Below are 115,343 nucleotides of genomic sequence, written 5' to 3' on the forward strand. Positions count from 1 at the left end.
GACGCCCGGCACCGCGACATCCTCCCCGACCGCATCTGGGGTGACGGCGACGCCGAGGGCGTCCGGCAGCGCGCCGCCGAGGAGATGAAGATGACCGCCCGCGCCGCCCGCAAGCTGGGCGTGGACGTCGTCGTGGGCTTCACCGGCTCGTCGATCTGGAAGTACGTGGCGATGTTCCCGCCGGCCTCGCAGTCGCTGGTCGACGCGGGCTACGAGGACTTCGCCAACCGCTGGAACCCGATCCTCGACGTCTTCGACGCCGAGGGCGTCAAGTTCGGCCACGAGGTGCACCCGAGCGAGATCGCGTACGACTACTGGACGACGACGCGCGCGCTCGAGGCCGTGGGCCACCGCGAGGCCTTCGGCCTGAACTGGGACCCGAGCCACTTCGTGTGGCAGGACCTCGACCCGGTCGGGTTCCTGTGGGACTTCAAGGACCGGATCGTCCACGTCGACTGCAAGGACGCCAAGCTCCAGGTCGGCAACGGCCGCAACGGCCGCATGGGCTCGCACCTGGCGTGGGCCGACCCGCGGCGCGGCTGGGACTTCGTCTCCACCGGCCACGGCGACGTGCCGTGGGAGCGCTGCTTCCGGATGCTCAACACGATCGGCTACGAGGGCCCGATCTCGGTGGAGTGGGAGGACGCGGGCATGGACCGCCTCGTCGGCGCGCCCGAGGCGCTCGAGTTCGTCCGCAAGCTCGCCTTCGACGCCCCCGAGGCCGCCTTCGACGCGGCCTTCAGCACCCAGGGCTGACCCGTCCCCGAGCCGACCACCTCCGCCGACGACCCGGTCCCCGCCCACGGGGACCGGGTCGTCGCCGTCCCGCCCGAGCGCCTGGCCGGGTGGTGGGAGCGGTTCGAGGCGCGCCACGGGCCGACCACGGCTACAGCGACGTCGACGGAGGTCACGTTGACCGCGCCGGACGGTGCCGTCGCCGTCCTCGAGGTCCCCTTTCCGCCGCTGCCGCCAGGCGCCGGACCCGGAGCCGTCGTCGACCACGCGCTGCGCGACCGGACGATCGGCGCGGTTCTCGTCCGGCGCGGCGGGTACGCGGTCGGCCGCTTCGACGGCCGGCGCCTGGTCGCCTCGAAGGTCGGCAGCGCCTACGTCCAGGGCCGCACCAAGGCGGGTGGCTGGTCGCAGCAGCGCTACGCGCGCCGACGCGCCAACCAGGCCACGCAGGCGTACGGCGAGGCCGCCGACGTGGTCGTCACCCTCCTGCTGCCGCACGTGCGCGACCTCGAGGCCGTGGTCGGGGGTGGCGACGACGCGGGCGTGCAGGCGGTCCTCGCCGACCAGCGGCTGGCTCCACTGCGTCCCCTCCTGGCGCCGCGGGTGCTGCCCACGGCCGACCCGCGGCTGCGCGTGCTCGAGGCCTTCGGCGACCAGCTGCGCGAGGTCCGCGTCAGGCTGAACGCCCTCGCCTGACCCGCCTCAGGCGCTGCCGCGCTGCCCCTGCGCTCCCCCTCCTCCACGGACGTCTGCAGTGGTGGCGCCGCGGCGCCCGAGCGCGTCGACGGCGCCGGAACCGCCGCGGCTCAGGGCGACGGGACCAGAAGGGATGCGACCGCCTCCCGGCTCGTGACGCCCGGGAGCTGGAGGGTGAACTCGGCGCCGCCCTCGGCCGAGCGGCCGGCGTGGACGCTGCCGCCGATCTCGTCCATCGTCTTGGCGACGATCGCCAGGCCGAGCCCGGTGCCCTTGGTCTTGCGACCCGACTCGCCGCGGAAGAAACGGTCGAACACGTAGGGCAGGTCGGCGTCGGGGATCCCGGGGCCGGCGTCGGACACCCGCAGCCGGTTGCCCTCGAGGCGCACCCGGACGGTCGACCCGGGCGGGCTCCACTTCACCGCGTTGTCGAGGAGGTTGGTCACCGCCCGGCGCAGCGAGTCGGCGTTGGCGACGACGAAGAACGGCTGGAGCTCGACGTCGAAACTGACCCCCTGGGCCCGTCGTTGGACCCGTTCCAGCGCGCTGGTCACCACGTCGCGGACGTCGAGCGGGGCGAGGGCCAGGGCCGAGTCGTCGCGGGCGACGTGCACGAGGTCGCTGATCATCTCGCTGAGCTCACCGAGCTGGCCCTGCACGTCGCCCAGCACCGCCTCCTTCTGCTCGACGCCGAGCCGGTCCCGCCGGAGGTCGGTGGCGAGCAGGTCGACGTTGGTCCGCAGGCTGGTGAGCGGGGTCCGCAGCTCGTGCCCGGCGTCGGCGACCAGCCGGGACTGCCGCTCGCGGGCCTTGGTCAGCGAGGCGAGCATCAGGTTGAACGACGCGGCCATCGTCACCAGGTCGCCCTTCGCGTAGCGGACCGAGACGGGCTGGAAGTCCTGCGTCGCCGTCACGTGCTGCATGGCCTCGGTGAGCTGCCGCATCGGGCGCAGGCCGGAGGCTCCGACGATCACGCCGGCGACCGCCGCGGCGAGGATGCCCGCCAGGCAGATCCCACCGAGGACGAGGCGTTGCACCTCGAGGACCTGGAGCACGGGTTCGAGGGAGCGCCCGACCAGCAGCGCGTACCCGGTGCCCGCGAGCGGGACGGCCACCACGACGTACCGGTGGCCGTCGGAGATCCGGCCCGACCGGCGGAGCGTCGAGGCGTCGGGATTCGTGGCCGCGAGGTCCCTCGTCTCGACGACGAGCTGACGCGCCTCGCCGGGGATGCCCAGCACCCGGCCCTGCCCGTCGACCGCCTCGACCACCACCATCCCGGCCTGGCGCAGGTCGGCGGACAGCGTGCCGGTGGTCGCGATGCTGCGGGCGGCCGGTCCGGAGAGGTCCTGCGCGATCGAGGCGGCCACCTCCTGCGAGGCGTTGACGAGCGAGGCCCGCAGGGCGAAGTACCCCACGCCGCTGCAGAGGACGACGGTCAGCGCCACGGCCACGGTGGTCAGCAGCGACACCCGCCGTTGCAGGGGGTGGTCCCACAAGAAGCGCAGCGTCTTCATCCGTCGACCTCCCGTAGGAACCCCGAGCGGGGCACCAGGGCGTCGCTCGAGCCAATAACTTCCGGCTCACCATAAGCGCCGGGGAAGCGCTCCGGTAGAGATCCTCAGGTTCCCACGCTCGACCGCGACAAGAGCGGCCGGGCTCCCCTCGCGGACCAGCGCCGCCGTCCTCGGGGGCCCACGCTCCTGGCCGAAGCCTTCCGGGCGGCGTTCGCCTGCAGAGGACGTCGGGAATGGATCGGGCCCGACCAACCTTGAGTCGATGTCGCTCAAGCAGACCGGGCGACCCGAACGGAGGCTTGACCCGATGACGACCACCGAACTCCCCATCCTGTTCCTGAACGACCTCGTCGTCCTCCCCGGCATGGTCGTGCCGGTCGAGCTCGACCACGCCGCGCGTGCCGCGATCGACGCCGCCCGCGCGCACAGCGACGACACCCTGCTCGTCGCCCCCCGCCTGAACGACCGCTACGCCTCGTACGGCGTGGTCGCCTCGATCGTCCAGCTCGGCCGCCTGCAGAACGGCGACCCGGCCGCGGTCCTCAAGGCCGACCGCCGCGTGCGCATCGGCTCCGGCGTGTCCGGGCCCGGCACCGCGCTGTGGATCGAGGCGGAGGAGCTCGACCCGACCTTCGAGACCGACGAGATCCGTGAGCTCGCCGAGGAGTACCGCCACCTGCTGGTGGCGACCCTGCAGCGCCGCGACGCCTGGCAGGTCATCGACACCGTCAACAAGGTGACCGACCCGAGCGGCCTCGCCGACCTCGCCGGCTACGCCTCGTGGCTGTCCGACGAGCAGAAGCGTGAGCTCCTCGAGACCCCGTACGTCGCCGACCGGCTCCGCGTCCTCGTCGAGTGGGTGAAGAACCACCTCGCCGAGACCGAGGTGAACGACAAGATCGCCGACGACGTCCGCGAGGGCATGGAGAAGAGCCAGCGCGAGTTCCTGCTGCGCCAGCAGCTCAACGCCATCCGCAAGGAGCTCGGCGAGGACGAGCCCGAGGGGGCCGAGGACTACCGCGGTCGCGTCGAGGCCGCCGACCTGCCCGACGAGGTCCGCAAGGCCGCGCTGCGCGAGGTGGGCAAGCTCGAGCGCGCCAGCGACCAGAGCCCCGAGTCCGGCTGGATCCGCACCTGGCTCGACACGGTGCTCGACCTGCCGTGGTCGACCAAGACCGACGACTCGACCGACATCGCCGGGGCCCGCGCGGTGCTGGACGCCGACCACCACGGCCTCGAGGACGTCAAGGACCGCATCGTCGAGTACCTCGCGGTGCGCGCCCGTCGCTCGCAGCGCGGGCTGGAGCTCGTGGGCGGACGCGGCTCGGGTGCCGTCATGGTGCTCGCCGGTCCTCCCGGGGTCGGCAAGACGTCCCTCGGCGAGTCCGTGGCGCGCGCGCTCGGACGCAAGTTCGTCCGCGTCGCCCTCGGCGGCGTGCGGGACGAGGCCGAGATCCGGGGCCACCGCCGCACGTACGTGGGCGCCCTGCCGGGCCGCATCGTCCGCGCGATCAGCGAGGCGGGCTCGATGAACCCTGTCGTGCTGCTCGACGAGATCGACAAGGTCGGCTCCGACTACCGGGGCGACCCCTCCTCGGCGCTGCTCGAGGTGCTCGACCCGGCGCAGAACCACACGTTCCGCGACCACTACCTCGAGGTCGACCTCGACCTGTCCGACGTGCTCTTCCTCGCGACGGCCAACGTCGTGGAGAACATCCCCCAGCCGCTGCTGGACCGGATGGAGCTCGTCACCCTCGACGGCTACACCGAGACCGACAAGGTCGCCATCGCCCGCGAGTACCTGCTGCCCCGGCAGCTCGAGCGGGCGGCGCTGACGGCCGACGAGGTCCAGGTCGACGACGAGGCCCTGCGCGAGATCGCGGCCGACTACACGCACGAGCCCGGCGTCCGCCAGCTCGAGCGGCTGCTGGCCAAGGCGCTGCGCAAGGCGACCACCCGGCTCGCCCAGCAGGGTGAGCAGGAGGGCGACCAGGAGGGCGACGGGGGCAGCGCCCGTACGCCGCTGGTGATCACCAAGGCCAACCTGCGCGAGTTCCTCGGACGGCCGCGGTTCACCCCGGAGGCGCACGAGCGGACCTCGGTGCCGGGCGTGGCCACCGGCCTCGCCGTCACCGGGATGGGCGGCGACACGCTGTTCATCGAGGCGAGCGTCCTGCCGGCGACCGAGGGGCACGGCGGCGGGCTGACCCTGACCGGTCAGCTGGGTGACGTGATGAAGGAGTCGGCGCACATCGCCCTCTCCTACGTCCGGGCCCACGCCGCGCAGCTCGGGATCACCGACCCGAGCGTGCTCGACCGGCCGATCCACGTGCACGTCCCGGCCGGCGCCGTCCCCAAAGACGGACCGTCGGCGGGCGTCACCATGGTGACCGCGCTGACCTCGATGGCCACCGGGCGACCGGTGCGCGGCGAGGTGGGCATGACCGGCGAGGTCACCCTCAACGGTCGGGTCCTGCCGATCGGCGGGCTCAAGCAGAAGCTGCTCGCCGCCCAGCGGGCCGGCCTCACGACCGTGTTCGTCCCGCAGCGCAACGCCCCGGACCTCGACGAGGTCCCGAGCGAGGTCACCGACGCCGTCGAGGTCGTCCTGACGACCGACGTGGCCACGCTGGTGACGGCGGCCCTCGAGCCGGTCGCCGCAGCCACGCAGGTCGCTGACGCGGCCTGAGCCAGAGCGTCACGGACCCGGTGCCCCTCCTCGGAGCACCGGGTCCGTGTGCTTGAGCACCGAACAGTTGATGATTTGTTTGTCGAGTGACTCGCCCGTTAAACGACCACGGTGCTAACGTCTTCCTCATCAGCAGGTAGTACGTCGGAGGAACTACCGCGCTTTCGATCGTGGACGAGGTCCTGCGAGCTCCCGTTGGGGGAGAGCTCCAGGGCCCGTTCAGGTCAAGGCCGTCGTCCGACGGACGCCCCCACCGCGTCCCTGCCCTCTCGAGGAGATCCCCATCGCCGACGACGTCGCCATGGACGTGGCCGTGCGCAACCTCCGGTCGCTGATCCTCGCCGGGGAGCACTACCGCCAGGCGGTGTCGGTCGCCATCGGGCTGGGCACGACCGAGAGCCAGGCGCTCTCCTACCTCGCGGTCCACGGCGAGAGCGGCCAGTCGGTCCTCGCCCGCGACCTCGGCCTCACGAGCAGCGCGTCCACCGCCCTGGTGGACCGGCTGGAGCGCCAGGGCGTGTGCGAGCGGGTGCGCCACCCGAGGGACCGCCGGCGGCTCATCGTCCGTCTGACCCCCCGGGGCCAGGCGGTCGTCGACGAGAGCCACCACTGGCTGGCGGCGACCCTGCAGCAGATCGACCCGAGCGAGCTCGAGCAGGTGTCGCACTGGATCGCGTTCCTGGCCGACGACCTGCGCACCCGGACCTCGGCCCGCGAGGCCGAGGGCTGGAGGGGCGCGACCCACGCGCTGCCCGCCTGAGCCTCCTGCGCGGCGCCCGTCGGACGCCGAGCCCCGAGAACGCTCGATCGGACGATGATTCGGTCGCCGGGACGTCTTCCGGTCGAGCGGCTTCGTGCTAGCGTCACTCGTGAAAGCAGGTAGTACGTCGGAGGAACTGCCGCGCTTCGACCGAGCACCGGTGGACCGGCTGCCCTCGCGGGGAGCAGGTGGGAGCCGTCTCGGCCGCCTCGCCCGACAGACGTCCCGACCCGACGTCCCTGCGTCCAGGAGCACGAGATCGATTCCACCCCTGTCATGACGGACGCGGTGCGCAACCTCCGTCAGATGATCCTCGCGGGCGAGCACTACCGGCAGGTGATGGCCAACGCCATCGGGCTCGGCACGACCGAGAGCCAGGCGCTGTCCTACCTCGCCGTCCACGGGGAGAGCGGGCAGACCACCCTGGCCCGCGACCTCGACCTGACCAGCAGCGCCTCGACCGCGTTGGTCGACCGCCTCGAGCGGCAAGGGGTGGCCGCGCGTGTCCGGCACCCCAAGGACCGCCGTCGCACGATCGTCCGCCTGACCGAGCGGGGCCTGGTCATGATCGGCGAAAGCCACCGGTGGCTGCAGGCGACCCTCGAGCAGCTCGACCCGGACACGCTCGAGGTGGTGTCGAGAGCCCTGGCCACCATCGCCGGCGACCTGCGCACGCGCACGTCCGCCGAGCACGCCGACGACTGGCACGACGTCACCCGCGCGCTACCGGCCTGAGCCCGCTGTCAGGAACCGGCCACGTCAGGATCAGGACACCGGATTCTGAGGATCACCCTCAGGACGTGCCGTAAAGTAATTCATGGCGGACGGGGGTGATGAACCCCCGAGCATCATCCTCGTCCGCCGCACCGAGAAGCCCGTCGCCACCTGAACCCCCGAGCAGGTGGGACGGGCTTCTTGTGCGTCCGGAGCCGGGTCGGCCCCGGACCGCGGATTCCGCGGCCGCGGGGTCCTCCCCCGGCGAGTCACGAACCCGGGCGGCCGCTCAGGCGGCCGAGCTCGTCCCGGTGGGTTCGGCGTGGTCCTCGTCCCACCGCGACTTCACCAGGCTCGCGACGGCCGTGACGGTGAGCGTCACGATGATGACGGCGAGCGACAGCCAGATCGGGATCTCGAGACTGAACGGGATGCCCAGACGCTCGTCGAGGTGGTACTCGTGCAGCGCGTGGAAGACCAGCTTGACGCCGATGAACGCGAGCACGACCGAGAGCCCCAGCGACAGGTACACCAGCTTGCGGAGCAGACCGCCGAGCAGGAAGTACAGCTGGCGCAGGCCCATCAGCGCGAAGACGTTGGCGGTGAAGACCAGGTACGGCTCCTGCGTGAGGCCGTAGATCGCCGGGATCGAGTCGAGCGCGAACAGCAGGTCCGTGCTGCCGAGGGCCACGATGACGATGAACATCGGCGTGATGAGCCGCTTGCCGTCCCGCCTGACCGTGAGGTGCGGGCCCTCGAAGTCGTCCGTCGAGGGCAGCCGACGCCGCACGAGGCGCAGCAGAGGGTTGTCCGGCGCGTCCTCCTCGTCGTCGTGCTTGCGGTACTCGACCACCAGGCGCACGGCGGTGTAGAGCAGGAACGCGCCGAAGATGAAGAAGACCCAGCTGAAGCGGTCGATGGCGGCGGCGCCGACCGCGATGAACACGCCGCGGAAGATCAGCGCCAGCACGATGCCGACGAGCAGCGCGAACTGCTGCAGCTCCCTCGGCACCTTCAGCTTGGCCATGATGATGAGGAAGATGAAGAGGTTGTCGATCGAGAGGCTGTACTCGGTCAGCCAGCCGGCGAAGAACTCGCCCGCGTAGCGGGGGCCGGCGACGCCCCAGACCCCCAGCCCGAAGACCACCGCGAGACCGACGAAGACGCCGATCGCGATGCCGGCCTCCTTCATCGACGGTTCGTGGGGCCGCCGTCCGATGACGAAGATGTCGAAGCCGAGGATCGCCACCATGATCGCGATGGTGGCGGCCCAGGCGTAGCCGTGGACGTCCAACTCAGGAGCCTCCGAGACGTGGGTGTGGGCATGCAGGACCGTCTCGGAGGTCTCTTCCGCCGGCTCTCGCCGACCGGGGGCGCCGGGCAGCAGGACCGTGGTCCTGCCCGCCGTGCTGACGACGCCGCTGCGGGGGAATACTCCCCTCCAACAGGGAAGTATGGCAGCCCGGACGCGTGCCGGACAAAACGTCGACGACCCTCGGAGGGCGAGCCCGCTCTGAGCCTGTCGAACGACCAGCACGGGTTGGCGTCCTGGGGCCCTCGAGGGGCGGAGCTCACCCTATGGACGCGGACGCTCCTTGAGCCTGCCGAAGGGCCCCGAAGGGGTTGGCGTCCTCAGGTCCGCGCCCGCGCGCACGCTCCCTGAGCCTGTCGAAGGGCCCCGAAGGGGTTGGCGTTCTCAGGTCCGCGCCCGGCCAGACGCTCCCTGAGCCTGTCGAAGGGCCCGAAGGGGTTGGCGTCCTCAACCCTCGCCCGGGCAGACGCTCCCTGAGCCTGCCGAAGGGCCCCGAAGGGATTGGCGTCCTCAGGTCCGCGCCCGGCCAGACGCTCCCTGAGCCTGTCGAAGGGCCCGAAGGGGTTGGCGTCCTCAACCCTCGCCCGGGCAGACGCTCCCTGAGCCTGCCGAAGGGCCCCGAAGGGATTGGCGTCCTCAGGTCCGCGCCCGGCCAGACGCTCCCTGAACCTGTCGAAGGGCCCCGAAGGGGCTGGCGTCCTCAGGTCCGCGCCCGGCCAGACGCTCCCTGAACCTGTCGAAGGGCCCTGAAGGGGTTGGTGTCTCAACCCTCGCCCGGGCAGACGCTCCTTGAGCCTGTCGAAGGGCCCCGCAGGGGTTGGCGTCCTCAACCCTCGCCCGGGCAGACGCTCCCTGAGCCTGTCGAAGGGCCCCGAAGGGGTTGGCGTCCTCAACCTCGCCCGGGCGCATGCTCCCTGAGCCTGTCGACGGGCCCGAAGGGGTTGGCGTCCTCAACCCTCGCCCGGGCAGACGCTCCCTGAGCCTGTCGAAGGGCCCCGAAGGGGTTGGCGTCCTCAACCTCGCCCGGGCGCATGCTCCCTGAGCCTGTCGACGGGCCCGAAGGGGTTGGCGTCCTCAACCCTCGCCCGGGCAGACGCTCCCTGAGCCTGTCGAAGGGCCCCGAAGGGGTTGGCGTCCTCGCCCGTCGATCACGAGCAGGTGGTGCGTCGCAGCACAGGCGCGTCAGGCAGCACGCGCCCGAGCCCGCCCACCCCTCCGTGCCCTTCGCCGACCTCAGGGAGTGTGGCCCTGCGCCCCGTCGTCGGACCCCGCACACCGAGCCGGCGGGGTCGGCGTCAGCGGTTGGCCTCGACCATCTGCCGCAGCTCCTTCTTGAGCTCCGACACCTCGTCGCGGATCCGGGCCGCGACCTCGAACTGCAGGTCGGCGGCCGCCGTGTGCATCTGCTCGGTGAGCTGCTGGACGAGGTCGGCGAGCTCGCCGGCCGGCATGCCGGCGGTCTTGCGGATCTGGTCGGCGTCGCGCCCCAGCGCCGGCACGGGCGACTTTCCCTTGCCGCGCTGACGGCCGGCACTGCCCGCCAGCAGCGAGTCGGTGTCGGCGTCCTCGCGCGCGAGCATCTCGGTGATGTCGGCGATCTTCTTCTGCAGCGGCTGGGGGTCGATCCCGTGCTCGAGGTTGTACGCGACCTGGACCTCACGACGCCGGTTGGTCTCGTCGATCGCCGCCGCCATCGAGTCGGTGATCGAGTCGGCGTACATGTGCACCTCGCCGGAGACGTTGCGCGCCGCGCGCCCGATCGTCTGGATCAGGCTCTTCGCGCTGCGGAGGAAGCCCTCCTTGTCGGCGTCGAGGATGGACACCAGCGACACCTCGGGCAGGTCGAGGCCCTCCCGGAGCAGGTTGATGCCGACGAGGACGTCGTACTCCCCCATCCGCAGCTCCCGCAGCAGGGCGATGCGCTGCAGCGTGTCGACCTCGGAGTGGAGGTAGCGCGTGCGCACCTTGTTCTCGAGGAGGTAGTCGGTGAGGTCCTCCGCCATCTTCTTGGTCAGCGTGGTGACCAGCACGCGCTCGCCCCGCTCGGCGCGCAGCCGGATCTCCCCGATCAGGTCGTCGATCTGGCCCGACGTCGGCTTGACGACCACCTGGGGGTCGACGAGGCCGGTCGGCCGGATCAGCTGCTCGACGTAGCCGTCGCCCTTGGCCAGCTCGTAGTCGCCGGGCGTCGCCGACAGGTAGACCGTCTGCCCGATGCGCTCGACGAACTCCTCGAAGCGCAGGGGCCGGTTGTCCATCGCGCTCGGCAGCCGGAAGCCGTGGTCGACCAGCGTCCGCTTGCGCGACATGTCGCCCTCGTACATGCCGCCGATCTGCGGGATCGTCACGTGCGACTCGTCGACGACGAGCAGGAAGTCCTCGGGGAAGTAGTCGAGCAGCGTGTTCGGCGGCGAGCCCGGCCCGCGGCCGTCCATGTGCCGCGAGTAGTTCTCGATGCCGGAGCAGGTGCCGATCTGGCGCATCATCTCGATGTCGTAGCTGGTGCGCATCCGCAGCCGCTGCGCCTCGAGCAGCTTGTGCTGCGACTCGAGCTGCTGCAGCCGCTCCCCCAGCTCGAGCTCGATGTCGTGGATGGCACGCTCCATGCGCTCCGGGCCCGCGATGTAGTGGCTGGCGGGGAAGACGTAGACCTCGGAGTCCTCGGTCACCACCTCCCCGGTCACGGGGTGGAGCGTCGACAGCTTCTCGATCTCGTCACCGAAGAACTCGACGCGGACGGCGAGCTCCTCGTACATGGGGAACACCTCGAGGGTGTCCCCGCGCACGCGGAACGTCCCACGGGTGCCGGCCAGGTCGTTGCGCGCGTACTGGATGCTGACCAGCCGGCGCAGCAGCGCGTCGCGGTCGACCTCCTCGCCGACCTTCAGGCGCACCATGCGGTCGACGTACTCCTGCGGCGTGCCCAGGCCGTAGATCGCCGACACCGTGGCCACGACGATGACGTCGCGCCGGGTCAGCAGGGAGTTGGTCGCGGAGTGCCGCAGGCGCTCGACCTCCTCGTTGAGCGAGGAGTCCTTCTCGATGTAGGTGTCCGTCTGCGGGACGTACGCCTCCGGCTGGTAGTAGTCGTAGTACGAGACGAAGTACTCGACGGCGTTGTGCGGGAAGAACTGCCTCAGCTCGTTCGCGAACTGCGCCGCCAGCGTCTTGTTGGGCTGCATGACGAGCACCGGTCGCTGGACCCGCTCGGTGAGCCAGCCGATGGTCGCGGTCTTGCCCGTGCCGGTCGCGCCGAGCAGCACGACGTCCTGCTCACCGGCCCGGACCCGTCGCTCCAGGTCGGCGATGGCCGTCGGCTGGTCGCCGGACGGCTGGAAGTCGGCCTCCATCGTGAAGGGCGCGACCGTGCGCTGCAGGTCGGTGATCGGACGCATGCGTCGAGCCTACTGACGGCCTCTGACAGTTCTTGTCCTCCTCGCGCCCCGGGCGAGCGCCTGCGCGAGCGAGCTCCCTCCGAGCGTCGGCCAGGGCGGAGCCGGCTCCGGCCTGGACGACCGAGCGAGCACGGCCCCTGCCCGCTGACGGGGCTCCCCGCACGGACCAGGGCCGTGCGAGAGAGGGAGGAAGGCCGGAGCTGGAGGCGGAGCCCGGGCGCGAGGAGGGCTACCCGGCCTGGGTCTGCAGCATGCTGCTGGTCATCGAGCCGAAGTCCTTCGTCAGCGCCTTCTGGTCCGACGACGAGGTGAACGCCACGGTGGCGACGACGGTCACGCCGTCGGACTCCCGCACCGACACGAGGGTCACGAGGAGCAGCTCGCTCGAGCCCTGGCCACCGCTGACGGTCACCTGCGCTGTGCAGCTCGCCGCCTTGAGCTTGTCGCTGCCGACGTCGGCGGCCTTCGGCGTCGAGAACTTGCCGCCGCCCTCGCCCTCGGCGAGCTGGCGGTGCCAGGCCGTGCAGACCTGGCCCGGGTTGCTCCCGGCGTCGAGCTCGGCGGTCTGGCCGATGTAGACGTTGCGGCCGTCGCTCAGCTGGGCGAGGTTCGTCGTCTGCTTCTTGACGTCCCACCCGTCGGCGGGCACGAGCGTGACGTCGTGCCCCAGGTCGAGGCCCGCACCGCTCTGGCCACCGCCGTTGCCCGGCGACGCGGAGCTGCTGGGCTCGCTCGAGGGCGACGAGCTCGGGTCGGAGGACGGCTCGTCGGGCGGCGGCGTCTGCGGGCCCGGCGTGATCGTCGTCTCCGGCACGTCCCTGTCGTCGCCGGACGTGAGGCCGATGAAGATCGCGCCGACGGCGACGAGCGCGACCACGGCGGCGACGACGATGCCGATGAGGACGAGCGGAGACTTCTTCTTCACCGCACCGCCGGTCGGGCCGTCCGGCCGGTAGCCCTGGGGCGGGTAACCCTGGCCCGGTCCCTGCTGGCCGTAGCCCTGCTGGGGGTAGCCGCCCTGCTGGGGGTAGCCGCCCTGCTGCGGGTAGCCGCCCTGCTGCGGGTAGCCACCCTGCTGCGGGTAGCCCTGTTGCGGGTAGCCCTGCTGCCCGGCGGGTCCGTACGACGGCTGGCCGTAGCCCGGCTGGCCCCCCTGCTGCGGGTAGCCGCCCTGCTGGCCGCCCTGCCCGTACGGTGTCTGGCCACCCTGCTGAGCGGGACCTGGTCCGCCGGGCTGCCGACCTTCCGAGGCGGGCGGCTGGCCCTGACCGGGTCGGCCCTGCGACTCGCTCATGCCTGCTCCTCCCCGTCGTGGCCGGTTCGCCCGGTCTCCCGGATCGTGGTGGTGTCGTCGGTGGCCGAGGTCGGACCGTTCTCGCCGGCGACGGACGACCCGCGCCGCACGGTCACGGTCTCCTCGGCGGGGGCGGAGGTGCCGCCGCCGACCTTCGCCGGCTGCTTGGGCCGCACCCGGACGCCGTTGGCCGTGGCGTTGACCGCCGTGCCGCAGGCGGCGCAGAACGCGGCACCCGGTTGCAGCGGCATCTCGCACTGGGAGCAGAACTCCAGCTCGCCGTCCGGACCGGCGCCGGCCGTGCGCGCGGCGTGCTCGAGCGCGGCCTCCATCAGGCCGGTGTGGAGCACCACGCGCAGCCGCAGGATGAGGATGGCGAGGATCAGCAGGCCCCACACGATGCTCAGCAGGACCCCGACCGTGGCGTTGCCGAGGAAGGAGAAGAGGTAGACGCCGGCGGAGTAGGCGACGTTCGCGACCACGGCCAGGATCACGGCGCGCAGGTAGCGCGGGGTGAAGCCGTCGAAGCCACGCCCCAGGCCGGAGAACTCCGCGCAGGCCAGCCCGGTGGCCGTGCCCATCAGCAGCGGCTTGACGAACCCCTCGAGGAAGACCAGCGACACCCACAGACCGGGGTCGGACTGCTGCACGCCGCCGGTGAGCAGCGCCCAGTGCCGCACGAGGGTGTCGAAGGTCGAGTAGGCGACGCCGCTGATGACGCCGAAGGTCAGCCCGTCCATCAGGTCGTCGAACTGCGGCCGGCTGGCCAGCAGGACCGGTCCGACCTGGCGGATGACCTCACCCACCACGGGGGCGAGCAGGGCCACGAGGAGGAACGTCCCCAGGGAGGGCGCACCGCTGCCGGACCCCTCGAAGCTCGGCGTCGCGAAGGAGACCGGACCGCGCAGCCACGTCCAGAGGACGGTCCACAGGATCGCGAGGACCCCCGTGAGGCCGAAGGCGAGGCCGGTCACGGGGAGCGGCTCGTCCTCCCAGAGGTTCACGTCGTACATGTAGACGACGTAGACGATCGGCACGGCGAAGGCCGCGACGAGGACGGCGATCGGCATCGCGCCGAAGATGGCCGCGACGAGGGCGACGACGAGGGCGATGGTCAGGGCCACGCGGTAGGTCTGGGGCCGCTGGCCCGACCCCCTCGGCATGATCGACGAGACCAGGGCGAACGAGGCGACCGGCTCGTCGGGGCGCGCGGCGAACGAGCGTCGTCGTCCGGCGTCGTGACCGCGGCGGTCGTCACCGCACACCGGGCAGAAGTGGGCGGTCTCGGGGATCTGCGCGTGGCAGCGCGGACACTCCATCGGTCCTCCTCGGCCTGGCCGGCCCGGGGTCGTCACGGTGGCACCGGCCACACCTGACCGGCTCGGCACGGAGTATGGCAGCCCGCGGGATCAGCGGGGGCGGATTCGCTCCCAGAGGTCGTCGACGTGTCGCGCGAGGTCGTCGGCGGTGCCGTTGTTGTCGACCACGACGTCGGCGACGGCCAGCCGGTCCGCGCGCGAGGCCTGGGCGGCGATCCGGGCGTCGGCCTGCTCGGGGTCGAGCCCGCCGCGGGCGAGCAGCCGGGTGCGCTGCACCGCCGGGTCCACGTCGACGACGACCACGAGGTCGAAGGACCCCGACCGGCCGGTCTCGACGAGCAGCGGGATGACGTGGACCACGACCTGGTCGAGCCCGGCCGAGGCCTCCAGCTCCGCCGCCCGCGCCCGTACGGCGGGGTGCACCACGGCTTCCAGGTCGCGTCGCGCGGACCGTGCCGCCTCGTCGGCCCCGAACACCAGCCGGCCGAGCGCGGGCCGGTCGAGGTGCCCGTCGGCGGTGAGGACGCCGGGGCCGAACCGCTCGACCAGGGCGGCGAGCCCCGGCGTGCCGGGCTCGACCACCTCGCGGGCCAGGACGTCGGAGTCGATCAGCAGCGCGCCGCGCTCGGCCAGGAGGTCGGCCACCGTGGTCTTGCCCGACGCGATGCCGCCGGTCAGGCCGACGCGTCGTACGCCCGGGGTCGCCACGGCCGGAGCCTAGCGCCGCCGGCTGCCGACACCCTCGGGCGCAGACGCGCACGGGCCCTCCCGCCAGGTCGGCGGGAGGGCCCGTGCACCCGGGGGGCGGGTGTCAGGCGGCGACGCGCGACTTGGCCGCGGCGACCTGGAGGACGGTCCCGGCCGCGAGGCCCGGCTGGTCGGAGCCGAGCCGGAGCTCCAGCCCGATCACGTCGAGTCCGGTGGCCTGCTTGACCGTCTTGCGCACGGTGAGCGTGCCCACGCCGGCGACGTCGACGGTCGCGTTGTCCTTCGTGGACAGGGTGACGCTCTTGCCCAGCACCTTGAGGCCGGTCACGACCGTGCCGTCGTCGGTGCTCGACAGGCCCGCCGCCGAGCGGGTGGTGGACGCCTTGACCGTGATCGCGTCAGCGGTGACCGCGCCGTTCAGGAGGTTCACTCCGGCGACGCTGCTGCTGAACGTCGCGGTCGTGCTCCCCGCGCCCTCGACGCTCTGGCCGGTGCTGGCGACGGTGCCGACCGTCGCGACGCCGGGCAGCGTGAGCCCGACGACCTTGTTCCTGCTCACGGCGCCGGCCGTGCCGCCGCACGGCATGCCCACGTACGCCGTCGGGCCGGAGGTGACCAGGCTGCCGACGTTCAGGGTGGTGCCGTACGCCTGCCCGCCCGCGGCGAAGGCCGTGGGCGCGGACGCCCCGGTCGTCGACGAGCCGAGGACGATGGAGCCGGTCGGGAGCCCCAGCTTGTTGTCCTTGAGCAGGTCGACCCGGAGGGCGTCGACGGTGAGCTGCTTCGAGGCGAAGGTCGTGCTCCGGGTCTGGGCGTTGAAGGTGAGCGTGGCGACGCCCGGGACGACGATCGTGCTGCCGCTGCCGGCGGGGACCGTCCGAGGCAGGCCGGCGATGGTCAGCCCGGTGATCACCGTCGAGCCGGACGAGCTGACCTGGGAACCGGCGAGGGACGACGTCGAGGTCGAGGCGATCGCCTTGGCCTTGACGAGGCCGCCGAGCAGGCTGGTCTCCCCCGTCGTGCTGGTGGCGACCACGGAGCTGCCGCTGCGGGTCCCCGTGGTGACGACGGCGCCGACCTTGCCGAGCAGGCCGCCGAGGTCGGTGGCCGCGACCTGGGTGCCGTACGGGGTGCCGGCACCGGTCGAGCACGCGGAGAAGTAGGCGGTCTTGCCCGAGGAGACGGCCCCGACCTTCGCGGTCGAGCCGTACGCCGAGGCGGCGAGGGACAGCGTCGACGGCGCGGTGGTGGCCGCGCCGGCGGGTGCGGCCGCGGCGAGCAGCAGTGCGGCGGCGCCGAGCGTGAGGCCGGTGCCGAGGGCGAGGGGACGGGTGGTGCGACGGTGCATCGAAGGTCCTCCGGAGGAGAGGCTGCAGGCAGCAGCCAGGGCTGATGAGACGCGATCTCCCCCGAGGTACGCCGTGCGGCGCCGCGATCAGCCGGTGTTCGACGTCCTCCGCCCACCGGATTGCTACCGGCTGCGCTGTTATCCAACCGTGATGCAGAGGGCCCGTTTACGGCCGAGCCGCGCGCGACCTCTGCGGCGGCCGGCATCCTGTGCCGCCCGGGCCCGGACGCGGGAAGGCCCCGCTCCGACGTACGGAGCGGGGCCTTCCTGTGCTGCGTGCGGACGAACCGCGGGGGGCTCAGGCGTTGCCGGTGAGCTTCTCCCGCAGGGCCTGCAGGGCCTCGTCCGAGGCCAGCGAACCCTCCGGCGCGGCCGGGGCCGCGCTGTCTCCACCGGTCGAGCTGGTGCTCGGCGCGGCGGACGAGGAGGAGTAGGTCGACGGAGCCGCGGCGGCGCTGGCGCCCTCCTCGGCCTCGAGGACCTGCTTCTTGTGGGCCTCGAACCGGGCCTGGGCCTCGGCGTACTGGGCCTCCCAGGCGGCGCGCTGCTCGTCGTAGCCCTCGAGCCACTCGCCCGTCTCGGAGTCGAAGCCCTCCGGGTACAGGTAGTTGCCCTGCTCGTCGTAGCTCGCCGTCATGCCGTAGAGCGTCGGGTCGAACTCCTCGGAGTTGACGTCGACACCCTCGTTGGCCTGCTTGAGCGACAGCGAGATGCGGCGACGCTCGAGGTCGATGTCGATGATCTTGACGAGCACCGAGTCGTTGACCTGCACGACCTGCTCGGGGATCTCGACGTGACGCTCGGCGAGCTCGGAGACGTGCACCAGACCCTCGATGCCCTCCTCCACGCGGACGAACGCACCGAACGGCACCAGCTTGGTGACCTTGCCGGGCACGATCTGCCCGATCTGGTGCGTGCGGGCGAAGGCCTGCCACGGGTCTTCCTTGGTCGCCTTGAGCGACAGGGAGACACGCTCGCGGTCCATGTCGACGTCGAGGACCTCGACGGTGACCTCCTGGCCGACCTCGACCACCTCGGACGGGTGGTCGATGTGCTTCCAGGACAGCTCCGACACGTGCACGAGGCCGTCCACGCCACCCAGGTCCACGAAGGCACCGAAGTTGACGATGGAGGACACGACACCCTTGCGGATCTGGCCCTTCTGCAGCTGCGTGAGGAAGTTCTGGCGAACCTCGGACTGCGTCTGCTCGAGCCACGCGCGGCGGGACAGGACCACGTTGTTGCGGTTCTTGTCCAGCTCGATGATCTTGGCCTCGAGCTCCATGCCGACGTACGGCTGGAGGTCGCGGACACGACGCATCTCGACCAGCGACGCGGGCAGGAAGCCGCGGAGGCCGATGTCGATGATCAGACCACCCTTGACGACCTCGATCACCGAACCGGTGACGACACCGTCCTCTTCCTTGATCTTCTCGATCGTGCCCCAGGCGCGCTCGTACTGAGCACGCTTCTTGGACAGGATCAGTCGACCCTCCTTGTCCTCCTTCTGCTGGACGAGGGCCTCGACCTCGTCGCCGACGGAGACCACGTCGAACGGGTCCACGTCGTGCTTGATGGAGAGCTCTTTGGAGGGGATGACCCCTTCGGTCTTGTAACCGATGTCGAGCAGGACCTCGTCCCGGTCGACCTTGACGACGGTGCCGCTGACGATGTCGCCGTCGTTGAAGTACTTGATGGTCGCGTCGATGGCGGCGAGGAAGGCCTCGTCCGACTCGAAGTCGTTGATCGCAACCTGGGGAGGAGCCTCGAGAGAGGACGTCATGTAGTAGGTGCTCCGGATGGTGGATGGTGGTGGAGTTGTCCGCTGCGACCCTGTCCGTACTGCACGACGAGGCTCAAGCGGCGCTTGGTGAGAACAACGCCGGACGACCACCATCTGATTCCGTACGAGCGCGACCTGCTCCCTTGGAGGTAACGCAGGCCACAGCGACCCCCGACACTACCCGCGCCCCGCGAAGAGGGTCAATTCGCTCAAGCGTGCGGGGCCATGACGGCGGCCCGGAGCTGTGACGGCGCGCGCCCGTGCCGACCTGAGCGCGCCGGCCGTGAAGCACGCAGGACCCGACCAGAGCGGCCGCCGCGCTTCACGGGTGGCGTGCTCAGGTCGGGACGGTGAGGCGTCCGCCGTCAGAGCGACCAGACCATTCAGTGCGCGGCGTCGTGCCAGCTGCGACCCACGCCGACGGAGACGTCCAGCGGGACGCTCATCTCCACCGCCTGGCCCATCTTGGTGCGGACCAGCTCCTCGAGGGCCTCGCGCTCCCCTGCGCCGACCTCGAACACGAGCTCGTCGTGCACCTGCAGCAGCATCCGGCTGCGCATCCCCGAGTCGTCGAGCGCCTGCTCGACGTCGAGCATCGCGACCTTGATGATGTCGGCCGCGGAACCCTGGATGGGCGCGTTCAGCGCCATCCGCTCGGCCATCTCGCGCCGCTGGCGGTTGTCGCTCATCAGGTCGGGCAGGTAGCGGCGCCGGCCGAGGATCGTCTCGGTGTACTCGGTGCGGCGGGCGTCCGCGACGAGGCCGTGCAGGTAGGTCCGCACGTCGCCGAACCGTTCGAAGTACTCGTCCATCAGCGCCTTGGCCTCGGACGTCTCGATGTGCAGCTGCTGGCTCAGCCCGAACGCGGACAGCCCGTAAGCGAGCCCGTAGTTCATCGCCTTGATCTTGGCCCGCTCGGCGCCGGTGACCGCGTCGGGATCGACGCCGAACACCCGCGAGGCGGTGACGGTGTGGAAGTCCATGCCGGACTTGAAGGCCTCGATCAGCGCCTCGTCGTCGCTGGCGTGGGCCATGATCCGCATCTCGATCTGGCTGTAGTCGGCCGACATCAGCGACGCGTAGCCCGGCCCCACCACGAAGGCCTGCCGGATCCGGCGTCCCTCCTCGGTGCGGATGGGGATGTTCTGCAGGTTGGGGTCGGTGCTCGAGAGCCGGCCGGTCGCCGCGATCGTCTGCACGTACGTCGTGTGGATCCGCCCGTCGTCGGCGACCGACTTGAGCAGGCCCTCGACGGTCTGCCGCAGCCGGATCGCGTCGCGGTGGGTGAGCAGGTGCTGCAGGAACGGGTGCTCGGTCTTGGCGTAGAGCGACTGCAGCGCCTCGGCGTCGGTGGTGTAGCCGGACTTGGTGCGCCGGGTCTTGGGCATGCCGAGCTCGTCGAACAGCACGACCTGCAGCTGCTTGGGCGAGCCGAGGTTGATCTGCTTGCCGAGGACCTCGTACGCCTCGGCCGCCGCCCGGCTGACCGTCGAGTCGAACTCCGCCTCGAGCGCGCGGAGGTGGTCGACGTCGACGGCTACGCCCGTGCGCTCCATCCGCGCCAGCGTGCGGAGCAGCGGGAGCTCGACGCCGTAGAGCAGGCTCGTGCCGCCGCGCTCCTCGATCTGGGTGTCGAGGGCGTCGGCCAGGTCGATCACGGCCCGGGCGCGCACCATCGACGCGTCGGCCGCGGTTTTCGCGCCGGAGTCGTCGTCGCCGAAGTCGAGGGCGTCCTGGTCGGGGTCGGTGACCTCCTCCTCGCCCTCGACCTTCAGCTCGCGCTTGAGGTAGCGCACCGTCAGGTCCGCGAGGTCGAAGGTGCGCTGGTCGGGCCGGACGAGGTAGGCCGCGAGCTGGGTGTCGGAGGTGAGGCCGGCGAGGTCCCACCCGCGCGCCCACGCGGCGAGCAGCGGGCCCTTGGCGTCGTGCATCGCCTTCGGCCGCGCCTCGTCGGCCAGCCACGCCGCCAGCACCTGCTCGTCGTCGGGCAGCAGCTCGGTGACGTCGACGTAGGCGGCCGCGCCGTCGGCCGCGGCGAGCGAGAGCGCCCGCACGTCGCCGGACCCCGACCCCCAGTGCCCGACCACGTCCAGGCCCGTGCGCCCGTCGCCGGTGTGCTCCGCGAGCCAGCCCGCGAGCTGCCCCGCGGCCAGCTGCTCGCCGACCATGTCGAAGCCGCCCTCGGCGACCATCTCGTCGGAGTTCGGCAGGGCCTCCAGCAGCCGGTCGCGCAGCACGCGGAACTCGAGCCCGTCGAAGAGCGTGTGGACGGCCTCGCGGTTCCACGGCTTGCGCTCGAGGTCGTCGATGCCGACGGACAGCTCGAGGTCGCGGACCAGCGCGTTGACCTGCCGGTTGCGCAGCACGGACTCGGTGCGCTCCTGGAACGCCTGCGCCGCCTTGCCCTTGAGCTCGCCGGCGTGGGCGACGAGCGTCTCGAGGTCGCCGTACTGGTCGAGCCACTTCGCCGCGGTCTTCGGCCCGACGCCGGGGATGCCGGGGAGGTTGTCGCTCGTCTCCCCCACCAGCGCCGCGAGGTCGGGGTAGCGCTCCGGTGCCATGAGGTAGCGCTCCTGCACCGCCTCCGGCGTCATCCGGGCCAGGTCGGAGACGCCCTTGCGCGGGTAGAGGACGGTCACCTCCTCGCTGACCAGCTGGAACGCGTCGCGGTCACCCGTGCAGATCAGCACGTCCCAGCCGGCGTCGCGCGCCCGGGTGGTCAGGGTGCCGATGACGTCGTCGGCCTCGAACCCCGGCTTCTCGACGAAGGGGATGTTGAGGGCGATCAGCACCTCCTTGACCAGGTCGACCTGGCCGCGGAACTCGCTCGGGCTCTCCGACCGCGTCGCCTTGTACTCGCTGTAGATCTCGTTGCGGAAGGTCTGGCGGCTGACGTCGAAGGCCACGCCGACGTGGGTCGGGGCCTCGTCGCGCAGGACGTTGATGAGCATCGACGTGAAGCCGAAGACGCCGTTGGTGTGCTGGCCGGTCTGGGTCGAGAAGTTCTCGACCGGCAGCGCGAAGAACGCCCGGTAGGCGAGCGAGTGCCCGTCCAGGAGCAGCAGCTTGGGACGGGTCGGCTGGGCGGCCGCGCCCCCCTTGGCTCCCGCAGCCCCCGGCTTCGTCTTGGTCGCTGTCGGCACCTGCCCGACTCTATCCGCGCCCACCGACAGGCCGGGCGCCACGAAGACCCCGTGCGTGGCAGGGTGCCCAGGTGAGCCAGACTCCCGCGCTGCCCGACTGGTGGGCCACGACCGCCAGCGCGCTCGACACGAAGATGGGCCTCGAGGTCACCGAGCTGACGCCCGACCGCGTCGCCGGCTCCATGCCCGTCGAGGGGAACACGCAGCCGTACGGCCTGTGGCACGGCGGCGCCTCGTGCGTGCTGGCCGAGACCCTCGCCTCGATCGGCTCCTTCGCCCATGCGCACGCCCTCGCCCCGGGTTCGGTGGCCGTGGGGGTCGACCTCAACGCCACCCACCACCGCTCGGTCCGCAGCGGCCGGGTCAGCGGCGTCGCGACCGCGCTGCGGCTGGGCCGGCGCGTCACGTCGTACGAGGTCGTCCTCAGCGACGACCAGGGCCGCCGGGTGTGCACGGCCCGCGTGACCTGCCAGGTGCTGCCGCCCGAGCCCGCGGCGGACGGTCCGGGCCCGGCACCCGGCCGGGACTGAGCGTGCCGCAGGTCGTGGCGGGGGCCTGGGTGCCGGCGCCTCCCGACGTCGCGTTCGCGGTCAGCCAGACGACCGGGGCCGTGCGGCTGCGCTGGGACCCCTTCATCCGCGAGCAGCACCTCCTCGACGCCGACGCCCCGGGCAAGGACGTGCGCACGCTGACCCGCTCGAGCGTCGGGCCCGGCCGCGGCCTGCGGATGGTCAGCCGCTACGTCTCCTACCGGCCCCCGACGTCGGTGGGGATGACGATGGAGGAAGGACCGTGGTTCTTCGCCTCGTTCGGGGGCGGGTGGCGCTTCGAGGCCCAGACCCGCGCCGGCGTCGCAGGGACGCTGGCGACCTGGAAGTACACCTACGCCGTCCGGCCGCGGCTGCTGCGCGGTGTCGCCGAGCCCCTGGGGCAGCGGCTGCTCGGCCGCGAGATCCGGGCCCGCATCGAGGCCTTCCGCACCGCGTGCGGCGACCCGGTCGTGCTCGCCGCCGCCACCTGAAGGCGTCCTCAGGAATCTGGCCGGACCCCTGGACAGACGAGCCCCGAGGCGCAAAGATGTTGCGCCGCTGAGGCGACCTCACGCAGGAACTATTGTCTGACAGCCGACAAATGCATCTTCACGCGTTCCAACGTCATAACAAACGGTAACAACGTGGTCATTTTCGGTAACAAGTCGGATATAACCCTCCGTAAGGCTGCGGCAGCGCACCATGTCCGTCGACCCCCGGGTCGGCGGGCCCGGTCACTGCCGGGACGCCGTCCGGAACCCCCTGGCCGGCTCCTCGGAAAGGAGCCGGCCGCACCGCCGGGCGGGTGGCCGTACGACAAGCAATGCCCCGGTCGGCGCACGGTGTGCCGGCCGAGATGCACGAGGAGGAAATCCCTTGCCAGCACGAACCCTGACGCGCGTCGCGGCGCTGGGCGCGATCGCCGCCCTGTCCCTGACGGCGTGCGCCAACGGCACGAACGGTGGCGGTGACACCGGCAGCGGCGGGGGCACCCCGACCGACCTGATCATCTCGACCGACCTTCCGCTCCAGGGCGCGAGCGCGTCCACCAGCGAGTCGACCAACAACCTGATCCAGCTCTACCTCGACCAGGTGGGCAACAAGGCCGGCAACTACAACATCAAGCTGCAGACCTACGACGACTCCACCGCCGCCAAGGGCGCGTGGGACGACGCGGCCTGCGCCAAGAACGCGACCGACCACGTGGCCAACACCAACGAGGTCGCGGTCATGGGCACGTACAACTCCGGCTGCGCCAAGATCGAGCTGCCGACCCTCAACCAGGACAACATGTTGATGGTCAGCCACGCCAACACCAACCCGGGCCTCACGAAGGCCTGGGACCCGGGCGAGCCCGACAAGTACTACCCGAGCGGCACGCGCAACTTCGCCCGCACGATCACCACCGACGACTACCAGGGTGTCGGCGCGGCGGCGTTCGCGGCCAACGACCTCAAGGTCAAGAAGGCCTTCGTCCTCAACGACAACCAGACCTACGGCCTGGGTGTCGCGCGCGCCTTCGAGGAGAACGCGCAGAAGAACGGCATCGAGATCGTCGGCAAGCAGAGCTGGGACGCGAAGCAGCCGAACTACACCGCGCTCTTCCAGGCGGTCAAGGCCTCCGGCGCCGACATCGTCTACCTCGGCGGCATCTACGACAACAACGGCGGCCAGCTCGTCAAGGACAAGGTCTCGGTCCTCGGCCCGAACGACGGCGCGGTCAAGCTCCTCGCGCCGGACGGCTTCACCGGCTACCCCGACCTGCTCAAGCTGGACCAGTCGAAGGGCATGTACCTCACCTTCGCCGGTCTGACACAGGACCAGCTGGCCAAGGCCGGCGGCGCGGGCGCCAAGCTCCTCGACGCCTACAAGGCGAAGTACAACAAGGCTCCGGACGGCTCGTACCCGCTGTACGGCGTCGCGGCGGTCCAGGTCATCCTCGACGCGATCGCCAAGTCCGACGGCACGCGCAAGAGCGTGACCGACCAGGTGCTGGGCGGCTCCGGGATCACCATCCCGGCCGACCAGTCGGTGCTCGGCAAGGAGATCAAGATCGACCCGACGACGGGTGACACGTCCGCGAAGGACCTCACCATCGAGGTCATCAAGGACAACGCGGAGACGTTCTTCAAGTCGCAGTCCATCTCCTGACGACGAACCCGCCGGGTCCGGCCTCGTGCCGGCCCGGCGGGTTTTCTCGTCCCTGCCGCGGACGCGCCCCGGGCGCGCCGCACCGCCTGCCGCACCACCGCCGGGTCGCCCGACCCGGCACAGCCTCGGCGTCACCGGCGCCGTCGAAGAAAGGTTGACCCGTGGCCACAGCGTCGCTCGTCGTCGGGGGTACCCAGAGGAAGGCCAAGGTCCGGCTCGGACCCGTGGTCGAACGCATCCTGGGCTACGCCGTCCTCGCCCTGGTCCTGGTCTGGCTCGTCGCGAACATCGTCGCCGACCCCGACCGCTTCCTCGGCTCCCTGCTCGTGGGCCTGCAGAACGGCCTGCTCTACGCCCTCGTCGCCCTTGGCTACACGATGGTCTACGGCATCGTCGAGCTCATCAACTTCGCCCACGGCGACCTGTTCATGCTCACCACGATCATCGCGGCGGGCCTCATGGTCACCCTGCTCGGCGTCACGCAGCTCACCGCGGTCAGCATCCTGGCGCTGCTGCTGGCCCTGGTGGTCTGCATGGCTGCGGGCGGCTTCATCAACATGTCGGCCGAGTTCCTCGCGTACCGCCGGCTGCGCTCGGCGCCCAAGCTGGCGCCGCTGATGACCGCGGTCGGGCTCTCCTTCATCTTCCGCGGCATCGCTCAGCAGGAGTACGTGAACGGCTCGGCGCAGAAGAACTGGCCGATCACCTGGGGCGGCCCGGTCATCGAGGGCGTCTACGTCTACAAGCTGGTCATGGTCCTCGCGGTCACCGTGCCGCTGCTGCTGCTCATGACCTGGATCGTGTCCCGCACCAAGATGGGCAAGGCCATGCGCGCGGTCGCGCAGGACCAGGACGGCGCCCGGCTCATGGGCATCAACGTCAACGGCACGATCTCGTTCGTGTTCGGCCTGGGCGGTGCCCTGGCCGGCGCGGCGGGCGTCCTCTACTTCCTCTGCCAGACGCAGACCTACTACGACACCGGCACCCAGCTCGGCCTGATCGCCTTCACCTCCGCGGTGCTGGGCGGCATCGGCAACCTGAGCGGCGCGGTCGTCGGCGGGCTGTCGATCGGCATCATCCAGGCCCTCAACGAGGGCGGTGCCTACGGCCTCGGCTCCACCTGGTCGCAGAGCGTCGTCTTCATCATCTTGATCATCCTGATGGTCTTCAAGCCCGAGGGCATCTTCGGGCGTCCGACGACGGAGAAGGTGTAGCGCCATGGCTGCTGCTTCGCACGCCGCGCCGAGCTCCTCGGGGGGCCAGCGCTCGCTGGGGAGGCTCGCGTGGCCGATCGGCTACGTCGTCGTCATCCTCTTCCTGTTCTTCCTCTACTTCTCGATCCTGCCGAGCCTGGTCAAGCCGGTCTCGGCGCCGGTCCTCGCCTGGCTCCCGGTCGCGACGATCAACGAGTGCCTGATGTGGGCGATCATGGCCCTGGGCCTGAACGTCGTCGTCGGCTACGCCGGTCTGCTCGACCTCGGCTACGTGGCCTTCTGGGCCCTCGGCGGCTACACCGCCGGCTGGCTGATGGCGTTCCCGTTCAACTGGACGTGGGACTTCCACCTGTTCTCCCCGGTCAAGTCGACGCTGCCCGGCACGCACATCAACTTCTGGCTGGTGTGCATCGTCGCCGGCATCCTGTGCGCGATCCTCGGCCTGATCATCGGCGCCCCGACGCTGCGTCTGCGCGGTGACTACCTGGCCCTGGTGACCCTGGGCTTCGGCGAGGTCATCACGCAGTTCTTCCGCAACTCCGGCGACATCGCGGGCTTCAACCTGGCCAACGGCGACCCGGGCATCTCCCCCATCGACCCGATCGGCACCGGTCCCCTGGGCGCTGCCGGCATCGCCCCGCCGCTGCTGACCAACTCGGCCGCCGGCAACGTGTGGAAGATCCTCGTGCTCGGCCTGCTGGTCGGCATCTGCATCTTCGTCTCGCTGCGCATCCGCGAGGGCCGGCTCGGCCGGGCCTGGCTCGCGCTGCGCGAGGACGAGCTGGCCGCCTCCATGATGGGCGTCCCGCTGGTCCGGGTGAAGCTGCTCGCGTACGCGGTCGGCGCCTTCTTCGGCGGCATCGGCGGCGTGGCGAACGCGTCCGCGATCACCACCGCGGTGTCCCCGTCCGGCTTCGACTTCGGCAAGTCGGTGCTGGTGCTGCTGATGGTCGTGCTCGGCGGCATGGGCAACGTCTGGGGCGTCACCATCGGTGCGTTCCTGCTGTCGTGGCTCAACAGCAACGGCCTCAAGCAGATCGGCGTGCAGATCGACGCGATCGCCGGCACCAACCTCGAGGCCAGCCTGCCCCGCTACAACTACGTCATCCTCGGCCTGCTGCTCGTGCTGATGATGCTGTTCCGCCGCGAGGGCCTGATCCCCGAGAGCCGCACCAAGGCCCTCATGCAGATGCCGTCGCGCACCGAGGCCGAGTCGCTCGGGGCCGACAGCCTCGAGGCCGAGGCCGAGACCGACGCGGTCGAGCACTCCGACGCCGGGGCCGACGCCAAGATCGCCGCGTCCGCGGCGGCCATGGCCGGTTCCGGGGCGGCGGCGGGAGCCGGCACCAGTAGCGGTGCCCGACGAGAGGACGAGTCGTGAGCGAGCCCAGCCACGGTGCCGGCGAGAAGGTCCGCGAGGGCCTGAAGGAGACGCTGGCCGACACCACCCAGCTCGGCGGCACGCCGAACACCCCCGGCGACCCCAGCGGTGCCGCGGGGTACGGCCGGCCCGACAGCACCGAGAGCGGCGTCGACGGTCCCGTCCGCCAGCCGGTCGTCCCGGGGACGCCGGCCGGGGTCGACCCCGTCGAGGCGAACGTCCTCTACGCCGACCGCATCACCATCCGCTTCGGCGGCCTGACCGCGGTCGACAACGTGTCGTTCGCGATCCCGCCGAAGTCGGTCGTCAGCCTGATCGGGCCCAACGGTGCGGGGAAGACGACGTTCTTCAACGTGCTCACCGGCCTGTACGAGGCGACCGAGGGCGCGGTGTACCTGAACGGGAAGGACATCACCCCGGTCAAGCCGCACAAGCGGGCGGCGATGGGCCTGGCCCGGACGTTCCAGAACATCCGCCTCTTCGGTCTCATGACCGCCGAGGAGAACGTCATGGTCGCCATGCACTCCCACCTCAAGGCGGGGGTCATGTCGACGATCATCCGGACGCCCGGCCAGCGGCGCGAGGAGCGCGAGGCGCGGGAGACCGCCCGCGAGCTCCTCGACTACGTCGGCATCGGCAAGACCGTCGGCGAGCTCGCCCGCAACCTCTCGTACGGCGACCAGCGCCGCCTGGAGATCGCCCGGGCCATGGCGCTCAAGCCCAAGGTGCTGCTGCTCGACGAGCCCACGGCCGGCATGAACCCGCAGGAGTCGGCGAACTTCAACGACTTCGTCTACCGGGTCCGGGACGAGAAGGACATCTCGGTGCTGCTGATCGAGCACGACATGAGCGTGATCATGAAGATCAGCGAGCGCATCACGGTGCTCGACCGCGGCGCGATGATCGCCGAGGGCACGCCGGACGACATCCGCAACAACCAGCAGGTGATCGAGGCCTACCTCGGCAAGACCGGGACCCGGGAGGGCAAGCGCCTCCCGAAGCCCGGGGACGCCCAGGCCGGCGGCGTGGCCGTCGCGGCACCGACCACCACCACGGACGGGGAGCAGGCATGAGCGCGCAGGCGCAGGACAGCGCGCAGGACTCCGTCGCGGCCCAGGGGGCCCGCTCGCGGGAGGCGGGCAAGGAGGTCATCCTCGAGCTCAAGGACCTCTCGGTCAGCTACGGCAACATCGCCGCGGTGCAGAACCTGTCGATGACCGTGCACCAGGGCGAGATCGTCACCCTGATCGGCTCCAACGGTGCCGGCAAGTCGACGACGCTGCGCACCATCTCGGGCCTGCTGCGGCCCAAGAGCGGGGACGTCGTCTTCGAGGGCAGCAAGATCAACGGCATCCCCGGCCACGAGGTGGTCAAGCTCGGGATCTGCCAGTCCCCCGAGGGCCGCAAGATCTTCCAGCGGATGACCGTGTCGGAGAACCTCGACCTCGGCGCCTTCACCCGCAAGGACACGGCGAAGATCGCGGAGGACCGCGAGAACGTCCTCGAGCTGTTCCCCCGGCTCCGCGAGCGGATCAACCAGAAGGCCGGGACCATGTCCGGCGGCGAGCAGCAGATGCTCGCCGTCGCCCGCGCCCTCCTGGGCAACCCGCGCCTGCTGCTCCTGGACGAGCCCTCCATGGGTCTCGCCCCGGTGCTGGTCGACGTGATCTTCGAGACCATCGAGAAGATCCGCACGCAGGGCGTCACCGTCCTGCTCGTCGAGCAGAACGCCCTCGCGGCGCTCGAGATCGCCGACTACGCGTACGTCCTCGAGTCGGGCCGCCTCAACACCCAGGGCGAGGCGAGCAAGCTCCTCGACGACCCCTCGGTCACCGCGGCGTACCTGGGCGGGCACTAGCCCGGGAGCGCTTCCTCCCCTCACGCACGGACGGCGCACGGACCGCAGAGCCTCACGGCTGGGCGGGACGTGCGCCGTTCGCGTTCCTGCGTCCACGCCCGTGGCCCGTGCCCCCGTGGCCCGTTCCCCAACACCCGCCGAGCGGTAGGTTGCCGCGTCTGAAACGCCCCGTGGAGCGCGGCAACCTACCCCTCGACGGGAACACGGCGTGCTCCCCCGGAGTCGGTGGAGCACGGCTCAGCCGGCGACGGCCTCGTCGTAGCGGCCCGCCTCCGGCACCGCTTCGTGCGGCGGGTGCGGCGGGGCCGGGTCGAGCCGGGCCTGCAGCCCAACTCCGAGCCGCTGCACGAGCGCGCGGGTCGCCTCCATCTGCGCCTCCCAGGCCGGACGCAGCATGTCGATGCGCCGCTCGAAGGGCTGCTCGGCCTCGAGCGCCCCGGCGAGCGAGGAGTCGAGGCCCTGCTCCCAGAGCTCGGCCATCGCCAGCGCGAGCTCCGACTGGACGGGGTAGAGCGCGATCTGCGGGCCACGGGGCGCCGCCATCCCGATCAGGTAGAGCCGGTCCAGCCCGGCGGGCACGACGCCGCCGCCGGTGCGCAGCGGCACGCCGTCGTCGGTCTGCACGAGGGCGTCGTACAGGAACGGCAGGGACGGGTGGAAGCCGGTGGCCCACAGGACCGTGTCGTACTCGCGGCTGGTGCCGTCGCTGAAGTGGACCGTACGGCCCTCGAACCGCTCGATGCCGGGCACCACGGTGATGCGTCCGTGCTGGATCCAGTAGAGGAGCAGGTCGTTGACGACGGGCGCGCCCTCGGCGAGCGTGCGGAAGGGCGGTTCCGGCAGGCCCGGGTAGTTCTCCCAGGTGCCCTTGCTGACCCGGATGAGCAGCCGGGTGAGCAGGTCCTGCTCCTCGAAGGTGAAGCCCTTGAGGAAGGACAGCTCCGAGCGCGGCACGCCGAAGAACGTCTTGGGCTGGAAGATGTGGCCCGAGCGGACGCAGATCGACACCTCGAGGCGGTGCTGCGCCGCGTCGGCGGCCAGGTCGCAGCCGGAGTTTCCGGAACCGACGACGAGGACGCGCGTGCCCTCGACGTCGGCGGTGCTGGTGTACGAGCCGGAGTGGACCTGGGTGCCGGTGAACTCACCGGGCACGGCGGGGACGCGCTGGTCGTGCAGGTGCCCGTTCGCGACGAACACCCCGTCGTACGTCCGCTCGCGCCCGTCGGACGTGGTCACCACCCAGCCCGCCGACCCCGTCGAGCCCGAGGTGGGCACCGGGACGACCGAGTCGACGCGCACGCCGAAGGTGATCCGGTCGCGCAGGCCGTGGGCGTCGGCGTACGCGCCGAGGTAGGCGTTCACCTGGTCGCGGGAGGGGAAGAGCGGGTAGTCCGCCGGCATCGGGAAGCCCGCGTAGCCGGTCACGTCGCGCGAGGTGATGAGGTGCAGGGCCTCGTAGTCGGTGTTCCAGTGCCCGCCGACGCGGTCGGTCGCCTCGAAGCAGTCGACCCGTCGACCGGCGGCGAGGAGCGTCTGCAGCGCGGCGAGGCCGGCGGCCCCGGCGCCGATGACGCAGTAGACGGGCGAGCCCTCGGGCATGGTGGGTGTTCCTTTCCGGTGCGGACGGGCCGACGGGCACAGCGGGGCCTCAGCGGATGAGGCTGCCGCCGCTGATCACGAGGGTCTCGCCGGTGACGTAGCTGCCGCCGCCGGCCAGCTGGACGACCCAGTGGGCGACCTCGGCGGGCTGCGCGACCCGGCGCAGCGGGATGGTCTGCGCCGCGCCCTCCATGCGGCCCGTCGCGGCGTTGCCGGGCGTGTCGACCCAGCCGGGCGCCACGGCGTTGACCGTGACGTCGTACGGCGCGAGCTCGACGGCGAGCGAGCGGGTCAGGGCGGAGACGGCGGCCTTGGACGCGCTGTAGACCAGCTGGCCCGGGGAGACGGCGAGCGCGTCGACGGAGGAGAAGTTGACGACGCCGCCCCCGCCGGCGGCCCGCAGCAGCGGGAGCGTCGCCCGGCAGACGTGGAGGATGCCGAGGACGTTGACGTCGAAGACCCGGCGGAACAGCGGGTCGGTGTAGTCGTCGAGCGTGCTGGGCGGGTAGATGCCGGCGGCGTTGACGACGACCCGGAGCGCGAGCCCGTCGGCGGCCGCGGTGACGGCGTCGGTCAGCGCCGCCTCGTCGGTGACGTCGGCGACGACCGGGACGAACCGCTCCCCCACCTCGGCCGCCGCCCGCTCCAGCGCGTCCGCGCTCGCGTCGAGGGCGAGGACCGTCCAGCCGTCCTCGGCGTAGCGGCGCGCGGTCGCCAGCCCCATGCCGCTGCCGGCGCCGGTCACCAGCGCCGCGTCCGTCGTCGACCCCTCGCTCACGGGTCCAGCCTGGTCGACGCCGCGCTGGAGGTGAAGGGGAATTCGGCGACCCCAGCCCAAGGACCGTCCTTGGGCGGCGTCAGCGCGTCCCGGCGAGCTCCGGCTCGCGGTGCTCCTCGAGCGTCGACGGCTCCTCCGGACGACGGCGGAACGGTGCGGCGAGCGCCGGCAGGACACCGCGGCGGTTGACGACGAGCGCCGCCGCCGCGAGCACGGCGTACACGGCGGTGAGGACCAGGCGCCCGTGGGTGCCGGGCACGACGAACTGCACCGCGAACAGCGCCAGCAGCGTCCAGGCCGTCCAGCGCGGGAAGCGCAGGGTCATCAGCACCGCGATCCCCATCAGCGTCTGGGCGATGGTCAGGCTGAACTCCTCGACCTGCCGCGCGTCGAGGTGCAGCGACGTCGAGCCGCCGCCGGCCAGGTACGCGACCGGCAGGCTGCCGACGAGCAGGGTCCACTGGTTGACCTTGGCCGAGATCAGCAGGCCCAGGGCCGCGCCGCCCTTGCCGCGCAGCGCGAAGATCACGGCCACGATCAGCTCCGGCGCCTCCGACGCCAGCGGCGCCAGCCACTGCACGAGCAGGAACTGGTCGATCCCGAGCGCCTGGCCGCTGGCGACGAGGGCCTCGGCGAAGGGTTCGGCGCTCAGGAGGATCACGCCGGCCGCCACGACGAACATCGAGATGACGACGACGCGACGGCTCCGGGTGGGCAGGACCCCGATGCGGGCGGCCGGCCCGACCAGATCGGGCTCCTCGTCGTCGCCGCCGGCGGCGACGCGGACGAGGTAGAAGACGAAGACGCCCAGCAGCACGAGCCCGAGCACCAGCGGGATCTGCCCGGAGGCGGGCACGACGAGGGCGAGCAGCGAGGCGAGCGCCAGGAAGCCGATCTCCACCCGGTACGCGGGGTCGAGCACGAGCGCGCGGACGCTGCGGCCCGTGCGCCGCCGGGCCACGGCGAGGGCGATGATCACCACGACCGACCACCCCACGCCGAGCAGCAGCCGGTTGGAGCCGGTCATGTTGGCCGCCGCGAACTGCACGTACTCGGGCCGCGAGCCCGCCGTGTAGGCGAAGTACAGGTCGACGGCGTACTCGGGCAGCACGGCGATGACCGCGAGCACGGCGATCGCGAGACCGCCGGAGATGTCGACCTCGGCCGCCTCGGCCGCCCAGGCGAGCACGAAGGAGGCCGCGACGACGCCGGCGCCGAAGAGCAGCAGCGCGAGCCCGGGGGCGAGCTCGACGTGCGTCAGCCGGACGACGACCGCCGGGGCGGCCACCGCCAGGCAGAGCAGGACGGGTCGGAGGGTGCGCAGCACGACGCCAGCCTGCCAACGTTTCGTCAGTCGCGCAAATGACGAAACGGAGGCTGGCCACCGACCTGCAGCGCCGTCGTGGCGCAGACGGGCCCGCGGACGGCGCAGGACGGGCAGAATGCTCGCGTGACCGCCGAGCCGACGGAGCAGCAGCTGGACGTCGCGGCCCGGACCTTCGCGCTGCTGGCCGCCCCCGTGCGCCTGCACCTGGTGACGCTGGCCGCCGCCGGCGAGCACGACGTGGGCACCCTGTCGGAGAAGGCCGGGGTGAGCATCGCGACCGCGAGCCAGCACCTGACCAAGCTCCGGCTGGCCGGCCTCGTCAGCGCTCGGCGCGACGGACGGCGGCAGATCTACACGGTCGACGACCCGCACGTGCTGACCCTGATCCACCAGATCTTCGACCACGTGGCGCCGGACGGCACTCTCGCGCCCGACCCGCCGTTCCCCCTGGGAGACCCCCGGGCGCGGGGCGACGCCTGACCTGCGCCCGGAGCTCCCGCCGCAAGCCCTGCCCGGAAGGGCTACGACCATCGTCCACTGCCGCGCCGAGCCCGCCGGGCTTAGCGTCGGCCCTGAGGAACGGCGTACGCCGAGGTGCGTCCTCCACGGCCGGCCGGCCGAACAGCATGAGGCGGGTCGCCTGCCGGCCTGCCGCCCCCGAAGAGAAGAGAGAGCCTGATGACCACCACCTCGCCCACCCCGACCCGCAGCGCCACCCGACCCGCGGGCGGGCTCGTCACGGCGCTCCGCGTCTTCGCCGCGCTGGCCGCGGTCGTCGTGCTCTGGCAGTTCGTGACGGCAGGGCAGCTCCTGCCCCGTGGCTCGGAGGGGGCGGAGACCGGCCACGCGGCCGGCGCCATCGTCCTGCACGTGGTCAGCGGGCTGGCCGCGATCGCCGCCGTCGTGCTGTGGCGCCAGGGCGTCGTGAGCCTCGGGCTGGCCGCGCTGGCTGCCGTCGTGTTCGCCTTCGGCTTCCTGCAGGCCGCGCTCGGCGGCTACGACTCGCTCTACGTCCACATCCCCGGCGCGATGCTGCTGACCACCGGCGTGGTCTGGCTGCTCGTCGCCGTGGTGCGCCTGCGGCGCGTCTGACGCGAACGGTCCGGGGCGCCCTCCACGGGCGCCCTGGACCGGGCTACTTCTTCTTCGCCCCGCCCGCGCCGTGCTCGATGACGCCCTCGGCCACCTCGCGCATCGACTTGCGCAGGTCCATCGCCGTCTTCTGGATCCAGCGGAACGCCTCGGGCTCGGTCAGCCCGAGGCCCGTCTGCAGCATCCCCTTGGCCCGGTCGACCGCCTTGCGCGACTCGAGCCGCTCGGTCAGGTCGCTGACCTCCGCCTCGACCGCGCTGATCTCCGCGAACCGCGCCTTGGCGATCTCGATCGCCGGGATCAGGTCGGCCTTGCCGAACGGCTTCACCACGTACGCCATCGCCCCGGCCGCCCGCGCGCGGTCGACCAGCTCGCGCTGGCTGAAGGCCGTGAGCATCACGACGGGCGCGATGCGGTCGGTCGCGATCTTCTCCGCCGCGCTGATGCCGTCGAGCTTGGGCATCTTGACGTCCATCACCACCAGGTCCGGCCGGAGCTCGGTGGTCAGCTCCACGGCGGCCTCGCCGTCGCCCGCCTGACCGACGACCTCGTAGCCCTCCTCCGTCAGCATCTCGACCAGGTCGAGGCGGATGAGCGCCTCGTCCTCGGCCACGACGACACGGGTGGGGGCGGTCTCCGACGCTGGAGTGTCTGCGCTTGTCACGGCGACACTCTAACGAGTCGTTTGTTACGGGCCCGAGGCTCGACCACCGCAGCCCTCCCGCGAGCAGGGCCCGCGCGGCCGGCCGTGTGGGACACTGGCCGACGCTCCCGCCCGTACGTGGTGGGTGGGGGCCGGGGTGGCGGAAAGGCATACGCGGACGGCTCAAACCCGTCTGTCCGAAAGGACTTGGGGGTTCGAATCCCCTCCCCGGCACCCGGTTCGTGCGTGGGTCGCCCTGCGTGCCGGGCTCGTACGGTCGCTCCCGCCCCCGCCCTCGCGATTCCCTGGCGCTGACGCACCTCCGCGGCGAGGCTCCGGCCTCAGGTGGACCGCGCCCCGTCCCGCCCTCGCCGCTGTGCTCCGCACGCTCCGCACGGCGGCAAACGCCCGACCCACCCGGACGGGGCGCCGTCCACCTGAGACCGGCACTTCGCTGCTCCCTCACCGGCACGCGGCACCGGCTTGTCCGGTCGCCCACCTTGGGTCCCTTCAGCCCCGCGCCGCACGGCCCGTCGGCCGCTTGCGTCGGCGCGTCGCACCCCTCGTCCCCCAGACTCCGATCGGGTTCGCGCTCGGTCTCGCGCAGAGCACCGGTGCGCCCGGGCCCCGCTCTCGGACCCCGCTCGCGTTCAGGCGGGGACGCGCAGGGAGGGGCGGGTCGGGTCGAAGAGGGTGATGTCGTGGGGCGTGCGGCCGTCGATCGTGAGGTCGGCGAGGATCTCGCCCATCACCGGCACGAACTTGAAGCCGTGGCCGGAGCAGACCGACGCCACGACGACCTGCGGGTGCTCGGGGAGCGGGCCGACGACGAAGTCGCGGTCGGGCGAGGTGGTGTAGAGGCAGGTCATCGCCTTGACCAGCGGGCCGGTGAGGTGCGGGAACAGCTGCCGCGCCCGTGCGCGGGTGGCTTCGGTCTCGACCTCGGTCGTGGTGCGGTCGACGGCGTCCGGGTCGGCCTGGGCGAAGGTGTTGAAGAAGGCGAGCTTGAGCCCGCCGGCGGGCCCGTCGACCATCGGGAAGCCGTAGATGTCGCGGTTGTGGTCGGTCTCCTCGATGTAGACCGGCAGGTCGCGCCAGTGCTCGTACGAAACCGTCGAGAAGTCCGGCGTGAACCAGCAGACGACCTGCCGCTCGACGCGCAGGGCCAGGCCGAGGTCGGTGAGCAGCCGCGGGGCCCAGGCGCCCGCGGCGACGACGAGCCGGTCGGCGCCGTACGTGCCCTGGTCGGTGGTGACCTCCACGCCGCCGCCGGGCGTCGCGCGCCAGGAACGGACGGGCTCGTCGTAGCGCAGCTCGGCGCCGTGCCGCGCGGCCAGGTCGAGGTTCGCGAGGATCGTCTCCTCCGGCCGGACGAAGCCGGCGTTCTCCTCGAACAGCCCGAGCGCGTGCTCGGCCGGGTCCATCGCCGGGAACCGTGCCCGAATCGCGTCGGCGTCGAGCACCTCGTGGGCCAGCCCGTACGCCTCGGCGGACCGCTTCGCCCCCGCGAAGATCTTCGAGTCCGGGTCGCCGACGTAGAGGCCGCCGCAGAGCGTGAGCAGGTCGCGCCCGCTGTCCTCCTGCAGCTGGTGCCAGCCCTCGTACGCGCGCCGCAGCAGCGGCACGTAGGCGGGCCCCTCGAAGTAGGACTGCCGCACGATCCGGGTCTCACCGTGCCCGGACCCCTGGTCGTGCGCGGGCCAGAAGCGCTCGAGGCCGAGGACGGAGAGGCCACGGGCGGCGAGCTGGTGGGCCGCGGCCGAGCCCATCGAGCCCAGCCCGGCGACGATGACGTCGGCGTGCCGGTCGGTCGTGGTCACGAGCGGCCTCCCTGCGCGGCCGCGACCAGCCGGGCCGCGAGCGGCGACGGCGGGGCCGCGCCCCAGGTGTCGGCGAGGGCGTAGCCCTGCGGGAACGGGTCGGTCGGGTCGACCCCGACCTGGCAGAGCTGGGTGATCCACGCCTGCCCGGCGACGCTGGGGACGACCGCGGGGACGCCGCCGACGGTGGTGAGCGACTCGATCCGGCTGTCGAACCGCGAGCCGATGATCGAGGTGTGGACGAAGTCCTCGCCGACCTCGACGAGGCCGCGGGCGTGCATGACGGCGAGCCGCGCGGAGGTGCCGGTGCCGCAGGGCGAGCGGTCGAGGCGCCCGGGGCTGACGACGACGGCGTTCGCGGCCGTCAGCACGCCGTCCGGCGTCCGCGAGAGCGGGCCGGTCCACTCGAAGTTCGTGATGCCCGGGAACTCGGGATGCTCGGGGTGCACGGCGCTCAGCTGCTCGGCCGCGGCGAGCTTGATCACCTCACCGACCACGCAGAGGTCGCGCCCCTCGTCCGGCGTGATGCCGAAGCCGAGCGTCGCCGCGTCGACGAGCACGTACGCCATCCCGCCCCAGGCCACGTCGACGGCGACGGTGCCGAGCCCGGCGACCTCGACGGGCGCGTCGAGGTGGTAGGTCAGCGCCGGCTGGTTGGTGAACCGGACGGAGGTGACCTTGCCGTCGGCGCAGGTGCACTCCACCCGGATGAGCCCGGCCGCCGACTCCAGGGTGAGGTGGGTGACCGGCTCGACCATGGGGAGCATCCCGGTCTCGAGCAGCGCGGTGGTCACGCAGATCGTGTTGCTGCCCGACATCACCGGGTACTCCGTCGACTCCGCGATCACGTAGCCGAGCTGCGCCTCGGGGTGGCGCGACGGCAGGACGAAGTCGGCGCTGTTGATCACGTTCCCGCGCGGCTCCTGCAGCAGCCGGAGCCGCAGCTCGTCGCGGTGCTCGGTGAGGTACGCCCGCTTGTCGAAGATCGTCTCGCCGGGGACGTCGCCGATCCCGCCGGTGACCACGCGGGCGTTCTCGCCCCCGCAGTGCACGTCGACCACGTTCAGCACCTGGCTCCAGCGCATCGCGACCTCTCCGCCGACCTCACGGCCGTGCCGTGTCCGTCCCGGGTCCGTCTCGCCCCCCGAGGCTCCGGACGCTACCGCGACGGTTCGGCCAGACTGCACCGGTGACCACGGCCGCTCCCCCCACCGCCCGCGGCCTGTCGACCCTCGTGCTGGGCCTCAGCCTGCTCGTCGTCGCGGCGAACCTGCGTCCCACCCTCACCGCGCTCGGCCCGGTGCTCGGACTCGTCGCGCAGGACACCGGCCTCAGCCCGTCGACGCTCGGCCTGCTGGGCTCGGTGCCTCTGCTGGCCTTCGCCGGGGTGTCGCCGTTCGTGCAGCTGCTCAGCCGCCGGTGGGGGCCCGACCACACGGTCTTCGCCGCGACGACGGTGATGCTGCTCGCGACGGTGGTGCGCTCGCTGCCGGGCCAGACGGTGACGCTGTGGGCGGGCACCATCGCGCTCGGTGCCGGCATCGCCGTGTGCAACGTGCTCGTCCCGGCCCTGGTCAAGCGCGACTTCCCGCGCGAGGTCCCCCTGATGACCGGCGCGTACACCGCGACGCTGAGCCTGTCCGCCGCCCTGGCGTCGGGCCTGGCCCTGCCCATCGGCGAGCGCGGCGGCTGGCGCGTCGGCATCGCGGTCTGGGGCGTGGTCGGGGTGCTGGCGCTGCTCGCCTGGCTGCCCCGGCTCCGGCGCCACGAGCGCGACGTGCCCGTCCCCGTCGCCGTGGTCCTGCCGAGGCCGGGCGAGGGCCGGACGGGCCGGGGCCGCTCGATGTGGCGCTCCCCGCTGGCCTGGCAGGTGACCGCCTTCATGGGGACGCAGGCGATCTTCTTCTACCTGCTCGTCACCTGGCTCCCGAGCATCGAGGTGGCCCGCGGCGTCGGCCCGGTGGCGGCGGGCTGGCACCTGTTCCTGTTCCAGGCGACGGGCATCGCCGGCGGCCTGCTCGTCTCGCTGGCCATGCGCGGGCGCCGCGACCACCGCCTCGCCGGCGTGGGCGTCAGCCTCGGGATGGCGATCTCGATGACCGGCCTGCTGCTGCTACCGGCGCTCGACCTGGGGTGGCTGGTCGTCGGCGGCCTGAGCAGCGGGGCGTCGCTCGTGGTGGCGCTCTCGCTGGTCGCCGAGCGCAGCCGCACCACGGCCGACGCCGCCCGGCTCTCCGGCATGGTGCAGAGCATCGGCTACCTGCTCGGGATCATCGGCCCGATCGGCGCCGGCGCGCTGTTCCAGGCGACCGGGACGTGGAGCGCGGTGCTGGTCGGCGTGGTGGTCGTCAACCTCGTCCAGCTCCTGGTGTCGCTGCTCGCGGGCCGCGACGCGTACGTGGAAGTCTGAGCCGCGTGACCCTTCCCCACCTCGACGAGGCGGCCGTCCTGGCGCTCGGCCCGGCGGCCGCGGCGGACGCCCTGGAGCAGGCGCTGCGCGACGGGCTCGACCCGGCGAAGGGCGTGCCGCGCTCGTTCGTCGACGTGCCCGCGGGCGAGCTGATCATCATGCCGGCGGCCGGTGCGCGCCACGTCGGCACCAAGCTCGTCGGCGTCGCGCCCCGCAACGCCGAGCGCGGGCTGCCGCGCATCGGCGCGGTCTACGTCCTCTTCGACGCGACGACGATGCAGCCGGTCGCGACCCTCGACGGCACCGCGCTGACCACGCTGCGCACGCCGGCCACGAGCGTCGTGGCGCTGCGGCCGTGGCTGCGCGCCCAGGACTCCCCCCGTGACGTCGTCGTCTTCGGCGCGGGACCGCAGGGCGTCGGGCACGTCGACGCGCTGGCCGCGGAGGTGCCGCTCGGCACGGTGACGTTCGTGGTCCGGCGCCCGGACGCGGTGACGCTCCCGACGACCGGCCCCGCGGCCGCAGCCGGGCTGCTCGCCTCCGACGACCCGCGCGTCGCCGAGGCGCTCGGCACGGCCGACGTCGTGGTGTGCGCGACGACGGCCCGGACGCCGGTGTTCGACCCCGGCCTCCTCGGCGCCGATCGCCCGGTGCTCGTCGCCGCGGTCGGGTCGCACGAGCCCGAGGCCGCCGAGGTCGACATCGCGTACACCCGCTCGGCGACGGTCGTCGTCGAGGACGTGGCGACGGCGCTGCGCGAGTGCGGCGACGTCGTCCAGGCCGTCGACGTCGGCGCGGTCTTCGAGCGCGACCTGGTGCCGCTCGCCGCGGTCGCGCGAGGCGAGGCGCCCGTCGGCAGCGGCCGGGTGCTGTTCAAGGGCAGCGGCATGGCCTGGCAGGACCTCGTCGTGGCCGAGGCGGTCCTGGACGCGTACCGCTGACGCGTTGCCCGCCTGCTGATTGTCTGACAACCTTGGTCCGAGCCCGCACGCATCCGCGTCGGTCCCGAGGTCGAGAATGGACGACATGAGCCTGACGAGCACCGCGAACGAGACCCTGGTCGAGCACGCCGACGCGGCGGCCACCGACGCGCAGCAGCCCGACGGCCAGCAGCCGACCGGCCCGCAGGACGCCGGGCCCGCCACCGGCGCGCAGGCCGACGGCCGCTCCAACGCCGAGGTCGGCGCCGACGACGCCTCGGTCGTCTTCCACTCGTGGTCCAAGCAGGGCGGGCTCAAGCCCCTCCCCCTGGCCGGCGGCCAGGGCACGACCGTCTGGGACCACGACGGCAACCGCTACCTCGACTTCTCCACCCAGCTCGTGTTCACGAACATGGGCCACCAGCACCCCAAGATCATCGCCGGGATCACCGAGCAGCTGGGCACGCTCGCGACCGTCGCCCCCGCGCACGGGAACGCCACCCGGGCCGAGGCCGCCCGGCTGATCCTGCAGCGCGCGCCCGAGGGCTTCGAGAAGGTCTTCTTCACCAACGGCGGCGCCGACGCCAACGAGAACGCCATCCGCATGGCGCGCCTCGTGACCGGCCGCACCAAGGTGCTGTCGCGCTACCGCTCGTACCACGGCAACACCGGCGCGGCGATCGTTGCGACGGGCGACTGGCGCCGCATCCCCAACGAGCACGCCACCGGCCACGTGCACTTCTTCGGCCCCTACCTCTACCGCAGCGAGTTCTGGGCCTCCACGCCCGAGGAGGAGTGCGCCCGCGCGCTGCACCACCTCGAGCGCACCGTGCAGGCGGAGGGGCCGGAGAGCATCGCGGCGATCCTGCTCGAGTCCGTGCCCGGCACCGCCGGGATCATGGTGCCCCCGCCCGGCTACCTGTCGGGCGTCCGCGCGATCTGCGACCGCTACGACATCAAGCTGATCCTCGACGAGGTGATGGCGGGCTTCGGGCGTACGGGTGAGTGGTTCGCGTTCGACGCTCACGACGTCCGCCCCGACCTGATCACCTTCGCCAAGGGCGTCAACTCCGGCTACGTCCCGGTCGGCGGCGTGATCATCTCCTCCGACATCGCCCACGCCTTCGACGACCGGGTCTTCCCGGGCGGCCTCACCTACTCCGGCCACCCGCTCGCCGCGGCGAGCATCGTCGCGACCCAGCGGGCGATGGCCGAGGAGGGCGCGGTCGAGAACGCGAGGCGCATCGGCGCCGACGTGCTCGGCCCGGCCCTGGTCGAGCTCGGCGCCAAGCACGACGTCATCGGCGAGGTCCGCGGCACCGGCGTGTTCTGGGCGCTGGAGCTCGTCGCCGACCCGGAGACCCGCGAGCCGCTCCCGACGCCGACGGTCGCCGCCCTCAAGTCCGACCTCATCAGCCGCGGCCTGCTGCCCTTCGCCACGGACAACCGCATCCACGTCGTCCCGCCGATCAACGTCACCGACGACGAGGTCGCCCGCGCCCTCGCGATCTACGACGAGGCCTTCACGGCCTTCCGCCCCTGACGCACCTGTCCCACCCGGCGCTCACCTCGGACCTCAGGAGTTTCACGTTCACGTGAAGCTCCGGTACTTCACCCAGCAGATCTGCTGGGTGAAGTCGAGGTCTTTCACGTGAACGTGAAAAACCGGTGACTCGAGCTGGTCGGCGTTAGCCGGCGCCGACGACGGCGGGCGGTTCGGCGGAGACCTCGGGCTTGGGCCAGCCGGCCCCGGCGCGGGCGCCCTCGGCGGCCGCGTCGAGGAGGTGCCGCGGGGCGAGGGCGTCGCCGACGAGCACGATCTTCAGGCCCGGCCGCTCGCGGCGGAGCAGGTCGCTGAGCCGGTCGGCGGAGCGGCGTACGCCAGCCAGCACGACCAGGTCGACCCGGCCGGCGGGGCGAGCGAGGTCGGACTCGAGGTCGAGCAGCGACCACGACGTGCCGTCGTGGGTCGGCACGACGGTGTCGATGAGCTCGATCCCCTTCTGCTTGAGCCGGCGGCGCACCCACCAGACCTGGGTGTCGTCGACCTCGGCGGCGACGGAGGCCAGGCTCGTGGCGATGCGGACGGTCCAGCCCGCCTCCTCCAGCGCCTCGGCCGCGGTCGGCGCGACGAACCCGCCCTCGTCGTCGACGACGAGGGCCACCTGGCCCGGCCCGTCGGGCAGCGGTGTCTTGGCGACGACCGTGTCAGCGTCGACGACCGCCGTCGGCGCCCCGTCGACCCAGTCGGGCCAGCGCGGCACCGAACCCGTGGCCACGACGACGGCGTCGGGGTCGAGCGCGAGGACGTCCGCGGCGCTCGGGTCGACGCCGAGCCGGACGTCGACGCCGGTCTCGGCGAGCCGGCGCTCGAGCCAGCGCAGGTAGAGGTCCCAGCGCTCACGACCCTTGCGGGTCCCGGCCAGCGCGGCGCGGCCGCCGATGCGGTCGCCGCGCTCGATCAGGGTGACCCGGCGGCCCCGCTCGGCGGCCCGGTACGCGGCCTCGGCGCCGGCGACGCCGCCGCCCAGCACCACCAGCCGCGGCTCCGGCAGGTCGTCCGCGGGCCGGGCGGGCACGTCGTCCACCTCCGGCTCCCGGATGCCCGGGTTGACCGAGCACCACATGGGCCGGCCCTGGTAGAGCCGTCCGATGCAGCCCTCGTTGAGGCTGATGCACGGCCGCGGGTCGCCCCCGGTCGCGGAGGTCACCGGCAGGCGCGGGTCGGCGATCAGCGCGCGGGTCATGGCCACGAGGTCGACGCCGTTCTCGACCAGGGCACGCTCGGCGGTGTCGGCGTCGAGGATCCGCCCGGCCACCACGACCGGCACGCCGGTCTCGCGGCGCATCCGTCCGGCGTGCGCGCCGTTGACGTTCTCGTGCACGGCGTCGCCGGGCACGAACACCGCGCTGCTCCGCATCGAGTAGCCGGTTCCCCCGGAGATGCTGAGCAGGTCGACCGCGCCACCGGCGGTGAGCGCCTGGGCGACCTCGACCAGGTCGTCGTCGGTCATGCCGGTGCCCTCGGGCAGCCCGTGGTACGCCGACATCCGGAACCCGACCACGAACTCCTCCGACGTCCAGGCGCGCACGGACGCCAGCACCTCGCGGCCGAAGCGCAGCCGGTTCTCGACGCTGCCGCCGTAGCGGTCGGTGCGGTCGTTGACGTTCGGGTCGTAGAACTGCTCGATCAGGTGGCCGCCGTGCGACGTCACCTCCGCCCCGTCCCAGCCGAGCTCCTGCAGCCGACGGGCCGCGTGCCCGAAGCGGTCGACGAGCACGCCGATCTCGGCCTCGGTGAGCACGGCCGGGACCTCCCGGTGCACGCCCTCGGGCAGGTCGGACGCCGCCTTCAGCGCCACGCCGGAGTAGAACGAGTTGCCCCGGCGGCCCATGTGCGTCATCTGCGACATGATCAGCGCGCCGTGCTCGTGGACGCGGTCGGCGAGCTGGCGCAGCAGGTCGTCGTTGCGCGGGTCCCACAGCGAGATCGAGCCGTACGAGGCCGCGCTCTCCGGGTCGACCGAGGCGGACCCGAAGGTCATCACGAGCCCGACGCCGCCCGCTGCCTTGCGCACGTGGTAGTCGACCTCGGCCTGGGTCAGCAGGCCGTCGTGGCCCCAGCCGGTCGAGTGCGGGGTCGAGGTGATCCGGTTGCGGACCGTGCGCCGGCCGAGCCGGACCGGGGAGAAGAGGGTCGGCCAGCGCGTCGCGCCGGGCGAGGTGGCGATCAGGTCGTGCACGGTCATGTCGGACCTTCCGGACGCGGCGGGCGCGCGGTCGATCGGCGCGGCACGCCGAACTCTAGATGTGATCACATATCAGAAGCAAGCCTCTCGGAGTACGCTCTCTCCCATGACCGCCCTGGCGCCGCTCGGCGAGCCCTCGCTGCTCACGGACCGCGTCTACGGAGCGATCCGCGAGGCGATCCGCAGCGGCGAGATCGGCGCCGGCGAGCGGCTGCGCCTGCGTGACCTGGCCACCAAGCTGGGCACCAGCCCGATGCCGGTGCGCGAGGCCATCGGCCGCCTGGAGCAGAACGGCCTCGTGGTCCGCGTCCCCCACCGCGGTGCCGTGGTCGCGGACCTCACCCCGGCGGAGCTGAGCCACGTCTACACGACCCGGCTGCTGCTCGAGGTCGAGGCGACCCGCCTGGGCTGCGCGGGTGTGACCGCCACCGACGTGCGGAGGATGCGGGCGGCGTACGACGGCATGCGCGCGGCGGTCGGTGCCGGTCGCGTCGGCGAGGCCCTGGACCGCGACGAGGAGCTGCTCACCGTCCTCTACGCGGCCGGCGGCAACCCCGTCCTGCTCGGCCTGGTGCAGGACCTGTGGCAGCGCTGCCGCGCGTTCAAGCTGCTCGGCGCGGACGGGGCCGGCTCGGCCGGGCCCGACGAGGGCGCGTGGGCGACGCAGCGGCGGCTGCTGGAGGCTGTCGAGTCCAGCGACGCGGAGGCCGCCGTGGCGGTCACCCGCGAGTCGCTCGAGTCGGCGCAGCAGCGGATCCGAGCCCTGCTCGACGAGGGCGCCCCCTCCGCCGGCTGACCGCCCGCCGAACCTCCCGCGCACCGACGTCAGCTCACGACGCGCGCGGGCCTGTCGTGCGCGACCAAAGTCGGCGTGCTGCTCTGGACTGCTTCGATCGCCGCAGGTTACGGTCGCTCGTAACGCAGGTCACACCCGCCGCCCCGGTCGCCAGCACACCGGGTCGGGCGTGCGCCCCCCGGTGCTGGACGGCTCAGCGCTCAGCAGAGCGCGGACATCGACATGGAGGTCGAGTTGTACGAGCACAGCGGCGAGAAGTACTTCGTGGTGGACGCGCACATCGCGCTCTGGGACGCCCGTCCGGAGAACCAGCGGAACATCCACGGCAAGCAGTTCATCGACTGCTTCTACGACTACCACCGCAACCTCAGCCCGGCGTCGGAGCTGTGGAGCTACGAGCAGTACCTCTACTACGCCGACCGGCTGATGAAGGACCTGTTCACCGACGGCTACGTCGACCACGCGATCTTCCAGCCGGCCTACCTCGGCGAGTTCTACCATCGCGGCTTCGGGCAGACCGAGGAGGCGTGGGCCCTGACCCAGCAGCACCCGGACCAGCTCACGTACAACCACTGCTACGACCCGCGCAACGGCGAGGCCGGCCTCGACCAGCTCCGGCTGGACGCGGAGCGCTTCGGCCTCAAGGGCATCAAGCTCTACACCGCGGAGTGGCACGGCGAGTCGCGCGGCTACAAGCTGACCGACCCCTGGTCGCGCCGCTATCTCGAGCTCTGCCAGGAGCTCGGCATCAAGAATATCCACGTCCACAAGGGCCCGACCATCCGCCCGCTCGACCGCGACGCCTTCGACGTCGCCGACATCGACGGGGTCGCCAGCGACTACACAGACCTCAACTTCGTCGTCGAGCACGTCGGCCTGCCGCGGCTCGAGGACTTCTGCTGGATCGCGACGCAGGAGCCCAACGTGTACGGCGGCCTGGCCGTCGCGATCCCCTTCATGCACACCCGCCCGCGCTACTTCGCGCAGATCATGGGTGAGCTCCTCTACTGGATCGGCGAGGACCGCATCCTCTTCTCCAGCGACTACGCGCTGTGGACGCCGAAATGGCTCGTCGAGCAGTTCGTGGAGTTCCAGATCCCCGAGGACATGCAGCCCGAGTACTCCCCGATCACCACCGCCCAGCGCAAGAAGATCCTCGGCCTCAACGCCGCTGCCCTGTACGACATCCCGGTGCCCGAGGAGCTGCAGATCAGGGCCGCCCCGGACGAGGTGCCTGTCGCCTCCGAGGCGCCGGACCTGCGCGTGCCGGTCGCGTGACCGCGGTCGACTCCCCGCTCACCCCGTCGTCCCACCCGCGTGCGGGCCGTGCCCCCGGCCCGCACGACGGGGTGGTCGCCGACGCCGTGCGGGCGGCGCTCGGGACCGTCATGGACCCCGAGCTCGACGAGCCGATCACCGACCTGGGCTTCGTGTCCGAACAGCGGATCGACGAGGTCGGCGACGGCCGGGTGGACGTCGAGGTGCACCTGCGGCTCCCGACGTCCTTCTGCGCGCCGAACTTCGCCTACCTGATGGCGGCCGACGCGCAGGACGCGCTCGGCCGGATCGACGCGGTCCGCGAGATCGCGATCTTCCTCGACGACCACCACGACTCGACGAAGATCAACTCCGGGCTCGCAGCAGGCGGCGGCTACCGGGGCACGTTCGCGCACGAGGCCGACGACAGCCTCGACGAGCTCCGGATGATCTTCCGCCGCAAGGCGCACACGGCCGCGATGGAGCGGTCGTGCTCGGCCTTGATCAGGGCGGGCGCGCGTACGGTCGAGGACCTGCACAGCCTGAGGGTCGGCGACCTGCCGAAGGACGCGTCGACCGACGCGCTGCTGCGACGGCGCCTCGACCTGGGCTTCTCGAACGCACCCGAGGCCCTGGTCATGGTCGACGACCGCGGGGCGCCGATCCCCGAGGACCAGGTGCCGCTGCGGCTGCGCTTCGCGCGCACCACGCGCATCTCGATCGACGGCAACGCGCACTTCTGCCGCGGCCTCCTGCGCACCCGCTACCCGGGTTCGGGGGACGACCAGACCGCCCGGGCCGACGACCCCGACCTGACCCTCCGCGACTCCCACCCCACGACCCCCGAGAGCGAGCGATGATGCGCGCCGTCCAGGTGACCGGCTACCACGACAAGCTGCAGATGAGCGAGGTCCCCGACCCGACGCCGAGCGGTCCGCTCGACGTCGTCGTCAAGATCGGCGGCGCCGGCGTCTGCCGCACCGACCTGCACATCCTCGAGGGCCAGTGGGCCGAGAAGTCGCAGGTGCAGCTGCCGTACACGATCGGCCACGAGAACGCCGGCTGGGTGCACGCGGTCGGCGATGCCGTCACCAACGTGGCGGTCGGCGACCCGGTGATCCTGCACCCGCTGGTGACCTGCGGGCTGTGCCGCGCGTGCCGGTTCGGCGACGACGTGCACTGCGAGAACAGCCGGTTCCCGGGCATCGACACGGACGGCGGGTACGCCGACTACCTCCTCACGAACGCCCGCAGCGTGGTCAAACTCGACCCGAGCCTGGAGCCGGCCGCCGTCGCGGCGCTGGCCGACGCCGGGCTGACGGCGTACCACGCTGCGGCCAAGGCGGCTCGGGCGCTGCACCCCGGCGACTTCTGCGTCATGATCGGCGCCGGCGGCCTCGGCCACATCGGCGTGCAGGTCATGAGGGCGATCTCGGCCGCGACGCTCGTCGTCGTCGACCGCAACCCGGACGCCCTCGCGCTGGCGGCCGAGATCGGCGCCGACCAGACCGTCCTCGCCGACGGTGACCACGTGGAGAAGGTTCTCGAGATCACTGGCGGCAAGGGTGCCGAAGCGGTGATCGACTTCGTCGGCGAAGGCGGCGCGACGGCGGAGGGCGTGGCGATGCTGCGGCGCGCCGGGAACTACTACGTGGTCGGCTACGGCGAGAACATCAGCGTTCCCACGATCGACATCGTGTCGACGGAGATCAACATCATCGGCAACCTGGTCGGCTCCTACAACGACCTCGTCGAGCTGATGGCGCTCGCCGCCCGGGGGAAGGTGAAGCTCCACACGAGCACGTACGCGCTGGACGACTTCCAGACCGCCATCGACGACCTCGACCACGGACGCGTCCGCGGGCGGGCGATCTTGATTCCCTGACCGCGCCCGTTCCTGGACGACCCGCACCGGCCCCCACCGACCCCCACCGACCCCCACCGAGCCCCACCGACCGCCGAGCGGTAGGTTGCCGCGCCTTTTCGCACCCGAAGTTCGCGGCAACCTACCGCTCGGCGCGGTGGAGGGGCGCTCGGAGGGGATGGGCGGAGGGGGGACGGAGCGAGGGGGCACGTCAGCGGACGTAGTCGGCGCCGGTCACGTCGATGGTCGCGCCGCTGGTGTGCGGGGCGCGGCCGGAGGCCAGGAAGGCGATCACCTCGGCCACGTCCTCCGGCGGGGTGATCTCCCCCATCGGCATGGTCGCGGCGAGGGCGTCGGCGTCGGGTCCCATCATGTCGGTGAGCACCCAGCCGGGAGCGATGTCGTACGCCAGGATCCGGTCCCGCGCGAACGCCCGGGCGATGCCCTTGGTCAGCGACTGCAGCCCGCCCTTCGCCGCCCCGTACGCGAGGTGGTCGGCGTCGTCGCCCCGGTGCGCGGCGCGGCTGGTGACGTTGACGACGATGCCGCCCCCGGCACGACCCGGCTCGCGCCAGTGCGCGACCGCGAGGCGGCAGAGCTCGGCGGGCGCGAGCAGGTTGACCGTGAGGTTGTCCGCCCAGCCCGAGGTCCACGCGGCGTCGTCGTCGAGGGGCGAGGCCAGGTAGATCCCGGCGTTGTTGACCAGCACGTCGACGTGGCCGCGCCAGGCCACGGCCTCGCGCCACAGCCGCTCGGGCTCGCCGGGCTGCGCCAGGTCGGCCCGGAGCACGTGGACCCGACTCTGTCCCGTACCGGCGCCGAGCTCGTCGGCCAGGGCCTGCGCCGCCTCCGCGGAGGCGCGGTGGTGCAGGACGACGTGGGCGCCCTCACGGTGCAGCGCGCGGACGGCGGCGCGGCCGATACCGCGCGACCCTCCGGTGACCAGGACGACGCGGTCGGGCTCCGGCGTGCTCATGGGTTGCTCCTCGGGCTGGTCGGGGGCGCTCGGGCGACGGCTCAGGCCACTGCTTGCGCGCCGGTGATCTCGACGGCGGCACCGCAGAGGTAGGGCGCCTCGTCCGAGGCGAGGAACGCGACGAGCGCGGCGACCTCCTCGGGGTACCCGACGCGACCGTACGGGACCAGCGCGTCGAGGTCGGCCTTGGTCCGGCCGGTGCGGGCGAGGTTCGCCGCGACCATCGGGGTGAAGATCTCGCCGGGGCAGACCGCGTTGACCCGGACCCCGGCGGGCGCGTAGTCCCGCGCGAGGCTCTGCGTCAGCGACACGACCGCCGCCTTGGAGGCGTTGTAGGCGACGTGGCCCGGCGCCGGGTGCAGGCCCCACTGCGACGCCGTGTTGACGACCGCCCCCTGCCCCGCGGCGACCATGACCGGCAGCGCGGCCCGGCAAAGGTGCGCAACGGCGTCGACGTTCACCGCGAAGGTCAGGTCCCAGTCCTCGGGGGCGAGGTCGAGCAGGGCGCCGCGCCGGTTGACCCCGGCGTTGTTCACCAGCACGTCGAGGCGGTCGTGGTCGTTCACGACGTCGTCCACGGCGGACGCGCAGGCGCCGGGGTCGGTGACGTCGAAGACGCGCGGGACAGCGCGGCCGCCGGCGAGCACGACGTCCTCGACCACACGACCGACGGCGACCGGGTCGAGGTCGGCGACCTGGACGACCGCCCCCTCCGCGGCCAGCCGGTGGGCGATCGCCGACCCGATGCCGCCCGAGGCACCGGTGACCAGGCAGACCCGGTCGACGAAGCGTCGCGCCGAGGACGGCTGCGGGTCCTTGATCACGACGCCTGGCCCTCCGGCAGGGTGAAGATCGTCCGGTGCCACGGCTTGGCCGCGACCCCGGTGAGGTCGAACATCACGTGCTTGACCACCGTGTAGTCCTCGAAGGAGTAGGTCGACATGTCCTTGCCGAAGCCCGACTCCTTCATCCCGCCGTGCGGCATCTCGCTGATGATCGGGATGTGGTCGTTGACCCACACGCAGCCCGCGCGGATCTCCCGGGTGGCGCGCAGCGCGCGGTAGAGGTCGCGGGTCCAGGCCGAGGCGGCGAGCCCGTACGGGGTGTCGTTGGCCAGCGTGATCGCCTCGTCGTCGGTGTCGAAGGGCAGCACGACGAGCACGGGCCCGAAGATCTCGTCGCGCACGACCTCGGTGGTCTTGCCGGCGTCGGTGATCAGGGTCGGCGCGTAGTACGAGCCCCGCGCCAGCGCGCCGCCCGGGGCCTGGCCTCCGGTGACGACCTTCGCGTACGCGCGAGAGCGGTCGACCAGCGCCCCGATCCGGTCGCGGTGGGCGGTGCTGATCACCGGGCCGAGGTCGGTGGCGGGGTCGTCGGTCGGGCCCAGCCGCACGGCCGCGAACAGGTCGGCGACGCCGGAGACGAAGGCGTCGTGGAGCGAGCGGTGGACGATAGCCCGGGTCGCGGCGGTGCAGTCCTGGCCGGAGTTGATCAGGCTCGCGGCGACGACGCCCTGGATCGCGGCGTCGAGGTCGGCGTCGTCGAACACGACGAACGGGGCCTTGCCCCCGAGCTCGAGGTGGACGCGCTTGGCGTTGGTCGCGGCGGCCTCGAGCACGGTGCGGCCGACCTTGGTCGAGCCGGTGAAGGAGACCATGTCGACGTCGCGGTGGCGCAGCAGCGGGGCGCCGGCGTCGACGCCGGTCCCGGTGAGGACGTTGAAGACCCCGTCGGGGAGGCCGGCCTGCGTGGCCAGCTCGGCGAACCGCAGCGTGGTCAGCGGCGTCAGCTCCGACGGCTTCAGCACGATGGTGTTGCCGGCGGCGACCGCCGGCAGGACCTTCCAGGCGGCCATCTGCAGCGGGTAGTTCCAGGGCGCGATCGAGCCGACGACGCCCACGGGTTCGCGGCGGATCGAGCTCGTGTGGTCGGCCGAGTACTCGGCGGTCGCCTGCCCCTCGAGGGTGCGGGCGGCACCGGCGAAGAACGCGGTGTTGTCGATCGTCCCGGGGACGTCGAACTCGCGCGCCAGCCGGATCGGCTTGCCCGCCTGCCGGCTCTCGGTCCGGGCGAGGTCCTCGGCCTCGGCCTCGAGCAGCCCGGCGAGCGTGTGCAGCACCGCCGACCGCTCCCCCGGCGTCGCGCCGGACCAGGCCGGGAAGGCCGCCCGGGCCGCGGCGACCGCGGCGTCGACGTCGTCGGCGCCCGCGAGGCTGATCTCGGCCACCATCTCGCCGGTCGAGGGGTCGCGGACCACGTCGCTGGTTCCGGTCAGCGCCTCCCGGCGCTTCCCACCGATGTACTGGCTCACTTGTCCTCCACGTCTCCGGTCGTCACGCCAACCCCTTCGGGGCCCTTCGACAAGCTCAGGGAGCGTTCCTCTGCGGCCTCTTCGACGAGCTCGGGGAGCGCTTCCTGCTCACGCCACTGGCGCTCGCCCGGAGACGCTCCCTGAGCTTGTCGAAGGGCCCGGAACGGGTGAGCGGTCTTCACAACCCCGGCGCCCAGATGTCGCCGACGCTGAAGCCGGCGGGAAAGGGGTCGGTGTCGTCGAGGACCCACGTCGAGCGGCCGGTGATCCAGCCGCTGCCGGTGATCGTCGGGAGGACCGCGTCGTACGCGCCGAGGGTCGTCGTCCCCGTCAGCTCGCCGACGAACTCGGTGCCGATGACGCTGCGGTGGCTGAACTTCTCGCCGACCGCCAGCTCGCCGCGGGCGTGCAGGGCCGCCATCCGCCCGCAGGTGCCGGTGCCGCAGGGCGAGCGGTCGAGCGCGCCGGTCCACGTGCTGGGGTCGTCCGCGCGCAGCGGACCCTGGGTGAGGACGACCGCGTTGCGGTCCTGCACGCCGGGCTGCCGGTCGCCGGAGTGCAGCATGATGTTGCCGACCGCGTTGATGTCGGGGTTCAGCGGGTGCCGGACGTCGAGCTGCTCGAGGGCGGCGAGCTTGAGCAGGGCACCCGCCCGCGTGAGCTCGCGGCCGCGGTCCGGGTGGATCTCGAGGCCGAGCGCCGCGGCGGGTGCCTGGACGAAGAAGCCGCCGCCGAACACGACGTCGACCGCGACCGTCCCGAAGGTGGGCACCTCGAGCGGGACGTCGAGCCCGACGACGAACGCCGGCACGTTGGCGACGGTGACGCTGCGCACCTTGCCGCCGGAGACACCCGCCTCGGCCTCGATGGGGCCCACGGCGGTGTCGATGCGGACCCGGGTGACCGGCTCGACCATCGGCACGAGGCCGCTCTCCAGGACCGCGGTGACGGTGCAGATGGTGTTGCTGCCCGACATCGCCGTGAACCCGCCCTGCTCGAGCACGATGATCCCGAGGTCGGAGCCCGGCTCGACGGGCGGCAGCACGAAGACCGCGCAGAGGCCCGGGAACCCTCGCGGCTCCCGCAGCAGGAAGCGCCGTACGTGGTCGAGGTGGTCACGGCAGTAGGCGAACCGCTCGGCCATGGTCTCGCCGTGCACGAGGCCGGCTGCGTTGATCACGACCCGTCCGGCCTCGCCCTCGGCGTGGGCCTCGATCGTCTGGAGCTCGAGCCGGGGCATCTCAGGCCTGCGCCGCGACGAAGGGCTCGAGGACGGCGGCCAGCCCGGCGCGCTGCTCGGCCGAGAGCGGCTGCACCGGGGCCCGCGTGGGACCGGCCGGGTGGCCGAGGACCTCGAGGGCAGCCTTGACGCCCGCGACGTAGTTCACCGACTCCAGGTAGGAGCTCAGCGCCCACAGGTCGCGCCACTGCTCGCGCGCCGCGCCCAGGTCGCCCTTCACGGCCAAGGTGTCCCACAGCGCCACGGCCTGCTCGGGCACGAGCCCCGCGACGCCCCACACCGACGCCTCGGCGCCGAGCGCGAGGCCCGCGAACGTGAGGGTGTCCCAGCCGTTGAACGCCTTGATCCGCGACCCGCGGCTGACGATCAGGTCGGTCAGGGCGACGGCGTCACCCGAGGTGTCCTTGAGGTAGTCGACGCCCTCGATGTCGCCCAGCTCGGCCACCTGGGCGGCGTCGAGCCGGATCCCGGTGGCGCCCGGGACGTTGTAGTACATGATCGGCAGGCTCGTCGCCGCGGCGACGTCGGCCAGGAACACCTTGAGGGTCGCGAGGTCGAGCGGGTCGTAGAAGGGCGGGACGAGCATGACCGCGTCCGCGCCCACCTGCTCGGCGTGCTGCACGAGGCTGATGGCTCCCGCGGTCGTCAGCGAACCGACGCCCGCCACGACGGGCACCCGCCCCGCCGCGGCGGAGACGTACAGCTCGACGACGCGGCGGTGCTCCTCGGGGCTGAGGCTCGTGAACTCGCCGGTCGTGCCGCACGGGACGAGGCCGTGGACGCCGGCGCCGACGAGACGGTCGACGAGCGCGACGAGCGCGTCCTCGTCGACGGCCGAGCCGTCGGCGCTGAACGGGGTGGGGACGGCGGCGAGGATGCCGGTCAGGTGGACCTGCTTGCGGGGCACTACGGCTCTCCTGGGTTCGACGGGTCGGGTCGGGCTCGGGGGTCGAGCGGGGCGGGCGGTCAGGCGGAGACGAGGCTCCGCGTCGGCGTCCTGCGGACGAGCGCTCGGGTGAAGCGCTGGGGCGCGAAGGGCACGAGCACGTCGGGCGTCTCGCCGGTCAGCACGAGCCGGCTGAGCGCGAGGGCCGAGCCCGGGCCGAGGGTGACGCCCTGCATGCCGTGCCCGCTCGAGACGTACGTGTTGGCGAGGTCGCCGAGGCGGCCGATCACGGGGATGCCGTCCGGGGTCATGGGGCGGATGCCCGCCCTCGGCGTCACCGGCCCGGCGGGCGGGGTCCAGTCCCGGAAGTACGCGGACGGGGCGCGCAGGATGGCGCCGATGCGCACCTGGTTGAGCTCCTCGTCCAGCCCGGCGAACTCCATCGTCCCGGCGAGGCGCAGGTTGCGGGTCAGGGGCGTGACCGCGACCTTCGCGTCGGAGAGGTTGACCGAGCTGCGCAGGTCGAACGGCTCGACGTCGATGCTGTAGCCCTTGCCGGGGCGCACGGGCAGCGGGACGCCGAGGAGCCGCGAGATGGGCCCGGTCCAGGCGCCGGCCGCGAGCACGAAGGCGTCGGCGCCGACGCGCTCCTGCCCCGCCACGATGGTGCGCAGCCCCTCGCCGCCGGGCACAGCCCCGTGCTCCGCCCCGTTGATCGGCGCGCCCTCGAGGATCGTCACGCCGAGCTCCACCAGGCGGCGGTGGAGCGCACGCATCAGGGCGGGCGGGTCGAGGTGGTCCTCGCGCGGCAGGTAGATGGCGCCGTGCACGCGGTCGGAGAGCTGCGGCTCCTGCGCGCGGGCGTCGTCGCCGAGGAGGACCTGCGGTTCACGGTCGTAGCGCCGGGCGAGGTCGAGCAGGCCGCGGTGGTGCTCGAGGTTCTCCTCCTCGAGGAAGGCCATCAGCAGGCCGTCGTGGCGCAGCTCGAAGTCCAGTCCGTCCGAGCGGTAGCGGTCGTACGCCTCCCCGCTGCTCTGGGCCAGCCGCAGGTGGGCCTCGAAGCCGGCCTGCTGCGCGGGCCCGTTGCAGGCGCGCCACATGCCGAGCATGAACTTGACGAACTGCGGGTCCAGCGAGGGGCGGATGTAGAGCGGGCTGTCTCGGCGCAGCATCCACCTCCGGGAGGTGCTGATCATCCCGGGCCCGGGCACCGGCGCGGACTCGGCCGGGCAGACCCACCCGGCGTTGACCTCGGCGGCGCCGCGGCCGGTCTGGCGGGCGTCGACGAGCGTCACCCGGGCCCCGTCGACGGCGAGCTGGTAGGCGGTGGTGAGCCCGATGACCCCGCCGCCGATCACGACGACGTGCGTCCCGGTGCCCGCCACGTCAGCGCCCGTCCAGCGCGTGGACCTGGCCGGTCTGCACCCCGTGGACGGCCTTGACGAACGCCTGGCCGACCTCGGCCGCGCTCACCTGGGCGAAGCCGGGGAAGAACGGGTGGTAGCCGGTGGCCTCCACGAGGACGGTCGGGCTCACGGCGTTGATGCGCAGCCCGCGCGGCAGCTCGGCCGCGGCGCTGACGACGAACGACTCGACCGCGCCGTTGGCGAGGGCGGCGGCGGCGCCGGTCCGGATGGGTTCGCGGGCGAGGACGCCGGTGGTGAGCGTGATCGACCCGGCGTCGACGAGGTGGGGCGTCGCGAGCCGGGTGACGTCGACCTGGCTGGCGACCTTGCCGCGGTAGGCCGCGAGGTAGTCCTCCGCGCCCAGGTCGGCGAGCGGCTTGAACGGCACGGAGCCGACCGCGCAGACCACCGCGTCGAGCGGGCCGTCGGTGGTGACCCGGTCGAGCAGCGCGGCGACCGAGGAGGCGTCGAGCACGTCGACCGCCAAGGCGGAGCTCTGCGAGGCCCTCAGCACCTCGTCGCCGTACGCCTCCAGCGCGTCGGCCGCGGCGCCGCCGACCAGGCCGGTGGCGCCGATCACGAGCGTTCTCATGCGATGGTCCTCTCGTCGTGCCCCGAGCCTGAGGCCCCGTCCGCGTCGTCCGGCGGGCGGCGCAGGGCGATCAGCTCGTCGGCGCTGGTGATGCTGTGCTCGCGGAACGTCTGCTCGACGCGGGCCTCGTCGCCGCTCTCCAGGGCGTCGACGAGCGCACGGTGCAGCCGGTGCGCACGGTCGGGGTCGTGACGCACCGCCTGGTCCTGCGCGAGCGCGATGGTGAGGTGCGCGGAGATGACGGGCCAGAGCTGGTCGAGCACGACGTTCTCGGCGGCGGACCACACGGCGCGGTGGAACGCGAGGTGCCCCTCGTGGCGGGCGACGGGGTCGGCGTCGAAGGCCGAGGTCTCGAAGTCGCTCCAGGCCCTGCGGACCGCGGCGAGCCGGGCACCGCTGGTGTCGGCGAGGATGTCGCGCGCCGCGAGCACGTCGAGGGCCGCGCGGGTCCGGGCGAGGTCGCGCAGCGCGGCCCCGTCGAGGTCGGCGACCCGCAGGCCCCGGTAGGGCTCGGAGACGACCAGGCCCTCGCGGGCGAGCTGACCCAGCGCCTCCCGCACGGTGGCGCGGCTGACCTGCAGGTCGGCGGCGAGCGCCAGCTCGGTGAGCTTGTCCCCCGGCCGCAGCGCGCCGGCGACGATGCCGCGGCGGATCTGCGCGAGCACGGCCTCGCGCCGGGAGACCGACGCGACGGGTGCGAGCGGGCGTCGCTCTCCGCCGGCGGCGCCCAACGTGATCATGGCCCGCACGCTAGCAGTCGATTGTCTGACAATCAACGGACTGCTCGTCGACGTGCCCTGTCGGTGCGGTCGAGGCCTCACCGCTCGCCCGAGTCCTCGGTTGGCGCCCGTCGTAGCGTGGGCGGACGGAGCGGATGGCGGACGGGCCTTCCGACCGGAGAGGCTCGGATGCGGGACGGCGACACGGACCTCGCCGGCACGTCGCGGTCGAGCGGACCGACGGCGCCTGCGGGCTCCGCGACGACCGACGAGCTGGACCCCCGACGCTGGCGGGCCCTGTTCGTCATGCTCATGGGCCAGTTCTGCGCCCTGCTCGACGTGAGCGTGACCAACGTCGCCCTGCCGTCGATCGGACGCTCGACCGGCGCCGGGCCGACGGAGCTGCAGTGGGTGGTGAGCGGCTACATCCTCGCCTTCGGGCTGATGCCCGTGATCGGCGGCCGGCTGGGCGACGCGACCGGGCGGAGGCGGATGTTCGTCGTCGGGGTGTCCGGCTTCGTCGTCGCCAGCGCGGCGGCCGGGCTGGCGCCCTCACCGGGGGCGCTGATCGCGGTGCGGGTCGTGCAGGGCCTGTTCGGCGGAGTGATCGGCCCGCAGGTGTCCGGCTTCATCCAGAACACGTTCCCGCGGGCCGAACGCGGGCGGGCGTTCGGGCGGCTGGGCCTCACCGTCGGCGTGGGCACCGCCCTGGGACCGGTCGTCGGCGGGCTGCTCATCGCCGCGGGCGGGCCCGAGTACGGGTGGCGGCTGGTGTTCTTCATCAACGTGCCGATCGGTCTGGTCGCCGTGCTGCTGGCCCGCGCGTGGGTGCCGGTCGTCCGCCCCCGCGCCGCCTCGAGCAGCCGGCTCGACCTCCTCGGGGCGCTGCTCCTGGGCACGGGTCTGCTCTGCGTGCTCTTCCCGATCGTCGAGATCAACCAGCTGCACGACGTCCGGCTGTTCCTGCTGCTCGTCCCGGCCGCGGGCCTCCTGCTGATGTTCGTGCGGCGCGAGGCGCACCTCACCCGCGCGGACGCCGGGCCGCTGCTGGACCTGCGGCTGTTCCGGGTCCCGACCTTCGTCACCGGCGTGGTCTTCGCGGTGGTGTTCTTCTGCAGCAACACCGGGATCCCGCTGGTGCTGTCCCTCTACTACCAGGACGGGCTCGGGTTCACCGCTCTGCACTCCGGGCTCGGGGTGACCGCCCTCGCCCTCGGGTCCGTCCTCGGCGCCCCGCTCGCCGGCCGGCTGGTGCAGCGGGTCGGTCGTCCGCTCGTCGTCGGGGCCGTCCTCGTCTTCTTCCTCGCCACCACGGTGATCGGCGTCGTCCTCCTGCTGGACCCGGTGGTGACCCCGCTCCAGGTCGGCCTGCGGCTCGCGCTGCCGCTCTTCGCGCTCGGCATCGCCGGCGGGTCGATCGTCACGCCCAACCAGACCCTCACCCTCGCCGAGGTCGACCCCGTCCGCGGAGGAGCCGCCGGCGGGGTCCTGCAGACCGCTCAGCGGGTCGGTTCGGCCACCGGGCAGACCGTGCTCGGCACCGTCTTCGTCGCGGCGCTCGGCGCCGGTGCCGCAGCGGGGACCGCCGGTCGGCCCGGGCCGTACACGGGGGCCGTCACCTCGGCCCTCGCGGTGTCCCTGGTGTTCTCCGGCGCGGCGCTCGTGCTGAGCGTGGTCGAGCTCCGTCGCGCGAGACGGCGGGCCGCGGTCAGGGCGCACGAGGACGGGCGTCAGGTCCCGGACCCCTCGGCGCCCTAGGTTGTCGCGCATGAGCGCGACGCAGGAGCTGGCCGAGGCCGTCCGGGCCCGGGCGCAGGGGACGCCGTACGTGGTGGAGCCGACGCCGTCCGGGTTCGACGTCCGGCTCGCGCTGGAGGACCCGCAGTGGTTCGGGACGTTCCGGGAGTGGCGGCTGGTCCAGGCGTCGGTGCACCACGTGCGCACCGAAGAGGCGCGGCGCACGGTGGGCGTGGAGGACGAGCTCCGGACGCTGACCTGGCAGGCCGGTGTCGACGGCCGGGAGCGCCCGACGCTGGGTGCTGCGGTCGGGGTGCAGCGCGGCAGGGTCGTGAGCAAGAGCGTCCAGCGGACCTACTCCCTCGGAGGCGGGGGCCTTCGGAAGGAGTCGGAGCGCAGCTTCGACTCCGGCGTCGGGCGACGGCTCGTCGAGGACAGCGCCAAGGCGCTGGGCTGGAAGCAGGAGCGCAGCCTCAACGAGAAGATCGGCCTCTACGTCGGGCTGGGCACCATCGCGCTGCTCGTGCTCGCCGGCATCGTCGTCGGGATCGTGGCCCTGGCCGGCGGGTTCGGCTGAGGGGACCAGCCCCTGGGCATGACGAGAGGCAGCGAATGCCTGCTCGGGGGTTCAGGTAGTCGCTGCCTCTCGACCCCTTCATCGCTCGCGGCGGGGGAAGCGTTACAGCGGGCCCTTCGACAAGATCGGGGAACGTGGTCGCGTGGCGCGAGGAGCGTCACCGCAGGCGCTTCGACACGCTCAGGGGACATGGTCGCGCAGCGGCTGGAGACATGACGAGAGGCAGCGAATGCCTGCTCGGGGGTTCAGGTACTCGCTGCCTCTCGACCCCTTCATCGCCCATCCCATCTCCCGCGTTACAGCCCCGGCGAACCTTTCTCGCGGCCGAACGCCTCGACCAGCGCCGAGCGCACCCGGACCACGCCCGCCCGCTGCAGCGCGGAGGTCCGGACGAGCGCGACGACGTCGCGGGTCGAGGGTCCGGGCAGGGGCACGGTGGGGGCCGTCGTCGCGCGCATCGCCAGCATGAGCGGGGTGACCAGGGTGATGCCCAGGCCTGCCTCGGCCAGCGCGATCGACACGGCGGTGTCGGTGACGAGGTGCCGTTCGCGCGGCGCGATCCCGGCCCGGGCGCAGGCCGCGCGGACCGCCCGGCCGAACGTCGACGTCGCCGGGGGCAGGATCCAGTCCGTCGCGTCGGCGTACGCGCGCACCTCCTCGGCCGACGTGAGGTCGGCGCCGCCACCGGGTGGGAGCACCAGCAGGAACCGTTCGCGGTGCAGCCGCGCGACGTCGAGGCCGCGACGCGGCGGGAGCGGGGCGTCGGAGTAGTCGAGGCCCAGCGCGAGGTCGATCTCGTCGCGCAGGACCGCGTCCGGCATCGCCTCCACGTCGACCTCGACGGCCTGGAGCGCGACCGTCGGGTCGTCGGCCAGCAACACCTGGGCGGCGGGCAGGCCGACCACGGCGGCCGAGCCGAACACTCCCAGCCGTACGGCGGCCGCCGGCGACGGCCCGCGCACCACGGCCGACGCGCGCCTCTCGGCCTCGAGCACGAGCCGCGCCTGCTCGAGGAGCACGCGCCCGTCGTCGGACAGCACGAGCCGGACCCCGTCGCGCACGAACAGGGTCCTGCCCACCGCGCGTCCGAGCGCCGCCATCTGCTGCGACACCGCCCCGGTCGTGTAGCCGAGGGACGCCGCCGCGCCGCTCATCGTGCCCTCGTCGGCGACCGCGACGAGCGTCCGGAGCTGGTCGAGCGTCCACCTCATGCTCGCAGTCTCGTACAGGAACGCTCAACGGTGCGTCGAGCAGGTGTCGATTGTGCTGAACGAAGGACCACGAGACGATGGAAGCGAGATGACCGAGCCCTCCCGACCTGCCCGCGACGACCGCGACCCCCTACCCCGGCACGCCGAGGTGGTCGTCGTCGGCGGCGGGGTGATGGGCACGAGCATCGCCTTCCACCTCGCCGAGGCCGGCGTCCGCGACGTCGTGGTGCTGGAGCAGGGCACGCTGGGCTGCGGCTCGTCGGCCAAGCCCTTCGGCGGGGTGCGCGCCACCTTCTCCGACCCCGGCAACGTGCAGCTCGGCCAGCGGAGCCTGGAGACCTTCGAGCGGTTCGCCGCTGACTTCTCGACCGACATCGGCCTGCGCCAGGTCGGCTACCTCTTCCTGTGCCGCAGCGACGCCGAGGTCGCCTCCGTCGAGGCCAGCACCGCGCTGCAGCGGAGCCTGGGCGGCAGCGGCCGGATGATCACGCCGGCGCAGGCGGTCGAGCTGAATCCGCTGGTCGACGGCAGCGTCCTCACCGGCGCCTCCTTCTCCGCGCGCGACGGCTACGCCGAACCCGCCCGGGTCGTCGCCGCGTACGCCACCGCCCTCACCGCGCTCGGGGGCCACGTCGCCGAGGGCACGACGGTGACGGGGATCGAGACCACCGGCGGCGCCGTCAGCGCGGTCGAGACCGACCGCGGCACGATCCGTACGGGGGCGGTCGTCGTCGCCGCCGGCGCCTGGTCGGCCCGGCTGGGCGCGATGGCCGGGGTGGACCTGCCGGTGGTCCCCGTCCGGCGTCAGATCGGGTTCACGCCGCAGGACGCGAACCCGGGTGGACGCCCCTTCCCCACCGTGCCCTTCACCCTCGACCTGTCGACGACGCTCTACTTCCACAACTACCCGGCGGGGATGCTGCTCGGCATCTCCAACGCCGACGAGCCGGAGGGCTTCGACCGGGTGTTCGACGACGCGTGGGTGCCGGCGTTCGACGCCGCGGCCCGGGTCGTGGCCCCGTCCCTGGTCGGGCGTCCGCTGGCCGGCGGTTGGGCCGGTCTCTACGAGAACACCCCGGATCACAACGCAATCATTGGCGCGTCGCGACGTCTCGACGGCTTTTTCTACGCCACGGGGTTCTCGGGGCACGGATTCTTGCAGGCGCCCGCGGTTGGAGAAGTCGTCCGCGACCTCTACCGTGGTGTCGAGCCGTTCCTCGACGTGACGCCCTTCGACGTGGCACGGTTCGACCCCGACCCGGCCGGGCACGCGCTGCTGGCCGAGGTCCACATCATCTGACGGTCCCCATCATCTGACGAAGGAGCTCCGACCATGAGTGCGCCCTCGGTCCTCCGGCAGGCTCCGGACCCCGCCCCGGCGCTCGTCCCGCAGTGGGAGCTGCGGGCCCGCTTCGCGGTGTCGCTCGCGACGCTCTACGGCCGCGAGGTCCCGGCGTACACGACGCTGGTCGACGTCTCGCGCGCCGTGAACGAGGACTTCGTCGCCGAGCACGGCGCCGACGCGGAGCGGCTCGGGTCGATCAGCCGCGTCACCGCCGAGCGGCACGGGGCGATCCGCGTCGGGTCCCCGGCCGAGATGGCCCAGGTCGCCCGGCTGTTCGCGGGCTTCGGGATGCACCCGGTCGGCTTCTACGACCTGCGCGACGCGTCCGCCAGCTCGGTCCCGGTCGTGTCCACCGCCTTCCGCCCGACCGACGTCGACGAGCTGGCGCGCAACCCCTTCCGCGTCTTCACCTCGATGCTCGTGACCGACGACCGGCGCTTCTTCGACGCCGAGACCCAGGAGCGCCTCGAGTCGTTCGTCGCCGCCCGCGAGCTCTTCGCCCCCGACGCGCTTGCCCTCGCCGACCTCGCCGTGGCCCAGGGCGGGCTGGCCGGCGCCGACGCCGAGCGGTTCCTCGAGCTCGCGACCGCCTCGTTCGCGCTCTCCACCGAACCCATCGACCGCGCCTGGTACGCCCACCTCGAGGCGATCTCGGCCGTCGCGGCCGACATCGGCGGCGTCCCGGCCACCCACATCAACCACCTCACGCCGCGGGTCCTCGACATCGACGACCTCTACGCCCGCATGAGCGCGCTGGGCATCACGATGATCCCGGAGATCCAGGGCCCGCCCGGATGGGAGGGCCCCGACGTCCTGCTGCGGCAGACGTCGTTCAAGGCGCTCGCCGAGCCGCGGGCGTTCCGCGAGGCCGACGGGACCATCAGCAGCGGCGAGCTGCGGGTGCGCTTCGGGGAGGTCGAGCAGCGCGGGATCGCGCTGACCACGGCCGGGCGCGACCTCTACGACACGCTGACCGCCGAGGTCGACCGGCGGCTGGCCGCCGCACCGGAGGGCACCACCCGCGTCGAGGTCGCCGCCGACGTCTGGCGCGAGCACCTGCCGGCGACCGAGACCGGCCTCGCGCTCGCGGGCCTCGGGTTCTTCCGGTTCCGTGTCGCTGACGGGGGCGCGCGCCCTTCGACAGGCTCAGGGAGCGTGGCGACAGGCTCAGGGAGCGCGGCGACAGGCACAGGGAGCGTGGCGCTGGGCGACCTGCTCGCGTCCGGCGCGCTCGTCGCCGAACCGATCGTCTACGAGGACTTCCTCCCCCGCTCGGCGGCCGGGATCTTCCAGTCCAACCTCACCGACGAGGGCTCGCGCGACGACGAGCAGCTCGGGACGCCGTACGACCTCGAGCGCCTGAGCGCCGTCGTGGGCATCCCGATCGCCGACCCGAACGACCTCTACGCCGCTCAGCAGGCCGCCTCGCTCGCCGAGGCCGAGGCCGCGCTGGGCCTCACCATCCGGTTCACGACCGCCACGACGCCCGCACCGCTCAGCCAGACCCAGGAGAACGCACCCGCATGACCGAGACCCTCACCCGTACGAGCTCCGCCTCCCCGCTGGCCGACGACGTCCGCGCTGCGCTCGAGGCCTGCGGCGTCGACCTCACCGCCGTCGGCGGCGACAGCACCGTGGCCAGCCCGATCACCGGCGAGCCGCTCGTCGGCACCCGGCTCGACTCCACGGACGCCATCGACGCCGCCGTCGGGCGCGCGGCCGCGGCGTTCCCGGCGTGGCGCGACACCCCGGCGCCGCTGCGCGGCCAGGTGGTCAAGCGCTGGGGCGAGCTGCTCACCGAGCACAAGCAGCACCTCGCCACCCTCGTCACCGCCGAGGTCGGCAAGACGCCGTCCGAGGCGCTCGGCGAGGTGCAGGAGATGATCGACATCGCCGACCTGGCCGTGGGCCAGTCGCGCCAGCTCTTCGGCAAGACGATGCCCTCCGAGCGTCCCGGGCACCGCCTGCAGGAGGTGTGGCACCCCCTCGGCGTCGTCGGCGTCATCTCCGCGTTCAACTTCCCCGTCGCGGTCTACGCCTGGAACACCGCGCTCGCGCTCGTCTGCGGCGACACCGTCGTGTGGAAGCCGGCCGACGTCACCCGCCTCTCGGCCATCGCCGTCGACGCGCTGCTGGCCCGGGCCGTCGCCGAGTCGGGTGCGCCGGAGGGCATCCACCAGCTGCTCCTCACCGACGCCGACGGCAGCAAGCGCATGGTCGCCGACCGCCGCGTCGCGCTCGTCTCGGCCACCGGCTCGGTCCGGATGGGCCGCGAGGTCGGCCCGGTCGTCGCCGAGCGCTTCGGCCGGACGCTGCTCGAGCTCGGCGGCAACAACGGCGCGATCATCGCCCCGTCGGCCGACCTCGACCTGGCCCTGCGCGGCGTCGTCTTCGCCGCCGCCGGCACCGCCGGCCAGCGCTGCACCACCCTGCGCCGCCTCTTCGTGCACTCCTCGGTCGCCGACCAGCTGACCAAGCGGGTCGTGGCCGCGTACGAGACGCTCGCCGTCGGCGACCCCCGCACCGAGGGCGTCCTCGTCGGACCGCTCGTCAACCGACGCTCGTTCGAGGCGCAGCAGGCCGCGCTGGCCGCCGCGCAGGAGCAGGGCGGCACCGTCCTCGTCGGCGGCGACCGCGAGCTCGCCGACGAGCACCCCGACGCGTACTACGTCCGCCCGGCCGTGGTCTCGATGCCGTCGCAGACGCCGATCGTGCACGAGGAGACGTTCGCGCCGATCCTCTACGTGATGACCTACGACGACCTCGACGTGGTGGTCGCGGAGCACAACGCCGTCCCGCAGGGCCTGTCGTCGGCGATCTTCACCTCCGACCAGGCCGAGGCGGAGCGGTTCCTGTCGGCGGCCGGCTCGGACTGCGGCATCGCCAACGTCAACATCGGCACCTCGGGCGCCGAGATCGGCGGCGCCTTCGGCGGCGAGAAGGAGACCGGCGGCGGTCGCGAGTCGGGCTCCGACGCCTGGAAGGCGTACATGCGCCCCTCGACGCAGACGATCAACTACTCGGGGCAGCTGCCGCTGGCGCAGGGCGTCACCTTCATCTGATTCCTTCACCTCTCGGCTGAAGTTCTCACGCTGTGGGAGGGTGGTTCCTCTCAGGAACCGAGGAGGCCGAGATGGCACGTCGGGCACTGGTGACCCTGTTCGCTGCGATGGTGACCGGCGTGGTCGCCGGACCGCTCGGACCCCTGACGACGTCGGGTCCGACGGCCTCGGCGGCCACGCAGCTCGCCGAGCCGTACGACTTCGACGGCGACGGCCGTCAGGACCTGGTCGCCGGCGCGCCGGGCCTGAAGGTCGGCAGCATGGGCTGGGAGGCGGGCGGCGTCGTCGTCCTGCCGACCTCCGAGGACGGGCTCGTGCCGGAGGCCCGCCTCCTGACCCAGGCGCTGCCCGAGCTCGGCGACTACGTGATCGAAGGAGGTCGCTTCGGCTCGGGGCTGACCAGCGCCGACTTCGACCGCGACGGGTACGCCGACCTGGTCGCCTGGACGCCGGTCGCCCTCGGAGCCGCCACGAGCACCAGCGTGCTCAGCATCGTGCCCGGGTCACCGAGCGGGCTCGACCTCAGCCGACTGAGCTCGCGCGGCAACCCTGACCCCGACGACGACCTGCTCGGCCTCCGGAGCACGGTGGCGACAGGCGACTTCACCGGCGACGGCTACCCCGACCTGGCGGTCGGTACCCAGAATGACTACGTGCCCGTGGCCGGGGATCGCGGCGCGAGCGGGACCGTGCTGGTCTTCTCGGGCGGCAGCGGCGGGCTGAGCAGGAACCCGGTGCGGACGCTGCACCGCCAAGGGCTGGGCGGCGGTCACCAGGACTGGGACAGCGGCTTCGGCGCCACCCTGGGCGCGGGCGACCTGAACGGCGACGGCGTCACCGACCTCGTGGTCGGTTCCTCCGGGGCGAACGACCAGCACGCCGTCTACCCCGGCTCGGTCAGCGTCTGCCCGGGCGCCGTCGGCGGACCCGCCGGGTGCACGCGGCTCGCCCACTCCCTCGACTACGTGGACGCGGCCGCGCTCGCGGTCGGGCACGTGACCGGCTCGTCCCGGCCCGAGGTCGTCGTCGCCCTGCCCCGACCGGCGGCCGGCGCGCCAGGGTCGGTGCGCATCCTCGGGCTGAAGCCGACGGGACCTCTCGCCCTGGACCGGACGCTCGTGCTCACCCAGGCCAGCCGGGGCGTCCCGGGCGTCGACGAGCCGGACGACGCCTTCGGCAGCGCCCTCGCGCTGGCCGACCTGGACCGCGACGGACGCACCGACCTCGTCGTCGGGGCGCCCGGGGAGAACGACGGCAAGGGCCGCGTGACGATCGTCCACGGTGCCGGCGCCGGCTGGCGCACCAGGGGGAACCTGACCCTCGACCAGCACACGAGGGGCGTCCCGGGCACGGCGCAGCGCGGCGACGCCTTCGGCAGCGCCCTCGCGCTGCTCGACCACGACGGCGACGGGCGGCTGGACCTCGACGTCGGCGTCCCGGGCGAGGACGGCACCGGGCTGGTCGTGGCCCTGCGCGGAAAGGGCAAGGGCTTCACCACGAAGAAGGCGAAGACCTTCACGCTGGGCGCCCTCGGCGTCCCCGAGCCCGAGCGAGCCGGGTTCGGCGCGGTGCTCGGCGGCTGACGGGCGGTCCTGCGGAACATCCCGGCGCGGAAAGGACTTGTGCGCTGGCGGAGGCCGAGGCGTCCGCCCGGTCCACGCGCACAAGGAGCACCCCGTGAAGGCAGCCGTCGTCCACGACACCGAGCAGGCCCCCCGCTACGACGACTTCGCCGACCCGGTCGTGGGCGAGGGCCGCGTCGAGGCCGAGGTCCTGGCCTCCGCGGTCCACGTGATCGTGCGCACCATCGCCGCCGGGCGCCACTACAGCGCGAGCACGAAGCCGCCCTTCGTGCCCGGCCTGGACGGGGTCGTCCGGCTGCCCGACGGCCGTCGGGTGTACGCGGCCGGCGTCCAGGCCCCGTACGGCATGCTCGCCGAGCGGGTCTCGCTGCCCCAGGGCGCCGGGGTCGAGGTCCCCGAGGGGCTGTCCTCCGCAACCGCCGCCGCGCTGGTGAACCCGGCCGGCTCGTCCTGGATCCCCCTGAGCCGCATCGGCGCCGAGGGCAAGACCGTGCTCGTGGTCGGCGCGACCGGCACCTCCGGCCTGCTGGCCGTGCAGGCGGCCAAGGCCCAGGGCGCGGCCCGCGTCGTCGCCCTCGGCCGCAACGCCGAGGGGCTGGCCCGCGCGGCCGAGCTCGGCGCCGACGCCACCGTGACGCTCGCCGACGACCTCGCCGCGCCGCTGGCCGAGGCGGCCGGCCCGGACGGCGCGTACGACATCGTCCTGGACTACCTCTGGGGTCAGCCGGCGCGCGCGGTCCTCGACGCGCTGGTGGCCAACAAGGTCGACCCGCACCGACCCGTACGGTTCGTCAACATCGGGAACCTGGCCGGCGCCGAGCTCGCCCTCCCGGCTCCGGTCATCCGCAGCAGCGCCATCGAGATCTCGGGCAACGGCATCGGCAGCTTCCCCCTCGAGCTGGCCCCGGCGGCCACGAAGGCCATGTTCGCCGCGGCGCTCGAGGGCCACCTGACCGTCGACTTCGAGGAGCACCCCCTCAGCGAGGTCGAGTCCGCCTGGGACCTCCCCGTCCGCCTCGTCCTGGTCCCGTAGCCTCGCACGGGCGTCCGGCTCACACTCAGGCCTGGCCAGCCGCCCAGCTGGCTCAGGTTGCACGGGCTCTGCTCGTCCTGCAGATGTGGCAGAGCCCGTGCATTTCACGTTGTCGTGAAATGCACGGGCTCGGGAGCCGGAAGGCAGGAGCGTCCGGCGTAGCCCGGGCGCGAGGAGGACTACAGCGGCGCCCCGATCCGGCGGACCCGGATCATGTTCGTGTGGCCGGTGACGCCGGGCGGGGAGCCGGCGACGATGATCACGAGCTCGCCCTCGGTGATCAGGCCCGACTGCGTCAGGGCCAGGTCGACCTGGCGGATCATGTCGTCGGTGTGGCCGACCATCGGGACGAGGAAGGTCTCGACGCCCCAGGTCAGGGTGAGCTCCGCCTGCGTCTGCTCGATCGGGGTGAAGGCGAGGATCGGGATCTCGGAGCGCAGCCGCGAGAGGCGGCGGGCCGAGTCGCCCGAGTGGGTGAAGGCGACCATGAACTTGGCGCCCAGGCGGTGCGCCACCTGCTCGGCGGAGAGGGTGATGACGCCGCTGGTGGTGTGCGGGTCCCAGTCGACGTCGCTGATCTGGGTCAGCCCGTGCTTCTCGGTGTTCTCGACGATGCGGGCCATCGTCTGCACGGTGACCACGGGGTAGTCGCCCACGCTGGTCTCGCCGGAGAGCATGACCGCGTCGGCGCCGTCGAGGATCGCGTTGGCGACGTCCGAGGCCTCGGCCCGGGTCGGGCGCGGCGCGCTGATCATGGACTCGAGCATCTGGGTAGCGACGATGACGGGCTTGGCCCAGCGGCGGGCCGCGGTCACGATCTGCTTCTGGACCAGCGGCACCTCCTCCAGCGGCAGCTCGACGCCGAGGTCGCCGCGCGCGACCATGATCGCGTCGAAGGCGTCGACGATCCCGTCGAGGTTCTCGACGGCCTGCGGCTTCTCGATCTTGGCGATGACGGGGACCCGACGGCCCTCCTCGTCCATGATCTGGTGCACGAGCTTGATGTCGTCGGCGCTGCGGACGAAGGACAGCGCCACCATGTCGACGCCGTTGCGCAGCGCCCAGCGCAGGTCGTCGGAGTCCTTCTCGCTCATGGCCGGGACGCTCATGGCCACGCCGGGCAGGTTGAGGCCCTTGTTGTTGCTGACGGGCCCGCCGACGACGACCTCGGTCACGACGTCGGTGTCGGTCACCTCGACGGCCTTGAGCGTGAGCTTGCCGTCGTCGACCAGGATCAGGTCGCCGGGCGAGACGTCGCCGGGCAGGCCCTTGTACGTCGTCCCGCACCGCTGCACGTCGCCCTGCACGTCGTCGGTCGTGATCGTGAAGCGGGCCCCGACCTCGAGCTGCTCCGGGCCGTCCGCGAACCGTCCGAGCCGGATCTTCGGCCCCTGCAGGTCGGCGAGCACGCCCACCGGCCGGCCCACGGCCTTGGCCGCGGCGCGGGTGTTCTCCAGCCGCATGAGGTGGTCGGCGTAGCCGCCGTGGCTCATGTTGAGCCGGGCCACGTCCATGCCCGCCTCGACGAGCTCGATCAAGCGCTCCGGAGCCTCCGCGGCCGGCCCGAGCGTGCACACGATGTTGGCTCTTCGCACGCGGTCGACCCTAGCCGACCTGAGCAGGCCCGTCGGTCGCCGTCCGGCGGCCCCGGGAACGGTTGCACAGGGCGTGCTCAGGCGGGTCGCCCTCGCTCGTCCGCCCGCCCGGCCCGCTTGCGGTACGCCCGCATCGACTTCTCGCGGGCGCCGCAGATCGTGCTGTGGCACCAGCGGGAGCTGTTGTTGCGCGAGTGGTCGTAGAAGGCCCAGCGGCACGAGCTGCGGCTGCAGATCTTGAGCCGCTTCCAGTCGTCGACGCGCACGGCCTCGCGGACGCCCTCGACCACGTCGGCGACGAGCCGGCCGAACGGGGTCGCCGACGTCGTCCGCAGCCGGCCGTCGACCACCTCCACCCGGAGGGCGGCGTGGGCGACGGCGGCCTCGACGGGACCGGGAACCCGCTCGGCGTGGTCGCCCACCCAGGCGCGCAGGTCCTCGCGGAGCCGCTGGAGGCGTACGCGGTCGTCCTCCCCGGCGTCGGTGACGCCGCGCGCCCCGGCCCAGGCCGCGAACCGGGCCGCCGCGAGCTCGTCGGCCTCGGACTCGAGGTCGACGGTGTTCAGCAGGTCCTGCAGCGGCTGCAGGTGCGCCGGCGCGGGCTGGCGGCCCCCGGGCTGCTGCATCATGCCCCATGCTTACCACCGACAACGTTTTGGTGGTTAGATGCCGAGCACGACGGGTCGACGGGGACCGGCAAGGAGGTCGAGGTGGGCGAGCTGGCGCTGGCCTGGGCGGGGCTGCGGCACCGGCCCGGCTCGTGGCTCCTGCTGGCCCTGGGCGCCGCGCTCGCCGCGGTGATGCCGCTCGCCGCCGTCGGGCTCCAGGAGCGCGCCGCCGTCGGCGCGGTGGAGCAGGCGGTCGCCGCCGTGCCCGACGCGTCGCGCGGGGTCCTCGCGGTGACCTCCCGGGACCTGCGCGGCCCCGAGCTGACCGGGGTCTCGGGCCGGGTGCAGGCCGGGTTCGCCGACGCCGGGCTGCTCGCCCCGACACGGGCCCTCGCGTTCCGGGCCCTCTCGCTGCAGGGCACCGACACCACCGTCGCCGCGCTCGACCCGCTCGCCGACGAGGTCGCCCTCGCCTCCGGGCGACTGCCGGCGTCCTGCGCCCCGACCGCGTGCGAGGTGCTCGCGGTGAGCAGCGGCGGCGTCGCCGACGCGGACCTCGCCGCGCTGACCGGGCCGGCGCGCGGCCTGGGCCTGGTCGTCACCGGGACCGCCACCCTCCGCGAACCCCTGCTCGTCGGCCTGGGCCTCGTCGCCCCGGGCCAGCCGCTGCTCCTCGGCGCCGACCCCGGCGCGATGGCCGACCTCGAGGGGTTGACGCTCTACGGACGCAACCTCGCCTGGTTCGCCCCCCTCGACCCCGCCGTCGTGGCGACCCGCGGCGCCGACCGGCTCGCCGGCTCGCTCGACCGGCTCTCCGCCGAGGTCGGCCTGGTCTCCGGTCCCCTGAACCTCGTCTGGCCCGACGCCGCCGTCCTCGACGCGGCCGCGCGCGGCCAGGACTCCGCCGGCAGGTTCGCCGTGCTGGGCGTCGGGGCGGGCGCCCTCCAGCTCGGCTTCTGCCTCGTGCTCGCCGCGGGCCGCCGACCCTCGGCCCGCCAGCACGGGACCCTCCTCGGCCGCCGCGGCGCCCGGCCCGCGCAGGTGCTCGCCGTCGCCGCGCTCCAGGCCGGGATCGCGGTGCTGGCCGGCGTCGTCGTGGGCGTGCTCGGCGGCCTCGGTGTCGTGCTCGCGCTCGGCGGCGCCTCGAGCGTGGCCGGCGCGTCCGCGGCGCTGGGGCGCGCGTGGCCGGTCGTGCTCGGTCTGGGCGTGGCGGCGGTCCTCGGCAGCCTGGCGGTCGCCGTGGGCCCGACGGTGCGGCCGCGCACCGTGCGCCTCGGGCTCGTCGCGATGGTCGTCGTCGCCGGCGGGCTCGCCCTGCTCGCCCTCGTCCGCCCGACCTCCGACCCGCGCGCGCCGCTGCCGGTCGCCGCCCTCGTCGCGCTCACGCTCGCCGTCGGGCTCGTCGCCGCGCTCCTGTGGACCCCGGTCGTCGCGCTCCTGGGACGGACGGGCGGTGCCGTGCGCCACCCGGGGCGCCGGCCGCTCCACCGCATCACGCTCCTCGCCGCCCGCCGGCCCCTCCTGCCCAGCCTGACGGCGGGCTTCCTCGCGGCCACGCTGGCCACCGCCCTGCTGGCCGGCTCCTGGTCGGAGTCGACGCGCCGCTCGGCCGAGGACCGGGCCGCGGCGGCCGTACCGCTGGACGTCCGTGTCTCGCCCGGCACCCAGGTCCCGCTGCCCGCGACGGTCGTGGACGCGCAGCGGCTGACGTCGGTCTCCCCCGAGGTCGTCGTCTCGGGGGTCACGAGCACCACCGTGGGCGCCTTCGCCGGCAGCAGCGGCGCGGTGTCCCTCCCGCTCGCCGGCGTCGACCCCGCCGTGCTGCCGCTGGTGCACCGCTGGCCGACGGTCACGGGCAGCGACGTCGGCGCCGCCGAGCTGGCCGCGCGGCTGCGGACGTCCGCGCCACCACCCGACGGCCCGACGGTGCCGGCCGGCACGCGACGGCTGGTCCTCGACGTCCGCGGCCTCGACCCCGACGTCACGCTGGGCGTCTGGCTCGCGGGGCCGGACGGCCAGGAGCGCCAGGCGCGCCTGCTGCAGCAAGGTCCGGACGAGGCGTACGCCGACCTCCCGGGAGGACCCGCCCAGACCGTGCGGGCCCTGGAGATCGGCGAGTCGGCCGACCACATCACCCACCGCCAGCACGGCATCGGCGAGGGCAGCACCGACCGGCAGCTGCCGGCCGGGACGTTGCGGTTCGGCGGCGTGCGGGCCGACCGGCACGCCCTGCCGTGGTCCTGGGCGGGCTGGGGCGCGGACTCCGTCGACGTACGGGCGGACGGGCAGGGGGCGCTCTCCGCGCGCTACCAGATCCGCGACGCCCGCGCGGTGCTCCAGCCCGGATGGCTGCCCCGCGAGCGGCGCCCGGTGCTGCCGGTCGCCGTCGACCCCGTCACCGCCGCGCGTGCCGGCAGCCGGGGCACCCTCGGCGTGACGGTCAACCAGACGACCGTGCCCGTCCGCGTCGTCGCCGTGCTGCCCCGGATGCCCACCCTGGGCGAACGCTTCGTGCTGGCCGACCGGGCGGCCGTGTCCGCGCTCGTCGACGCGCAGGCGCCGGGCACGGCGCCCGTGCTGCAGGTCTGGGTCTCCGCCCCGGGCGAGAGCCGCGCCGGGGTCCGCGACGCGCTCGCCGCGACGGCGTCGGGAGCGACGGTGTCGGACCGCGTCGACCTCGCCCGGACCTTCGCGGCCGACCCGGTGACCCGCGGCTTCGTCGCGCTGCTGGGCACGGCGGGCGCGGTGGCGTTCCTGCTCGCGCTGGTCGCCGTGGTCGGCGGACTGCGTGGCGAGCGCGAGACGGCGGCGGCGGACCTGTTCGCGCTCGAGGTCGACGGGGTCGTCCCGGCCTCGCTGCGCCGGGTGCTGCTCGCCCGGGCCGGACTGGTGCTCGCGGTCGGCCTGCCGGTGGGCGTGCTGGGCGGGGTCGGGCTGGCGCTCGCCACCGCCCGCCTGCTCGCCACCGGGCCGGACGGCCGGCCCCTGTCGCCGCCGCTGCACATCGTCCTCCTCTCGGGCCCCACCGGCCTGGTGCTGCTGCTGGCGGTCGCCGGGCCCGTGCTCGCCGCCCTGGTCACCGCCGGCCTCACCCTCCGCGAGCCCCGCCTCGCCCCTCCCGAGCTGGACCTGCGGTGAGCGCGCAGCCCGAGCGCGGCCGCGCGGTCGTCACGGTCACCGACGTCTTCGTCGCCTACCGCAGCGGCGCGGAACCCGTCATGGCCCTGCGCGGCGCGGACCTCACGCTGGCGCCCGGGGAACGGCTCCTGGTCGCCGGGCCGAACGGGTCGGGCAAGTCGACGCTGCTGCGCGTGGTCACGGGCGACCAGCCGGTCCTCGCCGGGCGGGTCGAGGTCGGCGGGACCGCCGTGCACGCGATGGACGAGGCCGCCCGCCGGCGCTGGCGCAGCACGGCGCTCGGCTTCGTCGACCAGCACGCGCGCCGCAACCTGCTGCCCGAGCTCGACGTGCGCGACAACGTCGCCCTGCAGCTGCGGCTCACCGGTACGCGTGCCGCGGCGGCGCGGGCGCGGGCGGAAGCGACGCTCGAGCGGCTGGGCCTCGCCCGTCTGGCCTCGTCCGACGTGCGCCGGCTCTCCGGCGGCGAGGCGCAGCGGGTCGCGCTGTGCGCCGCCGTGGCGCACGGTCCGGCGCTGGTGCTCGCCGACGAACCCACCGGGGAGCTGGACGACGACGCCGCCCGGGAGGTCTTCGGGCTGCTGGAGGCCGTGGCCGCCGACGGGACGGGGGTGGTCCTCGTGAGCCACGACCCGCGCTCCCACGGCTTCGTCGACCGGGCCGTCCGGCTGCGCGACGGGCGCCTCGCCGAGGAGTGGGTGCCCCGGCACGGCGAGACGGTCGCCCCCGACCTCGTCGCCGACAGCCGCGGCTGGGTGCGCCTGCCCGCCGAGCTCGTCGGCGGCGCACCGCGGCGGGCGAGCTGGCGGGCGCGCGGCGACGGCGGGTCGCTCGTGCTCCAGCCCCGCACGCCACCGGCACCGGTCGTCCCCGCAACCCCGGGCCCCAGACCGCTGACGGCGCCGGCCGCTGCCACGGACGAGTGCCCGCTGGTCGCGCTCGCGGACGTACGGGCGGGGTACGGCGAGCGGTGGCTGCTCGACGGACTGGACCTCCAGCTCGCCCCCGGATCGTGGACCACGGTGCGCGGCCCCTCGGGCAGCGGCAAGACCACCCTGCTGACGCTGGTCACCGGCCTGGCCGACCCCGTAGCGGGCCGGGTGGAGGTCGGCGGAACGTCCTGGGCCGGGCTCGACCGTCCGGCGCGGGCCGCGCACCGGCGCACCTGGCTGGCGTACGCGCTGCAGCGCGCGAACCTCGTCGAGACGATGACCGTGGCCGAGAACGTCGCCCTCGCGGCCGCCCTGCGCGGGCGGGACGTCGAGGCGGACGAGGTCACCGACCTCCTCGACCGGCTCGGCCTGCGCGCCCAGCTCCGGACCCCGGCGGGCGTGCTCTCCGGCGGCGAGCGCCAGCGCGCCTCGCTCGCCCGGGTCCTGGTCTCGGCGGCACCGGTGCTCGTGCTCGACGAGCCGACGTCGCAGCAGGACGAGGCGTCGGCCTCCCGCGTCGTGGCCGCGCTCGCCGACGCGACGGCCCGCGGTGCGGCGGTCCTGGTCGCCTCGCACGACCCGGTGGTGCTCGACCGCGCCACGGCGACGGTCCGGCTCGGAGCAGGCCCGGCTCAGGCCTCGGAGACGATCGCCAGCGCGCGGGCGAGGTCGGCCGGGTAGTCCGACTCAAATTCGACGGGCTCCCCCGTCCCGGGGTGGACGAACCCGAGCCGCTTGGCGTGCAGCCACTGCCGCTCGAGGCCGAGGCGGGCCGCGAGGACCGGGTCCGACCCGTACGTCGGGTCGCCCACGCAGGGGTGGTGGATGGCGGCCATGTGCACGCGGATCTGGTGGGTCCGGCCGGTCTCGAGGCCGATCTGCAGCAGCGTCGTGCCCACGAAGGCGTCGAGGGTGTCGTAGTGCGTGACGCTCGGCCGGCCGCCCGCCACCACCGCCATGCGCCACTCCGAGCCCGGGTGCCGGGCGATGGGCGCGTCGACCGTCCCCGTGAACGGGTCGGGGTGGCCCTGCACGAGCGCGTGGTAGGTCTTGGTCACCGAGCGCGACTTGAAGGCCCGCTTGAGCACCGAGTAGGCGTGCTCGCTCTTGGCCACCACCATCAGGCCCGAGGTGCCGACGTCGAGGCGCTGCACGATGCCGCGCCGTTCTGCCGCGCCGGACGTCGCGATGGAGACGCCGGCGGCCGCCAGGGCGCCGAGCACGTCGGGTCCGTCCCAGCCGAGGCTCGGGTGCGCGGCCACGCCGGCCGGCTTGTCCACGACCACGAGGTCGGCGTCCTCGTGGAGGATCGACAGGCCCGGCACCGCCCGCGCGACCACCACGGGCCCCGCCGGCTCCTCGTCGAGCTCGACCTCGAGCATCGCGCCGCCGCGGGCCCGCTCGGACTTGGCGACCTCCGCCCCGTCGAGCCGTACGCGGCCGGCGGCGATCAGGTCGGCGCTGCGCCCGCGCGACAGCCCGAGCACGCGCGCGAGGACGGCGTCGACGCGCTCGCCCTCCAGCCCGTCGGGGACGAGCAGGACCTTCGCCTCAGCCACGGCCCGTCCTCATTCCGGCGCCGCGTCGGACGACGCCCCGCGACGAGCGGTCTGCGGGGCCGGGTCGTCCTCCCCGGGTCGGCGCCCGTCGATGCCGACGTTCTTGAGGACGGAGAGCACCACGACCATGACCGCCGCGGCGCAGATGCACATGTCGGCGACGTTGAAGATCGGCCAGTGCGGCAGCTGCAGGAAGTCGACCACGTGCCCGCGGAACGGTCCCGGAGCACGGACGAGCCGGTCGAGCAGGTTGCCGCTGACACCGGCGACGAGCAGGCCGAGCGCGACGGCCCAGCCGACGTGGCCGAGCCGCGGCACGAGCCGGACGAGGACGAACCCGACGACGAGGATCGCGGCGACGGCGAACACCCAGGTGAAGCCCTCGCCCTGGCTGAAGGCGGCGCCCGGGTTGCGGATCAGCCGGAAGCTCAGGAGGGGTCCGAGCACCCGTACTGGCACGTTCGGCTCGAGGCGCTCGACGGCCTCCCACTTGGTGGCGACGTCGAGCCCGAGGCCGACGAGCGCCACCATGCCGAACAGAGGCCACAACCGCGGGCGTGGCTGGACCGCCTCCGCAGCGGCGTCCGTCCCTGCGTCCGCCGGGTCGGCTCGCACGTCGTCCCCGGGTGCCCTCTCCGCTGCGGCCTGCTCCTCGGCGGCCCCCGTCTCCCCCGGCTCGGAGCCGGGTGCGACGGGGGTCGACGGGCTCAGCGTCGCTCTTCGCGCTGCTTGCAGCTCACGCAGAGCGTGGCGCGCGGGAAGGCCTGGAGACGGCCCTTGCCGATCGGCTGGCCGCAGTTGTCGCAGCGGCCGTAGACGCCCAGCTCGATGTGGCGCAGCGCGAGCTGCGACTGGTCGAGCATCTCGCGGGCGTTGTTGGCCAGGCTCATCTCGGCGTCGCGCTCGAAGTTCGCGGAACCGACGTCGGCCGGGTCACGACCCGCGCCCTCGGTGCCGTCGCGGAGCAGGTTGTGCAGCTCCGCGTTCGAGGTGGCGACCTGCTCGGAGAAGCGCTCGACGTCCTCGGTCAGCGTGGTGCGGACCTCGTCGAGCTCCTCCTCCGTCCACGGGTCCTCGCCCGGGCGGACCGGGAGGCTGGCCGGGTCGACCTGCACACCCGGACGGTCGGCGTGCTGGACCGGGAGCGCGTGGACGCTCGGGGCGACCCGCTGACCCGTCGCCGACGGGTTGGCCACGGAGGTGCCCGTGGTCTTGGTGGTGCTCATGAAGGGTCCCCTCGCTCGATGTCGCAGAGACAGTAGGCGGTCGTCTGCGTTTCTTCAACGACGAAGAACCCCGGGTCGTCCCCGAGGAGGGTCCTGCGTCAGGCCCGGCACGTCCGGGTGCGTCCCGGCTCCGGCCGGCGTGCCTGCCGCGGCGCCCGTCAGGACGCCGCGGCGAGGTGTCTCGGTCGGGTCAGCGCTGCTCGCCGAGCAGCGCGTCCAGGCGCGGGGTCGCGCTGCTCTGGCCGTTGTCGGACGACGAGCCGTCGTCCTGCTTCGCGTGGGCGTCGGGCTCCGCGGGCCGGACGCTGGTCTCGTCCTGGCCCTGGGGAGCGGCGTCGCCGCCCTCACGCGGAGCGGTGCGCTCGGGGCCGCCCTCCGGCTCGAGGCCGAGGTGGTCGAGGGACTCCAGCTGGCCGCGCAGGTGGTCGCCGAGGTTGGAGCGGTAGCGCTGCTCGAAGTCGCGCAGGCGGGCCACGGTGTCAGTCAGGCTGGCGCGCTCGCGGTCGAGGTCGCCGAAGAGCTGCGTACGCCGCTCCGACAGCTCGCGCTCGAGGGACTCGGAGCGGTTCTGCGCCTCGGTCTGGACGCGCTCGGCGTTCACGCGGGCCTCGGACTCGACGCGGTCGGCCCGCGTACGGGCGTCCTCGGTGACCTGCTGCGCGTTGCGGTTGGCGTCGTCGCGGATCCGCGACGCCTCCTCGTTGGCCTCGCGGACCAGGTGCTCGGCCTGCTCGGTCGACAGCTGGACCAGGCGCACGACCGCGCTGCTGGCCTCGGCGCTCGTGGTGACGACGATGTGCTCGGCGTCGCGGGTCGGCGCGCTCGGCGCCTGCTGCGCCGTCGGCTGCGTGGACTGCTGCGTGGACTGCTGGGCGGCGACGGGCTGGTCCGCCTCGACGGCGGCGGGCGCCTCGGTGGGCGTGCTCGTCTCCGCGGCCTGCGTCGGGGCCTGGTCGCCGGAGGACGACTTCAGCGCGTCGACCTGCTTCTTGAGGTTGGCGTTCTCCTCGAACAGCTGCGCGAAGCTCTCCTCCACCTCGTCGACGAACTCGTCCACCTCGAGGACCTCGTAGCCGCCCTTGCGGGCCATGCGGAACCTCTTGTTGCGAACATCGTCGAGCGACAGCGTCATCGGACACACCTCAGAACTTCGTGGAGACAGAGCGGTACCGGGCCCTTCGACCCGCCGACCACCGTATCCGACGTCACCCGTGTCCGGGATCGACCGCCCTCCGCCTTTGCTGTGGAGCGACGTACGCTCGACTGAGCGACTCTCAGCCTTGACGGTCGTTCTCGAGCGAGGCAGGCCCCAGCATGAGCCGCAGCACCCACTGGTCGACCATCGCGTCGATGGGTCCCGACCTCGACGCGGACCGGTTGGCCGAGGAGCTGGCGTCGCTGCGCGACAGCGAGCTCGACGCCTTCTGCATCTGGCTGGACGAGGTGCTGGCCTCGCTCAACACCGCCGACCACCGTGCGGAGGCCGCGTACGCCTTCGAGACGGCCCGCGACGGCGACCACGCCCGTTCCTGGGCGGCGCCGGAGCTGGCGTGCCCTGTCGACTTCACCGAGCTGCGCGCCACGGTGGTCGCCCACGGCGAGGACGCCTGGCGCGTCGTCCTGGCCGAGCCCGCTCTGCTTCCCGGCGGCTGGCCGACCGGCCTGGGACGCCAGCTGCTGGAGACGGTCGGCGCCGTGCTGCGCGACTCGCTCGCCCACCGCGTCCTCGGCTGAGCCGGCGTGACCGCCGTGCGCCGGCCAGAGCTCTGACGTCGCGCCGCCGAGGCATCGGGAACGACCAGCGCCAGGCTCAGGGGCGAGGTCAGCGGGGACCGGACCCTCAGGGCGAGGGTCGGAGGCCGATCGACCTCAGTAGCTGTAGAACACCGCGCGGTTGACCTGCATGAGGATACTCACGAGCAGGAACAGCGCGATGAAGGCCAGGTCGAGGCTCATGTTGCCGACCCGGACCGGCTTGAGGACCTTGCGCAGCGCACGCAGCGGCGGGTCGGTGATCGAGTAGACGACCTCCGCCAGCACCAGCAGCGGGCCGCGCGGCTGCCAGTCGCGCACGAGCACGGGCACCCAGGACAGGATCATGCGGGCGAACAGGACGAGCATGAAGATCCACAGGACCCAGCCGATGATGACGCCGACCAGCACCACGCGCTCCTCACCTCTTCCGGTCCTCGGGCTCCACGCTCCTCGGACGTCTCCAGTCTAGGTCGACCCGGAGGACGTGGCGCCGGCTCCGGCGACCCGCTCCGCCACCACGCTGCCGCCGGGGGCTGGCGGTGCGCGGCCGGCCGTGGTCGGGCCGGGGTCAGCTCTGGTTGAAGAACCCGCCCGCGATGCGTTCCTTGTCCTCGGCCGTGACGGTGACGTTCTGCGGGGAGAGCAGGAACACCTTGCTGGTCACGCGCTCGATGGTGCCGTGCAGCCCGAAGATCAGGCCGGCGGCGAAGTCGACGAGCCGCTTGGCGTCGACGTCCTCCATCTGCGAGAGGTTCATGATCACGGGGACGCCGTCGCGGAAGTGCTCGCCGATCGTGCGGGCCTCGTTGTACGTGCGCGGGTGGACCGTCGTGATGCGGGACAGGTCGGCGGTGCGGGCCCGCGGGGCGGCGGCCGGCAGCTGCGTGGGGACCGGCGCGGCGGCCTGGGCGGCGACCGGCGCGACGTGGGCCGGGGCGATCGTCGTGGTGGAGGGGCGCTTGCTCTGCAGCGTGGTCACGCTGCCGCCACCGGCCGTACCGGTGGCCCGCTCGCGCTCCTGGGCCCCGATGAGCTCCTCGCGGCTGATGCCCTCGGTGCGCTCGGCGTCGTCGACCTCGTACTCGGCATAGCGGTCGTCTTCGGTCCACAGGCCCAGCCATGCGCCGGCCCGCTTGAGTCTGTCCGCCATCGTCGCCCCTCGGTCTTGTCGGCGCTGTCTCGTCACTGGTCGTCACGACGCCGCCCCTCCCTCGCGGGAGCAGCGGCGTCGTCGACACTACCGGCCGGCCGGCGGCCCTCCGGGCACGCCGACCGTCGACACGCGGCCTACTTCAAGAAGTCGGGGACGTCCAGGTCGTCGTCGGCCGGCGGGCTCGGCGGGCGCAGCGGAGCGGGCCGCTGGGCCTGGGCCGGAGCGGCGGCAGCACCGCTCGGCGTCGCCGCCGGGACGGGGCGCGGGGACTCGAACGAGGGTGCCTGGGCGGGCGCCGAGGAGTACGGGCGCTGGCCCGCGCCATGCTGGCCGCCGCCCTGCTGACCCTGCTGGCCGCCCTGCTGGCCGCTGCTGCGCAGGTCCGCCGCCCGGCTGACGCCCGGCTGGCGACGCGGGGGCTGGCCGCCCTCGAAGCCCGCGGCGATGACGGTCACGCGGACCTCGTCGCCGAGGGCGTCGTCGATCACGGTGCCGAAGATGATGTTCGCGTCCTCGTGCGCGGCCGCCTGGATGAGGTCGGCGGCGTTCGACACCTCGAACAGACCGAGGTCGGAACCACCGGCGATCGACAGCAGCACGCCGTGCGCGCCCTCGATGCTGGCCTCCAGCAGGGGCGAGCTCACGGCCATCTCGGCCGCGGCGCGGGCCCGGTCCTCGCCCCGCGCGGAGCCGATGCCCATCAGGGCGGAGCCGGCGTTCGACATGACCGCCTTGACGTCGGCGAAGTCGAGGTTGATCAGGCCCGGGGTGGTGATGAGGTCGGTGATGCCCGAGACACCCTGCATGAGCACCTGGTCGGCCTGCTTGAACGCGTCGAGGATCGCGATCTGGTGGTCGACCATCTGGAGCAGCTTGTCGTTCGGGATGACGATCAGCGTGTCGACCTCCTCGCGGAGGCTTCCGATGCCCGACTCGGCCTGCGTCGCGCGGCGCTTGCCCTCGAAGGAGAACGGCCGGGTCACGACGCCGATGGTCAGCGCGCCCAGCGCGCGGGCGATGCGAGCCACGACGGGCGCGCCGCCGGTGCCGGTGCCGCCGCCCTCGCCCGCGGTCACGAAGACCATGTCCGCGCCCTTGAGCGCGTCCTCGATGTCCTGCGCATGGTCCTCGGCGGCCTGGCGGCCCTTGTCCGGGTCGGCGCCGGCACCGAGGCCGCGGGTGAGCTCGCGGCCGATGTCGAGCTTGACGTCGGCGTCGCTCATCAGCAGCGCCTGGGCGTCGGTGTTGACGGCGATGAACTCCACGCCGCGCAGGCCGGCCTCGATCATCCGGTTGACGGCGTTGACACCACCGCCACCGACGCCGACGACCTTGATGATGGCCAGGTAGTTCTGTGACGCAGAGACCACGGGGGCTTCCTTCTCGTTCTCGCTTGCGCGCTCGACCGGCTCGTCCGACGTTCCTCCGACCCGGACCTCCGGACCTCGACCTGGGGTCGAGACCGGCGGGCCGACCCGGGGAAGGCAGGTCGACGAGGGGAGACGCGAACGGGGACGAATCTATCGAGGGCCGTCCGCCGAAGTCCACGTGGCGCCAGCCCGACACGCGTCCGGCACGCCCGAACCCCCGGATCTCTGGAGATCCACTTGAGGGTGAGACGAACCCGGGGTTGCCGAGCGGTGAGCGGTACGGCAGCCCGGACGTTCCTGGAGCTCGTCGGCGCGAGCGTCCTGAGGCGCCGAACCGAGCCGGGCCCCTCGACCACGGGCGCCGCCCCGCGGCCGCCCTCCGCTCAGGCTTCGTCCCCCTCGCTGCTGAAAGCGGGTCGCTCGATCGCGCAGGAGCCGGAGTTCCACGCTCAGCGCGGCCGACGAGCCGCATCGAGCGACCCGGATTCAGCAGGACCACCGACCAGGCTGAGGGGCGTGGTGTTGCGCTCAGCGCGCCCGGAGCTCCGGGACGTACCCGCGCGGTCAGCGGGTCGCAGGCGCGTGCGGGGCGGAGACGTCGATGGACGTCTTGGCACCGGAGGCGAGCAGCGCGGTGGCGACCTGCGCCTTGAGGGGGGACTCCGACGCGTCGCCCCAGACGATCACCAGACCAGAGGCGGTGCGGAGCCGGATCGAGTCGGGCGTGGCCGCCTCGATGCTCGTCACCTGGGCGCGGACGTCGGCGGGCAGCGCGAGCACCACCGAGCCGAGCTCGACCAGCAGCGGCCGGTTGGCCGGGTCGGCGCTCACCTGCACGACGCCGGCCGGCAGCACGGTCTTCGCGGCGAACACGACGCCCGCCTTGTCGGCGACGAGGAACCCGCCGGGCTGGGCCACGCCGAGCAGCGGCTGGCGCTCGGTGACCGTGATGCGGACCTTCCCGGGCCACTCCCGCGTCACGGTGGCGGCGGCCACCTGGGGCAGGGACGTCGCCCGCCGGGCGATGGCGTCGAGGGGCTGGCGGGCGAGCGGCCGGCCCAGCGGGACGGCGGCGGCGGCGGTGACCTGGTCGCGGCTGAGCTCGCGCACCCCCACCACGTCCACGCTGCGCGCGGCGAAGACGGAGGAGAAGTAGACCAGCCAGACCGCGGTGCCGACGACCGCCGCGAGCACCAAGGCGAGGACGGCCCGCAGGACGCGGCGACGCCGGCGCGTGCGGCGGTCGCGCTGCTCGGCCAGCGAGGGCCGCGTCGGCGTCAGCGGGGCGCGGGGCGGCGCGGCGGTGCTCGTCACGCGCTCCCCTCCCCCGCCTCGTGGCGCCCGAGCGCGTCGGCGGCGGCCGCCTCGTCGTCGCCGGGTCCCGGTGCGTCGGCCTGGGGGGCCGCCGACCCGTGCGTGCGGACCGAACGGTCGGCCCGGTGCGCGAGGGCGTCGACGATCAGCGGCGCGACCTTGGTGACGTCGCCGCAGCCGAGGGTCACGACGAGGTCGCCGGGCCGGGCGAGGCCGGCCACGACGGGCGCGGCGGAGTCCCAGTCGGGCTCGTAGGTCACGTGCGCGGTCCCCGCGGGCACCGCGTCGGCCACGAGCGCGCCGGTGATGCCCGGGATCGGGTCCTCGCGGTCGCCGCACACGTCCATCACGACGGTCTCGTCGGCGATCGACGCGGCGTCCGCCAGCTCGCGGAACAGGTCGCGGGTCCGCGTGTAGAGGTGCGGCTGGAGCACCGCGACCACCCGACCGCCGTCCGGCTGCCCGTCGACGGCCGTGCGGGCGGCCCGCAGGGTGTGGGCCACCTCGGTCGGGTGGTGGGCGTAGTCGTCGAACACGCGCACGCCGTCGACCGTGCCGACGAGCTGGAAGCGGCGGTTGGTGCCCGCGTACGTCGACAGCTGCTCGCGCGCGGTCTGGTCGTCGACGCCCAGCGAGGTGAGGACGGCGTACGCGGCGGCGGCGTTCGCGACGTTGTAGGTGCCGGGCACGTCGAGGGTCAGCGGCCCGCCGACGCCGCCCCGACCCAGGCGGAAGCTCGAGCCCGTGCCCGCGAACGTCGCGCCGGTGATCCGCACGTCCGCGTCGACGGCCTGCCCGAAGGTGACGACCTCGGGCCCGCTGCCGGACTCCTCGACGTGGCGCCGCACCGTCGCGGTCAGCTCGACCGCGCCGGGGTCGTCGGCGCTCACGACCAGCACGCGCACGGCGGACGCCGTCGCGAACCGGACGAAGCCGTCGGCGTACGCCTGCGCGGTGCCCCAGTTGCTCAGGTGGTCGGGGTCGACGTTGGTCACCACGGCGACCTCGGCCGGGTACTGCAGGAAGGACCCGTCGCTCTCGTCGGCCTCGACGACCATGACGTCGCCGCGGCCGAGGTGCCCGCCGCTCTTGCTGCCCGTGAAGGAGCCGCCGATCACGTACGAGGGGTCGAGGCCGGCGCCCACCAGCGCCCCCGCGACCATCGCAGTCGTCGTGGTCTTGCCGTGCGTCCCGGCGACGGCGACGCCCCGCCGGCCGAGCATCAGCGAGCCCAGCGCGGCGCTGCGGTGCAGGACCCGCAGGCCCCGGCGGCGCGCCTCGGCGAGCTCGGGGTTGTCCTCGCGGATCGCGGACGAGGCGACCACGGTCTGCGCGTCGCCCAGCTGCTCGGCGCGGTGCCCGACGTGGACGCCGGCGCCGCGGGCTGCGAGGCCGCGCAGGTAGGCCGAGTCGGAGCGGTCGCTGCCGCTGACCGGGACGCCGAGGTCGAGGAACATCGAGGCGATGCCGTTCATGCCGGACCCGCCGACGGCGATGAAGTGGACCCCGCCGAGCTGGGCGGGCGGGACGAGCTCGACCGGTTCGAGCAGCGGCATCAGCGTTCCTCCTCACCCGTGCTGGCGGCGACGGCCAGTGTGCGCTCGGCCAGGACCGTGGCCGCGTCCCGTCTCGCGGTGCCGGCCAGCGCCCGCGCCATCGCGGCGAGCCGGTCCGGGTCGCCGAGCAGGGTCGGCACCTCGGCCGCCACCCAGCCCGGGGTGCAGTCCGCGTCGTCCAGCAGCAGGCCGCCGCCGGCCTCGACGACGGGCGCCGCGTTGCGGGCCTGCTCGCCGTTGCCGTGGGGGTAGGGCACGAAGACGCAGGGCAGCCCGACCGTCGCGGTCTCCATGACGGTCCCGGCCCCGCAGCGTCCGAGCATCAGGTCGGCCGCGGCGTACGCCTGCTCCATGTGCTCGACGTAGGCCAGGGGGACGTACGTCGCCCCGGTCTCGGCGTCCACGCGTCGCTCGTCGTCGTCGCGGAAGTTCTTGGGGCCGAGGACGTGCAGCACGTCGACGCCGGCGCGCAGCAGGTCGTCGGCCGCCCCGCGCGCGGCCGCGTTGACGCTGGCGGCGCCCTGCGAGCCGCCGCTGACCAGGAGGGTGGGTCGACGCCCCCCGCCCTCGGGCTCGAGGCCCAGCGCCTCCCGGGCCGCCGGGCGGGCCGCGGCGCGGTCGAGGTCGGCGATCCCCCGGCGCAGCGGCAGGCCGATCAGCGTGGCGTGGGCCAGCGGCGTGCCGGGGAAGGAGATGTAGACCTCGCGGGTCACCCGGGCCGCGAGCCGGTTGGCCAGGCCGGGCAGGGCGTTCTGCTCGTGGACCACGACGGGGACGCCGAGGCGCCGCGCCGCGAGGTAGACCGGCGTGGAGACGTAGCCGCCGAAGCCGAGGGCGACGTCGGCCTCCGTGCGCCGCAGGACCGCACCCGCGGCGCGCACCGCCGCGGCGAGCCGGCCCGGCACCCGCAGCAGGTCCGGCCCCGGTCGCCGCGGCATGGGGACCGGCGGGATCAGCTCGAGCGGCAGGCCGGCGGCCGGGACGACGGTGCTCTCCAGCCCGCGGGCGGTCCCGACGGCGGTGACCCGGGTGCCCGGCGCGAGGCGGAGCAGCTCCTGGGCGGTGGCGATCAGCGGCGACGTGTGGCCGGCGGTGCCGCCGCCGGCGAGCACGACCGACACCGGTGCGCTCACGCGCGGCTCCGGGTGCGCCGCGAGCCGGTCGTCCCGGTGGTCACGGTCACGCGCGGGCGGTCACCGGAACGGCGGGCGCTGATCAGGGCACGCGCCGCCGGCTCGCGGCGCGCGCAGCCGAGCAGCACGCCGACGGCGAGCAGGTTGCCGATGAGGGCCGAGCCCCCGTACGAGACCAGGGGAAGGGGCACGCCGGCGATCGGCAGCAGCCGGAGCACGACCGCCAGGTTGAACAGCGCCTGGGCGACGAACCAGGTGGTGACGCCGCCGGCGGCGTAGCGGGAGAAGGGGTCGTCGGAGCGCGACGCGATGCGGAACCCGGCGTAGCCGAGCAGGCCGATGAGCGCCAGGACCACGAGCGAGCCGAACAGCCCGAACTCCTCGCCGAGCACGGCGAAGATGAAGTCGGTGTGGGCCTCGGGCAGGCTCCCCCACTTCTGCCGGCTGGCCCCGAGCCCCATGCCCCACCAGCCGCCGGAGGCGATGGCGAACATGCCGGCCTGGGCCTGGTCGTTGATGCCGTTCACGTTGACCGAGGGGTCGAGGTACGCCGCCAGCCGGCGCATGCGGACCGGCGAGGTGACGAAGAGGCCGACCACGCCGAGGAACCCGAGCCCGCCGAGCCCGAGCAGCACGCGGACCGGCGCACCGACGATCCACAGCATCCCGGCCACGATCCCGCCGAGCACGACCGCGGTGCCGGCGTCGCCCTGGAAGACGACGAGCGCGATGACGACCAGCGCCCCCGGCAGGAACGGCACGAGCAGGTGGAACGGGCGGTCCAGCAGCTTCTGCTTGCGGGCCATGACGTCGGCGCCCCAGACGACCATGGCCAGCTTGGCGAACTCGGCCGGCTGGATCCCGAAGCCGGCGACGCCGGTCGAGAGCCAGTTGCGGTTGCCGTTGATGGTCATGCCCAGCGGCGTGTAGGTCAGCACGAGCAGCAGGACCGCCAGGCCCATGCCGACCCAGCTCACCCAGCGAAGGGTCGCGACGGGCATCCGCATGATGACGACCGCCCCGACGACGCCGATGCCGAGGAAGATCAGCTGCCGCTTGACGTAGTAGTACGAGTCGCCGGTGGTGAGGTAGGCGTTCACGCTCGAGGCCGAGAGCACCATCATCAGGCCGACCACGAGCAGCAGCGCGACCGAGCCGAGCACCAGGTGGTAGCTGGTCAGCGGCCGGTCGAGGACCGACCGCAGCCAGAGGGCGACAGCGCGGCTCGAGGTCGGCGCGATGTCGGTCGTGCGGTCCTTGCGCGATCCGGCGCGGGCGGAGCCCCTGCCGCGGCCTCCGGGTCGAGGACCGGGGTCCTTGACGTCCGAGGGGGTCAGGGTCGCCACAGGTGGCTCCTCCTTCTCGTGCGGCTGCTCGTGCGGTCGTGCGTCCCTCCCGGCGGACCGGTCAGGGAGCGAGCGCGCGCACCGCCTCGGCGAAGGCGTCGCCGCGCGCGGCGTAGTCGGTGAACATGTCCAGGCTGGCGCAGCCCGGCGCGAGCAGGACCACGTCTCCCGGCCGGGCCAGGGACGCGGCCGTCGCGACGGCCCGTGCCATGACGTCGGCACTGGCGCCCGGCGTCACCCGACCATCTTCAGCGGTCGTCACGACCTCGACCGGCACATCGGGTGCGTGTCGAGCCAGCGCTTCGGCGACCACCGGCGCGTCGACGCCGAGCAGCACCGCCGCCCGGAACCGTCCGGCGTGCGCCGCCACGAGGTCCTCGAAGCGCGTGCCCTTGGCCTGGCCGCCCGCGACCCAGACCACCTTCGGCCCGGCCGGGTCGGAGGGGTCGCCGAACGCGCGCAGCGCCGCGTCGGCCGCGTGCGGGTTCGTGGCCTTGGAGTCGTCGACGTAGCGCACCCCGTCGCGCTCTCCCACGGTCTGGATCTTGTGCGCCCCGACCCGGACGCCCCGCAGGCCGTCGCGGACGGCGCTCGCGCGGACGCCGTACGAGCGGGCGAGCGCGGCCGCGGCCAGCGCGTTCGCGACGACGTGCGGCGGGGGTGGGTCCCCCTCCGGCACGCCCGCGGCGAGCGCGACGTCGGCGAGCGAGGCCAGCTCGAGCGCGGAGTCGCGGCGCTGCTCGATGAAAGCCCGGTCGACGAGCAGGTCGTCGACGACACCCAGCATCGAAGGCCCCGGCGTGCCGAGCGTGAAGCCGATCGCGCGCGCCCCCTCGACGACGTCGGCCTCCTCCACCATCGCCTCGGTCGCCCGGTCGGCGACGTTGTAGACGCAGGAGTGCGAGACGCCCTCGTAGATCTTGGCCTTGGCCGCGCCGTACGCCTCGTAGCCGCCGTGCCACGACAGGTGGTCGGGCTGCAGGTTCAGCACCGCCGCCGAGTGCAGGCCGAGCGAGCTCGACCAGTGCAGCTGGTGGCTGGAGAGCTCGACGGCCAGGACGTCGTACGGCTCGGTGTCGAGCACGATCTCCATGACCGGGCGGCCGATGTTGCCGACGGCGGCGGTGCGCAGGCCGGCGGCGGCGAGCATCGACTCCAGCATCTGCGTCGTCGTGGTCTTGCCGTTGGTGCCGGTGATCCCCAGCCAGGGGATCACCTTGGCCGGCCGGCTGAGCCGCCAGGCCAGCTCGACCTCGCTCCACACCGGCACGTCCTGCGCCACCGCCTGCACGAGGATCGGCGCGGTCGGCGGGAAGCCGGTGGTCACGACGAGGTCGGCGGCCTCGGGAAGGTTCGCGGTGGAGCCCGGCCCCAGCCGCACGGTCGCACCGAGCACCTCGAGCAGGGCGCCCTTGTCGGTGTTCGCCTCGCTCGCCGCGTCGTCGAGCACGGTCACCCGTGCCCCGAGCTGCAGCAGCCCGTCCGCCGCCGCGAAGCCGGACACCCCGACCCCGGCGATCACCACGTGCGCGTCCGGCCAGGGCGACGCCCCGTCGGCGGTCCTCATCCAGGAGATCGTCATGGCTGACCCGTCCTTCCTTGACCCACGCCGGTCCGGCGCGCCCCCGGAGTGAGGAGCGATGAGTGAGGTGCGGCCCCGCGAGCGCAGCGAGCCTCAGGGGTCGCGCCTCGCGAGGAGCGACGAAGCCGGGGGCGTGGAGCGCCGGGCCGCGTCGGAGCGAAGCGGAGACAAAGGTTAGGCGTTGCCGGCGACCCACTCGGCGTAGAAGATGCCCAGGCCGGCGGCGACGAAGAGGCCGCAGATGATCCAGAAGCGCATGACGATCGTGACCTGCGCCCAGTTCAGCAGCTCGAAGTGGTGGTGGATCGGCGACATCTTGAAGATGCGCTTGCCGTGGGTGAGCTTGAAGTAGCTGACCTGCATGACCACCGACATGACCTCGATGACGAGCAGCCCGCCGAGGATGATGAGCAGCAGCTCGGTGCGGGTGAAGATCGCCATGCCGGCCAGCGCCCCGCCCAGGGACAGCGACCCGGTGTCGCCCATGAAGATCTTCGCGGGCTCGGCGTTCCACCACAGGAACCCGAAGCACGCGCCGGCGAGCGCGACGGCGACCACGGCGAGGTCGTACGGGTCGCGCACCTCGTAGCACTTGGGCCCGGCCGAGGCGACGTAGGCGCAGGACTGGTTGTACTGCCAGATGTTGATGAGGGTGTACGCGCCGAAGATCATCACGCAGGCGCCGGACGCGAGCCCGTCGAGCCCGTCGGTGAGGTTCACCCCGTTGCTGGCCGCCGCGATCAGCAGGATCACCCACAGGACGACCAGCACCACGGGCAGCGCGAGCCAGGGGATGTCACGCAGGAACGAGATCGCCTGGGACGCGGGCCGGACGTTCCGCTCGTCGGGGAACTGCAGGGAGAGCAGCGCGAAGACGATGGCCACCAGCGACTGCCCGGCGATCTTGGCCTTGCTGCGCAGGCCCAGCGAGCGCTGCCGGCTGATCTTGATGAAGTCGTCGAGGAAGCCGACGACGCCGAGGCCCGTGAAGAGGAACAGCACCAGCAGCCCGGAGGCCGACGGCAGGGTCCAGGTGATGAGGTGGCTGACCGTGTAGGCGATCAGCACCGAGGCGATGATGACGAGCCCGCCCATGGTCGGGGTGCCCCGCTTGACGTGGTGCGAGGTCGGCCCGTCGTCGCGGATGAGCTGGCCGTAGCCCTTCTTGACCAGGACCTTGATGGCCAGCCGGGTGCCCAGCAGGGTGCCCAGGAGCGACAGGATCCCGGCGAGGAAGACGACCTTCACGCGCCGCCACCGGCCTCGGGAGACGTCGCACGCTCGCGGTCGGGTGCGCGCAGGATCTCGTCGGCCACGACGTCCAAGGCTAGGCCACGCGACGCCTTGACCAGGACGACGTCGCCGGGCAGGACGTCGGCGCGCACCCACGCCGCCGCCTCCGCGGCGGATCGGGCGACCCGCGCGCGACCGGGCTGGCCCTCGACGAGCAGCGGCGCGAACTCGCCCAGGGCGACGACCTCGTCGACCTCCGCGGCGGCCAGCTGAGCGGCGAGCGCGGCGTGCAGCGCGGGCGCCTCGGCGCCCAGCTCGAGCATGTCGCCGACGACCGCCCACGTACGCCCGCGCCCGCGGCCGAGCTCGGCGAGCGTGTCGACGGCGGCGGCCATCGAGGCCGGGTTGGCGTTGTAGCTGTCGTTGACGACGGTGACGCCGTCAGCTCGGTCGTCGACCTCCATCCGCCAGCGCGAGGCGGGTTCGGCGGCGCTGAGCGCGGTGGTGACGGTGGCGAGGTCGACACCCAGCGCGGTCGCCGCGGCCGCCGCGGCGGTGGCGTTGGCGACCTGGTGGCGGCCCGTGACGCGCAGCGCCACCGCACCCTGCTCGTCCTCACCGGCCGTGCGCACGTGCAGGGTGAACCGGTACCGGCCCCGGTCGTCGGCCCCCAGCCCGTCGGCCCACACGAGGTCGGGCTCGTCCGGCGCCGCAGGACGGCCCGCCTGGGGGTCGACGACCGCGAAGGGCAGCACGCGCGCCCGCGTGCGGGACCGCATGCCCCAGACCCGCGGGTCGTCGCGGTTGAGCACGGCGACCCCGTCCGCGCCGAGCGCCTCGACGAGCTCGCCCTTGGCCCGGGCGATCGCGTCCTGCCCACCGAACTCGCCCACGTGCGCGTGGCCGACGTTGAGCACGACCGCGACGTCGGGCGGGGCGATGCGGCAGAGGTACGCGACGTGGCCGATCCCCCGCGCGCCCATCTCGGCCACGAGGAAGCGCGTGGTGCGGTCGACCCGGGTGACGGTGAGGGGGACGCCGAGCTCGTTGTTCAGGTTGCCCGCCGGGGCCACGGTCGGCCCGGCGGCGGCCAGCACGGCCCCGAGCAGGTCCTTGGTCGACGTCTTGCCCTGCGACCCGGTCAGCCCGACCACCCGCAGGCCCTCGGGCCGGGACGGGGTCGCCCGGGTCCGGTCGACCACGTGCCGGGCGACGCGTCCGAAGGCCTCGAGCGGGTCCGCCACCACGAGCTGCGGCCCCGGTGCGTCCGGCACGACGTGCGCGACCAGCGCGGCGACGGCGCCCGCGGCGAAGGCCTGGCCGACGTACGCGTGCCCATCGACCCGCTCGCCGGGCAGCGCGACGAACAGCGAGCTGAGCGCGACGGCGCGGGAGTCGGCGGTGACGTGCGACGCCGCGCGGTCCAGGTCGACGGGGGCGCTGGAGGTCGGTTCGACGAGCGCGCCCAGGACCGCGGCCACCTCGCCCACGCGCAGCGGGATCACGGCGCCACCTCTCCGGTCGTCTGCTGGCGGGCCGCCCAGGCCTCGCGCACCACGTCGGCGTCGACGAAGGGGTGCACCACGCCGGCCACCTCCTGGCCGCGCTCGTGGCCCTTGCCCAGCACGAGGACGGCGTCGTCAGGCCCGGCCAGCGCCAGGGCGGTGGCGATCGCGCTCCGGCGGTCGCCGCCGTCGACGACCTCGACGGCGCGGCCGAGCGCTGACCGCGCCCCGGTGAGGACCTCCGCGCGGATCGCGGCCGGGTCCTCCCCGCGGGGGTTGTCGTCGGTGACGACGACGACGTCCGCCGACCAGGCGGCGGCGTGGCCCATCGGGCGGCGCTTGCCCGGGTCCCGGTCGCCGCCGGCCCCGAGCACCACGACGACGCGGTGGGTGTCGGACAGGGCGGCGACGGCCGCGGCCACCGCCTGCGGCGTGTGCGCGAAGTCGACGAAGACCGCGGGGGCCCCGTCGCCGAGGTCCACGCGCTGCATCCGGCCCGGCACCGAGGCGGTCTCGAGCCCGCGGCCGGCCGCGCCGAGGTCGCCGCCGCTCGCGGCCACCATCGCCAGGGCGGTGAGGGCGTTGCGCACGTTGTGCTCGCCGGGCAGCGGCAGCCAGGTCTCGAGCTCGCGGTCGCCGACCCGCACCCGCAGGCCGGACCGGCCCCGGTCGACGGGCCCCATCCGGACCGGGTGGACGTCGACGTCCCGGCCGAACCCCGTCGTCGTCACGGGCAGCCCGGCGGCGCGGGCCCGGCGCACGATCTCCGGGCCCCGCTCGTCGTCGAGGTTGACGACGGCGTGCCGGGCGCGCTCGGGCGTGAAGAGGGAGGCCTTCGCCTCGAAGTAGGACTCGACGTCGCCGTGGAAGTCGAGGTGGTCCTCGCCGAAGCCGGTGAACGCGGCGACGTCGAAGACGACCGCGTCGACCCGGCCCAGCACCAGCGCGTGCGAGGACACCTCCATGACCAGCGCCTGCGCGCCCCGCTCGACGAGGTGGCCGAGCAGGCCCTGGAGCTCCGGCGACTCCGGTGTCGTCACGGTCGTCCGGGAGCCGCCGAGGTCGTGGCCGTCGAGGCTGAAGCCGACGGTGCCGACCAGCCCCGTCGAGGTGCCCGCGGCCCGCAGCGCGGCGTCGAGCAGGTAGGCGGTCGTCGTCTTGCCCTGCGTACCCGTGATGCCGTACGTGGTGAGCGCGCAGGCCGGTTCGCCGTACACGCGCGCGGCCACCGGCGCCATCGCGCGACGCGCGTCGTCGACGACCGCGAGGGGTAGCACGCCGCCGGCCAGGTCCGCCCCGGCGGCGTCGGTGAGCAGCGCCACGGCCCCCGCGGCCGCTGCCTGCGCCGCGAAGGAGGCGCCGTGGTGGTGCCGGCCGGGCAGACCGACGAACAGGTCGCCCGGCTCGACCAGGCGCGCGTCCAGCGTGACCCCGGAGACCGCGACCGCGGCCGCGCCCGGGACGAGCGTGTCGAGCGCGACCGGGGTCACGCGTCGCGGCCGGAGCCCGGCCCCCGCTCTCCCTGACACCTCGACGACGTTAGTCGTCACGCCGCGGGCCCCGCGGATCGCCGACGTCGCTCGCTGCTCACCAGGTCGTGGGCTTCGGCTTGATCGGCTGCGCGTCCGGCGCGACCGAGAAGTGCGGCAGCGCGTACTTCATGACGTCGCGCCACACCGGGTTCGCCGTGCTCGTGCCGGTGTCGAAGCTGCCCTTGGGGTTGTTCATCACCACGTAGGTCAAGATCTCGGGGTCGTTCAGCGGGGCGAAGCCGACGAACGAGGTGACGTAGCCCTTGTAGCGGTGCAGCTCGGGGTCGGCGCGCTGGGCCGTACCGGTCTTGCCGCCGCTGGTCCAGTCGTCGAGGCGGAGGTTCTTCTGGCCGTTGTCGCTGTCCATGACCGCCTGCATGACGTCGCGGACCTGGGCCGACGCCTTGGCCGAGATGATCCGGCGCGGCTCGCGCTTGTCCAGGTCGACGGTGTTGCCGTCGGCGTCGGTCACCTGCGAGACCACCGTCGGCGGGTGGTAGATGCCGCCGTTCACGACACCGGAGATCGCCGCGGCCATCTGCACCGCGGTCACCGAGATGGCCTGGCCGAAGGCGACCTGGTCGCGCTGGATGTTGCTCATGTCCGGCGGCGGGATGATGCCGGCCGACTCGCCGGGGAGCTGGACGCCGGTCGTCGACCCGAGGCCGAACTTCACGTAGTAGTCGTGCAGCTGCTCACGGTTCATCTGGCGCGTCGCCAGCGCCATGCCGATGTTCGAGGACTGGGCGACCGCGCCGCGCACGCGGAGCCGGAGCGGGTCGCTGGTGTGCTGGAACGCGTCCTTGATCGACAGCGGCCCGGACTGCAGCCGGTACGGGATCGACAGGCGCGTCTCGGGGGTCGCGGCGCCGGAGTCGAAGAGCGCGGCGGAGGTGAGGACCTTCTCGACGCTGCCCGGCTCGTACGGCGAGGAGATCGCGTTGTTGCCGCGCGACTCGGTCGCCGCGGCCGAGGGGTCGGAGGAGTCGAAGGTCGGGGCGTTCGCCATGGCGAGCACCTCCCCGGTCTTGACGTTCATGACGATGGCCATGCCGTAGTCGGACTGCGTGCGCTGCACCTGGGTGGCCAGGCGCTGCTGGACCATCCACTGCAGCTCGGAGTCGATGCTGGAGCGGAAGTTCAGCCCGTTCTGGGCCGGGGTGACCGTGCTGTTGCCCAGCGGGATCTTGCTGCCGTTCGGCGCGCTCTCGTAGGTCTCGGTGCCCTCGACGCCCGAGAGCTCCTTGTTCATCGAGAGCTCGAGGCCGCCGAGCCCCTTGCCGTCGGCGCCGACGAAGCCGACCACCGACGAGCCGACCGCCCCGTCGGGGTAGGTGCGGATGGGGTCGGACTCGCGGAACACCCCGTAGATCCCGGCCTTGGCCAGGTCCGCGGCCAGGTTGGTGTACGTGAGCGCCGGCACCTTCTTCTTGAGGTAGACGAAGTGCGTGTCCGGCTTGGTGAGGAGCGGGACGAGCTGCTCGGGCGTCATCTGCAGGTACGGCGCGAGGATCCCCGCGACCTGCTGCGCCTTGGGCCCGACGAGCGTGGGGTCGGCGGTGACGGCGACGGCCGGCTGGGTGGACGCGAGCACCTGGCCGTTGCGGTCGGTGATCTCGCCGCGGGCGGGCAGCAGCGGGAGGGTCCGGGTGAGGGCGTCGATCGAGTCGGCGGTGTAGCGGGCGGAGTCGAAGCCCTGCAGCTGCAGGAGCCGACCGGCGCACAGCGACAGGCCCATGGCCATGATCACGAGGACCACGTGGACGCGGTGGGTCGAAGAGCCGAGCGGCACCCGGATCGCGGTGAGGGGCGTGCGCGGCACCGGGCGGCGCTGCGGGGCGGTGCGCGCCTTCGCCGGGGCGCGGCCGCCGGCCCCGCTGCGGGTCGCGGCGGGGCGCGGCGCGGACTGGGTGCGCGGACGCTCGCGGCTGCCGTCGCGCAGGATCCGCTCGCCGCGCCGGTGGGCCTCGCCCGACGACCCGGACGACCCCGCCGGGCGGCGGCGCGCCGGGTCGGTGCGCTGCCCGGAGGCGTCGGTCCGAGACGTGCGGCCGGCGGCGGGGTGCGGGCGGCGTTGCGGCATGCGGCGGCCTCTCAGCGGGTGGCGGGGGCGGTCTGCGGGGCGGTCTGCGCGGCGGGGTCGGCGCCGGCGAGGACCCCGGCGACCGCCAGGGCGGCGCCGTCGGCCGCCTGCTGCGACGCCTCCGACGTCTGCCGCGCGCCGGCCTTCTTCGCGGCCTCCTCGGCCGCGCGGTCGGCGGTCAGCCGCTCGGCGTTGCCCGGCGCGAGGTAGCGCATCTCGGTCCCCTTGGTCTTCTGCGGCTTGCCCTCGACGGTGCCGTCCGGCAGCACCAGGAACGCCGCGTGGACGTTGGGCCGCATCCCCTGGGCGTACGCCTTCTGCGCCAGCGAGGCGGGCGAGGAGACGGTCTGCAGCTGCGACTCGAGGTCATCCTGCACATACGTCAGCTGGCTGGCCTGGCTGCTGAGGCGGCGCGCCTCGAACTCCTGGTTCTGCAGGGTGGTGTTGAGCAGCAGCAGCCCGGCCATGCCGAGCCCGAAGGCCGCGATGAGCACGATCAGGAAGGGCAGCCGGGCCATCCGCCGCCCCGGGGTGGCCAGCGGCCGGAGCGCCGGTCGGGCGGTCTCCGGCTGCGGGCGGGCGTGCTTCTTGGCGGGTGCGGTCGTGAGTGCGCTCACGCGCTCACCTCCTGGTCTCGGGGGGTCGAGGATCGGTTTCGGGAGCGCCAGCGAGCGGAACTGCCGCGGGGGGTGCGGGGGGTCGTCCCCCCGAGGGATCGGTTTCGGGAGCGCCAGCGAGCGGAACCGCCGCGGGGGGTGCGGGGGGTCGTCCCCCCGAAGGGCGCGCTCGAGGATCGAAGACGCGGACGGCGCCGCGCAGGCGTGCGGACGCGGCACGGGGGTTGGCGGCGACCTCGGCCTCGCCGGGCCGGTCGGCGCCGCGGGTCAGCAGGCGCAGCTCGGGCTTGAGCTCGTCGGGGACGACGGGCAGGCCGCGCGGCGCCCGGTCGGCGGCACCGGCGGCGAGGACCTGCTTGACCAGCCGGTCCTCGAGCGAGTGGTAGGCCAGCACGGCGATCCGGCCGTCGAGCGCGAGCGCGGAGACGGCGCTCGGCAGCACCGACTCGAGCGCGGCGAGCTCGCCGTTGACCTCGATGCGCAGCGCCTGGAACGTCCGCTTGGCGGGGTGGCCGCCGGACTTCTGCGAGGCCATCGGCACCGCGGCGCGCAGGAGCTCCACGAGCCGGCCCGAGCGCTCGAACGGCTCGACCTCGCGGGCCTCGACGACCCGGCGGGCGATGCGGTCGGCGAAGCGCTCCTCGCCGTAGCGGCGCAGCACCCGAGCGAGCTCGCGCGCGCCGTAGGTGTTGAGCACCTCGGCGGCGGTCGGACCCGTACGGCCCATGCGCATGTCGAGCGGGGCGTCGGCGGCGTAGGCGAAGCCCCGCTCCGCGGAGTCGATCTGCAGCGACGACAGCCCCAGGTCGAGCAGCACGGCCTGCACCCGCGGGTGCCCGACCCGCTCCAGCACCTCGGGGAGCTCGTCGTAGACGGCCTCGACGAGGGTGACGCGGTCGCCGTACGGCGCGAGCCGCTCCCCCGCCAGGGCCAGGGCCTGCGGGTCTCGGTCGAGACCGACGAGCCGGGCCTGCGGGCAGGCCTCGAGCAGCGCGGCCGAGTGGCCGCCGAGGCCGAGGGTGCCGTCGACGACGACGGGGGCGGGGTGCTCCGGCGTGGGCTGCAGGGCCGGGACGAGCAGCGCCAGGACCTCGTCGAGCATCACCGGCACGTGCCGAGGGGTCGCCGGGGCGGGCGCGTGGGGGGAGGTGGCTTCCCCGCCCTCGTGCTCCGTCATGTCCGACCCTGACCTCGACCCTGCCCTGCCGTGCGCGCTGTCCTGCTCCGTGCCCTGCGCGGGACGTGCCGGGTGGTTCCAACCCGAGGCCTGGCGGCGACCTGGCACCGGGGAAGGGGTGCCAGGGCGCCGGCCTGCGGGTTGAAGCCGCTCGGCACGTCCTGCTCCTGCTGGTCCTGCTGGTCCTGCTCGCTGCCTGCCGCGGTGGATGAGGGGGGAAGTCCTCAGACGCCGGGGAAGACCACGTCGTCCAGGTCGGCGAACGCCGACTCCTTGCTCGCCTCGTACGCCGTCCAGGCCGCGGCGTCCCACACCTCCACGCGGTTGATCGCCCCGACGACGACGCAGTCGCGCTCGAGACCGGCGTACGCCCGCAGGTGCTGCGGGATCGTGACGCGGCCCTGCTTGTCCGGCGTCTCGTCCGACGCCCCCGACGCGAGCATGCGTTGGTAGTCGCGGACCTGCTGGCTGGACGAGGCGCCTCGTACGCCCTGCACCAGCTCGGCGAAGGTCGCGACGGGCCAGATGGCCAGGCAGCGCTCCTGGAAGCGAGTGATCACCAGGCCCTCCGCCAGCTCGTCGCGGTACTTCGCCGGGAGGATCAGCCGGCCCTTCTCGTCGAGCTTCGGAGTGTGGGTCCCGAGGAACACGGGCCCGCCTCCTTCACTCCCCGACCAGGGCCGAAGTCACCGCTGACCTCCACTGCGTGCCACTTTACTCCACTTTCCCCCACAGCGCCCCTCCTGATGGGCGCGGCGCTCCCCGGACCGCCTGCCGCCAGCGGCACCGGGCACACGCCGAGGCGCCGCGTGCACAGCGGCACCCCTGCGGGCGGTGCCGGCTGCGCAGCGGGTGCCCGGCGGCCAGGACCCGCGCGGTGGGGCGTGGTGGAGGCACGCGGGAGCGACGGGCGCCGCGAACCGGTCGGAGATCGTCCCGGTCGTGGACTTTCCGTCGCGCCGACCAGGTTTCGGGCGCGCGCATACGATGAGCGGGCACGGCACGAGGGGGCGCCTGAGCGTCCGCGGGCCTGCGCGCGAGCACGGCAGGAGACCCGTCGGGACCCGTCCCGCTGCCGTCGGACGGGGACGAAGGGGAGGCCCGTGAGCCTGAGCGTCGACACCGGCACGCGTCCGGACGAGGGTGCCGAGCCCGAGCTGTCGGTCGCGCACGTCGTCGAGGTCATGGGCCGCGTCCGTGCGGCCATCGAGCAGGTCATCGAGGGCAAGCGCGAGGCCGTCGACCTCGCCCTGGTCGTGCTGCTGGCCGAGGGCCACCTGCTCGTCGAGGACGTGCCCGGCGTCGGCAAGACGATGCTGGCCAAGGCCATCGGGCGTTCGATCGACTGCTCGGTCCGCCGGGTGCAGTTCACGCCCGACCTGCTCCCCAGCGACATCACCGGCGTCTCGATCTGGAACTCCGAGACGCGCGACTTCGAGTTCAAGCCGGGCGGCATCTTCGCCAACGTCGTCGTCGGCGACGAGATCAACCGGGCCTCGCCCAAGACCCAGTCGGCGCTGCTGGAGTCCATGGAGGAGCGGCAGGTGAGCGTCGACGGCACGACCTACCTGCTCGACGCCCCGTTCATGGTCGTCGCCACGCAGAACCCGATCGAGATGGAGGGCACCTACCCCCTCCCCGAGGCGCAGCGCGACCGCTTCCTGGCCCGCCTGCGGATGGGCTACCCGACGCCGGACGCCGAGCTGGACATGCTCGACTCGCACGGGTCCTCCGACCCGCTGTCGCGGCTGGGCCCCGTCACCGACGCCGCGACCGTCCGCGGCCTGATCCGCGCGGTCGCCGAGGTGTTCGTGGCGCCGGCCGTCAAGCACTACCTGGTCTCCGTCGTCGGCGCGACGCGCACCTCGCGCGACCTGCGACTCGGCGCCTCGCCGCGCGCCAGCCTGCAGCTGCTGCGGGCGGTGCGGGCGTACGCCGCCCTCCAGGGCCGCGACTACGTGACCCCCGACGACGTCCAGGCGCTGGCCGTCCCCGTCCTCGCCCATCGCGTGCTGCTCTCCACCCACGCGCAGCTGGCCCGCCGCAGCGCGGAGGAGGTCATCCACCGCGCCGTCGCCGAGGTGCGCGTGCCCGACCGCGCCCCGGCCCGCTGAGCCGGAGGCGTTCGAGCCCATGCGCCGCGTCTGGGGCGTGCTGACCGCACGCGGCCGCTGGCTGGTCGCGACCGGCCTGGTGGTGCTGGTGGCGGCGATGGTCACGGGGCAGCGCGACGTGATGCGGGTGGGGCTGCTGCTGCTCGCCCTCCCGCTCGTCGGCCTCGTGCTCGTGCTGCGGGCTCGGCTGAAGATGTCGGCCGAACGTTCCGTGGAGCCCGCCCAGGTCGCGCTCGGCACGCCGATGCACGGCCGCATCACCCTCGGGCACGACTCGCTGCTGCCGGCCGCGCTGCTGGAGCTCGAGGACCAGGTGCCGGCCGAGCTCGGCCAGCCGCCGCGCTTCCTCGTCGACGAGGCCAGCTCGCGGTGGGAGCGGACGGTGGAGTACCCCCTCCTCGGGCGGGCTCGCGGGCACTACCGCACGGGTCCCCTGATGGTGCGCACGACCGACCCCTTCGGCCTGGTCCGGCTCGACCGCCGGTTCACCGCGACCAGCGAGGTGGTCGTCACCCCGCAGGTCCACGACCTCGGGCGCGCGACCGGCGGCGGCACCGGCGGCAGCGCCGGGGAGGCGCAGCCGCGGCGGCTCGGCGTCAGCGGGGCGGACGACGTGCTCGTGCGCGAGTACCGCCAGGGCGACGACGTGCGCCGCATCCACTGGCGCTCCACCGCCCGGTCCGGCGAGCTGATGGTGCGCCGCGAGGAGCAGGCGGTCGACCCCACCACCACCGTGCTGCTCGACGTCCGGGCGACGGCCCACGCCGGCCGCGGGGTGCACCACTCCCTGGAGTGGGCCGTCTCGGCCGTGGCGTCGGTGGGCCTGCGCCTGCTCGAGGACGGCTACTCCGTCGACGTGAGCACTACCGACGGCCCGCTCCAGACGGCCTCCGGCGCCGCCGGCCCGGTCGCCGCCGACGTCCTCCTGCAGCAGCTCACCGACCTGCAGCCCAGCCGCGACCGCGGGCTCGGGCACCTGCTCGGCGCCCTCGAGGGCGAGCGGGGCGAGCAGCTCGTCGTGGCGGTCGTCGGCCGGCTCACGCCGGAGGAGGCGTACGCGGTCGCCGGGCTGAAGCGGCAGCGGGCGACGGGGCTGGCGATGGTGCTCGACGTGGGCTCCTGGACCGACGGCGCGCGGGCGCAGCCCGCCGACGGCGCGGTCGTCGAGGGCCCTGCCGCGAAGGCCGCGGAGATCCTGGCCGACCAGCAGTGGCGGGTCGTCGTGGTCGACGCGACGACGAGCGTCCCGCAGGCCTGGTCCGCCCTCGAACGAGCGGCGGTGCCGGCATGAGCACGCGACCCAGGAGCACCCCGTGATGCGCCCCGACGCCCGGCTCACCCTGGCGACGGTCGTCGCCATGGTGCTGGCCACCTTCACCGTGCTGCCGCTGACCAGCGACCGCACGTTCCTGCCGGTGACCTGGCTCGGCACCGCCCTCGTGTGCGTGCTCGGCCTGGTGCTCCGGCGCTTCAAGGCCGGCGCCGCCCTCGCCTTCGCGGCCCAGCTCCTGGGCGTGGTCCTCGGGTCGCTGGTGCTGGCCTACCTGCTGAGCGGTGACGCCGAGCTGCTGGTGCGCTACCCCCGGCTCTGGGCGCGGGGCGTGCTGCACATGCAGACGCAGAGCTCGCCCATGGCCCCCGACCCGGGGGTCCTGCTGATCTTCGCCACGACGATCTGCCTCGTCGCGGCGCTCGCCGACCTGGTGGTCTCCGGGCTCGACCGCCCGGCCTGGGCGGTGGCCCCGCTCGCCACCCTGTTCGCCGTGCCGGCGCTCGGGCTCGGCTTCGACACCGGGATCGTCAGCTTCGCCTGCCTGGCCCTGGGCTACCTCGCGGTGCTCGTGGCCGACGGCCTCAACCAGGCCTCCGCCTGGAACCGGGGGCTGAGCGCCGACTCCTCCCAGCGCTCCTCGTTCCGCACGGGGGCGACCGGCACCCGCCGCCGTTCCACGGCGGGTCCGGCCGTGTGGCGGGCCGCCGGGCTGCTCGCGGCCCCGGCCCTCGTCCTGGCGCTGGTCCTGGGCGTGCTGCTCCCGACGATCAGCCTGCCCGGCATCGGGATCGGGCGCGGGTTCGGCGGCAACGGGCCCCTCCAGCTCACCAACCCGAGCCTGGACCTCAAGCGCAACCTGAACCAGCCGACCAACCGCGTGGTGCTGCGCTACACCACGGACAAGCCCGGCGGGGTCTACCTCCGGATGGCCGCGCTCCCCCAGTTCTCCGCGGCGGGCTTCGACAACGCGGCGATCCGGCTCAACAAGGGCACCAACCTCTCGGAGCCGCCCGGCTACACCGGCCCCGCCCCCCAGGTGCGGACCACCCGCATCACCTCTCTCGACTTCTCCTCGCAGTACCTGCCCGCCCCCTACGCCGCCCGCGACTTCACCGCGGCCGGGGACTGGAGCTTCAACGCCGAGTCGCTGACCGTCGTCAACAGCGACAACAAGGCCGACGTCCTGACCGACCTGAGCTACGAGGTCCGCAGCTGGGACATCGCACCGGACGCGGCCGACCTCGCGCGCGCCGCCGCGGGCTCCCCGTCCGACGGCGACGTCACCTCCGAGGTCCCCGCGGACCTGCCGCCGGAGCTGGTTGACCTGAGCCGGCGGGTCACCCGGGGCGCCGACACCCCGTACGCGAAGGCGGCGGCGATCCAGGCCTACCTGCGCGACCCGGACAACTTCACCTACGACACCCAGCAGCGGCCCGGCAACGGCTACCAGGCGCTGGTCAACTTCCTCACCGTGGACCGCCGCGGCTACTGCGAGCAGTTCGCCAGCGCGATGGCGATGATGGCCCGCGTCAACGGCATCCCCGCGCGGGTGGCCGTCGGGTTCCTGCCGGGCACCCAGACCGCGTCCGGCTACGACGTCTACGTCCGTGACATGCACGCCTGGCCCGAGCTCTACTTCGCCGGCTACGGCTGGGTGCGCTTCGAGCCGACGCCGGGCGTCCAGACCGGGTCGCCGCCGCCGTGGACGGTGCCGTCGTCGGACGCCAGCTCGACGCCCGAGAGCACGGAGGCGTCCAGCGCACCGAGCACGCAGGCCCCGAGCACCGAGGCGTCGCCGCAGACGCTTCCCGACCAGGCACCGGTCGAGCCCACCGCCACGACCACCTCGATCTCGTGGCGAGGTGTGGGCGTGGCCGCCGGCGCGGTCGTGCTGCTGCTCCTGCTGGCCGCGCCCGCGGCCATCCGCGTACGCCGACGCCGAGCCCGCCTGGCCGGCGAGGGACCGACCGACGACCAGGTCGAGGCGGCCTGGGCCGAGCTGCGCGACACGGTGCTCGACTTCGGCGGCACCTGGCCCGAGGGGACGCCGCGAGCGGTGGGCCGCGAGCTGGGTCAGCGTCTCGAGGCGGCCGACCGCGAGGACCTGGGCCGGGTGGCCACGCTCGTCGAGCGCGCCCGCTACGCCCCGAGCCTCGGCGACCCCGCGTCGGCGCGCGACCTGCCGGAGACCACGGCGTCGCTGCGCCAGGCGATCAGCGCACCGGCGGGCCCGTGGCAGCGGGCGCGGGCGTTCCTCGTGCCCAGCTCGCTCTTCCGCCGCCGACACTGAGGTCCCGCGGCCGCACCGACGGGCGGCGTCAGCCGGGCTGCCAGGCGAGCTGGACCACCCGACCGACCGCGCTCGGGACGACCTGGTCGGCGACCACGTCGTAGAGGACGAGCCCGTCGGCGCCGCTGAGGGCGAGCCAGCGGTCGGACAGCCAGGCCGCCCCGCTCGCCCGGCCCGGGAACGTCCGCAGCGGCTGCTCGGCGTCGAGCGCCCGGACCTCGACCACCGGTTCGTCGTCCTTCGGACGTGACAGCAGCACGAAGCGGTTGCCGGGCGACAGCGCCGCGTCGTGCGCGGCCGAGCTCGGGAGCGGCGGGGACACCACCTGGCGCGTCCGCTCGGGCCCGGCACGGAGCACCGTCGTGCAGGTCCCCCCGACGCCGCGCTGGACGAGGTAGCCGTCCGGCCCGCTCGCCACGACGACGCCGGGGTCCGCGCGGGTCTCGGCGCCGGCGACCGTACGCGGGAAGGCCGGGCGCGCCGTCCCATCGGCCTCCACCAGGAGGCCGCCCGCCCCGTCGCCGCGCAGCTGCCCGGCGACGACGACGGTGGCGCGCTCGGCTCCCTGGGCGTCGCCCAGGCGCCAGCGGGTCGGACCCGTTCCCGAGCCCACGCGGGCGGCCCAGGTCCCCGTGCGTCCGGCGGGGAGGAAGCGGTTGGCGCCGGCGAAGACGCCACCCGGGGTCGTGCCCACGTCGAGCCCGAAGCGCAGGAGGCGCGTCCGCCGACCGTCGGGGTGCCACACGAGCAGCCCGTCGGGCGTCTCCGTGAGCCGCACGTCGTGACCCGTCGCGCGCAGCCCGGTGCTGGTCACCAGCCCGGAGGCGGCGTCCACCGCCAGGACCGTGCCTCCGACGGCGACGTAGAGCGTGCCCCGCCCGGCGTGGAGGTCGGCGGGCCAGGCGCGGTCGCCCACGCCGGCGCCGGGCTCGCTGGCCGGAGGCGACGGGGTCGTCGTCGCGGACGAGGTCGGGTCGGGGCGTGAGCCCGACCCACCGCCGTCCGGCGGGCCGAGCACCCGCAGGGCCAGGAGCGCGACCAGGCCCGCGACGAGCGCCAGCAGCGGACGCAGCGGCCCACGTCGGTGAGGGCGGCCGACCTCGAGGCGCTCGGGTCCGTCCACCGCCTCAGCATCGGCCGCGGACCGCGCCACGAGCGTCGGGCTGCGGCTCCGGGCTCAGGTGGGCGACCAGACCAGCTGCTGCACCGTCGAACCGAGGTCCAGGTGGGGGCGGACGACCTCGTCCCCCGTGGCGTCGTAGAGGACCACCGTGCCGCTGGAGGACACGAGGGCGACCCAGTGGTCGGAGGTCCAGGCGGCGCTGCCGCCGGCCGGGCCGTCCTCCATGAACGACTCGAGCACGCGGGGCGAGTCGATCGCGCGCACCTGGACCGCGCCGGCCGGTTCGCCGAGGACCGTGAGGGTGACGAACCGGTTGGCCGGCGAGAGGGTGCCCGGGTTGGAGTCCATCGGCGGGGCGAGCCCGACCTCGACGGGGTCGGCACCCGCCCGGTGCAGCAGCGCCGTGCACTGCCCGTCGTCGGTGCAGGTCCGCGACAGGTAGCCGTCGCGCCCCGTGGCGAGCAGCTCGCCGGCCACGAGGGTGTCGTCATGGCGGGGCTGCACCGGCCGGAACCCGTCCTCGAGGACGCCGAGCAGCCCGCCGGCCCCGTCCGCGGTGGCCCGGCCCGGCACCTGGGTCCTCGCCGCGACCCGGCCCTGCGTGTCCACCAGCCTCCAGGTGGTCACGCCGGAGCCGCTCGCCCTGGTCGCCGAGGCCCAGACGGACCCGTCCGGGCCCGGAAGGAAGGCGGCCCCCCGGCGCAGCGCGCCCCGGACCATGCGTACGTCGTCCGCGCCGGGTCCCAGGAGCCGCTTGTCGGCACCGTTCCTGAGCCAGACGAGCACGCCGCCGCGGACCGGGGTCAGGACGGTGTCGATGGCGTCGAGGCGGACGCCCGTGCTGGCGACCGCGCCGCTGGCCACGTCGATGCGGTGCACCTCGCCGTTCGCCAGCGCGTACAGGGTGCCGCTGCCGGCCTCACCCCCGCCGGGCCACGTGGTCCGCTCCGGCCGGGACGGGGCGGCGACCGGAGAACCGGCCCCGGCCTGCGGTGTCGGCGCTCCGTCGGCCAGGCGCACGACGCCGGCCACGACCAGGAGGACGACGAGGCCGACCGCGACCCAGACGTTCCGGCGCAACGGCGGATGTTCCTCGACGTCGAGGTCCTCCATCGCCGAAGCGTCTCGCCGAACCGTGCCCGGGCACAGGTACGCGTTCGATCACCCCGAAGACGCAAGAACGGCGGACGCGCTGAGCGCGTCCGCCGTCCGGAAGGTCTGGGTGAGAGTTACAGGCCCTCGTCGCGCCGCTTGCGCCAGCGCTCCTCCATCTTGTCCATGAAGCCCTGGCCGCTCGGGGCGCGGCTGCCCTGGCTGGTCTTGGCCCGGTCGAGCCGGTCGCCCGCCTCGACGGCGGAGCCGACGTGCTGCCAGGACAGGATCGCCACGACGGCGGCGGCAACCATGATCACGAAGCCGAGCACGCTCAGCGCGATGTAGCCCCGGGTGCCGGTCGCGAGGTAGAGGCCCACGACGAGAAGGACGAGCCCGCCGAAGAACGCGACCCCCGCGAGGGCGGCGCGACGGCGGTGGACGCGGCGTGTGCCGGTCCCGCGCATGGCGTTGACGAGCTTGGGGTCCTCGGCCGCCAGGGCGGCCTCCATCTGCTCGAGAAGCCGCTGCTCCTCGTTCGAGAGGGCCATCGGCCACCTCCACCCGTCACGTGATCAACACTGCGGCCATCCTACGTGCCCGACGAGGAGTGGAGAGGGGTGCGTTCGTATCGATACGAACCCGCCGCGACGCCGTCGTCCTGCACTTCAGAGCCCGCGCTCACCGCTGCGGGCCTCGCCAGTGTAGGCGGGCGTCAGGTCGCACGGAACAGCCCCAGCGAATTGGCCTCCGCGACGCTCGTCGCACTGCGCCGACCCCCGAGGACGGCGCGTCGGACGGCCCCCGGGCCGAAGCGCGCGACCGTGGCGTCGACGGCGTGCTCGGCCTCGCGCCAGCCGAACTCGGGGTCGGTCAGCTGGGGCTGCCGGTGGGCCCGGGACGCGTCGACCAGCCCCTCCATCCGCACGCCCACGCGGCGGATCCGGGCCCGGTCGAGGCCGAGCCGGTCGTAGGTGCCCATGACGGCGGCGTGGATCTCCTCACCCACGTCGGTGGGGCTGTCGATCGTCACCGCCCGGTTGATCTCGCGGAAGTCGGCGAAGCGCAGGCAGAGCACCACGGTGCGGCCGAGCACGCCCTGCTTGCGCATCCGGCGCGCGGTCTTGTCGGCCATCCGGAGCAGCTCGCGCGACACGACGTCGCGCCGGTCGGTGTCGAGCGACAACGTCTCCTGGGACCCGACGCTGCGCTCCCGCGTCCAGGGCACGACCGTCCGGGCGTCACGCCCCCAGGCCAGCGAGCGCAGGCCGGCGCCCGCGTTCGGTCCGAAGACGGGGCGCAGCGCGCGGACGTCGGCGTGCGCGAGGTCGCCGACCGTCTCGATGCCCAGGCGGTGCAGCTTGGCCGCCGTCGCGGCCCCGACGCCCCACATCGCCTCGACGGGCAGCGGGTGCAGGAACTCGGTGACCCCGTCCGCGGGCACCTCGACGAGCCCGTCGGGCTTGGCCGCGCGCGAGGCGACCTTGGCCACGAACTTGCTCGGCCCGATCCCCACCGAGCAGGTGATGTGCTGCTCGTCGGCGACCGTGGCCCGCAGCCGCTCCCCCATCGCCACGGCCGAGCCGTGCATGCGCAGCGCCCCGGTGACGTCGATGAACGCCTCGTCGACCGACGCAGACTCCACCACGGCGCTCACCGAGCTGAAGATCTCGACGATCGCCTTGGACACGGCGACGTAGCTGTCGAAGTCGGGGGGCAGGAACGTCGCGTTCGGCGCCAGCCGCCGGGCCTCGCCCGACGACATGCCCGAGCGCACGCCGCGGGCCCGCGCCTCGTAGGTGCACGACAGGACGACGCCGCGCCCCTCGCCGCCGACGACGACCGGCGTGCCCCGCAGCTCCGGGCGGCTGCGCAGCGCGACCGACGCGTAGAACGCGTCCATGTCGACGTGCATGATCGTGCGCGTCACGCGGGTGCGCCACCGGCGTCGTATTCGAACACGTGTTCCAGGCTAGCCCGCCCCACCGACAGGCGCCAGCACGGAGCAGGGACGCGCCGCACCGGAACCGGGGTGCTCAGGTGCCGCTGAGGACGTCCTCCGGCGACAGCCGGGCGAAGAGGTGCACGTACGGCGCGACCGCCCGCAGCGCCGGGTCGCGGCTCACCGCGGTCTCGAGCGCGAGGAGGTCGTCCCACGCCGCGGGGCTCTCGGTCGCCGGCTCGGGGACGAGGTCGGCGACCGCGCCGATGCCGTCGGCCTCGAGCACGGCGAAGCCCGCGTCCTCGACCAGCCGCGTCAGGCCGGCGTAGCCGAGGCGTCGCCCGTCCTCCCACGCCGCGCGGGCGGCCGCGACGTGACCGGCGACGGCGTGGCCGAGCACGGCCGCGTGCTTCTGCGCCGCGAGCAGGCTGAGGGCTCCCCCGGGCCGGAGGACGGAGACGGTGGCGGCGAGGACCGCGGCCGGGTCGTCCACGACCTCCAGGACCCGGTGGCAGAGCACGACGTCGACGGAGGCGGGGCCGAGGAGGGCGAGGAGGTCGGAGGCGTCGCCCTGGCGGCCCACGACGGCGCCGGCCAGCTGCTCGTCGGCCAGCCGACGCTCGAGCGAGGCGAGCGCGTCGGGGCTGGGGTCGACCACCGTGACGGTGTGCCCGCGACGGGCGACGTCCAGGGCCAGGCCACCGGTGCCGCCGCCGAGGTCGACGACGTCGAGGGCGCGCCGCTCACCGGGGACCAGCTCGGCCAGCTGCGCGTCGAGCACCGCGGCCAGCCGCGTCGCGGCGACCGAACGTCGCCGCCTGGGCACCGCCATGGCCTCTCCCGTCACTCGCCGCCGAGCAGGCAGCGTATCGGGGGCCTGTGCCGAACCGGTGGACGCGCGAGCCGGCGCGACGGGCCAGGAAAAGGTCGACGGCCCCGGCGCGCACGGGGGTCGAGGTCCGCGCGCGCCGGGGCCGAGCCGTCGGCGTCGCGCCGCGAACGCGATCGCCGTGCGTCCGACCGGTGCCGTCGGGCCCCTTCCCCAAGCAGCCTCTCGAACACCTGTTCGAACATGGATCACAGTAGACGAGCCCGCCGACGATTTCGGCGGAACCATGAAGATGCGCGTGTCGCACCGTCCGAGGAACGCCCCCTGAGCCTGTCGAAGGGCCCCGGAGGGGTTGACGCTCGGGGAGGACGAGGAACGCTCCCTGAGCCTGTCGAAGGGCCCCAGAGGGGTTGGCGCTCCGGGAGGACGAGGAACGCTCCCTGAGCCTGTCGAAGGGCCCCGGAGAGGTTGGCGTTGCTCGCTCCGGGTAAGAGGCGCCGACCTCTTCGAGGCCCTTCGACAAGCTCAGGGAGCGCTTCCAGCGGTGCCCTTCGACAAGCTCAGGCAGCGCTTCCAGCGGTGCCCTTCGACAAGCTCAGGCAGCGCTTCCGGCGGTGCCCTTCGACAAGCTCAGGCAGCGCTTCCGGCGGTGCCCTTCGACAAGCTCAGGCAGCGCTTCCGGCGGTGCCCTTCGACGAGCTCAGGCAGCGTCGCCTGCTCACGGGACCTGCGCGGCCTCGCGGTAGGCCGTGGGTCGCTGGTGCGGGACGAAGCTCGCCGCCGTCTCGAGGTCCTCGGGCGTGCCGTGCTCGCCGACCGCGCCGATGTTCTGGACCCGGCTGACCGCGGGCGACACGGACACGAGGCCGTGCGCGGGGAAGACGCGGGTGTTGAGGTTCCAGTCGAACCCGGTCTCGAAGCCCGGCGACACGTTCCACGTCGAGTAGTCGCGGTCCCAGGTCGGACCGAGCAGCCCGTCCCAGCGGTCGCGCCAGGTGCCGAAGACCCACGGGCAGAACTCGGGGGCCCGCACCAAGGCGTCGGCCGCCCCGCCGACCGGGGCGCGGCTGAAGGCGTGGGCCGTCGCCACCCGCGGGTCGGCGGCGTACGCCTCCGCGACGTGGTCGAACAGCTCGAGCACGTCGTCGGCCACGAGCAGGTCGTCCTCGGCCCGGACGACGAAGTCCTGCCCGTCGGCGAAGAGCGCGTCGAGGTGGACGTACGGGTTCTCGAGGACGCCGAGCCGCGTCGGGTTGAGCACCACCTCGGTGCTGGGGTGGCCGGTCCGGCGCACGAACGCCTCGACGAGGTCCACCACCTCGTCCTGCGCGCCGCTCGGCTCGACCGCCACCCGCAGGTGCCAGCCGTCGAGGCCGCGCACGTCGGCCCAGGCGTCGAGGACGGCCCCGAGGTAGTGCGGGCGGTCGAACGCGGTCAGCAGGACCGCGCGGCGCTCAGCCATCGCTCGCCCCGTGCGCGCGGTCGGTGTGGCCGAGGCTCCTCCCCGGCGCGACCCGGTCGCGGACCAGGCGCTTGAGGGGCGCGAGGTCGGGGAAGCCGCCGTCGCGGCGGCGGTCCCAGACCAGCTCGTCGTCGACCTCGACCGTGAAGACGCCGCCGACGCCGGGGCGCAGGGCCACCTCCCCGAGCGTGGTCTCGAACGACGTCAGCAGCTCCCCGGCCAGCCACGTCGCCCGCAGCAGCCAGCGGCACTGCGTGCAGTAGGTGATGCGCAGCCGCGGGCGTGCACCGGCCGGCACCCCACCTTCGTCGGCCGCCTCGTCCGCCGCCTCGCTCGCGACCCCCTGCGCGACCGGACCGGCGGGCCCGCTCCCGGCCGGTTCCGGCGGTACGGACGGCTCGCTCATGCGCGCCACCCTCTCACCGCCTTCTACCCTCGCCTGGTGCCGACCGATCCCGGACCGCTGGTCGCCGTCGTCGGCGGCGGGCTGGCCGGCATGGCCGCCGCCGCCCGGCTGGCCAAGATGGGCCACGCGGTGCGCCTCCACGAGGCGACCGGCCGCCTCGGAGGTCGTTGGGCGCCGTACGCCCTGGACGTGCCCGGCGCCCCGGGCTCGACGGTCCTCGTCGACGACGCACCGGGCGTCCTCACCTTCCCCGCGCCGTGGCGCGACCTGTTCCGCAAGAGCGGCCGGCCGCTCGAGGCCGAGCTCGCGCGCACCGGCCACGCCCTGGTCCCGGCCCCGCCGACGACGTACGCCTTCGCCGACGGCAGCACGCTCGTGCTGCCCAGCGACCGGGGGGCCCAGCACACGGCGCTGCTCGCGGCGTACGGACCCGGCGCGGCCGCCCGCTGGCAGCACCTGCTCGACGGTCTCGTCGACGTGTGGCAGGCGCTGCGCCCGCTCGGGCTCGAGGAGGCGTACGACCGCGGGGCACTCACCCGCGACGTCGTCCGCCGGCTGCGGCCCCGCCGCCGGCTCGCCGACCTCGCCGACGCCCTCGACGAGCCGCACCTGCGCGCGGTCGTCCGCAGCACCGCGTACCGCGAGGGCACCACGCCCGAACGGGCGCCGGCGCTGGCGGCCGTGGGGCTGCTCGTCGAGCGGACGTTCGGCCGCTGGCAGGTCGCGCCCGACCCCGCCGCCCGCACGGCCCGCACCACGGACGTGGGGCGGTCGTCGGTGCTGGTCGAGGCCCTCGCCGCCCGGCTCGCGCTGCGCGGCGTGGACGTCCGGCTCGGCTCGCGGGTGGAGGCGGTGGAGACGGGACCGGACGGCGCGCGCGGCGTGCGCACCGCCGACGCCGGCGTCGAGCCCGCCGCCGCGGTCGTGCTCGCCGTCGACCCCTGGACCGCCGCCGCGCTGGCCCCGGCGACCGCGGGCCGCCCTCTCCGCAGGGCGCTGCGCCAGGCCGGGCCCGCCCTGCTGCCCGTGGCCGCCCACGCCGTGACGGCCGCGGCGCCGACCGGCGAGGAGGCCACGGCCGACCTGGTGCGGGAGCACCTGGACCTCGACGCCGAGGGGCGCCCGCTCGTGACGACGACCCGGCTGCTCGGCGGGCGCGTCGTGCGGACCACGTGGGACCACCGCTCGCCCGCCGCCCGCCCGGGCTCCGGCGTGGCGACCGACGGGTTCCGCGGGTGGCGTCGCCGTCCGGGCACCACGACGGCGGTGCCGGGCCTCGTCCTGGCCGGGGCGGCGTCGCCCGCCGGACCCAGCCCGTCGGCGGTGCTGCAGACCGGTGCGCTGGCCACCTACGCCGCCGCGGGCCGGCGCGACTGACCACACCTCCTGACCACACCCGCTGACCCCTCCGCCCGACCCCTCCGCGCACCCGTGAAGACGGAGCCCCGGCGCCTGGAGCGCGCCGTATAGTGGGCCGTCCGTTTTGCCCCCGCCGTTCCCCCCGACCAGATGGATGGGCCCCGTTGGTGACTGAGGCGCGCAGCGATCCGCTGACGAGCGAGATCGCTGTCGAGCAGGAGCACGTGGACCTCGTCTACGCCCGGCTCGGCGAGGCCACCCGTTCGGCGCAGGAGGTGGCCCAGGCCGGCCGCTCGCTGCACCGCTCCGACCGCGAGTCCTACGTCCGCGAGGAGGACGGGACCCGGCTGTACGAGCGCGACGTCTTCGCCTTCCAGGCCGCCAAGCGGCTGGCCGTCCTCGACGCCGAGCACGAGGGCCTCGTCTTCGGCCGTCTCGACCGCACCGACGGCGAGGTCCGCTACGTCGGGCGCATCGGCGTCCGCGACGAGGACTACGAGCCGCTCGTCATCGACTGGCGCGCCCCGGCCGCCGAACCCTTCTACCGCGCGACGCCCACCCAGCCGATGCAGGTCGTCCGGCGCCGCGTGCTGCGCTGCCAGGGCCCCAAGGTCGTCGGGATCGAGGACGACCTGCTCGACTCCGAGCACGCCGACGGCGAGCTGGTGGTCATCGGCGAGGGCGCCCTGATGGCGGCGCTGTCGCGCGCCCGCGGCCACCAGATGCGCGACATCGTCGCGACCATCCAGTCGGAGCAGGACGAGGCGATCCGCGCGCCGTACCAGGGCTTCACGCTCATCTCGGGCGGCCCGGGCACCGGCAAGACCGTGGTCGGGCTGCACCGCACCGCGTACCTCCTCTACTCCAACCGGCGTCGCTTCGAGTCCGGCGGCGTGCTCGTCGTCGGCCCGAGCCGGGTGTTCCTCAACTACATCGAGCGCGTGCTGCCCAGCCTCGGCGAGGAGTCGGTCACGCTGCGCTCGATGGGGTCGGTGCCCTCCGACGTCGTCGCGACGACCGGCGAGCGCGCCGACGACGCGGCGACGGCCGCGGTCAAGGGCAGCCTGCGGATGCTGCCGGTGCTCAAGCGCCTCGTCACCGAGCCGTTCGCCGACCAGCCCGTCGAGCTCCGCGTCGTCGTCCAGGGCCAGGTGCTGGTGGTCCGCTCGGGCCAGCTGGCCGCGATCCGGCGCGACGTGCTCGCGCACCACAAGCTCAACGCCGGCCGCGAGGCGGCGGAGAAGGCGCTGCTCACGGCCCTGTGGCGCTCGCGCCCCTCCGAGGTCGACATGGAGCGCGACGAGTTCGACGAGCTGGTCACCGGGCTGGCGTCGTTCACGATGTTCACCTACGCCTGGTGGCCGAGCGTCAGCGCCCCGACCGCGCTGCGGCGCCTGGCCGACCCGGCCCTCGCGCGGCGCCTCGCGCAGGGTCCGCTGAGCGCCGCCGAGGCCGACCTGCTGAGCGCCGGCCTCGCCGACCTCGACACGCTCGGCCCGACCGTCGCCGACGGCGCGCTGCTCGACGAGCTGGTGAACCTGCTCGGACCGGTCCCGCCGCCGCCCCAGGAGACCGAGACCTCGCTGTTCCTCGACGGCGACAGCGACGTGTCCGAGGTGGTGACCACCGCGGACCGGATGTCGACGCCACGCGAGGTGGACCCCTTCGACCTGCCGCACCGCACGTACGCGCACGTGCTCGTCGACGAGGCGCAGGACACCACCCCCATGCAGTGGCGGATGCTGCGCCGCCGCGGCGCGAGCGCCAGCTGGACGATCGTCGGCGACACCGCGCAGAGCTCCTGGCCCGACGCCGAGGAGGCCGAGCGCGCGCTGCGCGAGATCATCGGCACCGCCCCCGTGCGACGCTTCCGGATGAGCACCAACTACCGCAGCCCCGCCGAGGTCTTCGACCTGGCGTCGCGCGTGGTGGTCGAGGCCTACCCGGAGGCCGACCTGCCGACGGCCGTCCGCTCGACCGGCGTGGAGCCGCTCCTCGCGGTCGCCGCGGACGTGCGCACCGGCGTCGTGGAGCAGGTCCGAGCGCTCCTCGGCGAGGTCGAGGGCACCGTCGGCGTGGTCTGCCCGCCGTCGCGCCGCGACCAGGCGGAGGCCGATCTCGCGGCCGCGTCGCTCGAGGGCGCCGAGCGGATCGCCGTGGTGACGTCGCTGGAGTCCAAGGGCCTGGAGTACGACGGCGTCCTGGTCGTCACGCCCGACGACGTGGTCGCCGAGTCGCCCGGCGGCGTCCGCTCGCTCTACGTCTCGCTCACCCGCCCGACGCAGCGGCTGGTCACGCTCGACGAGGGCCGTCCCGGCCGCTGGCGCCCCGCCGGCGCCTGACCCGGTCGGGTCAGGCGACCGCGGTCGCGGCCTCGAAGGCGTGCTGCCGGGCGCGGACGAGCCCGTCGGCGAGCGCGCCCTGCAGGGGCGCGTCCACCCCGAGGCGGGAGACGCGGATCTCCGGCGGCGGCAGCGGTAGCCGTTCCCGGAGCACCGCGCGGATGGGGTCGAGGAGGAGGTCGCCGTTGCGGCCGACGCCGCCGCCCAGGATGACCAGCGGCGGGTCGAGCACGGCCACGACGGCGGTGAGGGCGAGGGCCACGCGCTCGGCCTCGCGGGCGACGACCACGCGGGCCCTCGACGAGCCGCGGCGGGCGGCGTCGAACACGTCCACCGCGCTGATCGCCTCCAGCCCCGCCTCCCGCGCGGCCGAGACGACCGAGGCCGAGCCCGTCAGCTCCTCCAGCCGGGTCGGTGACGACGGCGTCGACGGGTCCGCCGGGAGGTAGGAGATCTCGCCGGCCGCGCCGCGTGCCCCGCGCAGCAGCCGCCCGTGGCTGATGACGCCCATCCCGAGGCCGGTGCCCACCGACACGAAGACGAAGTCGTCGGTGTCCTCGCCGTCCACCCGGAGCCCGTCGAGCTCGGCGAGCGCGGCCAGGTTGATGTCGTTCTCGACCACGAGCGTCCCGGGGAGCCGGCGCCGCAGCCGGGCGAGGACCGAGCGCTCCTCCCAGCCGGGGAGGTTCGGCGCGAGCCGGATGACGTCGGCCGCCGCGTCGTACACGCCCGGGCTGCCCAGGACGGTGTGGCTCACGGCGTGACCGCCCGCCGGCGTACCACCGTCGGCCCCCGGCTCGTCCGCGACGAGCTCGTCGGCGAGCCCGAGGACCTCCTCGACGAGGGCCGAGGCCGGGCGGCCGTCCGCCTCCCGCTGCGCGCGCCGGACCACCTGCCCGGCCAGGTCGACCCGCGCGCCCCGGACCCACTGCCGCCCGACGTCGATGGCCAGCGCACCGCCCGCGCTGGGGCTGAGCCGGTAGACGCGGGGCGCCCGCCCGGTGCTGCCCGTACGCCGCCCGACCTGCTCGACCAGGCCCAGCTCCTCGAGCTCGCCCAGAGCGATGCCCACCGTGGGCTTCGACAGCCCGGTGGCCCCCACCAGCTCGGGGGCCGAGAGGTGGCCGCCGCGGCAGAGGACCTCGAAGAGGGCCCGCTCGTTCGCCACCCGCACGGTGCTCGTCGAGCTCACCGGCGCCACCGGCCGGGGGGTCACCGACACCGCGTCATCTTCTCACCAGGCCCAGGGTCTTGCGCTTCGGAAGACAGTCTTACTAACGTGATCGCCGCCAAGCCACTCCAGCTCAGGAGGCACGACGACGATGGCCACCAGCACGACGGCCCCGAGCGGCAGCGCGACGGGCCAGTTCCGTCGGACCGTGGGCACGGTCGCCGCCACGGCGATCAACATGACCCAGATGTGCGGCATCGGACCGTTCGTCACCATCCCGCTGATGGTCGCCACCATGGGCGGCCCGCAGGCGATCCTCGGCTGGGTGGTGGGCGCGCTCCTCGCGCTGACCGACGGCCTGGTGTGGGCCGAGCTCGGCGCGGCGATGCCCGGCGCCGGCGGCACCTACCTCTACCTGCGTGAGGCGTTCCAGTACCGCACCGGCAAGCTGATGCCGTTCCTGTTCGTCTGGACCGCGGTGATCAGCATCCCGCTGATCATGTCGACCGGCGTGATCGGCCTGGTCCAGTACCTCGGCTTCTTCTTCCCCGACATGAGCTGGCTGACGGTGCACGCCATCGGCGTGGGGGTCGTCGCGCTCGTCATGCTCGCGCTCTTCCGGCGCATCGAGTCGATCCGGGTGCTCACGACCACGCTCTGGGTGATCATGCTCGTGACCGTCGTGCTGACCATCGCGGCCTGCTACTCCCACTTCAGCGCCGACCTGGCCTTCGACTTCCCGCCCGGCGCCTTCCACCTGGACGGCGGCTTCTTCACGGGGCTGGGCGCCGGGCTGCTGATCGCGGTCTACGACTACCTCGGCTACAACACCACGGCCTACATGGGCGACGAGCTGAAGAACCCGGCGCGGTCGATGCCGCGCTCGATCGTCTTCTCCATCCTGGCGATGATGGTCATCTACCTCACGCTCAACGTCGGCGTCATGGGCGCCGTGCCCTGGCGGCAGGTCGCGGAGTCCGACTCGGTCGCGAGCCTGGCCGTCACCACGAACTGGGGCCACACCGCCGCGGCGGTGGTCACGATCCTGATCATCATCACGGCCTTCGGGTCCGTCTTCGCGGGCCTGCTCGGCGGCTCCCGCGTGCCCTACAACGCGGCGCGCGACCGGGTCTTCTTCCCGGTGTTCGCCCGGCTGTCGCCCAAGGGCGGCTTCCCGTCCGTCGCGCTCGCCTTCATGGGGGTGGTCACCGCCCTCGGGTCGCTGCTCGACCTGTCGACCGTGATCAACATGCTGACGACGGTCGCGGTGCTGGTGCAGTCGGTCGCGCAGATCGTGGCCCTCACCGTGCTGCGGCGCCGCCAGCCCGGCCTGCGCCGCCCGTACCGGCAGTGGCTCTACCCCGTCCCCAGCATCATCGCCCTGGTCGGCTGGGTCTACGTCTACTTCTCCGCGACCACGCTGTCGATCGTCCTGTCGCTGGTGTGGATCGTCGTCGGCGTCGCCGCCTTCCTGGTGTGGGCCAGGGTGCGCCGCTCGTGGCCGTTCGCGCCCGTCGAGGTCCACGAGGCCTACCTCGAGGCGCAGGAGCGCGGCGACGCCGAGGCCGGCCCGGCGCAGCCCTCCGCCGTGACCGCGTGAGCCCCGCTCCCGACTCGACCGGGGACGTCCTGCTCGGCGTCGACGTCGGCGGGACCAAGGTCGACCTCGCCCTGGCCAGGCTCGACGGGACCGTCCTCGAGCGCCGCCGGCTGCGGACCAACGCCGCCGACGGCGCCGAGCAGGTCGTCGCCCGGGCCTGCGCGCTCGCCTCCGGCCTCGTCGGTGCGTACGGCCGCCGGGTCGCGGCGGTCGGCGCGGTCAGCCCCGGCGTCCCCCAGCGCGACCGGGTGCTGCTCGCGCCGAACATCGACGGCTGGGGCGACCTGCACGTCGAGGCCGCCCTCCGCTCCGGGCTGGCCGGTGCGGTCGACGCCGGCACGCCGCTCGTCGTGGGCAACGACGTCAAGGCCGGCGCGCTGGCCGAGGCCCGCTCCGGCGCGCTGCGCGGCAGCAGCACCGGCCTCTACCTGAACCTGGGCACCGGCGTCGCCATGGCCGTGGTCGTCGGTGGAACCGTCCTCGCGGGCGCCCACGGCGCGGCGGGCGAGGTCGCGTACGTAAAGACCGCGCCCGGCCAGGCGGGCGCCGTCGACGACCGGGCGCCCCTCGAGGAGCAGGTCGGCGGCCGGGCCCTCGACACGCTCGCGAGCCGCGTCGCCGGACGTCCGACCACGGCCGTCGAGGCCCTGCAGAGCGACGACGAACGGGTGCGTACGGCCCTCGCACCGGCCCTGGACGCCCTCGACGTCGCCCTGGTGAACGCCTGCTGCCTGCTCGACCCCGACGTGGTCGTCGTCGCCGGCGGGCTGATGGGCGCCGCCGACGTGCTGCTGCCCCGCCTGCGCCGCGTGGTCGAGCGTGGGGCCCCGCTCCCGCCGCGCGTGCTCGCCGCCCACCACACGTTCGACGCCCCGCTCGTCGGGGCGCTCCTGCTCGCCGCCGACGCCGCCCAGCCCCGGGGCTCCGGCAGCACGCCCCTCCTCCCGACCAAGGAGCTCGCATGACCATTCCCCGGTGGTTCGCCGCAGTCAGCACCGCCGCCGTGGTCGCGCTGGCCGCGACCTCGGCCGGAGGCACGGCGGTGGCCGCCGGCCCGCCCGCACCCACGCCCGCACCGGTGGCCGCCGCCACCCCCGCCCCGTCCGCCGCGGCGGCGTCGTCGGGCACGGCCGCCCGCAGCGCGCTCGAGGCGCTCGTCCGCGCCCACGCACCCGGCGACCTCGGAACCGTCACCCTCGGCACGCAGGGCTGGCGGGTGGTCAGCTCGGCCGACGACCGCGCCTCCGGCGCCGAGGTGTCGCGGCCGGGGCACCCCACCGGCGGCTGGCTGCACGTGCGCCCCGACGACGCAGGCGCCCCGGGTACGGAGATCGCCGCGCTGCTCCAGGACGGGGCCTGCCCGCGGGTCTTCTACTCCGACCGCCTGCGGACGTGCTTCGGCACCCAGGAGACCGGGCCGGAGACGGTGAAGCGCTTCGCCGTGCCGTGGTGGTACCGGACGACGTTCGCCACGCCGAAGCACCTCGGCGCGGACGGGCGCGCCGAGATCGTCACGAACGGCGTCGTCGGCGAGGCCGACGTCTGGGTCAACGGGACCCGGGTCGCGACGCGCCGGACGATCACCGGCGCCTACACGCAGCACCGGATCGACGTGACCCGGCTGCTGCGGACCAAGGGCGCCAACACCGTGGCGATCAAGGTCTACCCGAACGACCCGCTGCGCTACTTCACCGTCTCCAACATCGACTGGACCCAGATCCCGCCCGACCAGAACACCGGGATCCAGCTCCCGGTGCAGCTCCAGAGCTCGCCGGGGGTCGAGCTGACCGACAGCCACGTGGTCCAGCAGACCGCGGCCGACCTGGGCAGCACGCGGCTGAGCGTGGCCGCCAAGGTCACGAACCACCTCCGCTCGCCGCGCCGGGTCACTCTCGCCGCCGTCGTCGTCGCCCCCGACGACGCAGCCGCACCGGTGTACGTCACCAAGACCGTCACCGTCCCGCGCGGCACGTCGCGGGTCGGCATCACCGCCGCCGACGACCCCGCCCTGGAGGTCGCGCACCCGCGCGTCTGGTGGCCGTACCGCATGGGCGACCAGCCGCTCTACACCCTCGTCACCGCGCTGGCCGCCGACGGCACCCTCGCCGGCAGCAGCACCAGCCGCTTCGGGGTGCGGACGGTCAGCAGCCGCCTCGTCGGCGCCTCGCCGCTCGCCCCGGGCGGCGTGCGCCAGTACACGGTGAACGGCCGGCCGCTGGTGCTGCGGGGCGGCGGCTTCGACCCCGACCTCTTCCTGCGCTACTCCGCGGCCGACACCGCCCAGCAGATCCGGCTGCTGCAGAGCGCCGGGCTCAACACCGTGCGCGTCGAGGGGCACTTCATGCCCCAGGACTTCTACGACCAGATGGACGCGGCCGGGATCCTCGTCGCGTCCGGCTGGTCCTGCTGCGACGCCTGGGAGCTGCCCACCGACCACCCGGTCAGC

General features: G+C 73.7%; 91 protein-coding genes, 1 tRNA gene and 2 pseudogenes (2 of these 94 running past the window's edge). 40 read left to right on the forward strand and 54 right to left on the reverse strand.

What is annotated here, in order from left to right:
• Both BMY04_RS11575 and BMY04_RS11580 read left to right on the forward strand, forming a co-directional pair.
• Nucleotides 1-756 carry the 3' portion of a sugar phosphate isomerase/epimerase family protein gene (locus BMY04_RS11575; RefSeq protein ID WP_091180111.1) on the forward strand. Its footprint begins 252 nt before the window's first position, so only the last 756 of its 1,008 coding nucleotides appear in the window; its start codon lies beyond the left edge, outside the window; the stop codon is at nucleotides 754-756.
• A 66-nt stretch (nucleotides 757-822) separates the two neighbouring features.
• A pseudogene (locus BMY04_RS11580) lies at nucleotides 823-1,431 on the forward strand (acVLRF1 family peptidyl-tRNA hydrolase); the annotation flags it as partial.
• Between the two features lie 110 nt (nucleotides 1,432-1,541).
• On the opposite strand, the gene BMY04_RS11585 reads toward BMY04_RS11580, so the two are convergent.
• Nucleotides 1,542-2,948 (reverse strand): ATP-binding protein, encoded by a 1,407-nt coding sequence (locus tag BMY04_RS11585; protein WP_091180119.1) that lies wholly within the window; start codon nucleotides 2,946-2,948, stop codon nucleotides 1,542-1,544.
• 307 nt (nucleotides 2,949-3,255) lie between these two features.
• Here BMY04_RS11585 and lon point away from each other — a divergent pair, with 307 nt between their 5' ends.
• From lon to BMY04_RS11600, 3 genes are all read left to right on the forward strand, one after another.
• Complete coding sequence (lon, locus tag BMY04_RS11590; protein WP_091180130.1) at nucleotides 3,256-5,637, forward strand: endopeptidase La; 2,382 nt, start codon at nucleotides 3,256-3,258, stop codon at nucleotides 5,635-5,637.
• A 301-nt stretch (nucleotides 5,638-5,938) separates the two neighbouring features.
• On the forward strand, nucleotides 5,939-6,397 hold the full coding sequence (locus tag BMY04_RS11595) for a MarR family winged helix-turn-helix transcriptional regulator (RefSeq protein ID WP_091180133.1): 459 nt from the start codon (nucleotides 5,939-5,941) through the stop codon (nucleotides 6,395-6,397).
• A gap of 276 nt (nucleotides 6,398-6,673) precedes the next feature.
• Nucleotides 6,674-7,132, forward strand: a complete 459-nt coding sequence (locus BMY04_RS11600; RefSeq protein ID WP_091180135.1) for a MarR family winged helix-turn-helix transcriptional regulator — start codon at nucleotides 6,674-6,676, stop codon at nucleotides 7,130-7,132.
• Between the two features lie 268 nt (nucleotides 7,133-7,400).
• Here the strand turns inward: BMY04_RS11600 and BMY04_RS11605 are convergent, their stop codons facing one another.
• The 8 genes from BMY04_RS11605 to polA form a co-directional block, all read right to left on the reverse strand.
• Nucleotides 7,401-8,405 carry a TerC family protein gene (locus BMY04_RS11605; protein ID WP_091180138.1) on the reverse strand — a complete coding sequence of 335 codons (1,005 nt, stop codon included), beginning with the start codon at nucleotides 8,403-8,405 and terminating at the stop codon, nucleotides 7,401-7,403.
• Between the two features lie 1,313 nt (nucleotides 8,406-9,718).
• Nucleotides 9,719-11,818, reverse strand: a complete 2,100-nt coding sequence (gene uvrB, locus BMY04_RS11610; protein ID WP_091180142.1) for an excinuclease ABC subunit UvrB — start codon at nucleotides 11,816-11,818, stop codon at nucleotides 9,719-9,721.
• Between the two features lie 229 nt (nucleotides 11,819-12,047).
• A complete protein-coding gene (locus BMY04_RS23070) occupies nucleotides 12,048-13,112 on the reverse strand; it encodes a hypothetical protein (RefSeq protein ID WP_091180145.1) in 1,065 nt (354 codons plus the stop codon).
• Nucleotides 13,109-14,431 carry a zinc-ribbon domain-containing protein gene (locus BMY04_RS11620; protein WP_139209832.1) on the reverse strand — a complete coding sequence of 441 codons (1,323 nt, stop codon included), beginning with the start codon at nucleotides 14,429-14,431 and terminating at the stop codon, nucleotides 13,109-13,111. Before BMY04_RS11620 ends, BMY04_RS23070 begins: the two co-directional genes overlap by 4 nt.
• Nucleotides 14,432-14,521: 90 nt before the next feature.
• Nucleotides 14,522-15,139, reverse strand: a complete 618-nt coding sequence (gene coaE, locus BMY04_RS11625) for a dephospho-CoA kinase (protein ID WP_091180148.1) — start codon at nucleotides 15,137-15,139, stop codon at nucleotides 14,522-14,524.
• Between the two features lie 103 nt (nucleotides 15,140-15,242).
• Nucleotides 15,243-16,487, reverse strand: a complete 1,245-nt coding sequence (locus BMY04_RS11630; protein ID WP_091180150.1) for a choice-of-anchor P family protein — start codon at nucleotides 16,485-16,487, stop codon at nucleotides 15,243-15,245.
• 298 nt (nucleotides 16,488-16,785) lie between these two features.
• The gene (gene rpsA, locus BMY04_RS11635; RefSeq protein WP_091180153.1) at nucleotides 16,786-18,270 is read right to left on the reverse strand and encodes a 30S ribosomal protein S1; all 1,485 of its coding nucleotides are present in this window, start codon (nucleotides 18,268-18,270) and stop codon (nucleotides 16,786-16,788) included.
• Between the two features lie 383 nt (nucleotides 18,271-18,653).
• Entirely contained in the window at nucleotides 18,654-21,335 is a 2,682-nt protein-coding gene (gene polA / locus BMY04_RS11640; protein ID WP_232506348.1) for a DNA polymerase I, read from the reverse strand.
• Nucleotides 21,336-21,484: 149 nt separating this feature from the next.
• On the opposite strand from polA, the gene BMY04_RS11645 reads away from it, so the two are divergent.
• The 7 genes from BMY04_RS11645 to BMY04_RS11675 all read left to right on the forward strand — a co-directional run bounded on the left by BMY04_RS11645 (nucleotide 21,485) and on the right by BMY04_RS11675 (nucleotide 28,547).
• Entirely contained in the window at nucleotides 21,485-21,943 is a 459-nt protein-coding gene (locus tag BMY04_RS11645) for a PaaI family thioesterase (protein ID WP_232506301.1), read from the forward strand.
• A gap of 2 nt (nucleotides 21,944-21,945) precedes the next feature.
• Nucleotides 21,946-22,434, forward strand: coding sequence for an SRPBCC family protein (locus BMY04_RS11650; RefSeq protein WP_091180160.1), 489 nt, complete (start codon nucleotides 21,946-21,948; stop codon nucleotides 22,432-22,434).
• Nucleotides 22,435-22,819: 385 nt separating this feature from the next.
• Nucleotides 22,820-24,094 carry a branched-chain amino acid ABC transporter substrate-binding protein gene (locus BMY04_RS11655; RefSeq protein ID WP_198410101.1) on the forward strand — a complete coding sequence of 425 codons (1,275 nt, stop codon included), beginning with the start codon at nucleotides 22,820-22,822 and terminating at the stop codon, nucleotides 24,092-24,094.
• A 161-nt stretch (nucleotides 24,095-24,255) separates the two neighbouring features.
• Entirely contained in the window at nucleotides 24,256-25,308 is a 1,053-nt protein-coding gene (locus tag BMY04_RS11660; protein ID WP_198410102.1) for a branched-chain amino acid ABC transporter permease, read from the forward strand.
• 4 nt (nucleotides 25,309-25,312) lie between these two features.
• Entirely contained in the window at nucleotides 25,313-26,689 is a 1,377-nt protein-coding gene (locus BMY04_RS11665) for a branched-chain amino acid ABC transporter permease (protein ID WP_091180165.1), read from the forward strand.
• Nucleotides 26,686-27,762 carry an ABC transporter ATP-binding protein gene (locus tag BMY04_RS11670; protein ID WP_232506303.1) on the forward strand — a complete coding sequence of 359 codons (1,077 nt, stop codon included), beginning with the start codon at nucleotides 26,686-26,688 and terminating at the stop codon, nucleotides 27,760-27,762. The genes BMY04_RS11665 and BMY04_RS11670 overlap by 4 nt, the downstream gene beginning before the upstream one ends.
• Nucleotides 27,759-28,547 carry an ABC transporter ATP-binding protein gene (locus tag BMY04_RS11675; protein WP_091180169.1) on the forward strand — a complete coding sequence of 263 codons (789 nt, stop codon included), beginning with the start codon at nucleotides 27,759-27,761 and terminating at the stop codon, nucleotides 28,545-28,547. Before BMY04_RS11670 ends, BMY04_RS11675 begins: the two co-directional genes overlap by 4 nt.
• A gap of 237 nt (nucleotides 28,548-28,784) precedes the next feature.
• On the opposite strand, the gene BMY04_RS11680 is transcribed toward BMY04_RS11675, so the two are convergent.
• From BMY04_RS11680 to BMY04_RS11690, 3 genes are all read right to left on the reverse strand, one after another.
• Nucleotides 28,785-30,146 carry a flavin-containing monooxygenase gene (locus BMY04_RS11680; RefSeq protein ID WP_091180172.1) on the reverse strand — a complete coding sequence of 454 codons (1,362 nt, stop codon included), beginning with the start codon at nucleotides 30,144-30,146 and terminating at the stop codon, nucleotides 28,785-28,787.
• A 49-nt stretch (nucleotides 30,147-30,195) separates the two neighbouring features.
• Nucleotides 30,196-30,924, reverse strand: coding sequence for an SDR family NAD(P)-dependent oxidoreductase (locus tag BMY04_RS11685; RefSeq protein ID WP_232506304.1), 729 nt, complete (start codon nucleotides 30,922-30,924; stop codon nucleotides 30,196-30,198).
• 79 nt (nucleotides 30,925-31,003) lie between these two features.
• Complete coding sequence (locus tag BMY04_RS11690; protein WP_091180176.1) at nucleotides 31,004-32,251, reverse strand: sodium/calcium exchanger protein; 1,248 nt, start codon at nucleotides 32,249-32,251, stop codon at nucleotides 31,004-31,006.
• A 123-nt stretch (nucleotides 32,252-32,374) separates the two neighbouring features.
• Here BMY04_RS11690 and BMY04_RS11695 point away from each other — a divergent pair, with 123 nt between their 5' ends.
• Both BMY04_RS11695 and BMY04_RS11700 read left to right on the forward strand, forming a co-directional pair.
• Entirely contained in the window at nucleotides 32,375-32,731 is a 357-nt protein-coding gene (locus tag BMY04_RS11695; protein WP_198410103.1) for an ArsR/SmtB family transcription factor, read from the forward strand.
• Nucleotides 32,732-32,929: 198 nt separating this feature from the next.
• Complete coding sequence (locus BMY04_RS11700; RefSeq protein WP_091180183.1) at nucleotides 32,930-33,343, forward strand: hypothetical protein; 414 nt, start codon at nucleotides 32,930-32,932, stop codon at nucleotides 33,341-33,343.
• Between the two features lie 43 nt (nucleotides 33,344-33,386).
• Here the strand turns inward: BMY04_RS11700 and BMY04_RS11705 are convergent, their stop codons facing one another.
• Nucleotides 33,387-34,007 (reverse strand): ANTAR domain-containing response regulator, encoded by a 621-nt coding sequence (locus BMY04_RS11705; RefSeq protein ID WP_091180186.1) that lies wholly within the window; start codon nucleotides 34,005-34,007, stop codon nucleotides 33,387-33,389.
• A gap of 130 nt (nucleotides 34,008-34,137) precedes the next feature.
• Here BMY04_RS11705 and BMY04_RS11710 point away from each other — a divergent pair.
• Nucleotides 34,138-34,220: transfer RNA gene (locus tag BMY04_RS11710), tRNA-Leu, on the forward strand.
• A 416-nt stretch (nucleotides 34,221-34,636) separates the two neighbouring features.
• Here BMY04_RS11710 and solA read toward each other — a convergent pair.
• Nucleotides 34,637-35,806 carry an N-methyl-L-tryptophan oxidase gene (gene solA / locus BMY04_RS11715; RefSeq protein WP_232506305.1) on the reverse strand — a complete coding sequence of 390 codons (1,170 nt, stop codon included), beginning with the start codon at nucleotides 35,804-35,806 and terminating at the stop codon, nucleotides 34,637-34,639.
• The gene (locus BMY04_RS11720; protein WP_091180188.1) at nucleotides 35,803-36,891 is read right to left on the reverse strand and encodes a proline racemase family protein; all 1,089 of its coding nucleotides are present in this window, start codon (nucleotides 36,889-36,891) and stop codon (nucleotides 35,803-35,805) included. Before BMY04_RS11720 ends, solA begins: the two co-directional genes overlap by 4 nt.
• A gap of 104 nt (nucleotides 36,892-36,995) precedes the next feature.
• On the opposite strand from BMY04_RS11720, the gene BMY04_RS11725 reads away from it, so the two are divergent.
• The 3 genes from BMY04_RS11725 to BMY04_RS11735 all read left to right on the forward strand — a co-directional run bounded on the left by BMY04_RS11725 (nucleotide 36,996) and on the right by BMY04_RS11735 (nucleotide 40,679).
• Entirely contained in the window at nucleotides 36,996-38,216 is a 1,221-nt protein-coding gene (locus BMY04_RS11725; RefSeq protein WP_170854096.1) for an MFS transporter, read from the forward strand.
• A gap of 5 nt (nucleotides 38,217-38,221) precedes the next feature.
• Nucleotides 38,222-39,157, forward strand: coding sequence for an ornithine cyclodeaminase family protein (locus BMY04_RS11730; protein WP_091180193.1), 936 nt, complete (start codon nucleotides 38,222-38,224; stop codon nucleotides 39,155-39,157).
• An 85-nt stretch (nucleotides 39,158-39,242) separates the two neighbouring features.
• Nucleotides 39,243-40,679 carry an aspartate aminotransferase family protein gene (locus BMY04_RS11735; RefSeq protein ID WP_091180729.1) on the forward strand — a complete coding sequence of 479 codons (1,437 nt, stop codon included), beginning with the start codon at nucleotides 39,243-39,245 and terminating at the stop codon, nucleotides 40,677-40,679.
• Nucleotides 40,680-40,824: 145 nt separating this feature from the next.
• On the opposite strand, the gene BMY04_RS11740 is transcribed toward BMY04_RS11735, so the two are convergent.
• A complete protein-coding gene (locus BMY04_RS11740) occupies nucleotides 40,825-42,885 on the reverse strand; it encodes an FAD-dependent oxidoreductase (protein ID WP_091180196.1) in 2,061 nt (686 codons plus the stop codon).
• Between the two features lie 106 nt (nucleotides 42,886-42,991).
• Between BMY04_RS11740 and BMY04_RS11745 the strand changes: the two genes are divergently transcribed.
• The 4 genes from BMY04_RS11745 (at nucleotide 42,992) to BMY04_RS11760 (ending at nucleotide 46,823) form a co-directional block, all read left to right on the forward strand.
• Nucleotides 42,992-43,681, forward strand: a complete 690-nt coding sequence (locus tag BMY04_RS11745) for a GntR family transcriptional regulator (protein ID WP_091180199.1) — start codon at nucleotides 42,992-42,994, stop codon at nucleotides 43,679-43,681.
• A gap of 222 nt (nucleotides 43,682-43,903) precedes the next feature.
• Complete coding sequence (locus tag BMY04_RS11750) at nucleotides 43,904-44,959, forward strand: amidohydrolase family protein (protein ID WP_198410104.1); 1,056 nt, start codon at nucleotides 43,904-43,906, stop codon at nucleotides 44,957-44,959.
• Nucleotides 44,956-45,798 carry an iron-sulfur cluster assembly protein gene (locus tag BMY04_RS11755; RefSeq protein WP_198410105.1) on the forward strand — a complete coding sequence of 281 codons (843 nt, stop codon included), beginning with the start codon at nucleotides 44,956-44,958 and terminating at the stop codon, nucleotides 45,796-45,798. Before BMY04_RS11750 ends, BMY04_RS11755 begins: the two co-directional genes overlap by 4 nt.
• A complete protein-coding gene (locus BMY04_RS11760) occupies nucleotides 45,795-46,823 on the forward strand; it encodes an NAD(P)-dependent alcohol dehydrogenase (protein ID WP_232506307.1) in 1,029 nt (342 codons plus the stop codon). The genes BMY04_RS11755 and BMY04_RS11760 overlap by 4 nt, the downstream gene beginning before the upstream one ends.
• Before the next feature lie 190 nt (nucleotides 46,824-47,013).
• Here the strand turns inward: BMY04_RS11760 and BMY04_RS11765 are convergent, their stop codons facing one another.
• The 8 genes from BMY04_RS11765 to BMY04_RS11805 all read right to left on the reverse strand — a co-directional run bounded on the left by BMY04_RS11765 (nucleotide 47,014) and on the right by BMY04_RS11805 (nucleotide 54,953).
• The gene (locus BMY04_RS11765; protein ID WP_091180203.1) at nucleotides 47,014-47,778 is read right to left on the reverse strand and encodes an SDR family NAD(P)-dependent oxidoreductase; all 765 of its coding nucleotides are present in this window, start codon (nucleotides 47,776-47,778) and stop codon (nucleotides 47,014-47,016) included.
• Between the two features lie 41 nt (nucleotides 47,779-47,819).
• Complete coding sequence (locus tag BMY04_RS11770; RefSeq protein ID WP_198410106.1) at nucleotides 47,820-48,602, reverse strand: SDR family NAD(P)-dependent oxidoreductase; 783 nt, start codon at nucleotides 48,600-48,602, stop codon at nucleotides 47,820-47,822.
• Complete coding sequence (locus BMY04_RS11775; protein ID WP_091180207.1) at nucleotides 48,599-50,089, reverse strand: gamma-aminobutyraldehyde dehydrogenase; 1,491 nt, start codon at nucleotides 50,087-50,089, stop codon at nucleotides 48,599-48,601. Before BMY04_RS11775 ends, BMY04_RS11770 begins: the two co-directional genes overlap by 4 nt.
• Before the next feature lie 178 nt (nucleotides 50,090-50,267).
• On the reverse strand, nucleotides 50,268-51,329 hold the full coding sequence (locus tag BMY04_RS11785; RefSeq protein WP_091180216.1) for a proline racemase family protein: 1,062 nt from the start codon (nucleotides 51,327-51,329) through the stop codon (nucleotides 50,268-50,270).
• A 1-nt stretch (nucleotide 51,330) separates the two neighbouring features.
• Entirely contained in the window at nucleotides 51,331-52,236 is a 906-nt protein-coding gene (locus tag BMY04_RS11790) for a dihydrodipicolinate synthase family protein (RefSeq protein ID WP_091180219.1), read from the reverse strand.
• 59 nt (nucleotides 52,237-52,295) lie between these two features.
• Nucleotides 52,296-53,600, reverse strand: coding sequence for an NAD(P)/FAD-dependent oxidoreductase (locus BMY04_RS11795; protein WP_091180223.1), 1,305 nt, complete (start codon nucleotides 53,598-53,600; stop codon nucleotides 52,296-52,298).
• A gap of 1 nt (nucleotide 53,601) precedes the next feature.
• The gene (locus tag BMY04_RS11800; protein WP_091180226.1) at nucleotides 53,602-54,213 is read right to left on the reverse strand and encodes a short chain dehydrogenase; all 612 of its coding nucleotides are present in this window, start codon (nucleotides 54,211-54,213) and stop codon (nucleotides 53,602-53,604) included.
• Nucleotides 54,210-54,953 carry a GntR family transcriptional regulator gene (locus BMY04_RS11805; RefSeq protein WP_232506309.1) on the reverse strand — a complete coding sequence of 248 codons (744 nt, stop codon included), beginning with the start codon at nucleotides 54,951-54,953 and terminating at the stop codon, nucleotides 54,210-54,212. Before BMY04_RS11805 ends, BMY04_RS11800 begins: the two co-directional genes overlap by 4 nt.
• Before the next feature lie 168 nt (nucleotides 54,954-55,121).
• Here BMY04_RS11805 and BMY04_RS11810 point away from each other — a divergent pair, with 168 nt between their 5' ends.
• Complete coding sequence (locus tag BMY04_RS11810; RefSeq protein WP_091180229.1) at nucleotides 55,122-56,690, forward strand: MFS transporter; 1,569 nt, start codon at nucleotides 55,122-55,124, stop codon at nucleotides 56,688-56,690.
• 10 nt (nucleotides 56,691-56,700) lie between these two features.
• On the forward strand, nucleotides 56,701-57,246 hold the full coding sequence (locus BMY04_RS11815) for a hypothetical protein (protein ID WP_091180233.1): 546 nt from the start codon (nucleotides 56,701-56,703) through the stop codon (nucleotides 57,244-57,246).
• A 296-nt stretch (nucleotides 57,247-57,542) separates the two neighbouring features.
• Here the strand turns inward: BMY04_RS11815 and BMY04_RS11820 are convergent, their stop codons facing one another.
• Entirely contained in the window at nucleotides 57,543-58,457 is a 915-nt protein-coding gene (locus BMY04_RS11820) for a LysR family transcriptional regulator (RefSeq protein WP_091180236.1), read from the reverse strand.
• 88 nt (nucleotides 58,458-58,545) lie between these two features.
• Here BMY04_RS11820 and BMY04_RS11825 point away from each other — a divergent pair, with 88 nt between their 5' ends.
• The 5 genes from BMY04_RS11825 to BMY04_RS11845 all read left to right on the forward strand — a co-directional run bounded on the left by BMY04_RS11825 (nucleotide 58,546) and on the right by BMY04_RS11845 (nucleotide 65,480).
• The gene (locus tag BMY04_RS11825; protein WP_091180239.1) at nucleotides 58,546-59,757 is read left to right on the forward strand and encodes an NAD(P)/FAD-dependent oxidoreductase; all 1,212 of its coding nucleotides are present in this window, start codon (nucleotides 58,546-58,548) and stop codon (nucleotides 59,755-59,757) included.
• A gap of 33 nt (nucleotides 59,758-59,790) precedes the next feature.
• Nucleotides 59,791-61,329, forward strand: coding sequence for a 2-oxoadipate dioxygenase/decarboxylase (gene hglS / locus BMY04_RS11830; protein WP_091180242.1), 1,539 nt, complete (start codon nucleotides 59,791-59,793; stop codon nucleotides 61,327-61,329).
• The gene (amaB, locus tag BMY04_RS11835; protein WP_091180245.1) at nucleotides 61,326-62,864 is read left to right on the forward strand and encodes an L-piperidine-6-carboxylate dehydrogenase; all 1,539 of its coding nucleotides are present in this window, start codon (nucleotides 61,326-61,328) and stop codon (nucleotides 62,862-62,864) included. Before hglS ends, amaB begins: the two co-directional genes overlap by 4 nt.
• A 71-nt stretch (nucleotides 62,865-62,935) precedes the next feature.
• Nucleotides 62,936-64,447 (forward strand): FG-GAP-like repeat-containing protein, encoded by a 1,512-nt coding sequence (locus tag BMY04_RS11840; protein ID WP_091180249.1) that lies wholly within the window; start codon nucleotides 62,936-62,938, stop codon nucleotides 64,445-64,447.
• 94 nt (nucleotides 64,448-64,541) lie between these two features.
• Nucleotides 64,542-65,480: a quinone oxidoreductase family protein gene (locus tag BMY04_RS11845; protein WP_091180251.1), complete on the forward strand. Its 939-nt coding sequence runs from the start codon at nucleotides 64,542-64,544 to the stop codon at nucleotides 65,478-65,480.
• Between the two features lie 179 nt (nucleotides 65,481-65,659).
• Here the strand turns inward: BMY04_RS11845 and pyk are convergent, their stop codons facing one another.
• Nucleotides 65,660-67,075: a pyruvate kinase gene (gene pyk / locus BMY04_RS11850; protein ID WP_091180255.1), complete on the reverse strand. Its 1,416-nt coding sequence runs from the start codon at nucleotides 67,073-67,075 to the stop codon at nucleotides 65,660-65,662.
• 77 nt (nucleotides 67,076-67,152) lie between these two features.
• Nucleotides 67,153-67,704, reverse strand: a complete 552-nt coding sequence (locus tag BMY04_RS11855; protein ID WP_091180258.1) for a CGNR zinc finger domain-containing protein — start codon at nucleotides 67,702-67,704, stop codon at nucleotides 67,153-67,155.
• An 81-nt stretch (nucleotides 67,705-67,785) separates the two neighbouring features.
• Here BMY04_RS11855 and BMY04_RS11860 point away from each other — a divergent pair, with 81 nt between their 5' ends.
• Both BMY04_RS11860 and BMY04_RS11865 read left to right on the forward strand, forming a co-directional pair.
• A complete protein-coding gene (locus tag BMY04_RS11860; protein WP_091180265.1) occupies nucleotides 67,786-70,821 on the forward strand; it encodes a hypothetical protein in 3,036 nt (1,011 codons plus the stop codon).
• Entirely contained in the window at nucleotides 70,818-72,434 is a 1,617-nt protein-coding gene (locus tag BMY04_RS11865) for an ATP-binding cassette domain-containing protein (RefSeq protein WP_091180269.1), read from the forward strand. Before BMY04_RS11860 ends, BMY04_RS11865 begins: the two co-directional genes overlap by 4 nt.
• On the opposite strand, the gene BMY04_RS11870 is transcribed toward BMY04_RS11865, so the two are convergent.
• From BMY04_RS11870 to BMY04_RS11885, 4 genes are all read right to left on the reverse strand, one after another.
• Nucleotides 72,386-73,312, reverse strand: coding sequence for an RluA family pseudouridine synthase (locus BMY04_RS11870; protein ID WP_091180273.1), 927 nt, complete (start codon nucleotides 73,310-73,312; stop codon nucleotides 72,386-72,388). The genes BMY04_RS11865 and BMY04_RS11870 overlap by 49 nt on opposite strands.
• Nucleotides 73,313-73,321: 9 nt before the next feature.
• Nucleotides 73,322-73,843, reverse strand: a complete 522-nt coding sequence (locus BMY04_RS11875; RefSeq protein WP_198410107.1) for a signal peptidase II — start codon at nucleotides 73,841-73,843, stop codon at nucleotides 73,322-73,324.
• Between the two features lie 176 nt (nucleotides 73,844-74,019).
• A complete protein-coding gene (locus BMY04_RS11880; protein ID WP_091180279.1) occupies nucleotides 74,020-74,538 on the reverse strand; it encodes a TraR/DksA family transcriptional regulator in 519 nt (172 codons plus the stop codon).
• Nucleotides 74,539-74,728: 190 nt separating this feature from the next.
• Entirely contained in the window at nucleotides 74,729-75,670 is a 942-nt protein-coding gene (locus BMY04_RS11885) for a DivIVA domain-containing protein (protein WP_091180283.1), read from the reverse strand.
• 182 nt (nucleotides 75,671-75,852) lie between these two features.
• Between BMY04_RS11885 and BMY04_RS11890 the strand changes: the two genes are divergently transcribed.
• Nucleotides 75,853-76,272, forward strand: coding sequence for a DUF4240 domain-containing protein (locus BMY04_RS11890; RefSeq protein WP_091180286.1), 420 nt, complete (start codon nucleotides 75,853-75,855; stop codon nucleotides 76,270-76,272).
• A gap of 135 nt (nucleotides 76,273-76,407) precedes the next feature.
• Here BMY04_RS11890 and BMY04_RS11895 read toward each other — a convergent pair whose 3' ends face one another.
• The 15 genes and pseudogenes from BMY04_RS11895 to mraZ all read right to left on the reverse strand — a co-directional run bounded on the left by BMY04_RS11895 (nucleotide 76,408) and on the right by mraZ (nucleotide 94,544).
• A complete protein-coding gene (locus BMY04_RS11895) occupies nucleotides 76,408-76,701 on the reverse strand; it encodes a YggT family protein (protein WP_232506311.1) in 294 nt (97 codons plus the stop codon).
• Between the two features lie 160 nt (nucleotides 76,702-76,861).
• Entirely contained in the window at nucleotides 76,862-77,443 is a 582-nt protein-coding gene (locus tag BMY04_RS23535; protein WP_269766216.1) for a cell division protein SepF, read from the reverse strand.
• Between the two features lie 137 nt (nucleotides 77,444-77,580).
• The gene (gene ftsZ / locus BMY04_RS11905) at nucleotides 77,581-78,816 is read right to left on the reverse strand and encodes a cell division protein FtsZ (protein ID WP_091180293.1); all 1,236 of its coding nucleotides are present in this window, start codon (nucleotides 78,814-78,816) and stop codon (nucleotides 77,581-77,583) included.
• A 564-nt stretch (nucleotides 78,817-79,380) separates the two neighbouring features.
• Nucleotides 79,381-80,130: a cell division protein FtsQ/DivIB gene (locus BMY04_RS11910; RefSeq protein WP_170854097.1), complete on the reverse strand. Its 750-nt coding sequence runs from the start codon at nucleotides 80,128-80,130 to the stop codon at nucleotides 79,381-79,383.
• Nucleotides 80,131-80,249: 119 nt separating this feature from the next.
• Nucleotides 80,250-81,686 (reverse strand): annotated as a pseudogene (gene murC, locus BMY04_RS11915) (UDP-N-acetylmuramate--L-alanine ligase); the annotation flags it as partial.
• Nucleotides 81,686-82,819, reverse strand: coding sequence for a UDP-N-acetylglucosamine--N-acetylmuramyl-(pentapeptide) pyrophosphoryl-undecaprenol N-acetylglucosamine transferase (locus BMY04_RS11920; protein WP_232506313.1), 1,134 nt, complete (start codon nucleotides 82,817-82,819; stop codon nucleotides 81,686-81,688). The gene BMY04_RS11920 and the pseudogene murC, both read right to left, overlap by 1 nt.
• Nucleotides 82,816-84,165, reverse strand: coding sequence for a putative lipid II flippase FtsW (gene ftsW, locus BMY04_RS11925; RefSeq protein ID WP_232506314.1), 1,350 nt, complete (start codon nucleotides 84,163-84,165; stop codon nucleotides 82,816-82,818). The genes BMY04_RS11920 and ftsW overlap by 4 nt, the downstream gene beginning before the upstream one ends.
• A gap of 61 nt (nucleotides 84,166-84,226) precedes the next feature.
• Nucleotides 84,227-85,747 (reverse strand): UDP-N-acetylmuramoyl-L-alanine--D-glutamate ligase, encoded by a 1,521-nt coding sequence (murD, locus tag BMY04_RS11930; protein WP_091180302.1) that lies wholly within the window; start codon nucleotides 85,745-85,747, stop codon nucleotides 84,227-84,229.
• Between the two features lie 174 nt (nucleotides 85,748-85,921).
• Complete coding sequence (gene mraY, locus BMY04_RS11935) at nucleotides 85,922-86,995, reverse strand: phospho-N-acetylmuramoyl-pentapeptide-transferase (protein ID WP_091180305.1); 1,074 nt, start codon at nucleotides 86,993-86,995, stop codon at nucleotides 85,922-85,924.
• Complete coding sequence (locus BMY04_RS11940; protein WP_091180308.1) at nucleotides 86,992-88,485, reverse strand: UDP-N-acetylmuramoyl-tripeptide--D-alanyl-D-alanine ligase; 1,494 nt, start codon at nucleotides 88,483-88,485, stop codon at nucleotides 86,992-86,994. The genes mraY and BMY04_RS11940 overlap by 4 nt, the downstream gene beginning before the upstream one ends.
• Entirely contained in the window at nucleotides 88,482-90,014 is a 1,533-nt protein-coding gene (locus BMY04_RS11945) for a UDP-N-acetylmuramoyl-L-alanyl-D-glutamate--2,6-diaminopimelate ligase (RefSeq protein ID WP_232506316.1), read from the reverse strand. Before BMY04_RS11945 ends, BMY04_RS11940 begins: the two co-directional genes overlap by 4 nt.
• A gap of 58 nt (nucleotides 90,015-90,072) precedes the next feature.
• Nucleotides 90,073-92,100, reverse strand: a complete 2,028-nt coding sequence (locus BMY04_RS11950) for a peptidoglycan D,D-transpeptidase FtsI family protein (protein ID WP_091180313.1) — start codon at nucleotides 92,098-92,100, stop codon at nucleotides 90,073-90,075.
• A gap of 11 nt (nucleotides 92,101-92,111) precedes the next feature.
• A complete protein-coding gene (locus BMY04_RS11955) occupies nucleotides 92,112-92,717 on the reverse strand; it encodes a cell division protein FtsL (protein WP_091180316.1) in 606 nt (201 codons plus the stop codon).
• A gap of 4 nt (nucleotides 92,718-92,721) precedes the next feature.
• Nucleotides 92,722-93,894, reverse strand: a complete 1,173-nt coding sequence (gene rsmH / locus BMY04_RS11960) for a 16S rRNA (cytosine(1402)-N(4))-methyltransferase RsmH (protein WP_091180319.1) — start codon at nucleotides 93,892-93,894, stop codon at nucleotides 92,722-92,724.
• A gap of 224 nt (nucleotides 93,895-94,118) precedes the next feature.
• Nucleotides 94,119-94,544, reverse strand: coding sequence for a division/cell wall cluster transcriptional repressor MraZ (gene mraZ / locus BMY04_RS11965; protein ID WP_091180325.1), 426 nt, complete (start codon nucleotides 94,542-94,544; stop codon nucleotides 94,119-94,121).
• A 534-nt stretch (nucleotides 94,545-95,078) separates the two neighbouring features.
• On the opposite strand from mraZ, the gene BMY04_RS11970 reads away from it, so the two are divergent.
• Genes BMY04_RS11970 through BMY04_RS11980 form a run of 3 tightly spaced genes read left to right on the forward strand, consistent with a single transcriptional unit; the run spans nucleotide 95,079 to nucleotide 99,571 of the window.
• Nucleotides 95,079-96,008 (forward strand): AAA family ATPase, encoded by a 930-nt coding sequence (locus tag BMY04_RS11970; RefSeq protein WP_091180756.1) that lies wholly within the window; start codon nucleotides 95,079-95,081, stop codon nucleotides 96,006-96,008.
• Nucleotides 96,009-96,027: 19 nt separating this feature from the next.
• A complete protein-coding gene (locus tag BMY04_RS11975; RefSeq protein ID WP_091180328.1) occupies nucleotides 96,028-97,299 on the forward strand; it encodes a DUF58 domain-containing protein in 1,272 nt (423 codons plus the stop codon).
• Between the two features lie 25 nt (nucleotides 97,300-97,324).
• A complete protein-coding gene (locus BMY04_RS11980; RefSeq protein WP_232506349.1) occupies nucleotides 97,325-99,571 on the forward strand; it encodes a transglutaminase TgpA family protein in 2,247 nt (748 codons plus the stop codon).
• A 28-nt stretch (nucleotides 99,572-99,599) separates the two neighbouring features.
• Here the strand turns inward: BMY04_RS11980 and BMY04_RS11985 are convergent, their stop codons facing one another.
• The 7 genes from BMY04_RS11985 to BMY04_RS12015 all read right to left on the reverse strand — a co-directional run bounded on the left by BMY04_RS11985 (nucleotide 99,600) and on the right by BMY04_RS12015 (nucleotide 106,425).
• Nucleotides 99,600-100,694 (reverse strand): hypothetical protein, encoded by a 1,095-nt coding sequence (locus BMY04_RS11985; RefSeq protein WP_091180335.1) that lies wholly within the window; start codon nucleotides 100,692-100,694, stop codon nucleotides 99,600-99,602.
• A gap of 54 nt (nucleotides 100,695-100,748) precedes the next feature.
• Nucleotides 100,749-101,807 (reverse strand): hypothetical protein, encoded by a 1,059-nt coding sequence (locus tag BMY04_RS11990; RefSeq protein ID WP_091180340.1) that lies wholly within the window; start codon nucleotides 101,805-101,807, stop codon nucleotides 100,749-100,751.
• A gap of 116 nt (nucleotides 101,808-101,923) precedes the next feature.
• On the reverse strand, nucleotides 101,924-102,337 hold the full coding sequence (locus tag BMY04_RS11995) for a DUF3040 domain-containing protein (protein WP_091180344.1): 414 nt from the start codon (nucleotides 102,335-102,337) through the stop codon (nucleotides 101,924-101,926).
• Nucleotides 102,338-102,501: 164 nt separating this feature from the next.
• The gene (gene dinB / locus BMY04_RS12000; protein ID WP_232506320.1) at nucleotides 102,502-103,716 is read right to left on the reverse strand and encodes a DNA polymerase IV; all 1,215 of its coding nucleotides are present in this window, start codon (nucleotides 103,714-103,716) and stop codon (nucleotides 102,502-102,504) included.
• Between the two features lie 106 nt (nucleotides 103,717-103,822).
• Nucleotides 103,823-104,560 (reverse strand): class I SAM-dependent methyltransferase, encoded by a 738-nt coding sequence (locus tag BMY04_RS12005; RefSeq protein ID WP_091180347.1) that lies wholly within the window; start codon nucleotides 104,558-104,560, stop codon nucleotides 103,823-103,825.
• Nucleotides 104,561-105,275: 715 nt separating this feature from the next.
• Entirely contained in the window at nucleotides 105,276-106,019 is a 744-nt protein-coding gene (locus tag BMY04_RS12010) for a glycosyltransferase family protein (RefSeq protein WP_091180351.1), read from the reverse strand.
• Nucleotides 106,012-106,425, reverse strand: a complete 414-nt coding sequence (locus BMY04_RS12015) for an Rdx family protein (RefSeq protein ID WP_091180764.1) — start codon at nucleotides 106,423-106,425, stop codon at nucleotides 106,012-106,014. The genes BMY04_RS12010 and BMY04_RS12015 overlap by 8 nt, the downstream gene beginning before the upstream one ends.
• 36 nt (nucleotides 106,426-106,461) lie before the next feature.
• On the opposite strand from BMY04_RS12015, the gene BMY04_RS12020 reads away from it, so the two are divergent.
• Both BMY04_RS12020 and BMY04_RS12025 read left to right on the forward strand, forming a co-directional pair.
• Complete coding sequence (locus tag BMY04_RS12020; RefSeq protein WP_091180354.1) at nucleotides 106,462-107,802, forward strand: FAD-dependent oxidoreductase; 1,341 nt, start codon at nucleotides 106,462-106,464, stop codon at nucleotides 107,800-107,802.
• 149 nt (nucleotides 107,803-107,951) lie between these two features.
• The gene (locus BMY04_RS12025; protein ID WP_091180359.1) at nucleotides 107,952-110,126 is read left to right on the forward strand and encodes a HelD family protein; all 2,175 of its coding nucleotides are present in this window, start codon (nucleotides 107,952-107,954) and stop codon (nucleotides 110,124-110,126) included.
• A 10-nt stretch (nucleotides 110,127-110,136) separates the two neighbouring features.
• Here the strand turns inward: BMY04_RS12025 and BMY04_RS12030 are convergent, their stop codons facing one another.
• Nucleotides 110,137-111,348 (reverse strand): ROK family transcriptional regulator, encoded by a 1,212-nt coding sequence (locus BMY04_RS12030; RefSeq protein ID WP_091180363.1) that lies wholly within the window; start codon nucleotides 111,346-111,348, stop codon nucleotides 110,137-110,139.
• Between the two features lie 100 nt (nucleotides 111,349-111,448).
• Here BMY04_RS12030 and BMY04_RS12035 point away from each other — a divergent pair, with 100 nt between their 5' ends.
• The 3 genes in view from BMY04_RS12035 to BMY04_RS12045 are tightly spaced (each overlapping or abutting the next) and all read left to right on the forward strand, a layout consistent with a single transcriptional unit that may run on beyond the window.
• On the forward strand, nucleotides 111,449-112,897 hold the full coding sequence (locus tag BMY04_RS12035; RefSeq protein ID WP_091180366.1) for an APC family permease: 1,449 nt from the start codon (nucleotides 111,449-111,451) through the stop codon (nucleotides 112,895-112,897).
• Nucleotides 112,894-113,862 (forward strand): ROK family protein, encoded by a 969-nt coding sequence (locus BMY04_RS12040; protein ID WP_170854099.1) that lies wholly within the window; start codon nucleotides 112,894-112,896, stop codon nucleotides 113,860-113,862. Before BMY04_RS12035 ends, BMY04_RS12040 begins: the two co-directional genes overlap by 4 nt.
• Nucleotides 113,859-115,343: the 5' portion of a glycoside hydrolase family 2 protein gene (locus BMY04_RS12045; protein ID WP_091180376.1), read on the forward strand. It continues 1,455 nt past the right edge of the window; 1,485 of the gene's 2,940 nt are visible here — the first part of the coding sequence; the start codon lies at nucleotides 113,859-113,861; the stop codon falls past the right edge of the window. The genes BMY04_RS12040 and BMY04_RS12045 overlap by 4 nt, the downstream gene beginning before the upstream one ends.

This window comes from Microlunatus flavus (assembly GCF_900110855.1).
Lineage (GTDB): Bacteria > Actinomycetota > Actinomycetes > Propionibacteriales > Propionibacteriaceae > Microlunatus > Microlunatus flavus.

Excerpts from the sequence above, each read along its gene's own strand:
- BMY04_RS11585 (WP_091180119.1), bottom strand. The coding sequence starts at position 2,948 with ATGAAGACGCTGCGCTTCTTGTGGGACCACCCCCTGCAACGGCGGGTG.
- lon (WP_091180130.1), top strand. The coding sequence starts at position 3,256 with ATGACGACCACCGAACTCCCCATCCTGTTCCTGAACGACCTCGTCGTC.
- BMY04_RS11595 (WP_091180133.1), top strand. The coding sequence starts at position 5,939 with ATGGACGTGGCCGTGCGCAACCTCCGGTCGCTGATCCTCGCCGGGGAG.
- BMY04_RS11600 (WP_091180135.1), top strand. The coding sequence starts at position 6,674 with ATGACGGACGCGGTGCGCAACCTCCGTCAGATGATCCTCGCGGGCGAG.
- uvrB (WP_091180142.1), bottom strand. The coding sequence starts at position 11,818 with ATGCGTCCGATCACCGACCTGCAGCGCACGGTCGCGCCCTTCACGATG.
- BMY04_RS23070 (WP_091180145.1), bottom strand. The coding sequence starts at position 13,112 with ATGAGCGAGTCGCAGGGCCGACCCGGTCAGGGCCAGCCGCCCGCCTCG.
- BMY04_RS11620 (WP_139209832.1), bottom strand. The coding sequence starts at position 14,431 with ATGGAGTGTCCGCGCTGCCACGCGCAGATCCCCGAGACCGCCCACTTC.
- BMY04_RS11630 (WP_091180150.1), bottom strand. The coding sequence starts at position 16,487 with ATGCACCGTCGCACCACCCGTCCCCTCGCCCTCGGCACCGGCCTCACG.
- rpsA (WP_091180153.1), bottom strand. The coding sequence starts at position 18,270 with ATGACGTCCTCTCTCGAGGCTCCTCCCCAGGTTGCGATCAACGACTTC.
- BMY04_RS11665 (WP_091180165.1), top strand. The coding sequence starts at position 25,313 with ATGGCTGCTGCTTCGCACGCCGCGCCGAGCTCCTCGGGGGGCCAGCGC.
- BMY04_RS11675 (WP_091180169.1), top strand. The coding sequence starts at position 27,759 with ATGAGCGCGCAGGCGCAGGACAGCGCGCAGGACTCCGTCGCGGCCCAG.
- BMY04_RS11680 (WP_091180172.1), bottom strand. The coding sequence starts at position 30,146 with ATGCCCGAGGGCTCGCCCGTCTACTGCGTCATCGGCGCCGGGGCCGCC.
- BMY04_RS11700 (WP_091180183.1), top strand. The coding sequence starts at position 32,930 with ATGACCACCACCTCGCCCACCCCGACCCGCAGCGCCACCCGACCCGCG.
- BMY04_RS11720 (WP_091180188.1), bottom strand. The coding sequence starts at position 36,891 with ATGCGCTGGAGCCAGGTGCTGAACGTGGTCGACGTGCACTGCGGGGGC.
- BMY04_RS11735 (WP_091180729.1), top strand. The coding sequence starts at position 39,243 with ATGAGCCTGACGAGCACCGCGAACGAGACCCTGGTCGAGCACGCCGAC.
- BMY04_RS11740 (WP_091180196.1), bottom strand. The coding sequence starts at position 42,885 with ATGACCGTGCACGACCTGATCGCCACCTCGCCCGGCGCGACGCGCTGG.
- BMY04_RS11745 (WP_091180199.1), top strand. The coding sequence starts at position 42,992 with ATGACCGCCCTGGCGCCGCTCGGCGAGCCCTCGCTGCTCACGGACCGC.
- BMY04_RS11750 (WP_198410104.1), top strand. The coding sequence starts at position 43,904 with ATGGAGGTCGAGTTGTACGAGCACAGCGGCGAGAAGTACTTCGTGGTG.
- BMY04_RS11760 (WP_232506307.1), top strand. The coding sequence starts at position 45,795 with ATGATGCGCGCCGTCCAGGTGACCGGCTACCACGACAAGCTGCAGATG.
- BMY04_RS11765 (WP_091180203.1), bottom strand. The coding sequence starts at position 47,778 with ATGAGCACGCCGGAGCCCGACCGCGTCGTCCTGGTCACCGGAGGGTCG.
- BMY04_RS11785 (WP_091180216.1), bottom strand. The coding sequence starts at position 51,329 with ATGCCCCGGCTCGAGCTCCAGACGATCGAGGCCCACGCCGAGGGCGAG.
- BMY04_RS11800 (WP_091180226.1), bottom strand. The coding sequence starts at position 54,213 with ATGAGAACGCTCGTGATCGGCGCCACCGGCCTGGTCGGCGGCGCCGCG.
- BMY04_RS11805 (WP_232506309.1), bottom strand. The coding sequence starts at position 54,953 with ATGATCACGTTGGGCGCCGCCGGCGGAGAGCGACGCCCGCTCGCACCC.
- BMY04_RS11810 (WP_091180229.1), top strand. The coding sequence starts at position 55,122 with ATGCGGGACGGCGACACGGACCTCGCCGGCACGTCGCGGTCGAGCGGA.
- BMY04_RS11815 (WP_091180233.1), top strand. The coding sequence starts at position 56,701 with ATGAGCGCGACGCAGGAGCTGGCCGAGGCCGTCCGGGCCCGGGCGCAG.
- BMY04_RS11820 (WP_091180236.1), bottom strand. The coding sequence starts at position 58,457 with ATGAGGTGGACGCTCGACCAGCTCCGGACGCTCGTCGCGGTCGCCGAC.
- BMY04_RS11825 (WP_091180239.1), top strand. The coding sequence starts at position 58,546 with ATGACCGAGCCCTCCCGACCTGCCCGCGACGACCGCGACCCCCTACCC.
- hglS (WP_091180242.1), top strand. The coding sequence starts at position 59,791 with ATGAGTGCGCCCTCGGTCCTCCGGCAGGCTCCGGACCCCGCCCCGGCG.
- amaB (WP_091180245.1), top strand. The coding sequence starts at position 61,326 with ATGACCGAGACCCTCACCCGTACGAGCTCCGCCTCCCCGCTGGCCGAC.
- BMY04_RS11840 (WP_091180249.1), top strand. The coding sequence starts at position 62,936 with ATGGCACGTCGGGCACTGGTGACCCTGTTCGCTGCGATGGTGACCGGC.
- BMY04_RS11855 (WP_091180258.1), bottom strand. The coding sequence starts at position 67,704 with ATGATGCAGCAGCCCGGGGGCCGCCAGCCCGCGCCGGCGCACCTGCAG.
- BMY04_RS11875 (WP_198410107.1), bottom strand. The coding sequence starts at position 73,843 with ATGGTGGCGCTCGTCGGCCTCGGGCTCGACGTCGCCACCAAGTGGGAG.
- BMY04_RS11880 (WP_091180279.1), bottom strand. The coding sequence starts at position 74,538 with ATGAGCACCACCAAGACCACGGGCACCTCCGTGGCCAACCCGTCGGCG.
- BMY04_RS11885 (WP_091180283.1), bottom strand. The coding sequence starts at position 75,670 with ATGACGCTGTCGCTCGACGATGTTCGCAACAAGAGGTTCCGCATGGCC.
- BMY04_RS11890 (WP_091180286.1), top strand. The coding sequence starts at position 75,853 with ATGAGCCGCAGCACCCACTGGTCGACCATCGCGTCGATGGGTCCCGAC.
- BMY04_RS23535 (WP_269766216.1), bottom strand. The coding sequence starts at position 77,443 with ATGGCGGACAGACTCAAGCGGGCCGGCGCATGGCTGGGCCTGTGGACC.
- murD (WP_091180302.1), bottom strand. The coding sequence starts at position 85,747 with ATGACGATCTCCTGGATGAGGACCGCCGACGGGGCGTCGCCCTGGCCG.
- BMY04_RS11950 (WP_091180313.1), bottom strand. The coding sequence starts at position 92,100 with ATGCCGCAACGCCGCCCGCACCCCGCCGCCGGCCGCACGTCTCGGACC.
- rsmH (WP_091180319.1), bottom strand. The coding sequence starts at position 93,894 with ATGACGGAGCACGAGGGCGGGGAAGCCACCTCCCCCCACGCGCCCGCC.
- BMY04_RS11970 (WP_091180756.1), top strand. The coding sequence starts at position 95,079 with ATGGGCCGCGTCCGTGCGGCCATCGAGCAGGTCATCGAGGGCAAGCGC.
- BMY04_RS11975 (WP_091180328.1), top strand. The coding sequence starts at position 96,028 with ATGCGCCGCGTCTGGGGCGTGCTGACCGCACGCGGCCGCTGGCTGGTC.
- BMY04_RS11980 (WP_232506349.1), top strand. The coding sequence starts at position 97,325 with ATGCGCCCCGACGCCCGGCTCACCCTGGCGACGGTCGTCGCCATGGTG.
- BMY04_RS11990 (WP_091180340.1), bottom strand. The coding sequence starts at position 101,807 with ATGGAGGACCTCGACGTCGAGGAACATCCGCCGTTGCGCCGGAACGTC.
- BMY04_RS11995 (WP_091180344.1), bottom strand. The coding sequence starts at position 102,337 with ATGGCCCTCTCGAACGAGGAGCAGCGGCTTCTCGAGCAGATGGAGGCC.
- BMY04_RS12005 (WP_091180347.1), bottom strand. The coding sequence starts at position 104,560 with ATGGCGGTGCCCAGGCGGCGACGTTCGGTCGCCGCGACGCGGCTGGCC.
- BMY04_RS12010 (WP_091180351.1), bottom strand. The coding sequence starts at position 106,019 with ATGGCTGAGCGCCGCGCGGTCCTGCTGACCGCGTTCGACCGCCCGCAC.
- BMY04_RS12015 (WP_091180764.1), bottom strand. The coding sequence starts at position 106,425 with ATGAGCGAGCCGTCCGTACCGCCGGAACCGGCCGGGAGCGGGCCCGCC.
- BMY04_RS12035 (WP_091180366.1), top strand. The coding sequence starts at position 111,449 with ATGGCCACCAGCACGACGGCCCCGAGCGGCAGCGCGACGGGCCAGTTC.